The organism is Gordonia sp. C13 (assembly GCF_023218005.1).
GTDB classification, from domain to species: domain Bacteria; phylum Actinomycetota; class Actinomycetes; order Mycobacteriales; family Mycobacteriaceae; genus Gordonia; species Gordonia namibiensis.
The window spans coordinates 230685-344890 of record NZ_JALPSY010000001.1; the positions used below are offsets into that span (position 1 = coordinate 230685).

Annotated in this window: 110 protein-coding genes (2 of these 110 cut by a window edge); 45 read left to right on the top strand and 65 right to left on the bottom strand. The window is 68.7% G+C overall.

All coding sequences use genetic code 11. The features are described from left to right. Positions 1-521, top strand: partial view of an ABC transporter permease gene (locus M1L58_RS01075; protein ID WP_248657522.1) — the 3' portion only. 1123 nt of this gene lie to the left of the window's left edge; the window shows 521 of its 1644 coding nt (coding positions 1124-1644); its start codon lies off the left edge, out of view; its stop codon occupies positions 519-521. Positions 522-537: 16 nt separating this feature from the next. On the opposite strand, the gene M1L58_RS01080 is transcribed toward M1L58_RS01075, so the two are convergent. From M1L58_RS01080 to M1L58_RS01100, 5 genes are read right to left on the bottom strand one after another with little or no spacing between them, the layout of a single operon-like run. Beyond that, complete coding sequence (locus tag M1L58_RS01080; protein ID WP_248657523.1) at positions 538-2145, bottom strand: 4-coumarate--CoA ligase family protein; 1608 nt, start codon at positions 2143-2145, stop codon at positions 538-540. Further along, positions 2142-3251: a CaiB/BaiF CoA transferase family protein gene (locus tag M1L58_RS01085; protein ID WP_248657524.1), complete on the bottom strand. Its 1110-nt coding sequence runs from the start codon at positions 3249-3251 to the stop codon at positions 2142-2144. The genes M1L58_RS01080 and M1L58_RS01085 overlap by 4 nt, the downstream gene beginning before the upstream one ends. Beyond that, entirely contained in the window at positions 3248-3886 is a 639-nt protein-coding gene (locus M1L58_RS01090) for a TetR/AcrR family transcriptional regulator (protein WP_154882363.1), read from the bottom strand. Before M1L58_RS01090 ends, M1L58_RS01085 begins: the two co-directional genes overlap by 4 nt. Beyond that, the gene (locus M1L58_RS01095; protein WP_282578222.1) at positions 3867-5474 is read right to left on the bottom strand and encodes a class I adenylate-forming enzyme family protein; all 1608 of its coding nucleotides are present in this window, start codon (positions 5472-5474) and stop codon (positions 3867-3869) included. Before M1L58_RS01095 ends, M1L58_RS01090 begins: the two co-directional genes overlap by 20 nt. A gap of 11 nt (positions 5475-5485) precedes the next feature. Further along, positions 5486-6124 carry a nitroreductase family protein gene (locus M1L58_RS01100; RefSeq protein WP_006866393.1) on the bottom strand — a complete coding sequence of 213 codons (639 nt, stop codon included), beginning with the start codon at positions 6122-6124 and terminating at the stop codon, positions 5486-5488. A gap of 136 nt (positions 6125-6260) precedes the next feature. On the opposite strand from M1L58_RS01100, the gene M1L58_RS01105 reads away from it, so the two are divergent. Genes M1L58_RS01105 through M1L58_RS01115 form a run of 3 tightly spaced genes read left to right on the top strand, consistent with a single transcriptional unit; the run spans position 6261 to position 9662 of the window. Beyond that, positions 6261-8222, top strand: coding sequence for a flavin-containing monooxygenase (locus M1L58_RS01105; protein ID WP_248657526.1), 1962 nt, complete (start codon positions 6261-6263; stop codon positions 8220-8222). A gap of 37 nt (positions 8223-8259) precedes the next feature. Beyond that, positions 8260-9102: a sulfurtransferase gene (locus M1L58_RS01110; RefSeq protein WP_248657527.1), complete on the top strand. Its 843-nt coding sequence runs from the start codon at positions 8260-8262 to the stop codon at positions 9100-9102. Beyond that, positions 9099-9662 (top strand): GNAT family N-acetyltransferase, encoded by a 564-nt coding sequence (locus M1L58_RS01115; protein ID WP_248657528.1) that lies wholly within the window; start codon positions 9099-9101, stop codon positions 9660-9662. The genes M1L58_RS01110 and M1L58_RS01115 overlap by 4 nt, the downstream gene beginning before the upstream one ends. A gap of 97 nt (positions 9663-9759) precedes the next feature. Here M1L58_RS01115 and zapE read toward each other — a convergent pair whose 3' ends face one another. Continuing rightward, positions 9760-10773 carry a cell division protein ZapE gene (gene zapE / locus M1L58_RS01120; protein WP_040535850.1) on the bottom strand — a complete coding sequence of 338 codons (1014 nt, stop codon included), beginning with the start codon at positions 10771-10773 and terminating at the stop codon, positions 9760-9762. A 35-nt stretch (positions 10774-10808) separates the two neighbouring features. Between zapE and M1L58_RS01125 the strand changes: the two genes are divergently transcribed. From M1L58_RS01125 to msrB, 4 genes are all read left to right on the top strand, one after another. After that, on the top strand, positions 10809-11627 hold the full coding sequence (locus M1L58_RS01125) for a pyrimidine reductase family protein (RefSeq protein ID WP_248657529.1): 819 nt from the start codon (positions 10809-10811) through the stop codon (positions 11625-11627). 59 nt (positions 11628-11686) lie between these two features. Beyond that, positions 11687-13255, top strand: coding sequence for an alpha/beta fold hydrolase (locus tag M1L58_RS01130; RefSeq protein ID WP_248657530.1), 1569 nt, complete (start codon positions 11687-11689; stop codon positions 13253-13255). A 70-nt stretch (positions 13256-13325) separates the two neighbouring features. Further along, the gene (locus M1L58_RS01135) at positions 13326-14594 is read left to right on the top strand and encodes a glycosyltransferase family 87 protein (RefSeq protein ID WP_248657531.1); all 1269 of its coding nucleotides are present in this window, start codon (positions 13326-13328) and stop codon (positions 14592-14594) included. Between the two features lie 40 nt (positions 14595-14634). Next, a complete protein-coding gene (gene msrB, locus M1L58_RS01140) occupies positions 14635-15060 on the top strand; it encodes a peptide-methionine (R)-S-oxide reductase MsrB (protein ID WP_248657532.1) in 426 nt (141 codons plus the stop codon). Between the two features lie 240 nt (positions 15061-15300). Here the strand turns inward: msrB and M1L58_RS01145 are convergent, their stop codons facing one another. From M1L58_RS01145 to hemE, 4 genes are all read right to left on the bottom strand, one after another. Further along, positions 15301-15576 carry a hypothetical protein gene (locus tag M1L58_RS01145; protein ID WP_248657533.1) on the bottom strand — a complete coding sequence of 92 codons (276 nt, stop codon included), beginning with the start codon at positions 15574-15576 and terminating at the stop codon, positions 15301-15303. Between the two features lie 188 nt (positions 15577-15764). Beyond that, complete coding sequence (hemQ, locus tag M1L58_RS01150; RefSeq protein WP_248657534.1) at positions 15765-16460, bottom strand: hydrogen peroxide-dependent heme synthase; 696 nt, start codon at positions 16458-16460, stop codon at positions 15765-15767. Positions 16461-16498: 38 nt separating this feature from the next. Then, a complete protein-coding gene (locus M1L58_RS01155; RefSeq protein ID WP_248657535.1) occupies positions 16499-17908 on the bottom strand; it encodes an FAD-dependent oxidoreductase in 1410 nt (469 codons plus the stop codon). Continuing rightward, positions 17908-18969: a uroporphyrinogen decarboxylase gene (gene hemE / locus M1L58_RS01160; RefSeq protein WP_248657536.1), complete on the bottom strand. Its 1062-nt coding sequence runs from the start codon at positions 18967-18969 to the stop codon at positions 17908-17910. The genes M1L58_RS01155 and hemE overlap by 1 nt, the downstream gene beginning before the upstream one ends. A gap of 143 nt (positions 18970-19112) precedes the next feature. Here hemE and M1L58_RS01165 point away from each other — a divergent pair, with 143 nt between their 5' ends. The 3 genes from M1L58_RS01165 (at position 19113) to M1L58_RS01175 (ending at position 21525) form a co-directional block, all read left to right on the top strand. Further along, positions 19113-19748, top strand: a complete 636-nt coding sequence (locus M1L58_RS01165; protein ID WP_006866406.1) for a DUF3000 domain-containing protein — start codon at positions 19113-19115, stop codon at positions 19746-19748. Positions 19749-19753: 5 nt separating this feature from the next. Then, positions 19754-21034: an HRDC domain-containing protein gene (locus tag M1L58_RS01170; protein ID WP_248657537.1), complete on the top strand. Its 1281-nt coding sequence runs from the start codon at positions 19754-19756 to the stop codon at positions 21032-21034. A gap of 62 nt (positions 21035-21096) precedes the next feature. Next, entirely contained in the window at positions 21097-21525 is a 429-nt protein-coding gene (locus M1L58_RS01175; RefSeq protein WP_154882603.1) for a type II toxin-antitoxin system Rv0910 family toxin, read from the top strand. Between the two features lie 45 nt (positions 21526-21570). Here M1L58_RS01175 and dxs read toward each other — a convergent pair whose 3' ends face one another. From dxs to M1L58_RS01190, 3 genes are all read right to left on the bottom strand, one after another. Further along, the gene (dxs, locus tag M1L58_RS01180) at positions 21571-23529 is read right to left on the bottom strand and encodes a 1-deoxy-D-xylulose-5-phosphate synthase (RefSeq protein WP_248657538.1); all 1959 of its coding nucleotides are present in this window, start codon (positions 23527-23529) and stop codon (positions 21571-21573) included. Between the two features lie 126 nt (positions 23530-23655). Further along, entirely contained in the window at positions 23656-24966 is a 1311-nt protein-coding gene (locus tag M1L58_RS01185; RefSeq protein WP_248657539.1) for a class I SAM-dependent RNA methyltransferase, read from the bottom strand. After that, entirely contained in the window at positions 24963-26978 is a 2016-nt protein-coding gene (locus M1L58_RS01190; RefSeq protein WP_006866411.1) for an APC family permease, read from the bottom strand. The genes M1L58_RS01185 and M1L58_RS01190 overlap by 4 nt, the downstream gene beginning before the upstream one ends. A 78-nt stretch (positions 26979-27056) precedes the next feature. On the opposite strand from M1L58_RS01190, the gene M1L58_RS01195 reads away from it, so the two are divergent. Next, entirely contained in the window at positions 27057-27722 is a 666-nt protein-coding gene (locus tag M1L58_RS01195) for a potassium channel family protein (RefSeq protein ID WP_040535856.1), read from the top strand. A gap of 49 nt (positions 27723-27771) precedes the next feature. After that, positions 27772-28434 carry a potassium channel family protein gene (locus tag M1L58_RS01200; RefSeq protein WP_006866413.1) on the top strand — a complete coding sequence of 221 codons (663 nt, stop codon included), beginning with the start codon at positions 27772-27774 and terminating at the stop codon, positions 28432-28434. Between the two features lie 3 nt (positions 28435-28437). Here the strand turns inward: M1L58_RS01200 and M1L58_RS01205 are convergent, their stop codons facing one another. Together M1L58_RS01205 and M1L58_RS01210 are read right to left on the bottom strand one after the other, a co-directional pair. After that, the gene (locus M1L58_RS01205; protein WP_006866414.1) at positions 28438-29118 is read right to left on the bottom strand and encodes a DUF3159 domain-containing protein; all 681 of its coding nucleotides are present in this window, start codon (positions 29116-29118) and stop codon (positions 28438-28440) included. After that, the gene (locus M1L58_RS01210; protein WP_006866415.1) at positions 29115-29492 is read right to left on the bottom strand and encodes an OB-fold nucleic acid binding domain-containing protein; all 378 of its coding nucleotides are present in this window, start codon (positions 29490-29492) and stop codon (positions 29115-29117) included. The genes M1L58_RS01205 and M1L58_RS01210 overlap by 4 nt, the downstream gene beginning before the upstream one ends. Before the next feature lie 198 nt (positions 29493-29690). On the opposite strand from M1L58_RS01210, the gene M1L58_RS01215 reads away from it, so the two are divergent. Then, positions 29691-30416 (top strand): alpha/beta hydrolase, encoded by a 726-nt coding sequence (locus M1L58_RS01215; protein ID WP_248657540.1) that lies wholly within the window; start codon positions 29691-29693, stop codon positions 30414-30416. A gap of 16 nt (positions 30417-30432) precedes the next feature. On the opposite strand, the gene M1L58_RS01220 is transcribed toward M1L58_RS01215, so the two are convergent. Both M1L58_RS01220 and dut read right to left on the bottom strand, forming a co-directional pair. Further along, positions 30433-31278 (bottom strand): DUF3710 domain-containing protein, encoded by an 846-nt coding sequence (locus tag M1L58_RS01220; RefSeq protein ID WP_248657541.1) that lies wholly within the window; start codon positions 31276-31278, stop codon positions 30433-30435. A gap of 76 nt (positions 31279-31354) precedes the next feature. Beyond that, entirely contained in the window at positions 31355-31825 is a 471-nt protein-coding gene (dut, locus tag M1L58_RS01225; protein WP_248657542.1) for a dUTP diphosphatase, read from the bottom strand. A gap of 23 nt (positions 31826-31848) precedes the next feature. Between dut and M1L58_RS01230 the strand changes: the two genes are divergently transcribed. Next, the gene (locus tag M1L58_RS01230) at positions 31849-32403 is read left to right on the top strand and encodes a DUF3093 domain-containing protein (RefSeq protein ID WP_248657543.1); all 555 of its coding nucleotides are present in this window, start codon (positions 31849-31851) and stop codon (positions 32401-32403) included. Positions 32404-32536: 133 nt separating this feature from the next. Here the strand turns inward: M1L58_RS01230 and M1L58_RS01235 are convergent, their stop codons facing one another. After that, positions 32537-32836 carry a DUF4193 domain-containing protein gene (locus M1L58_RS01235; RefSeq protein WP_006866420.1) on the bottom strand — a complete coding sequence of 100 codons (300 nt, stop codon included), beginning with the start codon at positions 32834-32836 and terminating at the stop codon, positions 32537-32539. A 449-nt stretch (positions 32837-33285) separates the two neighbouring features. Here M1L58_RS01235 and cei point away from each other — a divergent pair, with 449 nt between their 5' ends. After that, complete coding sequence (cei, locus tag M1L58_RS01240; RefSeq protein ID WP_006866421.1) at positions 33286-33978, top strand: envelope integrity protein Cei; 693 nt, start codon at positions 33286-33288, stop codon at positions 33976-33978. Positions 33979-33985: 7 nt separating this feature from the next. Here cei and M1L58_RS01245 read toward each other — a convergent pair whose 3' ends face one another. After that, positions 33986-34894 carry an inositol monophosphatase family protein gene (locus M1L58_RS01245; RefSeq protein WP_248657544.1) on the bottom strand — a complete coding sequence of 303 codons (909 nt, stop codon included), beginning with the start codon at positions 34892-34894 and terminating at the stop codon, positions 33986-33988. Positions 34895-35025: 131 nt separating this feature from the next. Here M1L58_RS01245 and ppgK point away from each other — a divergent pair, with 131 nt between their 5' ends. Both ppgK and M1L58_RS01255 read left to right on the top strand, forming a co-directional pair. Beyond that, the gene (gene ppgK, locus M1L58_RS01250) at positions 35026-35814 is read left to right on the top strand and encodes a polyphosphate--glucose phosphotransferase (protein WP_248657545.1); all 789 of its coding nucleotides are present in this window, start codon (positions 35026-35028) and stop codon (positions 35812-35814) included. 55 nt (positions 35815-35869) lie between these two features. Next, on the top strand, positions 35870-37420 hold the full coding sequence (locus M1L58_RS01255) for an RNA polymerase sigma factor (RefSeq protein WP_282578173.1): 1551 nt from the start codon (positions 35870-35872) through the stop codon (positions 37418-37420). 31 nt (positions 37421-37451) lie between these two features. Here M1L58_RS01255 and M1L58_RS01260 read toward each other — a convergent pair whose 3' ends face one another. Beyond that, a complete protein-coding gene (locus M1L58_RS01260; RefSeq protein WP_248657547.1) occupies positions 37452-37814 on the bottom strand; it encodes a DUF952 domain-containing protein in 363 nt (120 codons plus the stop codon). A gap of 323 nt (positions 37815-38137) precedes the next feature. On the opposite strand from M1L58_RS01260, the gene M1L58_RS01265 reads away from it, so the two are divergent. Next, the gene (locus tag M1L58_RS01265) at positions 38138-38347 is read left to right on the top strand and encodes a DUF7455 domain-containing protein (RefSeq protein ID WP_005197291.1); all 210 of its coding nucleotides are present in this window, start codon (positions 38138-38140) and stop codon (positions 38345-38347) included. A gap of 91 nt (positions 38348-38438) precedes the next feature. Here the strand turns inward: M1L58_RS01265 and M1L58_RS01270 are convergent, their stop codons facing one another. Then, positions 38439-40193: a DEAD/DEAH box helicase gene (locus M1L58_RS01270; protein ID WP_006866426.1), complete on the bottom strand. Its 1755-nt coding sequence runs from the start codon at positions 40191-40193 to the stop codon at positions 38439-38441. Between the two features lie 267 nt (positions 40194-40460). Between M1L58_RS01270 and M1L58_RS01275 the strand changes: the two genes are divergently transcribed. After that, entirely contained in the window at positions 40461-41714 is a 1254-nt protein-coding gene (locus tag M1L58_RS01275) for a YihY/virulence factor BrkB family protein (protein ID WP_248657548.1), read from the top strand. Positions 41715-41734: 20 nt separating this feature from the next. On the opposite strand, the gene M1L58_RS01280 is transcribed toward M1L58_RS01275, so the two are convergent. Further along, the gene (locus M1L58_RS01280; RefSeq protein WP_006866428.1) at positions 41735-42007 is read right to left on the bottom strand and encodes a DUF3039 domain-containing protein; all 273 of its coding nucleotides are present in this window, start codon (positions 42005-42007) and stop codon (positions 41735-41737) included. Between the two features lie 111 nt (positions 42008-42118). Here M1L58_RS01280 and M1L58_RS01285 point away from each other — a divergent pair, with 111 nt between their 5' ends. Then, positions 42119-42556, top strand: a complete 438-nt coding sequence (locus M1L58_RS01285) for a DUF3099 domain-containing protein (protein ID WP_248657549.1) — start codon at positions 42119-42121, stop codon at positions 42554-42556. Between the two features lie 286 nt (positions 42557-42842). After that, positions 42843-43781: a sigma-70 family RNA polymerase sigma factor gene (locus M1L58_RS01290; protein WP_174310882.1), complete on the top strand. Its 939-nt coding sequence runs from the start codon at positions 42843-42845 to the stop codon at positions 43779-43781. Between the two features lie 45 nt (positions 43782-43826). On the opposite strand, the gene M1L58_RS01295 is transcribed toward M1L58_RS01290, so the two are convergent. Beyond that, the gene (locus M1L58_RS01295) at positions 43827-46667 is read right to left on the bottom strand and encodes a bifunctional acetate--CoA ligase family protein/GNAT family N-acetyltransferase (RefSeq protein ID WP_006866430.1); all 2841 of its coding nucleotides are present in this window, start codon (positions 46665-46667) and stop codon (positions 43827-43829) included. Continuing rightward, on the bottom strand, positions 46660-47916 hold the full coding sequence (locus M1L58_RS01300) for an acetoin utilization protein AcuC (RefSeq protein WP_248657550.1): 1257 nt from the start codon (positions 47914-47916) through the stop codon (positions 46660-46662). Before M1L58_RS01300 ends, M1L58_RS01295 begins: the two co-directional genes overlap by 8 nt. A 160-nt stretch (positions 47917-48076) precedes the next feature. On the opposite strand from M1L58_RS01300, the gene M1L58_RS01305 reads away from it, so the two are divergent. Further along, entirely contained in the window at positions 48077-48772 is a 696-nt protein-coding gene (locus M1L58_RS01305) for a metal-dependent transcriptional regulator (protein ID WP_006866432.1), read from the top strand. A gap of 35 nt (positions 48773-48807) precedes the next feature. Here M1L58_RS01305 and M1L58_RS01310 read toward each other — a convergent pair whose 3' ends face one another. Both M1L58_RS01310 and M1L58_RS01315 read right to left on the bottom strand, forming a co-directional pair. Continuing rightward, positions 48808-49896, bottom strand: coding sequence for a DUF4192 domain-containing protein (locus M1L58_RS01310; protein ID WP_248657551.1), 1089 nt, complete (start codon positions 49894-49896; stop codon positions 48808-48810). A gap of 91 nt (positions 49897-49987) precedes the next feature. Then, the gene (locus M1L58_RS01315) at positions 49988-50653 is read right to left on the bottom strand and encodes a hypothetical protein (RefSeq protein WP_248657701.1); all 666 of its coding nucleotides are present in this window, start codon (positions 50651-50653) and stop codon (positions 49988-49990) included. Positions 50654-50906: 253 nt separating this feature from the next. Here M1L58_RS01315 and M1L58_RS01320 point away from each other — a divergent pair, with 253 nt between their 5' ends. Beyond that, a complete protein-coding gene (locus M1L58_RS01320; protein ID WP_006866435.1) occupies positions 50907-51887 on the top strand; it encodes a proteasome assembly chaperone family protein in 981 nt (326 codons plus the stop codon). A gap of 20 nt (positions 51888-51907) precedes the next feature. After that, entirely contained in the window at positions 51908-53989 is a 2082-nt protein-coding gene (locus M1L58_RS01325) for a DEAD/DEAH box helicase (RefSeq protein WP_154882616.1), read from the top strand. A gap of 4 nt (positions 53990-53993) precedes the next feature. Here M1L58_RS01325 and M1L58_RS01330 read toward each other — a convergent pair whose 3' ends face one another. Continuing rightward, a complete protein-coding gene (locus tag M1L58_RS01330; protein ID WP_248657552.1) occupies positions 53994-54926 on the bottom strand; it encodes a hydrogen peroxide-inducible genes activator in 933 nt (310 codons plus the stop codon). Between the two features lie 126 nt (positions 54927-55052). Between M1L58_RS01330 and M1L58_RS01335 the strand changes: the two genes are divergently transcribed. Beyond that, entirely contained in the window at positions 55053-55640 is a 588-nt protein-coding gene (locus M1L58_RS01335; RefSeq protein ID WP_154882617.1) for a peroxiredoxin, read from the top strand. Positions 55641-55654: 14 nt separating this feature from the next. Then, positions 55655-56188: an alkyl hydroperoxide reductase gene (locus M1L58_RS01340; RefSeq protein WP_006866439.1), complete on the top strand. Its 534-nt coding sequence runs from the start codon at positions 55655-55657 to the stop codon at positions 56186-56188. A 73-nt stretch (positions 56189-56261) separates the two neighbouring features. Here M1L58_RS01340 and M1L58_RS01345 read toward each other — a convergent pair whose 3' ends face one another. Further along, on the bottom strand, positions 56262-57539 hold the full coding sequence (locus M1L58_RS01345) for an aminotransferase family protein (RefSeq protein WP_248657702.1): 1278 nt from the start codon (positions 57537-57539) through the stop codon (positions 56262-56264). Positions 57540-57561: 22 nt separating this feature from the next. Between M1L58_RS01345 and hrpA the strand changes: the two genes are divergently transcribed. After that, positions 57562-61548: an ATP-dependent RNA helicase HrpA gene (gene hrpA / locus M1L58_RS01350; protein WP_248657553.1), complete on the top strand. Its 3987-nt coding sequence runs from the start codon at positions 57562-57564 to the stop codon at positions 61546-61548. Here the strand turns inward: hrpA and nrdR are convergent. Together nrdR and M1L58_RS01360 are read right to left on the bottom strand one after the other, a co-directional pair. Then, positions 61522-62010: a transcriptional regulator NrdR gene (nrdR, locus tag M1L58_RS01355; protein WP_248657554.1), complete on the bottom strand. Its 489-nt coding sequence runs from the start codon at positions 62008-62010 to the stop codon at positions 61522-61524. The two genes, hrpA and nrdR, sit on opposite strands and share 27 nt — an antisense overlap. Positions 62011-62109: 99 nt before the next feature. After that, on the bottom strand, positions 62110-62655 hold the full coding sequence (locus tag M1L58_RS01360) for a LysM peptidoglycan-binding domain-containing protein (RefSeq protein WP_248657555.1): 546 nt from the start codon (positions 62653-62655) through the stop codon (positions 62110-62112). Between the two features lie 236 nt (positions 62656-62891). Between M1L58_RS01360 and lexA the strand changes: the two genes are divergently transcribed. After that, on the top strand, positions 62892-63599 hold the full coding sequence (gene lexA, locus M1L58_RS01365; protein ID WP_248657556.1) for a transcriptional repressor LexA: 708 nt from the start codon (positions 62892-62894) through the stop codon (positions 63597-63599). On the opposite strand, the gene M1L58_RS01370 is transcribed toward lexA, so the two are convergent. Continuing rightward, on the bottom strand, positions 63577-65277 hold the full coding sequence (locus M1L58_RS01370) for a putative PEP-binding protein (RefSeq protein ID WP_248657557.1): 1701 nt from the start codon (positions 65275-65277) through the stop codon (positions 63577-63579). The genes lexA and M1L58_RS01370 overlap by 23 nt on opposite strands. A gap of 135 nt (positions 65278-65412) precedes the next feature. Here M1L58_RS01370 and M1L58_RS01375 point away from each other — a divergent pair, with 135 nt between their 5' ends. From M1L58_RS01375 to M1L58_RS01390, 4 genes are all read left to right on the top strand, one after another. Then, on the top strand, positions 65413-66183 hold the full coding sequence (locus M1L58_RS01375) for a DeoR/GlpR family DNA-binding transcription regulator (protein ID WP_248657558.1): 771 nt from the start codon (positions 65413-65415) through the stop codon (positions 66181-66183). Then, on the top strand, positions 66180-67139 hold the full coding sequence (pfkB, locus tag M1L58_RS01380; protein ID WP_248657559.1) for a 1-phosphofructokinase: 960 nt from the start codon (positions 66180-66182) through the stop codon (positions 67137-67139). Before M1L58_RS01375 ends, pfkB begins: the two co-directional genes overlap by 4 nt. Before the next feature lie 66 nt (positions 67140-67205). After that, positions 67206-69269 carry a PTS fructose transporter subunit IIABC gene (locus tag M1L58_RS01385; RefSeq protein WP_248657560.1) on the top strand — a complete coding sequence of 688 codons (2064 nt, stop codon included), beginning with the start codon at positions 67206-67208 and terminating at the stop codon, positions 69267-69269. A gap of 74 nt (positions 69270-69343) precedes the next feature. Then, positions 69344-69604 carry an HPr family phosphocarrier protein gene (locus M1L58_RS01390; protein WP_006866449.1) on the top strand — a complete coding sequence of 87 codons (261 nt, stop codon included), beginning with the start codon at positions 69344-69346 and terminating at the stop codon, positions 69602-69604. A gap of 22 nt (positions 69605-69626) precedes the next feature. Here the strand turns inward: M1L58_RS01390 and hflX are convergent, their stop codons facing one another. Genes hflX through M1L58_RS01410 form a run of 4 tightly spaced genes read right to left on the bottom strand, consistent with a single transcriptional unit; the run spans position 69627 to position 73710 of the window. Continuing rightward, the gene (gene hflX / locus M1L58_RS01395) at positions 69627-71084 is read right to left on the bottom strand and encodes a GTPase HflX (RefSeq protein ID WP_006866450.1); all 1458 of its coding nucleotides are present in this window, start codon (positions 71082-71084) and stop codon (positions 69627-69629) included. Positions 71085-71135: 51 nt separating this feature from the next. Further along, positions 71136-72038, bottom strand: a complete 903-nt coding sequence (gene dapF / locus M1L58_RS01400) for a diaminopimelate epimerase (RefSeq protein WP_248657561.1) — start codon at positions 72036-72038, stop codon at positions 71136-71138. Between the two features lie 23 nt (positions 72039-72061). Then, entirely contained in the window at positions 72062-72979 is a 918-nt protein-coding gene (miaA, locus tag M1L58_RS01405; RefSeq protein WP_248657562.1) for a tRNA (adenosine(37)-N6)-dimethylallyltransferase MiaA, read from the bottom strand. Beyond that, positions 72976-73710, bottom strand: coding sequence for a hypothetical protein (locus tag M1L58_RS01410; RefSeq protein WP_248657563.1), 735 nt, complete (start codon positions 73708-73710; stop codon positions 72976-72978). Before M1L58_RS01410 ends, miaA begins: the two co-directional genes overlap by 4 nt. 214 nt (positions 73711-73924) lie before the next feature. Here M1L58_RS01410 and M1L58_RS01415 point away from each other — a divergent pair, with 214 nt between their 5' ends. Further along, positions 73925-75289 (top strand): DUF349 domain-containing protein, encoded by a 1365-nt coding sequence (locus M1L58_RS01415; RefSeq protein ID WP_248657564.1) that lies wholly within the window; start codon positions 73925-73927, stop codon positions 75287-75289. A 46-nt stretch (positions 75290-75335) separates the two neighbouring features. On the opposite strand, the gene M1L58_RS01420 is transcribed toward M1L58_RS01415, so the two are convergent. Both M1L58_RS01420 and miaB read right to left on the bottom strand, forming a co-directional pair. Then, the gene (locus tag M1L58_RS01420) at positions 75336-75953 is read right to left on the bottom strand and encodes an Rv2732c family membrane protein (RefSeq protein ID WP_248657565.1); all 618 of its coding nucleotides are present in this window, start codon (positions 75951-75953) and stop codon (positions 75336-75338) included. 39 nt (positions 75954-75992) lie between these two features. Beyond that, positions 75993-77537 (bottom strand): tRNA (N6-isopentenyl adenosine(37)-C2)-methylthiotransferase MiaB, encoded by a 1545-nt coding sequence (miaB, locus tag M1L58_RS01425; RefSeq protein ID WP_248657703.1) that lies wholly within the window; start codon positions 77535-77537, stop codon positions 75993-75995. A 143-nt stretch (positions 77538-77680) separates the two neighbouring features. Here miaB and M1L58_RS01430 point away from each other — a divergent pair, with 143 nt between their 5' ends. Genes M1L58_RS01430 through M1L58_RS01445 form a run of 4 tightly spaced genes read left to right on the top strand, consistent with a single transcriptional unit; the run spans position 77681 to position 81007 of the window. Further along, positions 77681-78409 (top strand): amino acid ABC transporter ATP-binding protein, encoded by a 729-nt coding sequence (locus M1L58_RS01430; RefSeq protein ID WP_248657704.1) that lies wholly within the window; start codon positions 77681-77683, stop codon positions 78407-78409. A 1-nt stretch (position 78410) separates the two neighbouring features. After that, on the top strand, positions 78411-79442 hold the full coding sequence (locus tag M1L58_RS01435) for a glutamate ABC transporter substrate-binding protein (RefSeq protein ID WP_248657566.1): 1032 nt from the start codon (positions 78411-78413) through the stop codon (positions 79440-79442). A 12-nt stretch (positions 79443-79454) separates the two neighbouring features. Further along, a complete protein-coding gene (locus M1L58_RS01440; RefSeq protein ID WP_005197381.1) occupies positions 79455-80132 on the top strand; it encodes an amino acid ABC transporter permease in 678 nt (225 codons plus the stop codon). Further along, a complete protein-coding gene (locus M1L58_RS01445) occupies positions 80129-81007 on the top strand; it encodes an amino acid ABC transporter permease (protein ID WP_248657567.1) in 879 nt (292 codons plus the stop codon). Before M1L58_RS01440 ends, M1L58_RS01445 begins: the two co-directional genes overlap by 4 nt. A gap of 27 nt (positions 81008-81034) precedes the next feature. On the opposite strand, the gene M1L58_RS01450 is transcribed toward M1L58_RS01445, so the two are convergent. The 7 genes from M1L58_RS01450 to pgsA all read right to left on the bottom strand — a co-directional run bounded on the left by M1L58_RS01450 (position 81035) and on the right by pgsA (position 86329). Then, positions 81035-81574: a regulatory protein RecX gene (locus tag M1L58_RS01450; protein WP_154882630.1), complete on the bottom strand. Its 540-nt coding sequence runs from the start codon at positions 81572-81574 to the stop codon at positions 81035-81037. Between the two features lie 20 nt (positions 81575-81594). Next, complete coding sequence (gene recA / locus M1L58_RS01455) at positions 81595-82638, bottom strand: recombinase RecA (protein WP_006866461.1); 1044 nt, start codon at positions 82636-82638, stop codon at positions 81595-81597. Between the two features lie 232 nt (positions 82639-82870). Continuing rightward, the gene (locus tag M1L58_RS01460; protein ID WP_006866462.1) at positions 82871-83065 is read right to left on the bottom strand and encodes a DUF3046 domain-containing protein; all 195 of its coding nucleotides are present in this window, start codon (positions 83063-83065) and stop codon (positions 82871-82873) included. Beyond that, positions 83056-84249, bottom strand: a complete 1194-nt coding sequence (locus tag M1L58_RS01465; protein WP_248657568.1) for a glycosyltransferase — start codon at positions 84247-84249, stop codon at positions 83056-83058. Before M1L58_RS01465 ends, M1L58_RS01460 begins: the two co-directional genes overlap by 10 nt. Positions 84250-84259: 10 nt before the next feature. Next, entirely contained in the window at positions 84260-85081 is an 822-nt protein-coding gene (pspA, locus tag M1L58_RS01470; protein WP_006866464.1) for a phage shock protein PspA, read from the bottom strand. 110 nt (positions 85082-85191) lie between these two features. Then, positions 85192-85530: a helix-turn-helix domain-containing protein gene (locus tag M1L58_RS01475; RefSeq protein ID WP_248657569.1), complete on the bottom strand. Its 339-nt coding sequence runs from the start codon at positions 85528-85530 to the stop codon at positions 85192-85194. Between the two features lie 88 nt (positions 85531-85618). Beyond that, positions 85619-86329 carry a CDP-diacylglycerol--glycerol-3-phosphate 3-phosphatidyltransferase gene (pgsA, locus tag M1L58_RS01480; protein WP_040535902.1) on the bottom strand — a complete coding sequence of 237 codons (711 nt, stop codon included), beginning with the start codon at positions 86327-86329 and terminating at the stop codon, positions 85619-85621. A gap of 170 nt (positions 86330-86499) precedes the next feature. On the opposite strand from pgsA, the gene M1L58_RS01485 reads away from it, so the two are divergent. Together M1L58_RS01485 and M1L58_RS01490 are read left to right on the top strand one after the other, a co-directional pair. Next, on the top strand, positions 86500-87075 hold the full coding sequence (locus M1L58_RS01485) for an amino-acid N-acetyltransferase (protein ID WP_248657570.1): 576 nt from the start codon (positions 86500-86502) through the stop codon (positions 87073-87075). 4 nt (positions 87076-87079) lie between these two features. Further along, positions 87080-87358, top strand: a complete 279-nt coding sequence (locus M1L58_RS01490; RefSeq protein ID WP_248657571.1) for a YciI family protein — start codon at positions 87080-87082, stop codon at positions 87356-87358. Between the two features lie 9 nt (positions 87359-87367). On the opposite strand, the gene M1L58_RS01495 is transcribed toward M1L58_RS01490, so the two are convergent. The 6 genes from M1L58_RS01495 to thyX form a co-directional block, all read right to left on the bottom strand. Beyond that, the gene (locus M1L58_RS01495) at positions 87368-88363 is read right to left on the bottom strand and encodes a TerC family protein (RefSeq protein ID WP_248657572.1); all 996 of its coding nucleotides are present in this window, start codon (positions 88361-88363) and stop codon (positions 87368-87370) included. A gap of 238 nt (positions 88364-88601) precedes the next feature. After that, positions 88602-91625 (bottom strand): DNA translocase FtsK, encoded by a 3024-nt coding sequence (locus M1L58_RS01500; RefSeq protein ID WP_248657573.1) that lies wholly within the window; start codon positions 91623-91625, stop codon positions 88602-88604. Positions 91626-91722: 97 nt separating this feature from the next. After that, the gene (locus tag M1L58_RS01505; protein ID WP_040535886.1) at positions 91723-92355 is read right to left on the bottom strand and encodes a TIGR03085 family metal-binding protein; all 633 of its coding nucleotides are present in this window, start codon (positions 92353-92355) and stop codon (positions 91723-91725) included. A 21-nt stretch (positions 92356-92376) separates the two neighbouring features. Beyond that, positions 92377-94404 (bottom strand): RNase J family beta-CASP ribonuclease, encoded by a 2028-nt coding sequence (locus tag M1L58_RS01510; RefSeq protein WP_248657574.1) that lies wholly within the window; start codon positions 94402-94404, stop codon positions 92377-92379. Then, entirely contained in the window at positions 94404-95309 is a 906-nt protein-coding gene (gene dapA / locus M1L58_RS01515; RefSeq protein ID WP_005197420.1) for a 4-hydroxy-tetrahydrodipicolinate synthase, read from the bottom strand. Before dapA ends, M1L58_RS01510 begins: the two co-directional genes overlap by 1 nt. 38 nt (positions 95310-95347) lie before the next feature. Next, positions 95348-96100, bottom strand: a complete 753-nt coding sequence (thyX, locus tag M1L58_RS01520; RefSeq protein ID WP_006359542.1) for an FAD-dependent thymidylate synthase — start codon at positions 96098-96100, stop codon at positions 95348-95350. 104 nt (positions 96101-96204) lie between these two features. Here thyX and M1L58_RS01525 point away from each other — a divergent pair, with 104 nt between their 5' ends. Continuing rightward, complete coding sequence (locus M1L58_RS01525) at positions 96205-97869, top strand: alkaline phosphatase D family protein (RefSeq protein ID WP_248657575.1); 1665 nt, start codon at positions 96205-96207, stop codon at positions 97867-97869. Here the strand turns inward: M1L58_RS01525 and M1L58_RS01530 are convergent. The 4 genes from M1L58_RS01530 to M1L58_RS01545 all read right to left on the bottom strand — a co-directional run bounded on the left by M1L58_RS01530 (position 97866) and on the right by M1L58_RS01545 (position 101260). Further along, positions 97866-98633: an HAD-IIB family hydrolase gene (locus M1L58_RS01530; RefSeq protein ID WP_006866476.1), complete on the bottom strand. Its 768-nt coding sequence runs from the start codon at positions 98631-98633 to the stop codon at positions 97866-97868. The two genes, M1L58_RS01525 and M1L58_RS01530, sit on opposite strands and share 4 nt — an antisense overlap. Before the next feature lie 64 nt (positions 98634-98697). Beyond that, on the bottom strand, positions 98698-99924 hold the full coding sequence (locus M1L58_RS01535; RefSeq protein WP_248657576.1) for a winged helix-turn-helix domain-containing protein: 1227 nt from the start codon (positions 99922-99924) through the stop codon (positions 98698-98700). Next, on the bottom strand, positions 99924-100430 hold the full coding sequence (locus M1L58_RS01540) for a dihydrofolate reductase (RefSeq protein ID WP_248657577.1): 507 nt from the start codon (positions 100428-100430) through the stop codon (positions 99924-99926). The genes M1L58_RS01535 and M1L58_RS01540 overlap by 1 nt, the downstream gene beginning before the upstream one ends. After that, positions 100427-101260 carry a thymidylate synthase gene (locus M1L58_RS01545; RefSeq protein WP_248657578.1) on the bottom strand — a complete coding sequence of 278 codons (834 nt, stop codon included), beginning with the start codon at positions 101258-101260 and terminating at the stop codon, positions 100427-100429. The genes M1L58_RS01540 and M1L58_RS01545 overlap by 4 nt, the downstream gene beginning before the upstream one ends. 108 nt (positions 101261-101368) lie before the next feature. Between M1L58_RS01545 and M1L58_RS01550 the strand changes: the two genes are divergently transcribed. Both M1L58_RS01550 and M1L58_RS01555 read left to right on the top strand, forming a co-directional pair. Continuing rightward, positions 101369-101719 carry an HNH endonuclease gene (locus M1L58_RS01550; RefSeq protein WP_154882645.1) on the top strand — a complete coding sequence of 117 codons (351 nt, stop codon included), beginning with the start codon at positions 101369-101371 and terminating at the stop codon, positions 101717-101719. Positions 101720-101812: 93 nt separating this feature from the next. Beyond that, positions 101813-102262: a nitroreductase family deazaflavin-dependent oxidoreductase gene (locus M1L58_RS01555; protein ID WP_248657579.1), complete on the top strand. Its 450-nt coding sequence runs from the start codon at positions 101813-101815 to the stop codon at positions 102260-102262. Between the two features lie 77 nt (positions 102263-102339). On the opposite strand, the gene M1L58_RS01560 is transcribed toward M1L58_RS01555, so the two are convergent. Genes M1L58_RS01560 through M1L58_RS01580 form a run of 5 tightly spaced genes read right to left on the bottom strand, consistent with a single transcriptional unit; the run spans position 102340 to position 105220 of the window. After that, on the bottom strand, positions 102340-102798 hold the full coding sequence (locus M1L58_RS01560; protein ID WP_232719482.1) for a flavodoxin family protein: 459 nt from the start codon (positions 102796-102798) through the stop codon (positions 102340-102342). Further along, positions 102798-103358: a TIGR03086 family metal-binding protein gene (locus M1L58_RS01565; protein WP_248657580.1), complete on the bottom strand. Its 561-nt coding sequence runs from the start codon at positions 103356-103358 to the stop codon at positions 102798-102800. Before M1L58_RS01565 ends, M1L58_RS01560 begins: the two co-directional genes overlap by 1 nt. 12 nt (positions 103359-103370) lie before the next feature. Next, entirely contained in the window at positions 103371-103925 is a 555-nt protein-coding gene (locus tag M1L58_RS01570) for a hypothetical protein (RefSeq protein WP_154882649.1), read from the bottom strand. A gap of 4 nt (positions 103926-103929) precedes the next feature. Further along, positions 103930-104679, bottom strand: a complete 750-nt coding sequence (gene dapB, locus M1L58_RS01575; protein ID WP_143932012.1) for a 4-hydroxy-tetrahydrodipicolinate reductase — start codon at positions 104677-104679, stop codon at positions 103930-103932. A 58-nt stretch (positions 104680-104737) separates the two neighbouring features. Further along, positions 104738-105220: an Lrp/AsnC family transcriptional regulator gene (locus M1L58_RS01580; RefSeq protein WP_006866487.1), complete on the bottom strand. Its 483-nt coding sequence runs from the start codon at positions 105218-105220 to the stop codon at positions 104738-104740. A 137-nt stretch (positions 105221-105357) separates the two neighbouring features. Here M1L58_RS01580 and ald point away from each other — a divergent pair, with 137 nt between their 5' ends. Further along, positions 105358-106473 carry an alanine dehydrogenase gene (ald, locus tag M1L58_RS01585; RefSeq protein WP_248657581.1) on the top strand — a complete coding sequence of 372 codons (1116 nt, stop codon included), beginning with the start codon at positions 105358-105360 and terminating at the stop codon, positions 106471-106473. Positions 106474-106492: 19 nt separating this feature from the next. On the opposite strand, the gene M1L58_RS01590 is transcribed toward ald, so the two are convergent. The 6 genes from M1L58_RS01590 to M1L58_RS01615 form a co-directional block, all read right to left on the bottom strand. Then, positions 106493-107251 (bottom strand): NRDE family protein, encoded by a 759-nt coding sequence (locus M1L58_RS01590; RefSeq protein WP_248657582.1) that lies wholly within the window; start codon positions 107249-107251, stop codon positions 106493-106495. Between the two features lie 6 nt (positions 107252-107257). Next, the gene (locus tag M1L58_RS01595) at positions 107258-108730 is read right to left on the bottom strand and encodes a putative nucleotidyltransferase substrate binding domain-containing protein (RefSeq protein WP_248657583.1); all 1473 of its coding nucleotides are present in this window, start codon (positions 108728-108730) and stop codon (positions 107258-107260) included. 91 nt (positions 108731-108821) lie between these two features. Further along, a complete protein-coding gene (locus M1L58_RS01600) occupies positions 108822-111110 on the bottom strand; it encodes a polyribonucleotide nucleotidyltransferase (protein ID WP_006866491.1) in 2289 nt (762 codons plus the stop codon). A 444-nt stretch (positions 111111-111554) separates the two neighbouring features. Further along, positions 111555-111824 carry a 30S ribosomal protein S15 gene (gene rpsO, locus M1L58_RS01605; protein WP_005199046.1) on the bottom strand — a complete coding sequence of 90 codons (270 nt, stop codon included), beginning with the start codon at positions 111822-111824 and terminating at the stop codon, positions 111555-111557. Positions 111825-111901: 77 nt separating this feature from the next. Then, positions 111902-112597 carry a hypothetical protein gene (locus tag M1L58_RS01610; protein ID WP_248657584.1) on the bottom strand — a complete coding sequence of 232 codons (696 nt, stop codon included), beginning with the start codon at positions 112595-112597 and terminating at the stop codon, positions 111902-111904. Continuing rightward, positions 112594-113565, bottom strand: a complete 972-nt coding sequence (locus M1L58_RS01615) for a bifunctional riboflavin kinase/FAD synthetase (protein WP_083876398.1) — start codon at positions 113563-113565, stop codon at positions 112594-112596. Before M1L58_RS01615 ends, M1L58_RS01610 begins: the two co-directional genes overlap by 4 nt. Before the next feature lie 116 nt (positions 113566-113681). On the opposite strand from M1L58_RS01615, the gene M1L58_RS01620 reads away from it, so the two are divergent. Beyond that, positions 113682-114206, top strand: the 5' portion of a protein-coding gene (locus M1L58_RS01620) for a metal-dependent transcriptional regulator (protein WP_162904481.1). It continues 165 nt past the right edge of the window; 525 of the gene's 690 nt are visible here — the first part of the coding sequence; its start codon is at positions 113682-113684; its stop codon lies beyond the right edge, outside the window.

Below are 114206 nucleotides of genomic sequence, written 5' to 3' on the forward strand. Positions count from 1 at the left end.
ACGGCGTCAACAGCGCGCTGCGGGCCCGACGCGAGGAAACCGCAGAACTGGCGGAGTCGGTCGTGGCAGCGAACACCAACCGGCTGTCCTGGTTCGGCGGCCACGTCGCGATGGCACTCGGCGGGACCGCGATCGTCCTGGCCGCGGGTGCGCTCGGCGAGGGTCTCACCTACGGAATGACCGTCGACGACCCCGGTCAGATCCCACGTCTGCTCGCCGCGGCGGCGGTGTACGTCCCCGCGGTGTGGTTGATCGTCTCGGTCGCAGTGGCCTGCGTAGGTTCACTACCCAGGGCCGCCGCGGCCATCGCCTGGACGTACTTCGCGTACTGCCTCGTCGCCGAGATCCTCGCCGAGTCGTTCGACCTGCCGAAGTGGACACGCGCGGCGTCACCGTTCCGGCATCTACCGCAGGCCCCGCTCGATGCTGTGACGGCGAGTGGCATCGTCGCCGTCACGGGTCTCGCCGCTGTCGCGCTGGCCGTCGGCTTCGTCGGACTGGCCCGTCGCGACCTGGGGTAGACGCCGATCCGGACTCCTACTTGCGCAGGTCCTTGCGCAGGATCTTGCCCGACGCCGACTTCGGGATCGCCTCGATGAACTCCACCGCGCGAACCTTCTTGTGCGGGGCCACCTTCGACGCCACGAACTCCATCACCTCATCCTCGGTCAGCTCGGCCTCGGGCTGCTTGACGACAAACGCCTTGGGGATCTCCTCCCCCGACTCCGCATCGATCACACCGATGACGGCCGAGTCGGCGATCTTGTCGTGGGTCAGCAGCAGCGCCTCCAGCTCGGCCGGCGGCACCTGATAACCCTTGTACTTGATGAGCTCCTTGAGCCGATCGACGATGTAGACACACCCCGTCGGATCGACCTGCGCCATGTCGCCGGTGTGCAGGAAGCCGTCGGCGTCGATGGTGTCGGCGGTCGCCTGCTCGTTGTTGAGGTAGCCGAGCATCACGTTCGGCCCCTTCACCCACAGCTCACCCGGCTCGGACAGGCCCTCGGTAGGTATCGAGACCTCGTTCCCGGTGGCCGGGTCGACGATCTTGTTCTCCGAGTTCGGCACCGGCCAGCCCGTCGACGACAGCGGCGGGTCTTCGAGCCCGAGAAGGGCTTTCGCGTCGAACGGGATGATGTGGGACACCGGGGACAGCTCACTCATGCCGTAGCCCTGCAGCATGTGCAGATCCAGACGCTTGGCCACGGCCTGGCCCAGCTCGTCGTCGAGCGGGGCCGCACCCGACATCATCGTGTGCAGCGAGGACAGGTCGTAGTTGTCCACGATCGGATGCTTCGCGAGCGCCACCGCGACCGGCGGCGCGATGTAGGCCATCGTCACCTTGTGGTTCTGGATGTTCTCCAGGAACTCCACGAGGTCGAACCGCGGCATCACGACCAGTGAGGACCGGTTGAACAGCGCCGCGTTCAGCAGCACGGTCATGCCGTAGATGTGGAAGAACGGCAGCACCGCGATCACCACGTCGTCGGCGGTCATGCCCTGCAACGGCTTCAGTTGTGCGACGTTGGCGACCAGGTTCCGGTGCGAGAGTGCGACACCCTTCGGATTGCCGGTGGTCCCGGAACTGTAGGGCAACACCGCCACATGAGTGGCCGGATCGAAGGACACCTGGGGCGCCGGCAGTCCGGCGCCGAGGACCTCGGCGGCATTCGGATGGCCCGATGCCTCCTGCCCCTCACCGTCGAGGACGACGAGGCTCGCGTCGTCCAGCCCGACCTCGGCGACGGCGGCCTTCGCCTGCGTTGCCATCGGCGAGATCGTCACCAGCATCGTGGCGCCCGAATCCCGCAGCTGCTTGGCGATCTCGGGTGCGGTGAACAATGCGTTGATCGTCGTCGCCGTCGCACCCGCGCGGAGGATGCCGTGGAACACCGATGCGAACGCCGGGATGTTCGGCGAGAGGATGCCGACGACGTCACCCACTCCGATCCCCCGCGACGCCAGCCAGCCCGCGACCGCGTCGATCTGGGCGATCAGCTCCCGATACGACGTCGCCGCACCGGATTTCGGGTCCACCAGGGCGGTACGCCCGAGCTCGTCGTCGGCGATCGAGCCGAACAGGAACTGGTGGACGCTGACCTCGGGGATCTCGACGTCGGGGAACGGGCTGGTGAAACTCACGACACCTCCACAGGTGAATCGGTCGACCATTGATCGAGGATCTGCGTCAGGTCCGCGCTCGAGGACCCTGACGGCGTGGGCAAGGCGGTCCGGGAGAACCGCGGGGCGGGAGCGGGCTGCACGGTGTCGTCGACGGTGACATAGCTGCCGCGTTGCTGCGCAACGGGATCGGCGGCCGCCTCGTCGAAGTCGAGCACCGGGGTGAGGCATGCGTCGACGCCGGCGAACGCCTCGGACCACTCGTCGCGGGTACGGGTGGCGAACCGCGCGGCGAGCGCAGCGGAGATCACCGGCCAGTGCGCACGGTCCCATCGGTTAGGTAGGTCGGCGAGGCCGAGCGTGCCGATCAGGTTGCGCCAGAACTTCTCCTCGAGGGCACCGACGGCGACGAACCGGCCGTCCGCACACTCGTAGGTGGCGTAGAAGGGTGCGGAACCGTCGAGCAGGTTGCCCTCCGATCGAGACACCCAGCGTCCCGCCGCTTTCCACGACCACTGGAGTTGGGCGAGCAGACCGGCACCGTCGACCATCGCGGCGTCGACGACCTGCCCGTGTCCGGTCCGCGACCGGTCGTGCAGGGCGGCCAGCACGCCGACCACGAGCAGCATCGATCCCCCGCCGAAATCGCCGGCCAGGGACAGCGGCGGAATCGGTGGCGCTCCGGCCGGGCCCATCGCCTCGAGCACACCGGTCACAGCCAGATAGTTGATGTCGTGGCTGGCGAGCATCGCACGGTCGCCGTCCTGACCCCACCCGGTCATCCGGGCATACACGAGTTGCGGTGCATCGGCACAGATCTCGGGTCCGAGTCCGAGACGTTCCATCACGCCCGGCCGGAAACCTTCGATGAGGGTGTCGGCACGCAGGATCATCTCGCGGATGCGGTTCAGGTCGGCGGGGTCCTTGAGGTCGGCCTCGACGCTGCGTCGGGACCGGTAGAGACCGGCGTCCGCCTCGGCGATGCCGTCGGGGCCCGGGGCCTCGGGGCCGGGGCGTCGGATCCGGACGACGTCGGCGCCGAGGTCGGCGAGCATCATCGCGGCGTGCGGTGTCGGACCCAGGCCCGGCATCTCGACCACGCGCACGCCGGCGAGCGGACCGGTCACGAATCCGCCTGGTGGTGCAGCACGCCGCGGATCGTGAAATCGACGTAGTCGCTGACCAACTGGTCGACGTCGTGCTCGTCGCGCAGCCACCAGCTGATGCCGTTCATCAGGTCGAGCACGGCGATGGCGGACCGGTGGGCGTCGCGGGCCTCGAAGACACCCATCCGGGCGCCCGCCTCGATGACGTCACGGATGCGCCGCTGGTAGTACTTGCGGTAATCGGTGACCACCCGACGGTGTTCCGGCGTCAGCGCCGACAGTTCCCGCAGCGCGACGAGGTGTTCCACCCGGTACCGCGCGAGCCGGCGGATGTGCGCTTCGACCAGGCCGGTGAGGCGCTGGACGGGGCCGCCCTCGCCGTCGAGCACCAGCAGGTCCTGCTGCGGGTCCTCGGTCATCCGCAACGCGATGGCGTAGAGGATCTCCTCTTTGGAGTGGAAGTGGTTGTAGAGACTCGCGCCTCGCATGCCGACGGCCTCGGCGATGTCGCGCATTCCCGCGTTCGCGTAACCGTGTTCGGCGAAATACCGAGCGGCGGCCTCCACGATCTCGTCGCGACGGGTGCGCGGACGCTCCTCCGCCACCACCGGTTTCGCGGCAGTGTCGGCGGCGTCGTCAGCCCTGAGGGGTTCCATACGTCCTCCTCAACTCACGCTTGAGCAGCTTGCCCTGGGCGTCGGTCGGCAATTCATCGACGACGTGCACCGACTTGGGGACCTTGTATGACGCCAGATCGGCGCGGCAGTACTCACGAATGTCCTCCGCGGACACCGAGCTACCCGCACGCAGCACGACGAAGCCGGTGACGGCCTCGGACCAGTACGGATCGGGCAGGCCGACGACCGCGGCCCGCTCGACGTCGGGATGCGCCTGCAGCACACGCTCGACCTCCTGGGAGGCGACGTTGTATCCGCCGGTCTTGATCATGTCCTTGCGCCGGTCGCGGAAGAACATGTTGCCCTCGTCGTCGATGCGCACGATGTCGCCGGTGTGCACCCAGCCCCCCTTGAGGACCTGGGCGGTCTTCTCCGGGTCCTTGAAGTAACCGAGCATGACCGACGGTGTGCGACAGAGGAGTTCGCCTTCCTCGGCCTCGTTGCCGTCGGCGTCGACGACCCGGACCTCGAGGTGGCCGACCGGCTTGCCGATCCACGTCGGGTCCTGGTTGGGCACGTCCTCGAGTCGCTTGAACCATCCGACCGAGCCGAGCTGGGTGAGCTCGGACTGGCCCCAGTAGGTGCCCCACACCGACTCCGGTGTGGCGGTGGCCCAGGCGTCGACTGCGTGCGGGGACACCTGGCCGCCGTAGGTGAGGCAGCGGCGTACGGTGCCGACGGTGTCGGGCCCGAAGTCGGGGTGATTGGCCAGGGCGATGAAGAAGGTCGGGGTCTGGGCGAGCACCGAGATCTTCTCGTCGCGGATCATCCGCAGCGAGGTCGCCGGGTCGACCGCGGCCGGCAGCACGAGCGTGGCGCCGAGCAGGGTCAGCGAGGTCAGTGATCCGATACCCGCGATCGTGTGGAACGGCATGACGTACAGCCAGACGTCGTCGTTCAGACAGCGCAGACCCCAGGTGTACGCGGGCGCGGTGGAGATCAGGTAGTTGCGGTGCGCGATCTCGACGCCCTTGGGGGTCGACTCGGTGCCGCTGGTGTAGACGATCATCGCCAGGTCGTGTTCGTCGACGTCGCAGTCGGGTTCGGCGTCGTCGGCCCGTCCGACCAGTTCGTCGAAGGAGTTCCACGAGTCCGATGCGGGCTCCCCGACGACGAGGACCGAGATGCCGAGACTGTCGGCGATCGGGCCGGCCACGGGGGCCAGGTCGCGTTCGACGACGAGGACGGCGGGCTCGAGGTGACCCAGCTGCTGGGCGATCTCCTTCTCTCGGAACAGCGGGCTGACACCGGAGTACGCCGCGCCGACCTTCAGCGCACCGTAGTACGACGCCACGGTCTCGACGCGATTGCGGCTCATCACCGCGACCCGGTCGCCGCGGCGGACGCCGAGGTCGATGAGGACGTGCGCGACCCGGTTGGCCATGCGGTTGAGGTCGCCGTAGCTGGTCGACGTGCGACCGCCGGCGGCGTCGTAGGCGATGATCGCGGGCTTGTTGCCCTGCGACCGTGAGAGCCTGCGCAGCTGGTCACCGATCGTCGCGCGACCCAGCGGCGAGGTCTGGTTCTCGGTGAGCCTGCGGTCGGTGAGCTGTCCTTCTGGGGTCATGGCGGGCGCGCTCACGCGAACATCCGATTGTCGAAGCGGTCGAGGAAGGCGATCTCCTCGACGGGGCTGCGGGTGAGCTTGCGCGGGAAGCCGTTCTGTGGGTAGCCGACCGCGATGTGGGCCGCGGTGATGAATCCGTCCGGGATGCCGAGCAGGTCCTTGACCTCGTTCTCCGCTGCGCACAGCAGAGTCGTGAGTGCGGTGGCGACCCCCTGCTGACGCAGGGCGAGGGTCAGGTTCTGCACGCTCGGGTAGATCGACGCGCCGCCGACGACACTGAGCCGGCCGAGTTCGTGATCGGTGGGATGCAGTCCTTCCGCCTCGGCGCACACCACCACGAGCGCGGGCACCTCGGCGAGGTGATGAGCGAAGTAGTTGGCGCTCTCGATGGTCTTCGGGACCGCGCCCACCTTCTTGGAACCCTCGAGGATCGAGTTGTAGTAGGGCTCCCAGAAGGGGAGGTAGAGGTCGGCGAGCGCCTTCTTGGTGACGTCATCACGGACGACCACCCAGCGGACCGGCTGCCGGTTCCCGCCCTGCGGACCGAAGCGCGCGTCGTCGAACGCCCGGTAGAACACCTCGTCCTCGACGGGCTTGTCGCTGAAGTAGCGGCACGTGCCAGTAGTGCGCATTGCCTCGCTGAGTTCCATGTCAACCTCCGTGATCACTAACCGTTGTTAGTATGACTGGGGACACAGTTCCACACGAGACCACGGCCGTCAAGCATCGAAAATCGGCACTTTTCTCGTGTTGACGAACTGGGACTAACAGTGGTTAGTTGCAACCATGACTTCAGTTTCCCTTCGCCCGGAGACGCGTCCGGCCCCCTCGGAGATCCGGACCGCGGTCGACGCGGGCAACATCCCGACGCTGCTCGCCGTGCTGGTGGAGATGACCGGGGATCGCCGCTGGCTGGCCGATCGCTACCGCCCGACCCGCAGCCGTGGCATGGACGACAATTCGACCGGCGGCCTGCCCGAGGACGTACAGGCCGAGATCCGCGACGCCGTCGTCAACGCCCTCGAGGACTGGTACGAGCAAGGCTCACCGGCCCGCGTCCCGGCCGACGAGGAACTCGTCGCCACACTGATGTCGTTCACCGCCGGCGAACCGGTGGCACCGGAGTTCGCGCCGATGATGAGCGAGATCGTGCGGGGCGACCTGCGCGGCTCCCATCTGCCGGAACTGCCCGAAGACCTCGGTTCGACGATGAACGCCCTGGTCATCGGCGCCGGCGTGGCCGGGATGCTGATCTCCACGCAGCTCGCCGAGGCCGGCATCGAGCACACCGTCCTGGAGAAGAACGACGAGGTCGGCGGCTCCTGGTACGAGAACCAGTACCCGGGCGCCGGCGTCGACACCCCGAGCTACCTGTACTCGATCTCCTCCTTCGACCACGACTGGTCCACCCACTTCGGCAAACGCGACGAGGTCCAGGGCTACCTGCAGGCCTTCGCCGACCGTCACGCGGTGCGCGACCGCGTCCGGTTCGGCACCGAGGTCCTCTCCGCCGCCTACGATTCCGACACCCAGCAGTGGGTGGTGCGGGTCCGCGACCGGGACAGGAGCGAGAGCACCCTCACCTCGCGCATCCTCATCAGCGCGGTCGGCATCCTCAACCGGCCCAAGCTCCCCCGACTCGCCGGCATGGACACCTTCACCGGCCGGATGTTCCACTCCGCCCACTGGCCCACCGAACTCGACGAGCCCGGCGCCCTGACCGGCAAGCGCGTCGCCATCGTCGGCTCCGGCGCGTCGGCGATGCAGATCGGTCCCGCCATCGTCGACAAGGTCGGGTCGCTGACGGTCTTCCAGCGGTCGCCGCAGTGGATCGCCCCCAACGACGACTACTTCGCCCCGGTCGGCGACAACGTGCACTGGCTGATGAACAACCTGCCCGGGTACCGGGAGTGGTACCGCGCACGGCTGTCCTGGATCTTCAACGACAAGGTCCACTCGACCCTGCACGTCGACCCCGAATGGCCCGAACCCACCGCGTCGATCAACGCAGTGAACCACGGCCATCGCGAGTTCTACCTGCGGTACATGCGCGCCGAGCTCGGCGACCGCGACGATCTCGTCGAGCTGTCGACGCCGGACTACCCGCCCTTCGGCAAGCGAATGCTGTTGGACAACGGCTGGTTTCGCATGCTGCGGCAGCCGAACGTGGAGCTGGTGGGCCACGGCGTGGACTCCGTCACCGAGACCGGGCTCGTCGACTCCACCGGCCGGGCACACGACTTCGACATCATCGTCTTCGCGACCGGCTTCCACAGCGACCGCTACCTGTACCCGATGGACGTCGTCGGGCGCAGCGGCAAGACCACCGTCGAGGCCTGGGGCGATCACGACGCGTACGCCTACCTCGGCATCACCGCGCCGGACTTCCCGAACCTGTTCATCCTCACCGGCCCCAACACCGCACTCGGACACGGGGGCAGCTTCATCAGCATCCTCGAATACCAGGTGCGCTACGTCTGCGACGCCATCCGCGCCATGATCGAGCGCCGCCTCGGTGCTCTCGAGGTGCGTCGCGACGTCACCGACGAGTACAACGACGCCGTCGACCGCGCGCACGCACGCATGGTGTGGACACATCCCGCGATGACCAACTGGTATCGGAACCCCGACGGCCGGGTCGTCGCGGTGCTGCCGTGGCGGATCGTCGACTACTGGGCGAAGACCCGTCACGTCGATCTCGCCGATTTCCACACCGAGCCCATCACGGCCGAACCGCTCGATCCCTGAGGTCAGGCCCGGCGGCGACCGGACTACCGTGTCAGGCATGACCTCCGCACCGCTGATCACCCCGAACGAACTGCAGAAGCGCCTCGGCGAGGGGCGTCTGCGCATCGTCGACGCGACGGTTCACCTGAGCTTCGACGCCGACGGAGCGCACGTTGCCTCCGGTCGTGACACCTACGTCCAGGGTCACCTGCCGGGCGCGGTGTTCCTCGACCAGATAACCGAGTTGTCCGATCCGAACGGCGAGGCCCCGTTCGCGGCGGCGTCGTCGGAGAAGTTCGCGGCAGCGGTCGGCGCGGCCGGGATCGGCGACGACTCGACCGTCGTCGTCTACGACACGGTCAACGGCATCTGGGCGACGCGCCTGTGGTGGCAGTTCGGCCTGGAAGGTTTCGACGACGTCGTCGTCCTCGACGGTGGGTACGGCGCCTGGGTTGCGGCGGGACTCCCCACGGAGACCGGTGAATCCACCTACCCGGCAGCGACTTTCACCGCGCAGCGCCGCCCGGAACGGATCTTCTCGACCGACGAGGTGGTCGCGGCCACCGCGGATTCGTCGGTGCTGCTGGTCAACGCTCTCGACCGGGAGTCGTTCGCCGGCGGGCACATCCCGAGCAGCGTCAATGTCCCGTTCGGCGAACTCGTCGACGAGTCCGGGTCACTGAAGCCGCTCGAGGAACTGCGCGGACTGTTCGCCGACGCGGGCGCCCTCGACCCGTCGGTGCGACCGGTCACCTACTGCGGTGGCGGGATCGCCGCCACGGCAGCGGCATTCGCACTGAAGGCGCTCGGCCGCGATGATGTCGCGGTGTACGACGGGTCGATGAACGCCTGGACCGCCGACCCGGACCGTCCGCTGGCGTCGGGCGAATCGCGGTCGTGACGTCGACTCATCCCGGGGTGAGCGTCGAACTCGTCACCGATCCGGAGCGGGCGGCGTCGGTGGCCGAGGTCGCCGGCGCGACCTTTCCCCTGGCGTGCCCGCCGCATGCCGCCACCGAGGACATCGCGCAGTTCATCGCGACCAACCTCGGCGAGAGGAACTTTCGCGGGTACATCGCCGACCCGGATGCCGACGTGCTCGTCGCCCGGGACAGTGCGGACGGTCCGGTCATCGGGTACGCACTCGTGCTGCACGGCGATCCGTCGAATCCCGTTGTCGCCGACCTCGTCCCGGAGCGACCGGCGAGCGAGGTGTCGAAGATGTACGTGCTCCCCGACCATCATTCGCGTCCCGGCCTCAGCCCGTCACGCGCCCTGATGGACTCGGCGCTCGATCGTGCCCGCGACCGTGGCAGTGTCGTCGTCTGGCTCGGCGTGAACCAGCTCAACGAACGAGCCCAGAAGTTCTATGCCAAAACCGGTTTCACCCGCGCCGGGGTCCGAACCTTCGACCTCGGCGGGAGTGTCGAACACGATTACGTGTTCACGCAGAAGCTGTGACGCCGCTCGCCGGCGTGTTTCCGTCCCGCCGGCGTGTCTCCCTCCCGCTTGTCGGACTCGACAAGCGCGAGGGAAATGGTCACGCGGGAACGGACTCTCAGGCAGCCGATTCGGCGAACCGCGACAGGGCCAGCAGACGCGAGGTCGCGCGCAGGTACTTCTTGCGGTAGCCACCCGCGAGCATCTCGTCGGTGAAGATCTCGTCGAGCTTGGCGCCGGACACCGTCACCGGGACGTGCGCGTCGTAAAGGCGGTCGGCGAGCACCACGAGGCGCAGCGCCACCGACTGGTCCTTGGCGGGGTGGACACCGGTGATGCACACCAGCGAGACGCCGTCGACCAGGTCCTTGTACTTCGACGGATGCAGCGTGCTCAGGTGATCGCACAGCGCGTCGAAGTCGTCGAGGGTCGCACCCTCGGTGGAGTCGGCGATGTCGACCAGTTCGGACTCGGTGCGCGGGTCCGGGGCCGGCGGCAGGTCGCGGTGGCGGTAGTCGGGCCCGTCGACGCGGATCGTCTCGAACACCGCCGAGAGCTTGCGGATCTCGCGCAGGAAGTCCTGGGCCGCGAACCGGCCCTCGCCGAGTTGGCCGGGCAGGGTGTTCGAGGTGGCGACGACCGACACACCCTTCGCCGTGAGCTCGGTGAGCAGGCGCGAAACGAGCATGGTGTCGCCGGGATCGTCGAGTTCGAACTCGTCGATGCAGAGGACGGTGTGCTTCGAGAGACGCTCGACGGCGTTCACGAAGCCCAGCGCGCCGACCACGTGGGTGACCTCGACGAAGGTCGCGAACGACTTCGGCTCGGGCATGGAGTGGTAGATCGAGGCCAGGAGGTGGGTCTTGCCGACGCCGAACCCGCCGTCGAGGTACAGGCCGATCCCCTGCGAGGGCGCCTTGCGGGAGAACAGGCCCTTCTTCCCGGAGCGGGCCTTGGAGGCCCGGGCGACGAAGTCGCGTGCCTTGGCGACCGCCTGGGCCTGCGACGGCTCCTTCGGATCGGGAATGTAGGAGTCGAAGCTCACGTCGTCGAAGGTCGACGGAGGCACCATCTCATCGATGAGTGCGTCCGGCGAGGTCGCAGGGTTGCGATCGCAAAGTCGGGCCGCCATGTGTGGAGAGTAGCGATCTCCGGAAGTATGGATGCATGTTCCACCTGCAGAAAGCGACCCAGGTCACATCCGCCGAGTCCGGCGAGAAGGGGAACGAGACACTGCTCGGCCTGGCCGAGCACTACCGCTATCCACCGCGGCCGTCGGAGGGGCCCGGCGCCACGGCACCTTTCGTCCGGGCCAACATGGTCGCCTCCATCGACGGCGCGGCCACCCACGACGGGAAGTCGGGCGGACTCGGCGGTGACGGGGACAGGACCGTCTTCCGGGTCCTGCGCGGACTCGCCGACGTGATCCTCGTCGGCGCCGGGACCGCGACGACCGAGGGGTACCGCCAGCCGCAACCCGACTCCGCGTTCGCCGACCTCCGAGAAGCGAACGGACAGGCGCCCGCACCCGCGTTCGCCCTGGTGTCGCGGTCGCTCTCGATCCCGCCGGACTATCCGCCGCTGAGCCACCCCGACACCGTCGTACTCACCTGCGCGTCGGCCCCCGCGGAGCGCCGCGCCGCGCTCGTCGACGCCGGCGCCACCCTGATCGACTGCGGTGAGGACGACGTCGACACCTCGGCGCTGATCGAGACCTGCGGTGAGCTGGGCCGGCCGCGGGTGCTCTGCGAGGGCGGCCCGAGCCTGCTCGGTTCGATCATCGCCGACGACCTGCTCGACGAGCTGTGCCTGACGACCAGTCCCCATCTGGCCGGCGGGAATGCCGGCCGCATCGCGGTGCGGACCGGCGACGGGAAGGACGAGTCCGCCGCACTCAAGGGGATGTCACCGGCCGCGATCATCACCGACGACGACGGTTACGTCTTCACCCGCTGGCTGCGTCACGGCCGATCGTCCATCCACTGACCGATCCGAACGGATCACTGCACGGCCGTCGCCCGGCGTCGTTGACTACGCTCGCGGACATGCGAAGAGCGCACGCCGTCACGGCAGTCCTGGGTGTGATCGTCGCGATCGGAGTGTCGTCGTGCGCCGTAGGCCCCGACCGCGGTCCCGACCTCATCCCCGGTGGCGGCGGCGGTCAGGGTCCGGCCCCCTCGTCCTCGGCACCGCCCCCGGCGCCTGCGCTCGCCGTGCCGAAGGCCGACCTCGATTGGTCGGACTGCGCGGCAGGGACCGCCGGACGCTTCGGCATCGCCCGCCCGGCCGGGGTGACCGTCGAATGTGCTGAGTTCGACTCCCCTGTCGACCGGAACAAGCCCGACGGCGAGGTCGTTCGCATCGCCGCGACCCGGGCCCGCACCGCCGCGACACCCGCTGACGCCCCGCCGCTCGTCCTCACCTCGGGGTCGGATCTCCCGTCGTCGCGGACCCTGATGGTGATGTCCACCGGCCCCGGACGGGCGTTCCTCGACGCCCACCCGGTGGTGGCCGTCGACCACCGCGGCATCCCCCAGAGCGGGGACCTCGACTGCATGACCCGGCTCGAGCGGAACACGATCGCCGACAACGGACTCACCGCACGCGGGACCAGCACGCAGGCGCGCATCTCCCGGCTCGCCTCGGCTGCGTCGTCGGCCTCGGACGGCTGCACCGAGACGCTGACGCCGTACCAGCTCAACTTCGGCGCACAGTTCGCCGCCGCCGACCTCGAGACCCTCCGGCAGCGCTGGGGCGTCGAGCACCTGGGTCTCATCGGTGTCGGTGAGGGCTCCGACGTCGTCCTGGCGTACTCCTCCCTCTACGGCGGCCGCGCGGGCCGCATCATCCTCGACACCCCGACGCCGTTCGGCGCGAACGCCCGCGATCGCGCGCAACTGCGCGCACAGGGAGTCCAGACCGCGCTGCAGGGATTCGCGCAGCGATGCTCGACGCTGGACGGCTGCACACTCGGCACCAACGGAGTGCGGGTGATGACCGGCCTGCTCGCCAAGGCCAGGGACGGACGCCTCGACGGACTGTCGGACACCACCGCACTCAACGCGATCACCACGACACTCGCGCTCGCCTCCGAACGCCCCGAGTCACTGGTCGACCTGTCCCGCGCCATCACCGCCGCCGACCGCGGCGACACCGGTGCGCTCGTCCGGCTCGCCGATCGGGCCGCGACCCTGCGGACGACCGACGGAGCTCTGGTGTCGCGGTGCAACGACGTCACCGGCCCGGTGGGCCAGAACGAGATCCCCGGACTCGTCGAGGCCTGGACCAAACAGAATCCGCTGACCGGCTCCGACAGCGCCCTGTCGCTGGTGCGATGCAACGGCTGGGCGTCGGGCAGCGCGGTCCGTCCGCCGTCGTCGTTGCCCGCCGACCCACTGGTCCTCAACGGCACCCGGGATCCGGTGAACGGTGGCGACGGCGCGAACACGCTCGTCCCGCTGTTCATGAACGCCGGGGCCGAGCCGGTGACCGTCAGCTGGGACGGGCTGGGCTTCTCGGTCCTGGGTCGCAGCGCCTGCGCCGCCCAGGTGGCGGTCGAGTACGTGAAGAAGACGCCCCTCGGGGGACCCACCCAGCGCGGCTGCCCCACCTGAGTCGAGCGGATCGGTGCTGGCCCGGAGGGTTCTGCGGAGCGTGGGAGACCACCCGTAGTACGGTGCGCGGGTGGCGAATCTCGACAGGTATCTCTATCCCCAGATGAGTGCGCAGCGGATCATCCCGATGATCCTGTGGCCGATCAGCCTGTTCATGGTCGTGCACCGCTCGTTGTTCCTGGGGGTCAACGGCGACCGCACCGACGATTTCAAGCCGGTGTACGCCGCCGCCTACAACTTCCTGAACAACCTGCCGGTCTACGGCGAGAACTACGCCACGGTCGACCCGCACTACCTGTACCCGCCGTCGGGCACCCTGCTGATGGCACCGGTCGCCGTCATCGACTACGAACGCGCGCGATGGGCGTTCATCGCGGTCAGCGTCGTGGTCCTGCTGGTCTGCGCCTACCTGCTGACCCGGATGTTCGGGTATGCCCTGAACTCATGGGTCATGCCGACGGTGCTGTTCGTCTTCTTCTTCACCGAGACCGTCTCGCACACACTGATCTTCACGAACTTCAACTCGTTCGTACTGCTGGGCATGATCGCCTTCCTGATGCTGATGCGCTCGCGGCACGACTGGTGGGCCGGCGTCCCGATGGGCTTGACGCTGTCCGTGAAGCCCGTTCTGGCGCCGCTGATGCTGCTGCCACTACTCAACCGGCAGTGGCGGGTGTTCGCCTTCGCGATCGTGGTCCCGCTCGTGCTGACCGCAATCGCCTGGCCGATGTCGGTGGACGCCGACGCCTTCATCAGCCGGACGGTCCCCTACCTCGGCGAGGCCCGCGACTACTACAACAGCTCGATCGCCGGCAACGGCGCCTACTTCGGCGTCGCGCCGTGGCTGGTCCTGCTGCTGCGCATCGCCTTCGTACTGATGGCCGTGTTCTCGCTGTGGTTCCTGTACCGCTACTACCGCAAGACCAACGAACTGCTGTGGCTTGCGACATCGTCGGGCGTGCTCCTGGGCACCACCTTCCTCGTCGGCTCACTGGGCCAGGGCTACTACTCGATGCTGCTCTTCCCGCTGCTGATGACGGTGCTCCTACCCGGATCGGCGATGCGCAACTGGCCGGCCTGGCTCGGCGTATACGGCTGCATGACCTTCGACAGCTTCTACTCGCAACGCTGGACGGCCTTCGGCTGGATGGTCGAGTACAACAAGGTGACCTGGGGATGGTCGCTGCTGATGATCGCCGTGTTCTGCTCGCTGCTGTTCCGCTGGCTCGACATGCGGTCCGACGGCGTCGCCGGCGAGGACGGGGTGATGCGATCGGAGCACGACGCTCCCCCGGCGCCGGCGGCGAAGTCCGACGACGAGCTGTCGCTGTCGAAGTAGCGACACCGGCCAGATCTCGGACCGCGCTACCGTGGAACCCATGACCGACAGCAAGCCCGACACCGAGAATCTCGCGAACCTCTCCGACGAGGAGTGGAAGCAGCGCCTCACCCCGGCGGAGTACCGGGTACTGCGCCAGGCCGGCACCGAAGCACCCTTCACCGGTGAGTACACCGACACCAAGACGGTCGGTGTCTACCGCTGCCGGGCCTGCGACACGGAGCTCTTCCGGAGTGAGCAGAAATTCGAATCGCATTGCGGCTGGCCGTCGTTCTTCTCCCCGCTCGCCGGAGACAAGATCATCGAGGTCGAGGACAACTCGCTCGGCATGAAGCGAGTGGAGGTGCTCTGCGCGAACTGCAAGAGTCACCTGGGCCATGTGTTCGCCGGTGAGGGCTACGACACCCCCACCGACCTGCGCTACTGCATCAACTCGATCAGCCTGAAGCTCGAGCCGGCCGAATAGGACTGTCACACCCGACGTCACGGCCGGACAGAGGGCCGTGACGCCGACTGCGGTGAGTTCCTACTGCAGTGCATTCCGAATCAACAAGGTTACGGGCGCTTTGTCCGGTTTTCGTCAGCTGCCCTTCGTGGGTCACTTGACCAAGTCGCTTGTGCCAGAGTGCAACTCATGAAAAGGAGGGTGCCCGCAGTCTTTGCGGGCACCCCTTCAGATACTTCTCGGGTCAGGGCACTGCGACCCTCACTTCTCGTCAGGCAGCTCTTCTTCCTCTGCCGGCTCCGGGAAGCTGTGCTCCAGCGGCACATGCACGAACTCGGCCGGCTCGGACGCCGCGTCGTTGCCGCCACCCGGGTCGCCCGGCTGCGTCGAGACGACACCCGGAGCGCACGGCGCTACCTGGCCGTTCGCGAGGTCGATCTGGCAGGGCTGAGCGTCGGCGACCGCGGCTCCGCCGGCGAGCGCGGCCGAGAAGGCCAGGGCTGCGATGACGCGTGTCGCGGGGACGATTCGGACCATCTGGGTTCCTCCACGTTGAGTCGAGCGTTGTTTGCCTCGTGTTGAGACTCCGTTTACGCTCCGCTTCCCTTCGCGTCACGCGTGGCGTTTTATGTCCGATTTCATTCGTTCCGGTGACACCGGTCACACAAAACAGAGGTTCTTGCCTTTCGCGGGCGAGAACCTCTGTCGTCGTGTGTCGCGGCGGGTCAGGGCAGAGCGTCGATGAGTGCCGAGACCTCGACGCGCGGCCCGGTGAAGAACGGCGTCTCCTCGCGGACGTGCATCCGCGCCTCGGTGGCACGCAGGTCGCGCATGAGGTCGACGATGCGGTGCAGTTCCGGGGCCTCGAAGGCCAGCAGCCACTCGTAGTCGCCGAGGGCGAACGACGACACCGTGTTGGCGCGGACGTCCTTGTACTCACGGGCGGCCTTGCCGTGGTCGGCGAGCATCTTGCGACGTTCCTCGTCGGGCAGCAGGTACCACTCGTAGGACCGCACGAACGGGTACACGCAGATGTAGTTGCCCGCTTCCTCGCCGGCGAGGAACGCCGGGATGTGGCTCTTGTTGAACTCCGCGGGCCGGTGCAGCGCCACGTTGCTCCACACGGGGTTGCAGGCGCGGCCGAGGACGGTCTCTCGGCGGAACTTCGCGTAAGCCGCCTGGATGGGCTCGACATCTTCGGCGTGCCACCAGATCATGAAGTCGGCGTCGGCCCGGAGACCCGACACGTCGTACACGCCGCGGACCACGACGCCGGTGTCCTCGAGGGATTTGAAGAAGTCGGCGGCATCCGACTTGGCCTGGTCCCGGTCGGTGCCGAGCTCGCCGGGGCGGACGGCGAACACCGAGAACATCAGGTAGCGGATCGTGGAGTTGAGTTCTGCGTAATCCAAGCGGGCCATGACTGACATGTTGCCACCGCGCCCGGTGGGACGAACAGTCAGGTCAGGTCGGTCAGCAGAGCCGATACGGCACGTCCGGCCTGGCCGATGCAGGCCGGGACACCGACCCCCGCATACGACGACCCGGCGAGTGCGAGCCGACGCGGCCGGGACGCGGCCACCTGCGCCATCGTGGCGAGATGTCCGGGGCCGTAGACCGGCAGCCCGTTGGTCCAGCGCTGCACGTAGGTGTCGACGACGTTCGGCGACGCGGGTGCCACGCCGGCGGCCCGGCACACCTCGTCGAGATCCTCCAGCGCCTCGCGGGTCAGCCGGTCGTCGACGCCGGGTTCGACGTCCGCGTCGGGAACCGGTGCGCCGAACCGGCCGAACGACGCGCGCACCGAGACCGGCGCGTCGTCGTGCGAGAGATGTCCCCACTTCTGCGAGCTGAGCGTGAATGCCTTGGCGCGCAGGCTCTCCCCCGTCCCGACGAGAACGCCGGAGTGGTCGGGCACCGGAGTGCCGGGGGCAAGTGCGATCGACACCACCACTGATGACGCGCCGCGTACTACGCGCAGCGGGGCGGCGAAGTCGGGCAGGGAGCCGTGCAGGAGGTGGCCGGCCTGCCAAGCGGGGATGGCCAGGATGACCCCGTCGTAGTCGCGCACGTCCTCGCAAGCACCACCCGCGAAGTCGAGCGACCATCCGGTCGCGGTCGGCTCCAGACGGCGGACGTACGCGCAGAGCTCGGGTTCGACGGCCGCGGCGGACCTGAGTGCGTCGAGCAGCACCCGGTAGCCACCGACGAGGGTGCCGAAAACAGGCCCCGAACCCGTGGCGTCGGCGACGAGACCGGAGACGGCCGCAGTCAGGTTGGGCGCACCGGCGTCGAGTCGTGCCGCGAGCGCGGGGAGCGCCTCACGCAGACCGATGTCTCCGGCGAGGCTCGAGTAGACACCGCCCAGCATCGGGTCGACGCTGCGGGCGACCACAGACGGGCCGAAACGGTCGGCGACGAGGTCCCCGACCGACGGGTCCGCGGAGGAGTCCCAACGCCAGGGACGCTGCGTCTCGGCGCGGAGGAGTTCGAGGTCGGCGGGGTCGGCGAGATCGGCGACCGCAACAGGGATCGCGGGGATACCCATGAGCGCGGGGGCCGGCAGTGGGTGCAGGCGGCCCCCGGACCACACGGACGGGCGTCGGCCGGTCGGTGACACGACCCGGTCCCCCAGGCCGAGTTCGGTGACCAGGCCCAGCGCTTCGGGTCGTCGGACGATGAACGCCTCGGCCCCGACATCGACGGACTGGCCGCCGACCGTCGTGGTGTGCAGGACACCCCCGAGCCGTTCCCCGGCTTCGAGCACGTCGATCTGTGCGTCGGCGCCGAGCGCGCCACGCAGCCGGTACGCGGCTGTCAGGCCGGAGACACCTCCGCCGACGACCGCGATCCGGAGCCGAGCACCCATCAGAGGCTGTGGATCAGTTCGACGGCGCGGGTGAGGACGTCCGGGTCGGTGCCCGGCAGGACCCCGTGACCGAGGTTGAAGATGTGGCCGATGGCGCCGGCCGCGATCGCCCGGTCGCCGTCGGCGACCACACGGCGGATCTCGCTGTCCACGACCTCCGGCCCCGCGAAGAGCAGGGTCGGGTCGAGGTTGCCCTGGACTGCTTTGCCCGGGCCGACGCGGCGGACGGCTTCGTCGAGCGGCACCCGCCAGTCGACCCCGATGACGTCGGCCCCGACATGGGCCATGGGAGCCAGCAGTTCGCCGGTGCCCACGCCGAAATGGATGCGCGGGACGCCGTAGCCGGCGACCTCGGCGAGGACGCGCGCGCTGTGCGGTGCCACGAAACGCTGGTAGTCGGCGGCCGAGAGCATGCCGGCCCAGGAATCGAACAGCTGGATGGCGTCGACACCGGCGTCGAGCTGGACCTTCAGGAAGGCGATGGTGATGTCGGCCAGGCGGGCCATCAGCTCGGCCCAGGTCTCCGGGTCGCCGTGCATCATCGCCTTGGTGCGCTCGTAGTTGCGGCTCGGCCCGCCCTCGATGAGGTACGACGCGAGGGTGAACGGCGCGCCGGCGAAACCGATCAGCGCGGTGTCGCCGAGTTCGGCGAGCAGAAGTTCGATGGCGTGGGAGATCGCGCCGACCGCGGCGGGTTCGAGGCGCGGGATGCGGGCGACGGCGTCGGCCGACCGCACGGGTTCGGCGATCACCGGACCGGTGCCCGCGACGATGTCGAGGTCGATCCCGGCGGCCTTCAGCGGGACGACGATGTCGGAGAACAGGATCGCGGCGTCGACGTCGTGGCGGCGCACCGGCTGCATGGTGATCTCACACACCAGCTCGGCGTCGAAGCAGGATTCGAGCATGCCGTGGTTCGCACGGATCGCGCGGTACTCGGGCAGCGACCGGCCCGCCTGCCGCATGAACCACACCGGACGGCGCGAAGGGGTCCCACCCGTGGCCGCGGCGACGAGCGGCAGGTGCGACCGATGGACCCGTGTACCAGTTACGTTCGACATCACCGCTTACTCTGCCATGTTCGGCGATCTGACCTGCCCCGGCCTGCCCGGTTCGACACTTCCGGGTCCGCGTCCCCATTTCTGGGGCCGGTGACTCGGCGCGCCTCCGCCGCTGCCAGGCACGACACACCTACGGTCGAACGGTGACTTCCTCGGGAGCTCCGGACGAGCCTGCTGATTTCCGCGCGGCGGTGGAGTCGCTGCACGCTGCCCGCGTCCGCCGTGAGATCGAGGTCGGACCCATCCGCCCGCCACAGCGGCTCGCGCCGTACAGCTATGCGGTCGGCGCCGAGGTGCGCCCGCCGGACGACCCCGATGTCATCCCCGCCGATTCTCAGGGCACCGCGTTCGGACGACTCATCCTGCTGTACGACCCGGCCGGCCAGGACGCCTGGAACGGCACGATCCGCCTCGTCGCCTACCTCCAGGCCGAGGTCGAGGCCGCGCTGGCGATGGATCCGCTGCTGCCCGAGGTCGCCTGGAGCTGGCTGTCCGACGCCCTCGGCGTGCCGGTCGGCGAGAGCAGCACCCCCTCCTCCTCCAACGGCACCGCACACCGCATCGAGGTGACCGCACTCGGCGGCACCGTCACGTCGACGACGTCGGTGCGCTACGGCGACATCGCCGGACCCCCGCGCGCCCACCAGCTCGAGGTCCGGGCGTCGTGGACCGCACTGACCGCCGAGGGGCTCAACGGCCATCTCGAGGCGTTCTGTGAGGTCCTGGCGTCGGCTGCCGGTCTCCCGCCGGCAGGCGTGACCCAACTCGGCCCGACGTGAGCACCGTGGACACACCACCCGACAGCACAGCCGAGAACAAAGCACCCGAGGACGAGGTCCCCGAGGTCGAGCCGCTGCTCGCCCCCGCCGGGGGTGTCCCGCCGGTGCTGTCGACCGCGGCGGAGTTCGCCGACGCCGCAGAAGCACTCGCGGCCGGCGAGGGCCCCATCGCCGTCGACACCGAACGCGCCTCGGGCTATCGCTACTCCCAGCGTGCCTATCTGATCCAGATCAAACGACGCGGCTCCGGCAGCTTCCTGCTCGACCCGATCGCCGATCCCGAGGCGCTCGCTCCCGTGATCGATGCACTACGCGGGCCCGAATGGGTGCTGCACGCCGCCGACCAGGATCTTCCCTGCCTACGCGAACTCGGCTTCGAATGCGTCGAGCTGTACGACACCGAGCTCGCCGGACGTCTGCTCGGCCTGGCGAAGGTGAACCTCGCCGCGATGGTCGCCCAGTTCCTCGGTCTCGGCCTGCTCAAGGGTCACGGCGCGGCGGACTGGTCACGGCGGCCGCTCCCCGACGACTGGCTGAACTACGCCGCGCTCGACGTCGAGGTGCTCGTCGAACTCCGGGACGCGATGGACGCGGCACTGGCCGAGTCCGGCAAGGACGGCTGGGCCCGCGAGGAATTCGCCTACGTCCTGTCGCGCCCGCCGGCGCCGCCGCGCACCGACCGCTGGCGCAAGACCTCCAACATCCACACCGTGAAGTCGGCTCGTGCACTGGCCGCGGTCCGCGAATTGTGGACTGCACGTGAGGAATTGGCGGAGCGTCGGGATGTGGCCCCGGGCCGCGTACTACCCGACACCGCGATCGTCAACGCCGCAACCGTCGACCCGAAATCGAACAACGAACTCACCCGCCTGCCGATCTTCGGCGGCCCCCGCCAGCGTCGGCAGGCCGGGATCTGGCTGAGCGCCCTGCAGCGGGCCCGCGAGCTCCCCGACAGCGAACTGCCGGCCCGCAAGACCAACGGCCCCGGATTACCCCCGGTGAGCCGCTGGGAGCAGCGAAACCCGGAGGCCGCGGCGCGGATGCAGAAGGTCCGCCCCGCGCTCAAAGAGGTCGCCGAGAGCCACACCCTCCCCGTGGAGAACCTCCTCGCCCCGGACGTCGTCCGCCAGCTGTGCTGGGACGGACTGAACGGGCCGGTCACCGCCGAGGCCGTGGACGCCCACCTCTCCGCCGCCGGGGCACGTCCGTGGCAGCGGCGGCTCAGCGTCGACGCGTTGACCGAGGCGCTGGGCGAGGTCGGCACCGAGACGACATCGTCGGAGTAGCCCCGCTCCGAGTTGGGTAAGAGACCTTCCGACAGGCACGACCACACGGAATGGAGCACTCAGTGGCCACAGTCTCCGTCGGCATCGACTCGGACCTCGACCCGGGCGCGGCCTGGGCACTCGCCAGCAACCTCTCGCGGTTCGACGAGTGGATGACGATCTTCGGTGGGTGGAAGTCCCCGGTCCCCGACACGATCACCGAGGGCACGAAGGTCTCGTCCCTGATCAAGGTGAAGGGGTTCCGCAACGTCATCCACTGGACCGTCACCGATTACGACGAGCCGCGGATGATCGCGCTGTCCGGGACGGGCCGCGGCGGGATCAACATCGACCTCGCCATGAAGGTCGACGAGATCGTCGACGGCTCACACTTCGACCTGGCCGCCGAGATCTCCGGCGGCCTGCTCAACGGACCCGTCGGACGCCTCGTCGCCAAGGTGCTGGAATCCGATGTGCACAAGTCGATCTCGAACCTCGCCAACCTGCGCTGAGCGCGAAAGGGTCGGCGCCTGTCATCGGGCGCCGACCCTCCGGCGTCAGTCCTCGGCGCGACTCTGCGCGGGGTCCGCGGGATTCTCGATGTGGCGTTCCAGCGCCGGACCGGCCTGCATGCCCGACACCGTCGCGGTGATCGAGCGGGCGAGGTCCTGCGCCGTAAGACCGAGGTCGCCGAGAATCTCTCCGCGCGAGGCATGTTCGATGAACGCCTGCGGAATGCCCTTGATCTGCACCGGAACGGCCACCTCGGCCGCCGAGAGCGCCCCGGCGACAGCCGATCCCACGCCGCCGCTGACGCAGCCGTCCTCGAGGGTGACGACCAGACGGTGACGACGCGCGACCTCGACCACCGAGGTCGGCACCGGCAGCACCCAGCGGGGGTCGACGACCGTGGCGCCGATGCCCTGTTGCGCAAGGCGTTCGGCGGTGTCGACGGCGAGGCTGCAGAAGGCGCCGACCGCGACGATGAGCACGTCACCGGACACCGGGCCGAGGTCGCGATCGCCGCGGTGCAGCACGTCGACCCCGTCGTCGAGTCGTTCGACCGCGCGGATGTCTTCGGGCACAGCCCCTTTGGAGAAGCGCAGGGCGGTCGGACCGTCGTCGATGCCGAGCGCCTCGTCGAACTCCTCGCGCAACCGGACCGCGTCCCGCGGCGCGGAGACCCGGAGACCGGGGACCATCGCCATGAGGGACAGGTCCCACATGCCGTGGTGACTGGGGCCGTCCGGCCCGGTGATGCCCGACCGGTCCAGGACGAGGGTCACCGGCTGCTTCAACAGCGCGACGTCCATCAGGAGCTGGTCGAAGGCGCGATTGAGGAAGGTCGAATAGATGGCGACGACCGGGTGCAGTCCGCCGAGTGCGAGCCCGGCCGCCGAGGTCATCGCATGCTGTTCGGCGATGCCGACGTCGAACATGCGGTCCGGGTAGCGCTCACCGAACGGCGTGAGTCCCGTGGGGCCGGGCATGGCCGCGGTGATCGCGACGACGTCGGGGCGGTTGGCGCCGGCGTCGAGCAGCGCGGCCGAGAAGACCTTCGTCCAGTCCTGCGGTGCGACGCTGGTGGGCCGTCCGGTCACGGGGTCGATGATGCCGGTGGCGTGCATCTGGTCGGCGACATGGTTCTCGGCGTGGGCATACCCCATGCCCTTGCGCGTGACGGTGTGCACGATGACCGGTCCGCCGAAGTCGCGGGCGTGCCGCAGGGCCGACTCGACGGCGTTGATGTCGTGGCCGTCGACGGGGCCGACGTATTTCAGACCGAGGTCGGTGAACATCGCCTGGGGTGCCAGCAGGTCCTTGAGACCGCTCTTCATGCCGTGGAGGACCGCGTAGGCGGGTTCGCCGACCACGGGCACCTGCTTGACCACACGGCGACTCTCGTCGAGGAACTTCTCGTAGCCGGGCTGCAGACGCAGACCGGACAGGTGGCTGGCGAGACCGCCGATGGTCGGGGCGTAGGACCGGCCGTTGTCGTTCACGACGATGACCACGGGCCGGTTGCAGGCGGCGATGTTGTTGATCGCCTCCCAGCACATGCCGCCGGTGAGGGCACCGTCGCCGACCACCGCGACCACGGTGCGGTCGTTCTGGCCGGTCAGCTCGAAGGATTTGGCCAGTCCGTCGGCGTAGGACAGGGCAGCCGAGGCGTGCGAGGACTCGACCCAGTCGTGTTCGGATTCGGCGCGCTCCTGGTAGCCGGTGAGGCCGCCGCGCTGACGCAGGTGATCGAAGCCGTCTTTGCGGCCGGTCACGATCTTGTGGACGTAGCACTGGTGGCCGGTGTCGAAGAGGATCGGATCGTGCGGCGAGTCGAAGACACGGTGGATTCCGAGGGTCAGTTCGACCACACCGAGATTGGGTCCGAGATGACCGCCCGTCGCCGCCACCTTCTCGATCAGGAACGTCCGGATCTCGGAGGCGAGCGTCTCCATCTCGGCCTCCGACAGAGACCGCAGATCGGCCGGCGAGTTGATCCGGTCGAGCACAACCATCGTTTCCTCCATCACGTGACGCCCCGGGGAACCCGGTCCACATTTCCGGGAGAAAACCCCCGGCTCATAACCCGTCAGTCTACGGAAGCATTCGGTACGACCATGCCCCGCGGATGGTCGACGACCTCACTCGCCGGGCGTGACTCCGGCCGGAACCAGGCACGCGATGGCCTCGACATGGTGCGTGAGCGGGAAAGCGTCGAAGCCACGCACCTGGGCCACGCGATATCCGGCGCGGGCGAAGAGACCGAGATCACGTGCGAAGCGGGCGGCATCACAGCCGACATGCACCACCACGGCCGGTTTCGCGGCGGCGATCGCGTCGATGACCTTCTCCCCGGCGCCGGTGCGCGGCGGATCGAGGACGACCACGTCGGGCGACTCCCCGAGGTCGTGCACACGGGCGGCCACCTCTCCCCGATGGGTGACCACGCGATCGCCGTCGGCGTCGAAGGTGCGCGTCGCGGCCGCCAGCGCGCCCGCGTCGGAGTCGACGATGTGGACCTCCTCGAGGCCCGTCCCGCAATGGTCGAGCAGTGCGCCGGCGAACACCCCGGCGCCGCCGTAGAGGTCCCATGCGACCCGCGGGCCGGCTCCGAGGTGGTCGCCGACGAAGCCCACGACGGTGTCGGCATACGTCTGCGGTGCGGCCCGGTGCGCCTGCCAGAACCCGGTCACCGGGATGTCCCACGCCCGGTTCCCGACGCGGTGGACCGCGGACTCCGCCCCCTCGACGACCACCTGCGCGCGGGGTCGGGCGCGGCGTCGGCGGTTCTGTTGTGCGCGGCGGCGGGCGTCGCCGTGCCGGACCTCGGCGACGGGTGCGAGTTCGGTGACGTGCCGGGTGCCGTCGGCGTCGAGGACCACGGCCAGTTCGGCGTGCGGGGTGAAGCTGCGGCGGGCGAGGTCGTCGATCATCCCCGGCGCCGGCTGCACGCAGACATCGTGGATCACCGCCGAACCGCGGAAGGCGTGCTGCCCGGCGCGCCCCCGTCCGTCGACGGCCAGCCGGGTCCGGATGCGCCAGCCGGTGTCGTCGCCGGGCAGGCGGTCGACCCCGCGCGTCGCGAGGTCGGTGCCGGCGATCGTCTCCTCGTCGAGGTGACCGACCCGGCTCAGGACGTCGAGCAGCACGGCCTGCTTCAGGTCGCGCGCGTGCCCGGGCTCGATGTGCCCGAGGTCGCAGCATCCCGCTCCCCCGGCCGCCGCCGGGCACACCACCGGAACCCGGTGCGGGGACGCCTCGAGGATCTCGACGGCCTCGGCACGCCAGTACGAGTCGTGTCGGTCGTCGGTGATCTCGGCGACCACGCGCTCGCCGGGAATCGCACCGCGCACGAACAGGACCCGGCCGTCGGCACGTCCGACAGCTTCCCCACCGTTCGCGGGACGATCGACGGTGACCTCGACGCGCCGCGTCGTTGCCGGGGGTGTCACAGTGTGCGCTCCGATTCGCCCAGGGCGCGGCGGGTCTCGCCCGGTGCCCAGTACCTCTTGGTCTCCTTGCGGCGATCCGACGACGTGAGCTGCCAGGGCACCGAGGTCACCATCACCCCGGGCTCGAACAGCAGACGTCCCTTGAGTCGCAGCGCGGACTGGTTGTGCAGGATCTGCTCCCACCAGTGTCCGACGACGTATTCGGGGATGAACACGGTCACCACGTCACGCGGGGACTCCCGGCGGACACGTCGCACGTAGTCGATGACGGGCCGGGTGATCTCGCGGTACGGGGAGGCGATGACCTTGAGCGGGATCGTGATGTCGCTGGCCTCCCACTGGGACACCAGCTTCCGGGTGTCGCGGTCGTCGACGTTGACGGTGATCGCCTCGAGGACGTCCGGTCGCGTCGCCCGCGCATACCGCAGAGCGCGACGAGAGGCCATGTGCAGACTCGACACCAGCACAATCGAATGGGTCCGGCTCGGGAGCACCCCCTCGTCGTCGGCCTCGGCCTCGTCGAGTTCGCGCTGCACCGAGGCGTAGTGGTGATGGATCAGCTTCATCACCACGAAGAGCGCGACCATCGCCAGCACCGCGATCCACGCGCCCGCGGTGAACTTCGTGATCAGCACGACCACCAGGACCGTCGCGGTCATGACCAGTCCGACCGAGTTCACCACCCGCGACTGCATCATCCGGCGGCGTGCGCTCGGGTCGGACTCGGTGCGCAGCAGGCGGGTCCAGTGCCGCACCATGCCGGTCTGGCTCAGGGTGAACGAGACGAACACGCCGACGATGTAGAGCTGGATGAGCGAGGTGACCTGGGCGTCGAACGCGACGACGAAGATGATGGCCGCGGCCGCCAGGAACAGGATGCCGTTGGAGAACGCGAGCCGGTCGCCGCGCGTGTGCAACTGCCGCGGCAGGTAGCGATCCTGGGCCAGCACCGATCCCAGCACCGGGAAACCGTTGAACGCGGTGTTGGCGGCCAGCAACAGGATCAGCGCGGTCACGAGCGCGACGAAGAAGAAGCCGGCCGGGAACGAGTCGAAGACCGCGTGGGCGAGCTGCGCGATCATCGCCTTCTGCTGGTAACCCTCGGGGGCCCCGACGAGGTCCGTCGACGGGTTCATCACGTACTTGGCCCCGATCTCCTGGGCGAGCAGAACAATGCCCAGCAGTAGGGTGATCGAGAACGCACCGAGCATCAGCAGGGTGGTCGCGGCGTTGCGTGACTTGGGTTTCCGGAACGCGGGGACGCCGTTGCTGATGGCCTCGACCCCGGTCAGCGCCGCGCATCCGGAGGAGAACGAGCGGGCGACGAGGAAGACCAGCGCCAGACCGGTGAGGTTGTCCTGTTCGGCGGCGATCCCGAAGTCGGCGGTCTCCGAGCGGATCTCCTCGCCGAGCACGAAGATCTCGGTGAATCCCCACACGAGCATGCCCAGCACGCCGACGATGAAGGCGTACGTCGGGATGGCCAGCAGCGCACCGGATTCCTTGATGCCGCGCAGGTTCACCGCCGCGATGAGCACGATGGCGCCGACGCAGAACCAGACCTTGTGCTCGCTGACGAACGGGACGGCCGAACCGATGTTCTCCGCGGCCGAGGTCACCGACACGGCCACCGTCAGCACGTAGTCGACGAGAAGTGCGCTGCCGACCGTCAGGCCGGCGTTGGGCCCCAGGTTGACCGTGGCGACCTCGTAATCGCCGCCACCCGACGGGTATGCGTGCACGTTCTGCCGATAGCTGGCGACCACCACCGCGAGGACCACCGCGACGGCGACGGCGACCCACGGGGTGAAGGCGAGCGCGGTGATACCGGCCACCGACAGGACCAGGAAGATCTCCTGTGGCGCATACGCCACCGAGCTCATCGCGTCGGAGGCGAAGACCGGGAGGGCGATCCGTTTGGGGAGCAGAGTGTGGCCCAGCTTGTCGCTGCGGAAGGGCCTGCCGAGCAGGAGGCGCTTCGTCGCAACGGACACCTTGGAGACGGTGGACACCAGGCAACCCTAGAGCGTCCGCGTCGTGGCGGGTAGGTTCGACTCGCGGCACGCAGGTCGCGTCCGGAGAGGAATGTCGTGCAGGTAGTCATCATGGGTTGCGGGCGAGTCGGATCATCGCTCGCCATGGCGATGCAGAAACGCGGACACGACGTCGCGATCATCGACCGGGACCCGTCCGCGTTCGCCCGGTTGTCCGCCGACTTCGCGGGCCGCACCATCACCGGTGTGGGCTTCGACCGGGACATCCTCGTCAAGTCCGGGATCGAGCACGCCGACGCCTTCGCCGCGGTGTCGTCCGGCGACAACTCCAACATCATCGCCGCCCGTGTGGCCCGGGAGACCTTCGACGTCGAGCGGGTCGTCGCCCGCATCTACGACGCCAAGCGCGCCGAGGTGTACGAGCGGCTGGGCATCCCGACCGTCGCCACCGTGCCGTGGACGACGGAACGTTTCGTCTCCGCGCTCGGCGAGACCGCGACCACGGAGTGGCGCGACCCGTCGGGCACCCTCGCGGTCGCCGAGATCGACGTCGACGAGTCGTGGATCGGGGTGTCGGTCGGCAAGTTCCAGGAACAGACCGGAGCGCGGGTCGCATTCCTCAACCGGGTCGGGCGGCCGATCCTGCCGGAGGCCAAAACCGTTCTCCAGCAGGACGACGTGATCTACGGTGCGGTGCTGCTCGACAATCTGGTCGACGCCCGCCGCGTCGCCGCGGAACCGTTCACCCAGGCCGAGTCCTGAACACCCCGAGCCCGAACGCCCTGAGCCCCGAACACCGAGGAGTCATCCTGTGAAGGTCGCCATCGCCGGAGCCGGCGCGGTCGGGCGCTCGATCGCCCGCGAACTCCTGGTCAACTCGCACGACGTCACGCTCTTCGAGCGCAAGGCCGACCACATCGACCCGGACTCGGTACCGGGCGCGAAATGGATCCTCGCCGATGCCTGCGAACTGACGAAACTCGAGGACGCGCAGTTGCAGACCTTCGACGTGATGATCGCGGCGACCGGCGACGACAAGGCCAACCTGGTCGTGAGTCTGCTGGCCAAGACCGAGTTCGCGATCAACCGCGTCGTCGCGCGGGTCAACGACCCGCGCAACGAGTGGCTGTTCGGTGAGGACTGGGGCGTCGACGTCGCGGTGTCGACGCCGCGTCTACTCGCCTCGCTCGTCGAGGAAGCGGTGTCGGTGGGTGACCTGGTCCGCCTCATGACCTTTCGCCAGGGCCAGGCGAACCTCGTCGAGCTCACCCTGCCGTCGAACACGCCGATGGCGGGCAAGCCGGTACGCAAGCTCGAACTGCCCCGCGACGTGGCTCTGGTCACGATCCTGCGGGGCGGGCGCGTCATCGTGCCGCAGAACGACGACCCGATCGAGGGCGGCGACGAGCTGATCTTCATCGCCCCGTCGGAGGCCGAACCGGCCCTCTACGACGCCATGAAGATCACGCGCTGAAGATCAGGCTCCGACCGTCTCTTCCTCACGCACCGCGCGGCGGACGAGCAGGACCGTGGCGAGCACCGCCAAGGCGGTCAGCGGCCAACCCATCGCGATCCGTGTGAAGGCCAGCCAGCCGGTCGCACCGAGATCATAGAGTTCGGACTGGGCGAGATACCGCGCCGCGAAGACCAGGGCCCACAGGGCGGTGGCGATGTCGTAGGCGCGCAACGTCCGACGGTGTTTGCGCCAGGCGGTCCCCTGCCCGTTCACCAGGTGCCAGGCGACGCCGATCAGCGGCCAGCGCACGACGATGGAGATCACGAACGCGATCGCGTAGGCGAGGGTGGTCCAGATGCCGAAGAGGAAATATCCCTTGGCGTCCCCCACCCGGTTGGCGATGAAGACGCAAATGGCCACGCCGAGGAGGCCGGAGATCGCCGGGGTGAGTCCCTCGCGGCGGACGAGCCGCACCACGAAGACGAGGGCCGCGGCGGTGAGCGCGGCGATGATGGCGGCCGTGAGGCCGAAGAACGAGTTGACCGGCACGAACACGACCACCGGGACCGTCGAGTAGATCAGGCCGGACACGCCGCCGATCTGTTCCAGCACCGTGGGGGTCGGCTCGGGGGCCGGGTTCTGTTCGACGTCCTGGTCGGCCGACTCGTCGTCCGACCTCCCGGTGTCACTCGTGGGTGTCACTCGTCGTCGCTGCCCTGCAGCTCGTAGTAGGGGTTGTAGATCACCTTGTGACCGTCCTGCAGGGCGAGTCGGCCCCGCACGGTCACCTTCCGGCCGGGTTCGATGCCGGCGATGCGATTGCGGCCCAGCCACTTCAACATGACGATGTCGGAGCCGTCGAAGAACTCTGCCTTGACCCCGGCCTTGGCCGTGCGTGAACAGGTCTCCACCGCGCGCAGTTCGCCGTGCATGGTGACCTCCTCGCCGCGGGTGCAGTCCGACGCGCGTTGTGCGCCCGTCGCCTTCGACTCCTCGGCGATTCGCTCCGCGTCGACGTCACCGAGGTCTTCGGTGAGTCGGCGGGTCAGTCGCTTGAGATAACCAGCTGTGGGCATCCCAACCTCCCAATGGATTTCAGCCGGGCACCGGGGCTTCCGCCGCAGCGTCCGTGGCCACCGAACGAATGATCGGTGGCTGTCCGCCAGCGTAGACCCGGCACCCGCCGGTGACAACGTGGATGACCGGGGCGCACCGCGGTCCCGGGACACCCTAAGGGATGATCTCTGGGTGCCCCGCATCCGGATGAACAATTGATGCCCGTCGTGGACAGTCCGCAAACACGAACGGCCACCGCACTGGTGGTGATTCCCGGGACCGGCTCGGATGCCGACCACGTCACACGTGCCTTCGGTCACGCGGCCACGACGCTCGGCGTGGACCTGGTGGCGCTCGAGCCGACGTCGGAGCTGATCGACGGACACCGTCGGGGCATCGAGCGCGCGGCGGCCGAACACGACCGGGTTCTGGTCGGCGGGGTGTCGATCGGCGCCGCGATAGCCCTCGAGTGGGCTCTCGCCGACACCGGCGGACGCTGTGCCGGAGTGTTCGCGGCGCTGCCGGCCTGGAGTGGGGACGCCGACTCCGCCCTCGCCGCGGCCGGCGCGCGGGCCACCGCCGACGCGATGGAACGGGACGGACTGGAGACGACGGTCGCCGAGATGGCGGCGAGCAGCCCGGACTGGCTGGCCGAGGAGCTCTCCCGCTCCTGGCGGAGGCTGTATCCCGAGGTCATCTGCCAGCTGCGTGACGCGGCGCGCTACTGCGCCCCGACACCTGCCCAGATCGCCGACCTCGCGGTGCCACTGGCACTCGTGGCGGCACCCGACGACCCGATCCACCCCATCGCCGTCGCCCGCGTGTGGCACGAAGTGGCTCCGCGGTCGGCGCTGGTCGAGGTCAGCCTCGAGAGATGGGGCCGTGACCCCGGTCTGCTCGGCGAGAGCTGCCTCGACGCGTACACACGACTGTCGAGGCGGTAGCCCCGCCGCCGCCGGGTCAGCGACGACGGAAGAAGCGCTGCATCGCCGAGCCCGACGACGGCGGCGGCGCGTCGTCCTCGGGGTCCGGATCGGCGGTGACCGACGGGTCGTCGTACGTGGCGCCTTCGGCCGGACCCTCGGTGTAGGAGTTCTCGCCGTAGACGGTGGCGTGTGCCACCTGGTCCAGCGCTCCTCCGGCGACCCCTTCCGGTTCGTCGGCGGCCGGGACCTCGGGGGTGGGCGCCTCGTCCTGTGCCCCTGCCTCCGATTCGGCGAAGATCTGTTGTTGGGCCGCGGCGACCTGGTCGGCGAGCACCGGCGGCAGCACGATCGGAAGGGGTTCGCGTGGCGGGTGCGGCTCGGACCCGCGACGTACGACGGTCTCGGCCAGCACGGCGCGGCTCAGGCGTGCAAGGTCCTCGGCGCTCTCCGACGGCCCACTGCCGACACAGCGCACGAGCCAGCGGGGGCCGTCGACGCCGATGAAGCGGTGCGTCCCGCCCTCGACCTCGGCCACGACCTCGCGGCCCCAGTGACCGTCCTCGATGCTGGTGGCGGCGCCACCGTCGCGCAGTGACTCGGCCAGTTCCCGGACCACCTCGCGCCACATTCCCGGCGACTTGGGTGCCGCGAAGGCACTCACCGAGATCCGACCGATCGGGGTGACCAGGTAGACGTTCTGGGGCTGGTGGGTCTCCGACATCTCGACGGTCACCTGCCCGCCCTCGACCACCGGCACGAGCACCGAGCCGAGGTCGAGGTGGGAGTTCTCCAGCTCGCTGATCTCCGTCGCGAGGGCGTCGATGTCGTAGGGGCCCAGTGCTTGTCCGACCCGCAGTTCGTCCGAACCGTTATTCGTCATCGCCTACTCCTCGTTGATCCGCATTCGTGTTGAAGATTAATCGACGCGGGGGCAGACGACGCCCGGCGTGTCGTGCTCAGCCCAGGACGGCGTGGCCGCCGCTGGACCCGTATCCGCCGTCGCCGCGGCTGGTGTCGTCGAGTTCGTCGACCTCGACGAACTCGGGCAATTCGACGCGCTGCACGATCAGCTGAGCGATCCGGTCACCGCGCGAGATGGTGATGGGCTGCTCGGGGTCGAGATTGATCAGGCAGACCTTGATCTCGCCGCGGTATCCCGCGTCGATCGTGCCGGGCGTGTTGACGATGGAAAGTCCGGCGCGGGCGGCCAGCCCCGAACGCGGATGGATCAGGCCCACGGTGCCGAACGGCAGCGCGATGGCGATCCCGGTGGCGACCAGCTGACGGCGCCCCGCGGGCAGTTCCAGGTCGATCGTCGAGCACAGGTCCACGCCCGCATCCCCGGGATGAGCTCGGGTGGGCAACGGCAGATCGGGATCGAGGCGACGTACCGCGATGGGCGGCAGAGGGGGGAGATCTGGGGTCACGCACGCAGACTACGCTGGTCAACGTGACCGCACCTCAATCGCCTGACAACACCGGCGGCACGTCGGGGACTCCGGCGACGCGCCGCGACTCCGGATCCGCGGACCTCTTCGACGAGCGTCTGCACGTGCCGTGGTGGTGGTGGCCGGCCGCGGCCGTCCTGACCGGCGTGGTGGGCTACGAGATCCAGTTGTCCGCCCATGGCAGCCGGTGGAGCGTGATCGGTTACGTCGTCACCGCGGCCCTCTGTGTCCTGGTGCTGTGGTCGATGAGCCGCACCCGCGTCCGGGTGACCGCCGAGCGCGAACTGCAGGCGCATCGCGCGCTGCTGCCGCGGTCCGTCGTCGCCCGCGGTGCGTCGATCCCGGCGACGGCCAAGAGCGCCGCGCTCGGCCGTCAGCTCGACCCCGCCGCGTACCTGGTGCACCGCTTCTGGGTGAAGACCATGGTCCTCATCGTCCTCGACGATCCCGACGACCCGACCCCCTACTGGCTGGTGTCCACCCGACGACCGGCCGAGCTGCTGGCGGCTCTCGACATCCCGGACGCCGCAGCGGACCGCCCGACGGCGACCGCCTGACGGCACCGGGGACACCACCGAGACAGACGAAGGGGCCGCGCCTGATGGCGCGGCCCCTTCTTCGTCAGGCCCTGCCCGTCGGTGTCCGAACGTCAGGGAATCGTCGTGCGCATCCGCGGGAGACCCGCGGGGATCATGCGCAGTCGACGCAGATCAGCGAGTTGCCGTTCTCCTCGGCCAGCCGGCTGCGGTGATAGACGAGAAAGCAGCTGGTACAAGTGAATTCGTCGGCCTGCTTCGGGATGACCCGAACCGACAGTTCTTCACCGGAGAGGTCGGCACCGGGCAGTTCGAAGGACTCCGCGGTCTCGGTCTCGTCGACGTCGACGGCTGCGGACTGCGCCTCGCTCCGACGGGCCTTCAGCTCCTCGAGCGAGTCTTCGTTGAGGTCCTCGGCCTCGGTGCGTCGTGGCGCGTCGTAATCAGTAGCCATTGTGTGCCTTACTTGTTGAGAGTGTGAGGGGGCGCTCTCGGTTCCGGCTTGTGGCCGTCACCCAGGGGTGGTGCGCACGACTCCGCCGGGATTGTCTAGCCGGTGGGGTCACTACAACACCGGCTCGAGCTCAATTCGTTCCCGAGAATCCGTCGTATTGTGTGACTTCGGTCACGGTTCGATTTCGGCTGCACCCCGAGTCTGGAAGCGCGGGCGCCCGAAGAATAGACCACGTCCAGTCAACCGTCAATGTGGCAACGCGAACTTGTCCGAAATCTGGCGTTTGACGCAGGTCGGACCCGTGCGCGGGGTCGCGACACGGCACCGGCGGCGAGGCTCGCGGCCGCAGCGCGGTCGACCCTCTAGAGTGTTGCGGAGATCGCGCGGGGCGTCGTTCCCGGTGAAGTACAACCGCTCGCGAAGTTCGCCCAGTGAGGAGTCGTTCCACGGTGGTCTCGAAGATTACGACCGGCTACCCGACCGACGAACAGGGCCGCCCGTACCCACGCCGCCGGTATGCGCCGGCGATCATCACGGTGGTGGTCCTTCTGGTCCTCGGCGTGATCGTCTGGGCGGTCGTGCTCGGCAGCGACGACAGCGAATCGGTCCCCACCGCCTGCAATCAGCCGTCCCCGGCGACCGCCACCGAAGCCGGTGCACCGGAGCCGGCGGAGCCGCCGGTCCTCTCCCCGGTCCCACGCGACGAGATGCTGGAGGTCGCGCCCGCCGCGCTGTCGACCTTCCAGGTCCGCGTCCTCAACGCGTCCGAGGAACGGGGCGCGGCCCGGTCGGTGTCCGAGGACCTCGCCGCCCAGGGCTTCACCCCGGCCGCCGACACCCCGTTCGCCGATGATCCCGTCTACGTCAACCGGGATCTCAACTGCGTCGCGCAGATCCGGTTCGGCCCCGCGGGCCGCGCCTCCGCCGCGGCGACCTGGCTGGCGTTCCCGTGCGCGCAACTCGTCGACGACGGACGCCGGGGCACCGCGGTCGACGTGGCACTGGGCACCTACCACTCGGGTGGTGAGCTCTCCCAGGACGCGCAGGCGGCGCTCGAGGCGCTGCGGTCGGCCGACCCGACCAACCCCGAGACCGGCGCCGATCCCGCCCTGGTGAAGGCGGTCCACTCGGCTCCGTGCTGAGCGCCTTCTAGACCAGCGGTTCCCGCGCCCCGAGTTCGTCGAGCAGTCCGAGGAACTCGTCGGCGATACCCGGTGCGACGGCCACGGTGATGTGCCCCTCGTCTGCCCGCGAGTCCGGCGGCGGGGTCACCACGACCGCACCCGCCTCGGCGGCGATGAGTCCGCCCGCCGCCCAGTCCCAGGGACTCAGGCCGTGTTCGTAATGGGCGTCGACCGCGCCGGAGGCCACCATGCACAGGTCGAGGGCCGCGGCACCGATCCGTCGGATGTCACGCACCTTCGGGAGCAACTCCGCGACGATCCGACCCTGAGCGCGCCGACGGTCGGCGGCGTAACCGAAACCCGTTGCCACGAGCGCGAGTTCCACACGGTCGACAGGATTGCAGCGCAACGGCACACGAGGGCCGTCACCGTCGGCGACCCAGGCACCGCCGCCCAGGGTGGCGCCGTAGACGACCTCACGCGCCACGTCGACGACGACCCCCGCGACCGAGTGGCCGTCGACCTGCGCCGCCAGCGACACCGCGTAGGCGGGGACGCCGTACATGAAGTTGACCGTGCCGTCGATGGGGTCGACCACCCAGCGCACACCGGACGGGACGGCGCGACTACCGCCGTGCTCCTCCCCCAGGACCTCGTCGGCGGGCCGCGCCTCGTGCAGGAGCTGCCGGATCAGGCGCTCGGTCTCGGTGTCGGCGACGGTGACCGGATCGGTTTCCGTCGACTTGGTCGACACCGGGTTGACCGTCGAGGCGGTCGAGACGGGATTCGCCGATGCCCCGTCCACCGTCGACTGCGGTGTCGCACCGAACAATTCGGGTCGGCGGCGTCGCACGTGGGCGGCCGCCTCCTGCGCCACGTCCACCGCGATGGCGGCCAGTTCGTCCACCGGAATTGTCTGATCCACGTGTTCCATGTCAGCACATCGGCGACCGCGACCGCTCAGGCGGTGAGGTGAAGCAACACTTCTGGAGGGATGCCGCGCGGCCGACGGCGGGCGCCGATAGCCTGATGTCGATCACCGCCGGCCCGGAAGGAAACTCCGCCATGACCGACACGCCAGCCACCGACAGCTCGCCGACCCCGACGAATCTGGGGTTCGGCGTCGACGTCGGCGGCTCCGGGATCAAGGGCGGCATCGTCGATCTCGACACCGGTGAACTCGTCGGCGATCGATTCAAGGTGCTCACCCCGCAGCCGGCCACCCCGGAGGCGGTGGCGGCGGCGGTCGCCGAGGTCGTCGCCCATTTCGACTGGGCCGGTCCGGTCGGAATCACCCTCCCCGGTGTGGTCACCGAGGGCATCATGCGGACCGCGGCGAACATCGACAAGGCGTGGATCGGCACCGACGTCTACGAGCTGTTCAGCCGCCACCTGGGGGGTCGCGCGGTCTCGGTGCTCAACGACGCCGACGCGGCCGGGATGGCCGAGGACGCCTACGGCGCGGGCAAGGGCGTGGACGGCGTGGTGATGTTGCTGACGTTCGGCACCGGCATCGGCTCGGCGATCCTCATCAACGGCAACCTCGTGCCCAACACCGAGCTGGGTCACATGCAGGTCGGCAAGAAGGAAGCCGAACATCAGGCGTCCTCACGGGTCAAGGAGGACAAGGACTGGTCCTACGAGAAATGGACCGAGAAGGTGTCCGAAGTCCTCAAGGCCTATGAGGCACTGTTCTGGCCCAAGCTGTTCATCGCCGGCGGCGGCATCAGCCGCAAGGCCGACAAGTGGATTCCGCTGCTCACCAACAAGACCCCGGTCGTGCCCGCCACGCTGCAGAACACCGCCGGTATCGTCGGCGCGGCGATGGCGGTCTCACAGGGCATCAAAACCTAGACCACGCCTGGATTGACCAGGGCTTTGTCACATCGGGTGAGCCGATATCGTTACAATGGTCGTCACCGGTCATCTGAACCGAGAAATCAAGCCCTTGTCCACGGTGGCTCGTGCTGCCGTGTCACGTCTCACAAGACCCGACAAAGACTCCGCAGAAGAGAAGTTCGAAAGGTTGTACGTGGCAGCCATCAAGACCCGCCAGGGGGACGCCGAGGCCGACGAAACCCAGTCGACCAGCGCCTCGACCGAAACCCCGGCCAAGCGGACCGCCAAGAAGGCTGCGAAGAAGACCGCGGCCAAGAAGGCGCCCGCCAAGAAGGCAGCAGCGAAGAAGGCCACCAAGAAGGCAGCCCCCAAGAAGGCAGCCAAGAAGGCCAGCTCCGCCGAGGGTGTCGGCGACACCGACGCCGAGCCCGAGGATCCGAACTCGATCGACGACATCGACGTCGCCGACGGCGAACTCGAGGACGTGGAGATCGACGACATCGAGGTCGACGACGAGGACGAGGCCGAGGACTCCGACGACGAGGACGACTCCGAGGAGGCCGAGGCGGCACCTGCCGGCGCCAAGGGCGCGGCAAAGGAATCGACCAAGACCGACGCCGCCGCCAAGTCCGGTGACTTCGTCTGGGACGAAGAAGAGTCCGAGGCCCTCCGCCAGGCCCGCAAGGACGCCGAGCTCACCGCTTCGGCCGACAGTGTCCGCGCCTACCTCAAGCAGATCGGCAAGGTCGCCCTCCTCAACGCCGAGGAAGAGGTCGAGCTCGCCAAGCGCATCGAGGCCGGCCTGTTCGCCACCGAGCGTCTTCGTCGCATGATGGCCTCGGGCGAGAAGATCAGCACCGCGCAGAAGCGCGACCTGAACTGGATCTCCCGCGACGGCAACCGTGCGAAGAACCATCTCCTCGAGGCCAACCTCCGTCTGGTCGTCTCCCTCGCCAAGCGCTACACCGGCCGCGGCATGGCGTTCCTGGATCTCATCCAGGAGGGCAACCTCGGTCTGATCCGCGCGGTCGAGAAGTTCGACTACACAAAGGGTTACAAGTTCTCGACCTACGCCACGTGGTGGATTCGCCAGGCGATCACCCGCGCGATGGCCGACCAGGCCCGCACCATCCGTATCCCGGTGCACATGGTCGAGGTCATCAACAAGCTGGGCCGTATCCAGCGTGAGCTCCTCCAGGACCTCGGCCGCGAGCCGACTCCCGAGGAACTCGCCAAGGAGATGGACATCACCCCGGAGAAGGTGCTGGAGATCCAACAGTACGCCCGGGAGCCCATCTCGCTCGACCAGACCATCGGCGACGAGGGCGACAGCCAGCTCGGTGACTTCATCGAGGACTCCGAGGCGGTCGTCGCGGTCGACGCGGTGAGCTTCACCCTCCTGCAGGATCAGCTGCAGTCGGTTCTCGAGACGCTGTCCGAGCGCGAGGCGGGCGTCGTGCGTCTGCGCTTCGGTCTCACCGACGGCCAGCCCCGCACGCTCGACGAGATCGGTCAGGTCTACGGCGTCACGCGTGAGCGCATCCGCCAGATCGAGTCCAAGACGATGTCGAAGCTGCGCCACCCGTCGCGGTCGCAGGTTCTCCGCGACTACCTGGACTAGTCACACGCACTCCCCTTCGCCCCCGTTGCCGTCACCCGGCGACGGGGGCGAAGGCGTTGTCGGGGCCTGGTCGTAGCTCTCGGACGTCGACGACCGCGTCGACGGGCAGCGGCCCGTACAGGTGCGGGAAGAGCATCGATTCGGGGTCGGTCGGCACTCCCGGCTCCCAGCGCACCTCGGCACCGAGGCGGGCCGGGTCGAGGATGAGGAGCAGGACGTCGTGACGCCCGACGAACAGCCGGTTGGCCGGCAGGTGGACCTGTTGCGGGGTCGACAGATGCACGAACCCGACCTCGTCGAGCGACGGCGGCCGCACGTGTGTCCCATGGCGCGCCTCGGCCCAGTCCGAGGCCCGGATGAGATGGGTCAGAACGGGAGATCCGGGTGCTGCCATCCGCACATGAAGCCCGACGCACCCGAGTTCCGTCAAGTGTTGTCCACGCCACGGGTTCTCGGTCGGCCCGGTCGCGGTGTCGTCGGTACCGTGGAGTCAGACGCGCGTCCGCTGATCAGCCGCCGACCCCGGATGGCTGATTTCGGGAGACGTTGTCGGATTGTTGCCGAAGGTAAACGGTGAGTGACGACACACCGATAGCACCTGCCGGAACAATACGAAGCCGCCGAGCGTCTGACAGAGTGAGGTTGACGCATCGCCCGGATGTGTCGGCTCGAAGGGAAGGCGTCCGGACACCGGCGCCGGACCGGGACGGAGGAACCATGACTGACATCGCCACCACCACAGCCCCGATCTACCTACCGCTCACCGCCGCCGATCGCTGTGATCGTTGCGGCGCCGCAGCCAAGGTACGAGCCGTCCTGCCCAAGGGCGGCGAGCTTCTCTTCTGCCGTCATCACTTCAACGAGCACGAAGCCCGACTGGTGGAGCTCAGCGCCACCGTGGTCGAAGCCGAGGGCGAGCTGGTCTGACACTCGTCATGGCCTGACGGGCGAGCCACAGACGACGAAAGAACCCGGCCGGGTCATCCGGCCGGGTTCTCTCGTGTCCGGGTTCGGGCGCTCAGCGCCACGTCCGCAGTGCGGCGATGCGTTCCTTCAGCTGCTCGGCGGTGGCCATCGCCGTGGGCGGACCACCCAGGCGGGTCCGGAGCTCGTTGTGCACCATGCCGTGGGGCTTTCCGGTGCGGTGATGATGCATGGCGACCAGGGTGTTGAGTTCCTTGCGCAGTGCATGCAGGTTCTCCCCGGTGGTGCCGGGAGCACGCCCGGGATCCGGGGTTTCGGACTTGGGCTCGGCCGGGGTGGACCGGGCGACGACCTGCTCGGCCTGGCGCTTCTGCAGCAGCGCACGCACCTGATCGGCATCGAGCAGCCCCGGCAGGCCGAGGTAATCGGATTCCTCGTCGCTCCCGGCGAAGGTCGCTGTGCCGAACGACGCGCCGTCGAAGATGACCTGGTCGAGTTCGGCGTCGGCGTGCAACGACTGGAATGCCGGCTCGTCCTCCCCCGGTTCGTCCTTCTGCTTGTTCGCGTCGATGAGCAGCTGGTCGTCGAGGCCGTCGCTCTCGCGATGCGGCTTGCCGAGGACGTGGTCGCGCTGGGCCTCCATCTGGCTGGCGAGGTCGAGGAGCACGGGGACCGACGGCAGGAACACGCTGGCGGTCTCGCCGGGGCGCCGCGACCGCACGAAGCGACCGATCGCCTGCGCGAAGAACAGCGGGGTCGACGAGCTGGTGGCGTAGACACCGACCGCGAGCCGCGGCACGTCGACGCCCTCGGACACCATGCGCACCGCGATCATCCACTCGTCTTTCGACGCGGAGAACTCGGCGATCCGTGATGAGGACTTGGGGTCGTCGGAGAGGACCAGGGTCGGCTGCTTGCCGGTGATGGCGGTGAGCAGTTCGGCGTAGTCGCGGGCGGTCGACTGGTCGGTCGCGATGACCAGGCCGCCGGCATCGGGCATCCCGCTCGCGCGCAGCTGGCCGAGTCGGGTGTGCGCCGCGGTGAGGACCGCGGGAATCCAGTCGCCGTGCGGGTCGAGGGCGGTCCGCCAGGCGCGGGCGGTGTGTTCGGCCGACAGCGGCTCACCGAGCCGCGCGGTGAACTCCTCGCCGGCGCTGGTCCGCCAGCTCGCCTCGCCGGAGTACGCCAGGAACACCACGGGTCGGACGACGCCGTCCTTCAGCGCGTCGGCGTAACCGTAGGTGTGATCGGCCTTGGAACGCTGGTGTCCGCCGGCCTCGGCCTCGTAGACGACGAACGGGATCGGCGAGTCGTCGGAGCGGAACGGCGTACCGGTGAGCAGCAGGCGGCGTTCGGCGTCGTCGAAGGCCTCGCGGATCGCGTCACCCCACGACTTCGCGTCACCGCCGTGATGGATCTCGTCGAGGATGACCAGGGTCCGGCGGTTCTCGGTGCGGACGCGGTGTTTGGTGGGGTGCGCGGCGACCTGCGCGTAGGTGAGAACGACTCCGTTGTAGTCGGAGCTGGTCTGACCGGTCGAGTTGGAGAAGTGCGAGTCCAGGGCGATGCCCACGCGCGCCGCGGCCTCCGCCCACTGGTGCTTGAGGTGCTCGGTGGGCGCCACGACGGTGATCTGCTCGACGGTGCGGTCGTCGAGCAGTTCGCGGGCGACACGTAGCCCGAACGTCGTCTTGCCTGCGCCGGGCGTCGCGACCGCGAGGAAGTCCTTCGGCTTGCGCGTGAGGTACTTGGTCAGCGCGCGGCGCTGCCAGGCACGGAGCGATCCGAGGTTGGGAGCGGCGGTTCCCGAGGTGTTGGTGGTGCTGGTGGAGGGTTCGGCGGACGTCACGTGTGTGTTGCTCCTGACGGCGTACGGATTCCCTACCGGGCATGAAATGACCCCTCGCGTTGGGAGGACCCGCGCCGAAGGGGACCCGGCAATCGTACCGCCGGGCCGCCCCCGCACCCGCATCGCGACACCCCCTCGTCGCGGCTCGCCGACACCGGCGCGACATCGCCGTGTGGTCACTCCGAACGACGCGCCTGGTGACCCGGGTATCCTTTGCGGCCTTCGATCGGGGATATTGAACTCATCACAACGCGAAAGAGGAACCCGGTGCCGCTGACCGACGACGCGACGTCGCCGGTTGTTGCCGTGCGCCCGAATCCGTCGAGCGCGGTGACCGCTCCGCTCGACACCTCGACCCGGACGCCGCGCCGGCCGGCCCCGCTCGCCGGCGACACCGACGTTCCCGGTGTCACCGCACCCGCCTCCCGTGATGTCGCGGTCGTGAAGAAGCCCGAGGGCGTCGACGAACCCGTCCCGGCGAACGGCACGAAGGAAGCTTCAGACTCCGACGACGCGGAAAACGAACCCGGCCCCCCGGTACTGCCCAACATGCACCGGGTGGTGTGGCGGACGATCGTGAAGTCGTGGGACGACGGGATCATCGGCTGGGCAGCGCAGGCCGCGTTCTGGCAGGCACTGTCCCTGCCCCCGTTGCTGCTCGGGCTGCTCGGTTCGGTCGGTTACGTCGCGGGCTGGTTCGGACCCGGCACCGTCGACATCGTCTACGACCGCATCATCGAGTTCGCGCAGCGCACCTTCACCGAGACGGTGGTCGACGATCTGATCACCCCGACCGTGGACAGCGTCCTGGGGCGGGTCCGCATCGGACTCATGTCGGTCGGCTTCATCCTGTCGCTGTGGGCAGGCTCGTCGGCGATGTCGTGCTTCATCGCCTCCATCGCCAAGGCCCATGACCAGCACGAGGTGCGGAATCCGGTATGGCAGCGGTTCTTCGCGCTGTTCCTCTACGTCGGGTTCTTGTTCGTCGCGGTGTTCCTGCTGCCGCTGGTCGCACTCGGACCGAACTATCTGCGGGCGATCGTCCCGGAGTCGTGGGGGTCGTTCGTGACGACACTCATCGACTACGGCTACTTCCCGTTCGTCGCCGTGCTGCTGCTGTTCGTGCTCACCACGCTCTACCACCTGGCGCTGCCCAATCCGCTGCCGTGGCACCGGCTCATCGGCGGCGCGATCGTCGCGGGCGTGTTCTTCTGGGTCGCGAGCTACGTGCTGCGCATCTACCTGACCAAGATCACCGAGGCAGGTGTGTCCTACGGGGCGCTGGCGACACCGATCGCCTTCCTGCTGTTCACCTTCTCGCTCGGCTTCGGCATCGTCATCGGAGCCGAGTTCAACGCCGCGGTGCAACAGTTCTGGCCGGCCAAGGCGTCCACGACGACCCAGGTCCGGCACTGGGTCAACTCGCAGACCTCCGACCTCACCGGTCAGCTCAAGACGATTCCCGACCGGTTGTCGTCGGGACCGATCCGACGCCCCACGCGCGACCGCGGGGGCGACTGACCGGTCCCGGCGACCCCTCGCTACTTACGCAGCTTGGCGTAGATCTTCTTGCACTTGGGGCACACCGGCGAACCCGGCTTGGCCGCCCGGGTCACCGGGAAGGTCTCGCCGCAGAGCGCGACCACGTGGCTGCCCATCACGGCGCTCTCGGCGATCTTGTCCTTCTTGACGTAGTGGAAGAACTTGGGCCGGTCGTCGTCACTGCCGTCAGTGGCGTCGGCGTCGGACCTCTCGTCGGTCTCGGTGTCGGTCCACTCGTCGAGATCGGGGCGTTCGATGGTTTCAGTTGCCATTGCTCTATTGTGCGTCACCGGGGAACCGCGAGCACAGGTGCCCGGAATCCGTCAGTGCAATGAGCAACCGAAAGTGGGACAGTGGAGAGGGTGTTCGAACAAAGGGATTCCATGGGCGCGACCGGCCGTGAGCCGCACGACCCCCACGAGGAGTCGAGACGATTCGGAAGGTCGGTGCATCCGGCCGTCTCCGCCGAGACCTTCCTGATCACCGACGCCCAGGACTCGCTCGAGGCCCAGCAGAAGGCCCGGGTCCGCAAGTACCTGATCATGATGGCGTTCCGCGTCCCCGCGCTGATCGTCGCCGGCATCGCCTACTCGATCACCGGCTCCGGACTCCTCGCCCTGGCCATCGTCGCCATCTCCATCCCGCTGCCGTGGATGGCCGTGCTGATCGCCAACGACCGCCCGCCCCGCAAGCGCGGCGAGGTCCCGCACTACATGTACGGCGCCGACGATCACGTCGTCGGCCCGCCCGCCCTCTCGCGCACCGAACAGCAGCTCCCCCACCGCACCGTCGACGGGCATGTCGTAGACCCCGACGACTGAGCCACCGTCGACCCCGACGACCGCTGCCGCGGCCGCCGCGGGTTCCCCCGCGTTCGACATCTCAGCAACTTCTCAGCCGTCCCTGCGAATCGGCGAAAGTCTTCGCAGGTCACCAAGCCTCCTTCGGGTTTGCGCCGAATCACTTTCGGGAACTATCGCCATCACATGGACGTTGGACCCAGTGAACGCATTCAAGTCAGGAGGCCGCATGTCACGCTCGACAGTTGCACGTTCGACCCCGACCACAGGTTTCGCCGATCCCGCTGCCCCGGGCACCCGCCCGGCAATGACGGAGCAGGATCTCGACGCCCAGTCGCCGGCCGCGGACCTCGTCCGCGTCTACCTCAACGGGATCGGACGCACCGCTCTCCTCAACGCAGAGCAGGAGGTCGAACTCGCCAAGCAGATCGAGGCCGGCCTCTACGCCAAGCACGTCCTGGCTACCAAGAAGCGCCTCTCGGCCACCAAGAAGCGGGACCTGGCGACCATCGTCCGCGAGGGTGAGGCCGCACGAGCCCACCTGCTCGAGGCGAACCTCCGCCTCGTCGTCTCGCTGGCCAAGCGCTACACCGGCCGCGGCATGCCGCTCCTGGACCTCATCCAGGAAGGCAATCTGGGTCTGATCCGCGCCATGGAGAAGTTCGACTACGCCAAGGGCTTCAAGTTCTCGACGTACGCCACGTGGTGGATTCGTCAGGCCATCACCCGCGGCATGGCCGATCAGAGCCGCACGATCCGGCTCCCCGTCCACCTCGTCGAGCAGGTGAACAAGCTCGCCCGCATCAAGCGTGAGCTCCACCAGCAGCTCGGCCGCGAGGCCACCGACGAGGAACTGGCCAACGAGTCGGGCATCCCGGCCGAGAAGATCGCCGATCTGCTCGACCACAGCCGCGACCCGGTGAGCCTCGACATGCCGGTCGGCAGCGACGAGGAGGCACCGCTCGGCGACTTCATCGAGGACGCCGAGGCCACCTCCGCCGAGAACGCCGTCATCGCCGGTCTGCTGCACTCCGACATCCGCGCGGTTCTCGCGACTCTCGACGAGCGCGAGCAGCAGGTCATCCGGATGCGCTACGGCCTCGACGACGGCCAGCCGCGCACCCTCGACCAGATCGGCCGCATGTTCGGACTGTCGCGCGAGCGCGTGCGTCAGATCGAGCGCGAGGTCATGGGCAAGCTGCGCGCCGGCGATCGTGCCGAGCGTCTGCGCGCCTACGCCAGCTGACGTACCCGGTCTCCTGGCTCAATGGTCCCCTAGCTGAACGGTCCCCTAGCTCAATCGTCTCGGTCCGGTGTCCCGCCTGTCGGGCACCGGGCCGACTCGTATCTGGGCGTTGAGCACCGCGGCGCCGTCGACCGACACCAGGATCGGATCGCAGAGCACCTCGCGCACCTCGGGGATGTCGTCGACGAGGGTGGAGATCCGTAACAACAGGTCGACGAGCGCCTCCTTGTCGGCCGGTTCCTCACCCCGATAGCCGGAGAGGAGCGGCGCCGAGCGCGGCTCGTCGATCAGCTCACGGGCGTCGAGTTCGGTGAGCGGGACCGCCCGGTAGCCATGGTCGCCGAGCAGGTCGAAGGTCCGCCCCGACAACCCGAACGAGATCACCGACCCGAACGACTGGTCGTCGCGGACACGGATGACCGTGCCCACACCCTTCGGGGCCATCTTCTGCACGTGCAGAACGTGGTCGCCGGTGAGTTCGCTCAGCTCGGCGAACGCGTTGACGACCGCGGTCGCGTCGGGCAGGTCGAGCCGGGCGCCCTCGCGGTCGAGTCGACCCCGCCATTTGGGCGAGGTGGCCTTCACCGCCACCGGGAAGCCGAGTTCGCGCGCCGCCGCCGACGCCTCGTGCATCGTCCTGACCTCGCGGAACGGGACGACCGAGATTCCGTACCAGCGCAGCAGTTTCGCCGAGTCCACCTGGTCGAGGAGCCGGTCCGACGACCGGCCGTTCGTGTCCATCGCCTCGCGCACGTACATGCGGGCGGCCTCGGGGTCGGTGCCCTCGGCACGATGGACCACCGACTCCGGCCGCAACCTCCACTTCGCGTACTGCCAGGCACGGGCCAACGACGCCGCGGCGCGCTCCGGGCTGGCATACGACGGGATGGACCCGCGTTCGGGCATCCCGTTCGGCCCGGGCCTCGTGAGACCCGGGGGGATGCCGTCGACGGCGAGGAACGTCGTGACGATCGGCTTCTCGCCGTCCGCACCCGGCGTGTTGGCCGCCGCCATGAGCGCACGGGCGTGCCAGTCGGCGTCCACGGCCACCGGCGGCACGAAGACGACGATGATCGCGTCCACGCCGGTGTCGGTCATGGCCGCGGAGACGGCGTCTTCGAACAGTTCCTCCGACGCTCCCGCACCGAGGTCGATGTTGTCGACCACCTCGAGGCCGCCGGTGCGTGCCTGATCGGCGGCGAGGCTGCCCAACACCGACGAGTTTCCGATGATCCGTACCCTCGGTCCGCGCGGTAGCGGCTGGTAGGCGAACAGTGCCGCGCAGTCGAACAGTTCGGGGATCGTCTCGACCTGGATGACACCGGCCTGTTCGAGCATCATGCGCGCGATCTGGTCGTCGAAGTTGGCCGTCGACCGGGCCGCCCGGACCGGGCTCATGGCCCCCGCGCCCGACTTCACCGCGACGATCGGTTTGGCCCGCGACACCCGCCGCGAGATGCGGGAGAACTTGCGCGGGTTACCGAAACTCTCGAGGTAGAGCAGGATCACGTCGGTCGAGGAGTCGCTGTCCCAGTACTGCAGCAGGTCGTTGCCCGAGACGTCCGCGCGGTTGCCCGCGGAGACGAAGGTCGACAACCCGATCTGTCGCCGCGCCGCAGTGTCGAGGATCGCAATGCCCAGCGCACCGGACTGGCAGAAGAAGCCCACCCGGCCGGCCGCCGGGATCCGCGGCGCAAGTGTCGCGTTGAGCGCTATCCCGGCATCGTTGTTGGCCACGCCCAGTGCGTTCGGGCCGACGAGCCGCATGCCGTGTTCCCGGACCTGTGCGACGAGGCGACGCTCGTTCTCCAGGCCCTCCTCCTCGCCGGAGTCACCGAAACCGGCCGACACGATGACCAGCGTCCGCACACCCTTCACCAGACAGTCGTCGAGGACGTCGTCGACCCGGGACGCCGGGACCGCGACCACCGCGAGGTCCACCGGGTCCGGGATGTCACGGACCGTCTCGTAGGCGCGGATACCGCGGACCGACGGCGGGCGTTCGCGGGTCCGCTTCCGGTTCGAGGTCGTCGTCGTGCGGCCGAGTCGCTGGGCGTCGCGACCGGGCTCCTCCTCGACGCGGGCCGGTCCGTTCACCGGGAAGACCGGGCCGGTGAACCCACCGGCGATGATGTTGGCCAGCAGCGCATTGCCGACCTTGTTCGGGTCGGTCGAGGCGCCGATGACCGCGACCGAGGTGGGGCGCAGCAGGTTCGCGACGCTGCGGGCCTCCGACGCGTTCTCACGGGCGTTGCGTACCGACAGGAGCGCCTCGGTCGGGTCGATGAGGAACTCCACATGCACCGTCGAGCCGTCGAAGCTGCGGGCGAGTTGGTAGCCGGCGTCGCGGAACACGGCGACCATGTTCGGGTTCTCGCTGAGCACCTCGGCCTCGAAGCGGGTGAAACCGTTCTCGGCCGCGGCCCCGGCGAGGTGTTCGAGGAGGATCGGTCCGAGACCGCGTCCCTGGTGTTCGTCGGCGACGACGAAGGCGACCTCGGCTGATTCCGGCTTGCCGTCGAAGGCGAGTCCCTCGTAGATGCCGACAGCGATGATCTCGCCGCCGAGCACCGCCACGATCGCCACGCGCTGTTGATGGTCGACGGTCGTCATCCGCGCGACCTCGCGGGGCGGCAGCGTCGGCGTCGGACCGAAGTACCGCATGTAGCGCGTGCGTTCGGAGAGCTTGGAATGGAAGGCGACGATCCGTTCGGCGTCGTCGGGGACGATCGGACGCAGGTGCACGACCCCGCCGTCGGAGGCCAGCACGTCGGCGATCCAATGCCGCGGATAATCCCAAGCGCCACGAGGTTCGGGCTGATCGGCCAGTGTTTCAGGCGCAGTCTGGGTTTGCTCTGGGGTGGACGACACGTCCTGATCAGTCACGGGGATCCTCCGGGTCGAGACCGTGCAGAGGGTACACCGCCCGGCGGGTCGCGAGGATTGCGCGATCGGTCTGTCGCTGTGCTGTTGCACTCACCCCCTCGAAGGGCTCCTGACCCGCATCGCCGTCCCACGGCTGATAGTCGACGTCGCCGCCGTCACCCATCACCCCGACCGGCGGCCGCGCATAGTCGGAGTGCACCTGGGTGGAGATCTGTTCGGCTGTGGCACACCAGGATTCGTCGATGTTCGTCGCCGGGTCGATCTCCCGGCCGAGGGCCACGCCGAGCAGGTGGGTCCAGCTGCGGGGTACCACGTTGACGACGCCGTAGCCACCGCCGCCGACCGCGATCCACCGTCCCTCGCAGTACTTGTCGGCAAGATCACGCATCGCGATCATCGCCGCACGTTGCCCCTCGACGGTCAGCGACAGGTCCGTGAGCGGATCGGCGCGATGACTGTCGGCGCCGCACTGGCTGACGATGATCTGTGGTTTGAACTCGGCGACGAGCGACGGCACGACGGCGTGGAAAGCCCGCAGCCACAGGCGATCCTCGGTGTTGGGCATGAGGGCGAGGTTGACCGCACTCCCCTGCGCATCGCCGTCGCCGACCTCGGTCGGCCAGCCCGTCCCCGGCCACAGCGTCGCGGGATGCTGGTGCAGCGAGACCGTCATGACGCGCGGGTCCGTCGCGAACTCCACCTGGACACCGTCGCCGTGGTGGGCGTCGACGTCGATGTAGGCGATCCGGTCGAAGCCCTTGTCCAAGAGATAGCGGATCGCGATCGCGCAGTCGTTGTAGATACAGAACCCCGCGGCCCGGGCCTTCATCGCGTGGTGCATGCCGCCGCCGATGTTGACCGCGCGGGTCGCGGCACCGGACGCGACGGTCTGGGCGGCGGCGAGGGTGCCGCCGACGAGGAGACGGGCGGCCTCGTGCATCCCGGCGAACACGGGGTTGTCAGCGTCGCCCAGCCCGAAGAGTCGCTCGAGCAGCGGTCCCGACAGTGATGCGGTCCCGGAACCGACGGCACGGACGGCGTCGATGTAGTCGCGGGTGTGCACCACGGTGAGGGCGTCATCGTCGATGGCCTGGGGCGGCACGGTCTCGACGTCGTCGAGCACCCCGAGGCTCTGGGCGAGGGTCATCGTGAGCGCGAGCCTCACGGGATTCATCGGGTGGGTGTGGGCCCACCGGTAGGACAGGAAGTCCTCGCTCCAGATGACGGCCGTCGTGGAAGTGTCGGTCACAGGTTCAGGCTAGTGGTTCAGCTCGCGGGCGGGTGCACGATGTCGGTTCGGCCACATGTGGGTACGGTCGGGGTCGTCGTCAGGGTCCGCGAGCGCGTGAGAGGGCTGTCACCGTGGGCGAACAGGGTAATCTTGGCGGGGACGAAAGGGATTGGGCACAGTGAACGATCTGGTTGACACCACCGAGATGTATCTGCGGACGATCTACGACCTCGAAGAAGAGGGGATCGTGCCGCTGCGGGCACGTATCGCCGAGCGCCTGGACCAAAGCGGCCCGACCGTCTCCCAGACCGTCGCCCGGATGGAGCGCGACGGACTCCTGCGCGTCGCCGGTGACCGCCATCTCGAACTGACCGAGCGCGGCCGTTCGCTGGCTGTCGCGGTCATGCGCAAGCACCGCCTGGCCGAGCGACTCCTGGTCGACGTCATCGGCATGCCCTGGGATCAGGTCCACGAGGAGGCCTGCCGCTGGGAGCACGTGATGAGCGAGAACGTCGAGCGCCGTCTGCTCGCCGTGCTGGAGTACCCGACGACCTCGCCGTACGGCAACCCGATCCCGGGCCTGGATCTGCTCGGTGTCGAGGTGCCCTCGGCCGATGACGGGGCCACCCGGATCGCGGATCTGCCCGCGGGCGACACCGTGGCGGTCATCGTGCGGCGGCTGTCCGAGCACGCCCAGTCGGATGTGGGTCTCATCTCGCATCTGCGGGAGGCCGGTGTGGTTCCGAACGCTCGCGTGACGGTGACCAACGTCGCCGGCACCATCACGATCAACACGCCCGGACACGAGGGCCTCGAGCTCTCCGCCGACATGGCGCATTCGGTCTTCGTCGAGAAGGTCGTCGAAAAAGTCTGACGCAGTAATCGTCTGACGCAGTGGGTTTCCAGAGATCACCCGGCCGCGCGCCGGGTGATCTTTGGCATCTGGACCCCGAGTTCCCGGGCTGTCCCGTACGAGCCGTCGATCATCTCCCACAGCATCGTCGGCCGTACGCCGGCCCGGAGAGCGGTGTCGAGGAGGCCCGCCAACTTCGCGTCCGCGTCGGATTCGAGAGCGACGTCGAGGGCGACGCCGGCGTACGCCCCTTCCCCGCCGATGTAGTGCAGGTGCGCGAGCAGGGTCGCGGCGGCGGCCCGTCCCGGTCCGGAGAGGCGCCGCGTCAGTTCCCGCCAGACCGACTCGGCGTCGTCTCGTAGGTCGGTGACGGCGAGCGCGAGTGCGGCGTCGCGGACCGGAGGGCGCCGGACGGCCTGTTCCAGCACGGCGACCTCCGCGCAGTCCAGCGGTCCCCCGCCGTCGGCGACCACCCCTGTCAGCAGGTTCAGCAACACCGGGTCGGACATCACCGGGACATCGACCCGGCACGCCTCGCAATACGAGCAGCGGCGTGCGTCGCTGCACTCGCCGGGAAGGGGTTCGAGCATGGCCCGCATCTCCGACCGGCGCGGCAGGATGCGTCGACCCGACTTCACCGCCTCGGCTATGGCGGTCGGGCAGGTCTGCGGATCGTCGATGACGCCCTCGCGGTCGTCGAGGACGTCGACCGACCACGCCTGTCCGTCGGGACACCAGATCACCGACCATGCCGCGCCGGGATCGAAGGCGGACAGGGCGAATCCGGTGGCGACACCCCCGATCGCGTCGAAGTGGCGGTCGGCGATCGCGAGTACCCGTCGATATCGGGGATCGTCGGCCGGATAGCGGTCGTCGGCAATGATCGCCACGACCTCGTCGGCGCCGTAGGAGTGGGTGATCGCCCCGAGGCCCGCGAGCACGGTGGACAGCTCGGAGGTCGGTGCGCCGGTGTCGTCGAGGGCGAGATCGTGGCGCATGGTGGCCGAGATCCCCCGGTCGGGTGCGAAGGCGACCACGATGATCGAACGCTCCGGGATGAAGCCGAGCAACGCCGGGATCGCTGTCAGCAGCGTCGTCGGATCGATGGGGTCACGGGCGGGTCGGGAGGACGCGAAGGCGGGCATGGGAGAAGCATCGGCCGCGGAACGCCATCCAGACTGTGCGCGCGATGACCTGTGGACAACTGCCGCAGGCCGTCCACAGGTCGCGACCTCGTCAGCCGAAGGCGGCGGACACCGCCTTGGTGAACAGCTCGTCGAGCGCCGCCGAATCCTCGGCGGGCACCGGACCTGCTGCAGGCCAACGATATTCGGCGTACACGCGCACCCCGTCGCGCTCGCCGATCAGGGCGAGGGAGCTGGTGGTGACCGGTGCGGTGCCACCGCCGGTGACGATGGTGCGACGGATGGTCGCGGTGTCGACACCGTCGCGGGCGGGCGGGGCGGGCAGGACCTCGGTCGTGACCGTCGACGACGCCCCGAAGGTGGTCGTCGTCAGTTCCGGACACTTCTCGGCACGCTTCACGACGTCGGTGAGCGGGGTGTCGACATGCGCGACGACGGTGGTCAGGGTCGAGCGTTCCGCGGTGCCCGGGCCGAGGAAGGCGACGGCGCCGTCGGCGGAGACCGGGGCGGGTGCGCATTCGGGCGGCGAGACCTCGGTGTTCTCCTTCTGCCCCGGCGCCGGACCACCGGTCACGTCGGCCAGGGCGTTGGCCACCGCCTGGGGTGGGATCGGGCTCGCCGGACCGCCCGGGAAGTCCGACGCCGCCACCGACCTCGACGAGAGGTCGGGATCCGCTGGCTCGGCGTCTCCCACGATCGAACACGCCGAGAGCACACCACCCGTGAGAACGGCGCAGGCAGCGGCCAGTACGAGCACGGGCAGGCGGCGTCCGGAGGACGTAGGTGGTGCAGCGGTTGCCGGGGTCACAGCGATCTACTGTGCCACCGCAGGCGTCCGCTCACGCAGGTGACACACCCGAGGAGGGAATCCCTGACGCGACGATGTCGTTACATATTCGGTGTTCCGCCGGACGCCGGTGCCAACCGCGACCGAAGGTGCGAGACAATGAGACATATGACGAGAATCCGGCCGTGCTGTACCACGGCCGCCACGTACAAGGAGGGATGACGTGGACGAGCAACCCGCGCGGAACGACGCGCTGTACGAACTCGCCTTTCCCGCTCCGCAGGTCACCCGCGCCGATGGCACGGGCCCGGTTCTGATCCATGCCCTCGAAGGGTTCGCCGACGCCGGCCACGCCGTCGCGCTCGCAGCCGCCCATCTCCGGGACAGCCTGGAATCGGAACTGGTCGCGACGTTCTCGTCCGACGAGCTGATGGACTACCGCTCCCGCCGCCCGACGATCTCGTTCAGCGGTGAGACCTTCACCGAGGTCGAGATGCCGGCCCTGACCCTGCACGCGATCCGCGACAACTCGGGCAAGGGTTTCCTGCTGCTGGCCGGCGCCGAACCGGATCTGCGGTGGGAGCAGTTCGTCGACGCGGTGCGCCGCCTGTCCGATCGGCTGGGCGTCACCGACGTCATCGGGCTCAACGCGATCCCGATGGCCGTGCCGCACACGCGTCCACCGTCGATCACCGCGCACGGCAGCGATCCCGACGCGCTCGGCGACCTCCCCCGCTGGGGTTCGGCGATGAAGCTGCCTGCGAGCGCCTCGATGCTGCTGGAGCTGAGGATGGGTGAACACGACTACCGGGCCTCCGGCCTGTCGGTCCACGTGCCCCACTACCTGGCGCAGACCAACTACCCGGCGGCCTCCGCGCGGCTGCTGTCCGCAGTCGCCGAGCTGGCCGGTCTCGACCTGCCGCTGGCCGCGCTCGAGAGCGCCGCGGAGAAGGTGCGCGCCCAGGTCGACACCGAGGTCGAGGGCAACTCCGAGATCGAGTCGGTCGTCGCCGCACTCGAGACCCAGTACGACACCTTCACCCAGGCCGCCGAGGAGCGTGCGTCGCTGCTCGCCGCCGAGGAGTCGCTGCCCAGCGGGGACGAACTTGGCGCCGAACTCGAGCGGTTCCTCGCAGAGCAGGCAGCCGAGCAGACCTCGAAGGACGACGAGCCCGGAGACGAGGGACCGCAATCGTCGATCTGACCGCGAGCCCGACGGCCCTGGTGCCGGTCGACGACGAGGACCAGGCGCTCGACACCTACACACAGTGGTGGACCGATCGTGGCCTCGACCTGTACGAACACCAGGAAGAGGCCCTGCTCGAGCTGCTCGCCGGCAGCCACGTCATCCTGGCGACCCCGACCGGTTCGGGGAAGTCGCTCGTGGCCGCCGGCGCACTGTATTTCGCGCGCTGCCGCGGCGAACGGGCCTTCTACACCGCGCCGATCAAGGCGCTCGTGAGCGAGAAGTTCTTCGAACTGTGCGGCATGTTCGGCGCCGATCAGGTCGGCCTGCTGACCGGCGACGCGTCGGTCAACCCGGATGCGCCGATCGTCTGCGCCACCGCCGAGATCGTCGCGAACCTCGCCCTCGCGGCGGGTGGTGACAGCGACATCGGCACGCTGGTCGCCGACGAGTTCCACTACTACGGCGAACCCGACCGCGGCTGGGCCTGGCAGGTCCCGCTCATCGAGCTGCCGTCCACGCAGTTCCTGCTGATGTCGGCGACACTCGGCGACGTCTCGTTCTTCGTCGACGACCTCGCGCGCCGCACCGGGCGGGACACGGTCGAGGTCACCGGCGCCCAACGGCCCGTGCCGCTCGTCCACGACTATGCGATGACCCCGATCCACGAGACGATCGCCGACCTCGTCGACCGTGGACGCGCGCCGATCTACGTCGTGCACTTCACCCAGGCCGCCGCGGTCGAACGCGCCCAGGCACTGCTGAGCGTGAAGATCTGCGACAAGGACGAGAAGGCCGCGATCGCCGAGGCGATCGGCGACTTCCGGTTCTCCACCGGCTTCGGCAACACCCTGTCGAAGCTCCTGCGTTCAGGCATCGGCGTCCACCACGCCGGGATGCTCCCCCGCTACCGTCGCCTCGTCGAACGTCTTGCGCAGCAAGGACTTCTGAAGGTGATCGCCGGTACCGACACCCTCGGCGTGGGCATCAACGTGCCGATCCGCACGGTGCTGTTCGCCGGGTTGAGCAAGTACGACGGCCGCCGCGTCCGGCGCCTGCGGGCGCGTGAGTTCCATCAGATCGCGGGCCGCGCCGGCCGGGCCGGCTTCGACACCGTCGGCTATGTGGTCGCCCAGGCGCCCGAGCACGACGTGGAGAACGCCCGCGCCGTCGCCAAGGCCGGCGACGATCCGAAGAAGCTGCGGAAGCTGGTGCGCCGCAAGCCTCCCGAGGGTTTCGTTTCGTGGGGCGAGAAGACCTTCACCCAGCTGATCGACGCCCCCGACGAGCCGCTGCGGTCGCATTTCCAGATGACCACCGCGATGCTGCTCGAGGTACTCGGCCGGCCCGGTGACTGTTTCGCCGCCATCCGGCACCTCCTCGAGGACAACCACGAACCGCGCGATCGGCAGCTACGCCACATCAAACACACCATCGAGCTCTATCGCGGCCTGCGCGACGCCGGGATCGTCGTACAGCTCGACGAACCCGACGAGACCGGTCGGCACATCGCCCTCAGCGTGGACATGCCGGAGAACTTCGCGCTGACCAACCCGCTGTCGGCGTTCGCGATGGCCACGTTCGAGATCCTCGACCCCGAATCCTCCACGTACGCCCTCGATGTCATCTCGATCCTCGAGTCCACGCTGGAGAACCCGCGGCCGTTGCTGCTCGCCCAGCGCAAGGTCGCCCGCGACGCGGCGATCGCCGAGATGAAGGCCGACGGCATCGAGTACGAGGAACGGATGACGCGGCTGGAGGACATCACCTGGCCGCAACCGCTGTTCGAGGAGATCTTCGGAGCCTTCGAGATCTACCGGCGCGGCCACCCGTGGGTGGCGTCGTTCCCGCCCAACCCGAAGTCGGTGCTGCGCGAGATGCTGGAGAAGGCGATGACCTTCACCGAGCTGATCTCCGCCTATGGTCTCGCCCGCAGCGAGGGCGTGGTGCTGCGCTACCTGTCCGACTGTTATCGGGTTCTGCGCCAAGGCGTTCCGACCAGTGCGGTGACGCCGGAGATCGAGCAGATCGTGGCCGACCTCGGCACCATGGTCCGCGAGGTCGACTCGAGCCTCGTCGACGAGTGGGAGGCGCTCGCCGCCCAGGCCGCGGAGGCCTGATCACTCACACCGGCGTGACCGCGCCGGTGTCGGCGACGATCTCCGAGATGATCGTCGCGAGCTCTCGATACGCATCGTCGTGGCGCGCGGACCGGCGGAAGGCGACCCCGATCTGACGCCCCGGCCGCGGCGAGGCGAAGGTGGCGATCGCCAGGTCTCCCGAAGCCGTTTCCGAGGCGACCGCGGTCTGCGGGATGAGGGTCACCCCGAGCCCGCCGACGACGCAGTGCACGGCCGTCGTCAGCGACGCCGCGCGCGTCTGTCCCAGGTCGGGCCGGACCCCGGCAAGCGCACACACCTCCAGCGCCTGGTCACGCAGACAGTGCCCCTCGTCGAGAAGCAGCAAAGGCAGGTCGGCCAGTGCGCTCGGGTCCACCCGCCGCTTGCCGGCGAGGGCGTGCCCGGCCGGCAGGGCGAGGACGAAATCCTCACGGTAGAGCGGAACCTCGGCGATACCGGGGACGTCGAGCGGCAGCGCCAGGAGTGCCACGTCGAGGGTGCCGCCCCGTAGCTGTTCGACGAGCCGCCCGGTCTGCTCCTCGACGACACGGGGCCGGAGGTCCGGCAGCTTGTCGGCGAGTCCGCGGAGCACCGCGGGCAGCACGTAGGGCGCGACCGTCGGGATGACGCCCAGCCGGATGGCACCGTGCAGCGGCTGGCCGGCACCCGCGGCCGCGGCGGTGAACTCGTCGACGGCATCGACGGCTGCCATCGCTCGCGGCAGCAATTCCTCGCCGTCCTGGGTCAGCAGGACCCGGCGGGTCGTCCGCTCGACGAGTGTCACGCCGAGACCCGTCTCGAGCGCCGAGAGGGCCTGGGACAGCGACGGCTGACTCACTCCCAGGTCCGCCGCGGCAGACCCGAAGTGCCTGCGCTGGGCGAGGGCCACGAACGCGCGCAGGCCGGCGATGGTGGGCTGATAAGTTTTATCGGGCATGGTTATCAGTGTAGTGCTACTAATCACGTTTCGCTTTTGCCGATTTTCCGGCACGATAGTACTCGTACGTCGCGAAAGTCTTTCGCGCGCAATTTCGGTACACCCCCTCAGCTGAAGGAGCGATACATGGCCCTGCTCACCATCGGTGACCAGTTCCCCGCCTACAACCTCACCGCCGTGATCGGTGGCGACCTCAGCAAGGTCAACGCCCAGCAGCCCGACGACTACTTCACCACCGTCACCTCCGACGACCACCCCGGTCAGTGGCGCGTCGTCTTCTTCTGGCCGAAGGACTTCACCTTCGTGTGCCCGACGGAGATCGCCGCCTTCGGCAAGCTGAACGACGAGTTCGCCGATCGTGACACCCAGGTGCTCGGCGCCTCGGTCGACAACGAGTTCGTCCACTTCCAGTGGCGTGCACAGCACGAGGACCTGAAGACCCTGCCGTTCCCGATGATGAGTGACCTCAAGCGCGAGCTGGCCACCGCCGCAGGCGTTCTCAACGCCGACGGTGTCGCCGACCGCGCCACCTTCATCATCGACCCGAACAACGAGATCCAGTTCGTGTCGGTCACCGCCGGCTCCGTGGGCCGCAACGTCGACGAGGTCCTGCGCGTCCTCGACGCCCTGCAGTCCGACGAGCTGTGTGCCTGCAACTGGAAGAAGGGCGACCCGACGATCAACGCCGGTGAGCTCATGTCCTCGGGCGTCTAGAGAAGGAGATCAAGATGAGCATCGACAATCTCAAGGAAGCACTTCCGGAGTACGCGAAGGACCTCAAGCTCAACCTCGGTTCGATCAGCCGCACCACCGCGCTGAACGAGGAGCAGCTGTGGGGCACCCTGCTGTCGACCGCAGCCGCCACCAAGAGTGCCAAGGTGCTCTCCGAGATCGCCGACGAGGCCGCTGACAACCTGTCGGCCGAGGCCTACAATGCCGCACTCGGTGCCGCGTCGATCATGGGTATGAACAACGTGTTCTACCGCGGTCGCGGTTTCCTCGACGGCAAGTACGACGATCTGCGTCCCGGTCTGCGGATGAACATCATCGGCAACCCCGGTGTCGACAAGGCCGCGTTCGAGCTGTGGTCGTTCGCCGTGTCCTCGATCAACGGCTGTGGCCACTGCGTCGCCGCCCACGAGAACACCCTCCGTGAGGCCGGCGTCGAGCGCGAGGCCATCCTCGAGGCCCTCAAGGTCGCCTCGATCGTGGCCGGCGTGGCCCAGGCCATCGCGACCACCGAGGTGCTCGCGAACGCCTGATCGGCAACACATACGACGAAGCCCGGCTGCCATTCGGCAGCCGGGCTTCGTCGTGTTCGGGGTGTTCGGCCCGTCAGCTGAGCGCGGCGCGGATGCGGTCGGCCATCTCGCCGACCTCGTCGGTCGTCATGACGAACGACGGTGAGATCTGCAGCGCACCCTGCCCGGCGGCACGGGTGCTGACGCCGTGCTCGCGCAGCTTAAGGACCGCGGCCGGCGCGGTGGCCGGGTCGGCGAGCTGGACCGCGGTGACGGCACCGAGGCCGGTGCGCACCTCGGCGACCGTGTCGAGGTCGGCCAGCGGGGCCAGCGCCGTCGCGAGGTCGCCCTCGAGGCGCGAGGCCTCGGCGAGCAGGTTCTCCCGGCGGATGATCTCCAGGTTGGCCAGCGCGGCGGCCGCCGCGGCGGCGTGACCGCCGTAGGTGTAACCGTGGCGCCACCAGACACCTCCGGCGAAGAACGGCTCGGCGACGCGCGGGGCGATGAACACCGCACCCATCGGCACGTAGCCGGAGGTGAGGCCCTTGGCGGTGGTGATCATGTCGGGCTGGAGGTCGAAGCGCGCCGAGGCGAACCACGAGTCGCCGCCGATACGGCCGAAGCCGGTGACGACCTCGTCGACGACGAACAGGATGTCGTGATCGCGGCAGATGGCGCGGACCTCGTCGAGGTATCCGGCCGGCGGCAGGTAGATGCCACCGGCGCCGATGATCGGCTCGCAGAAGAACGCGGCGATGTTCTCCGCGCCGACCCGCTCGATCAGACCGAGCAGGCTCTTCGCGTCGTCCCAGTCGACGTTCTGCACGTCGTGCATGAGCTCGCCGTAGCCGTCGTGGTTGAGCGGGATGCCCGCCAGCGACGTACCCGCGGCATGCATGCCGTGGTAGGCCTTGGTCCGGCTCACGACGACGCGCTTGGCGGGTTTGCCCTGCTCCACCCAGTAGCGGCGGGCCAGCTTGACCGCGGTGTCGACCGAGTCGCTGCCGCCCGAGGTGAAGAAGATCTTCGACCCGGGCACCGGCGCGATCGCGGCCAGCTCGTCGGCGAGCTGCAGCGTGACGTCGCTCGCGATGTCACCGAAGTTCGAGTAGTGCGCGATCGTGCCCAGCTGACGCGACACCGCGTCGGCGATCTCGGTGCGGCCGTGGCCCACGTTGGTGAACCAGAGACCGGCGGTCGCGTCGATGTATTCCTTGCCGTCGCGGTCCCAGATACGGGTCCCCTCGCCCTTGGTCACGACGAAGGGTCCACTCGCGGTCACCGCACCCATGTCGGCGAAGCCGTGCCACAGAGCACCAGAAGTTTCAGACATGCCCACCATGATGCCGGGCGAGGTGAGCGCTCCCCGCATCGACCCATATCCTGGAGTCATCATGTCGGTCGAGTCCCCAGATCCAGCCCCGCGAGATCCTCAGCCCGGCATCTCCCGTACCGAACTGCTGCGTTCGGTCGACGAGGTCGCGATCCTCGACGCCCACCGTCTGCGCCGCCGCATCGACAGACTGGGCCGCACCCCCGACCCGCGCAGATGGCAACAAGTCGTCGCGGACGTCGAGAAGGCCCGGAGCCGCCTCGACCGTCGCCGGGCCACCGTGCCGGTGCTGCGCTTCCCCGACGAACTCCCCGTCTCGGCCGCCCGCGAGGAGATCGCCGACGCGATCCGGGACCACCAGGTCGTGGTGGTCGCCGGTGAGACCGGTTCCGGCAAGACCACGCAGCTGCCGAAGATCTGCCTCGAACTCGGCCGCGGTATCCGCGGCACGATCGGCCACACCCAGCCGCGGCGCATCGCGGCCAGCTCGGTGGCCAAGCGCATCGCCGACGAGACCGAGACCGAACTCGGTGACGCGGTCGGTTATTCGGTCCGGTTCACCGACCGTTCGGGCGCGGACACGCTGATCCGCGTGATGACCGACGGCATCCTGCTCCGCGAGATCGCCACCGATCCGATGCTGCGCCGCTACGACACCCTCATCATCGACGAGGCCCATGAGCGCAGCCTCAACATCGATTTCATCCTCGGGTACCTGCGTCGACTGCTGCCGCAACGACCGGACCTGAAGGTGATCATCACCTCGGCGACGATCGAACCCGCCCGTTTCGCGCGGCATTTCAGCACGCCCGAGACGTCGGTCCCGGTCATCGAGGTGTCCGGTCGTACCTACCCCGTCGAGATCCGTTACCGGCCGCTGAGTCTCCAGGAACGGCCGGACAGCGGCGACGACGCCGGTGGCGGCGAGCACGCCGACCTCGACCAGATCCAGGGCATCGACGCCGCGATCGACGAGCTGTGGGCCGGCGGCCGCGGCGACATCCTCGTTTTCCTCCCCACCGAACGCGACATCCGCGAGACAGCGGATGCGTTGAAGCGCCGGACCGGAACCGGCCGGAACGGCGGCGCGGAGATCGTTCCGCTGTTCGCACGGTTGTCGATCGCCGACCAGCAGAAGGTTTTCGCCCCGTCGAACGGTCGCCGGATCGTACTGGCCACCAACGTCGCCGAGACCTCGGTCACGGTGCCCGGCATCCGCTACGTCATCGACACCGGCACCGCCCGCATCAGCCGATACTCGACCCGCACCAAGGTCAACCGCCTTCCCATCGAACCTGTCTCGCAGGCCAGCGCCCGCCAGCGCGCCGGCCGATGCGGTCGCGTCGCCCCCGGCGTGTGCATCCGGCTCTACAGCGAGAACGACTTCGACGCCCGTCCCGCTTTCACCGACCCGGAGATCCTGCGCACCAACCTCGCCGCCGTCATCCTCCAGATGACCTCGCTGAAACTCGGTGAGATCGCGGACTTCCCGTTCGTGCAGCCGCCCGACGAACGCGCGATCCGCGACGGCATGGGCGTACTGACCGAACTCGGTGCGATCACCGTGAGCCGTGAGGGCGGCCCGCCGCGCCTCACCCCCGTCGGTCGGTCCATGTCCCGCATCCCCGTCGATCCGCGGATCGCCCGGATGCTCATCGCCGGCCGCGAACTCGGCTGCCTCGACCACCTGCTCGTCATCGCCTCCGCGATGTCCCTGCCCGATCCCCGCGAACGTCCGGCCGAACACCGCGAGGCCGCAGACGCCTCGCATCGTCGCTTCGTCGTGCCGCAGTCGGACTTCCTGTCCTACGTCGAGCTGTGGCGCTACCTCGAGGAGCAGCGGAAGGAGTTGTCCAGCAGCAAGTTCCGACGGATGTGCGAACGGGAGTTCCTGCACTTCCTGCGCATCCGGGAATGGCGGGACCTGCATCGCCAGCTCACCGAGATCGTCAAGGACCTGGACTGGCCGGTGAGTCCTGCCGGTTCCGACCTTCCCGAGGTCGACGCCGACGCCGTCCACCGCGCGATCCTCTCGGGTCTGCTGTCCAACATCGCGGCGCGCAACACCGAGGGCCGCGAGTTCACCGGGGCACGCAACACGACGCTGATGATCTTCCCGGCGTCACCGCTCGCCAAGAAGCCGCCGCCCTTCATCATGGCCGCGGAGGTCCTCGAGACCTCCCGCCTGTTCGCGCACACCGTCGCCGGCATCGATCCGTTGTGGGCGGAGAAACTGGCCGGCGTTCTGGTGAAGCGTACGTACAGCGAGCCGCACTGGTCGTCCAAACGCGGTGCCGCGATGGCCTACGAACGGGTGACGCTGTACGGCGTCACCCTCGTCGCGAAACGCCGCGTCGACTACGGCCCCATCGATCCGGTCGTCTCCCGCGAACTGTTCATCCGCCATGCCCTGATCGAGGGCGACTGGCGTACCCAACACCCGTTCTTCGAACGCAACCGCGCTCTGCTCGAAGCCGCCTCCGACGTCGAGAACCGCATGCGCACACGCGGACTGGTGATCACCGAGGATCAGCTGTTCGAGTTCTACGACAAGCGGGTGGGCGCCGAGGTCACCTCCGCACGGCACTTCGACACGTGGTGGAAGAAGGCCCGACGCGCCGACGCGGCTCTGCTCGACCTCAAGCCCGAGGACGTCGCGGCGAGCACCGAGGCCGCGCCCACCGACTACCCGGGCGCCTGGCAACAGGGCGATACCCGACTCGAACTCCGCTACCGGTTCGAACCCGGCGCACCCGATGACGGTGTCACCGTGATCATCCCGCGCGCACTGCTCCCCCACGTGCGCCCGGCGGGATTCGACTGGTCGGTGCCCGGCATGCGGACGGAACTGGCCACCGCCCTGGTGAAGTCGCTGCCCAAGCGGTTGCGCAAGTCCATGTCCCCGGCGCAGCGTTTCGCCGAACTGGCCCTGGCGCGTCTGACACCGCGCAGCGAACCGCTCACTGTCGGGCTCGCGCGTGAGCTCACCACGATCACACAGATGACGGTCACCGCAGCCGATTTCGACGTCGACCGAATTCCGGCCCACCTCAAGATGCATTTCGCCGTGGTCGACGACACCGGGAACATCACCGCGCGAGCCGATTCCATCGCCGAACTCCAGCGTGTGGGCACACGCGCCGCGACAAAGACGGTGAAGCGCACCCTGTATAGCGCCTGGACCGACGAGGGTATCGGCACCCTCGCCGCACAGCGGACCGTCGACATCGCCGGACAACGCCTCACCCGCTACCCCACGATCGACGCGATCACCGACGAGGCCGGGCGGACCCGCGGGGTGGTCGTGATCGATGCCGCGTCGGAGCAGACCCGTGATCGGTTGGCGGAGAGAGGGATCGTCGCGCTGCTCGACCTCGCGATCCCTCCCCTGCACCGACGTGTGGCGAGCTCTCTCGGCGCCGCCGGCCGACTCGCGTTGAGTCAGAGCCCCTACCCGGACCTCGATGCGCTGCTGGCCGACTGCACACGCCGCGCCATCCGCGATGTGGTGGCCGGCCTCGACGCCGGCACGCTGTCCGCGGTGCGCTCACCCGAGGCGTTCCGCGCACTCACGGAGAAACTGCGGCCACGGATCTCCGAAGCGGCACCCGAATACTTCTCTCTCGCCGTCGAATCCCTCGGCTGGGTGGCGCCGGTGCGCGCCGCGATCGACCGTCATGCCGGTTCGCTCGCAGCCGACGACGTCGCCGAACAACTCGACAATCTCGTCTTCGACGGCTTCATCGCCGCCACCGCACGACGACATCTGGAGAACGTGCCGCGCTATCTCGCGGCGGCCGAAGCCCGGTTGACGGCACTGCCCGCATCCGCGGCCCGGGACCAGGCCGGAGTGGCCGTCGTCGACCGGGTGACCGAGCGGTGGGCCCAGCGACTGACGCAGGTCCCCGAGCACCGGAAGGCCTACGTCAACGACGAGGCTCAGTGGCTTGTCGAGGAACTGCGGGTGGGATTGTTCGCCGAACGACTCGGCACCGCGTACCCGGTGTCGGAGAAGCGGGTCCTACGAACTCTGGACCGACTCGGCTGAGGCCTTGCCGGACTCGGACGACGCCGAACGCAGATCGTCGATCTCGCGCTGGAAGTCCTCGACGGAGTCGAACGAGCGATACACCGACGCGAAGCGCAGGTAGGCGACCTCGTCGAGGTCGCGCAGCGGCTTGAGGATCGCGAGTCCGACCTCGTTGCTGGGGATCTCGGCCGATCCACTGGCACGCACCGTGTCCTCGACCTGCTGGGCCAGCTGGGCCAGCGCGTCCTCGGCGACGTGGCGTCCCTGGCATGCGCGCCGGACGCCCCTCATCACCTTCTCGCGACTGAACGGTTCGGTGACACCGTTGCGTTTGACCACCGCGAGCACTGCGCTCTCCACGGTCGAGAAGCGTCGCCCACACTCCACGCAGGAGCGGCGGCGCCGGATGGCCTGCCCCTCATCAGCGACACGCGAGTCGATGACCTTGGTGTCGTCGTTCTTGCAGAAGGGGCAGCGCATCGTATCCTCACGCAGGTCACGGGACACTCTGATGCAGCCGGGCCGCATGCCAGGCCGGTAGTCGGCCGGTCCCTGTGACATCGAGGATACCGCCCGCGTTCAGTGGTACCGGGGGGCGAGGAGCGGCTGGCCGACGCGCAGGCCGCTCGACGGGAGGTCGTTCAGCTGGACGATCTCGTCGACAACTGCCTCACGGGGCATCTCGGGGGCGACACGAGATGCGATGGTGCTCAGCGAGTCACCCGAGCGCACATGCACGACCTCGGTGCCGACCGAGGACGGCGTGACCGTGGCGGCATAGTTCTGGCCGACGACCGCGATGACCCAGACGGCCAGCGCGAGTCCGACGCCGGCGAGGATGGCCGTCGCCGTGCGCCGGCGCCGGCGGATGACCGCCGAGGGGGCGGTCTGCGCGGGACGCGAGGCCGGCACGACCGGTCCACGACCGCGCAGACCGACCGGCGAGGCGCACTGCGTGGAGGCGATCCGGCGGACCCGGACCGCAGACTCCGGTACCGGGCGACCGTCGACGGGACGGCGCCCGTCGACGGGACGGCGCCCGTCGCCGCGGCGCATCGGGCGCTGCAGGACGTCGCCATGAACATCGTCGAAGTGGACGGGGTCGATGAGAGTGGCGGTGCGCATGGTGCCCTCCGTGTTTCCGGTCGAACCGTGTTCGTGCGGACCGCGTCGTCCGTGTTCGAACTGTTCGAGTGTCGATCATCTGTTCGATGAACTGATGTTCGATTTGTAGCACGGCACTCCGACAATTGTCTCGCAACACGTCGAACAAATGTTTGATGCGGTCGGCGATCTCGGCTACGCTCGTCGAGAAGAGAAGCGATCTACCAGCACGTTCGGAAATCGAGAGGAACCCGATCATGAGCGATGACGGCGGTAAGCGCACCGGAGCGCGGGGCGCCGACGAGCCCGTCACCCCGGCAGACATGGCGGCGGCCGAGGCCTCGCTGACGCCGCGGCAGCGCGGAGTTCTCGAGGTGATCCGCAAATCCGTGCGCGAGCGCGGTTACCCGCCGAGCATCCGCGAGATCGGTGACGAGGTGGGTCTCACCTCGACCTCATCCGTTGCCCATCAGCTGCGGACACTCGAGCGCAAGGGCCTCCTGAAGCGCGATGCGAACCGTCCGCGGGCGGTCAACATCGCGCCGAGCGAGCCGCCGACGCCCACCTCGCCGGACGGCAGCGCGCTACCCGAGCCCACCTTCGTGCCGGTGCTCGGCCGGATCGCCGCAGGCGGCCCGATCCTCGCCGAGGAAGCCGTCGAGGACGTCTTCCCGCTCCCCCGCGAACTCGTGGGTGAGGGCTCGCTGTTCCTGCTGAAGGTGGTCGGCGAGTCGATGATCGACGCGGCGATCTGCGACGGCGACTGGGTGGTCGTCCGCCAGCAGAACGTGGCCGACAACGGCGACATCGTGGCCGCCATGATCGACGGCGAGGCCACGGTGAAGACCTTCAAACGCCAGAAGGGTCACGTCTGGCTGATGCCGCACAACGAGTTGTTCGACCCGATCCCGGGCGACGAGGCCGTCATCCTCGGCAAGGTCGTCACCGTGATGCGGCGGATCTGACCTCGTCACTCTCGAGTACCGCGGCGGCAGCCGCGCGAGCCGCAGCCGGATCGGCGGTGGCCAGCGCGGCTGCCGCCGCGTTCTCGCAGGTGGCCAGGGTGACCCCGCCGAGCTGCGCCCCGACCGCGGCAGCCGCGACGGGAGCGCTCGACAGCGAGGTGACCCCGAGCCCGACGAGTACGCAGGCAAGGTAGGGATCTGCTGCGGCCTCGCCGCAGACGCCCACCGGTTTGCCCTGCTCGCGTCCGGCCCGCGCGACCGTCGCGATGAGGTGCAGGACGGCCGGCTGCCACGGATCGGTCAGCGATGCGAGGTCGGCGGACATCCGGTCGGCGGCCATCGTGTACTGCGTGAGGTCGTTGGTGCCGATCGAGACGAAGTCCACCTCGGCCAGGATCGCCGGGGCGAGGATCGCCGCGGCGGGGACCTCGATCATCACACCGGCCACCAGTCCGCGCTTGCGCACCTGCGCGGCGAACGCCGCCGCCTCGGCCGGTGACGCGATCATCGGCGCCATGACCCAGGGACTCGACTCGGAACCCTCGGCGGCGCGCGCGATCGCGTCGAGCTGGTGTTCACGGATCTCCGGGTGCGCCAAGGCGATCCGGTCGCCGCGCACACCGAGCGCCGGGTTGGCCTCCTCGGGCTGGTTCACAAAGCGCAGCGGCTTGTCCGAGCCGGCATCGAGGGTGCGGATGACGACCTTGCGGCCCCCGAAGGCGTCGAGGACCGCGCGATAGATGTCCGCCTGCTCCTCGACCGACGGTTCGTCGGCGCGTTCGAGGAAGGCCAGTTCGGTTCGGAACAGTCCCACGCCCTCCACCGGATGATCGGTGGCCGCACGGGCCGACGACCCGTCGGCGACGTTGGCCAGGATCGCCACCTCCACGCCGTCGGCGGTACGACCCGGGCCGGACCAGTCGGCCACGCGGGCGGCATGGCGCGCGTACTCTTCGACCCGTGCGCGGGCGGCGGCGTCGTCGGGCTCGACGACGATCTCGCCGGTGGCGCCGTCGACGAGTACCGCTGTGCCGGAACCGATCTCGTCGAGTCCGGACACTGCGACGACGCAGGGGATACCGAGCTGGCGGGCGATGATCGCGGTGTGGCTGGTGGGCCCGCCCAGTCGCGTCACGAGCGCGATCGTGGTCGCGGGATCGAGTCCCGCGGTGTCGGCGGGCGCGAGGTCGTCGGCCAGGAGGATCGACGGCACGTCCGGCGTCGGCACACCGGGTTCGGGCAGGCCCAGGAGCTCGGCGAGCACGCGGTCGCGAACGTCGTTGAGATCGGTGACGCGCTCGGCCATCAGCCCGCCGAGCTTGGTGAACACCGCGGCGAACTGCTCGGTGGCGGCGACGGCCGCCGATGGCGCCGAGGCACCCTTGGCGATCAGTCCCGACGCCGCACCGATCCAACCGCGGTCCTCCGCGAGTCCGGCGGTGGCGGTGAGCACCTCGGCGGCGACGCCGGTGTTCTGCGAGGCCCGCTCACGCAGGCGCGCGGCGACGGCAGCCGCTGCGGCGGTGAACCGCTGGGCCTCGTCGGCGCGCTTGTCCTCGGCGACCTCGACACCGGCGCCGAGGGCCTCCGCGGAATGGTCGGGACGGCGTCCTGGCCAGAGTGCGGGCCCATGGGCCACACCACCGACAACCGGCGTCCCCGTCAGAATCTGCGTCATGTGACCACGGTTACAAATTCTTCTTGACTTGTCAACACAAACAGGCGTAAACACAGTTACTACAACACGCAAAGCCACATGTTCCCACATTCCCGGAGAACATCACATGCGCGGAACGATCAGAACGGAGCCGGTGTGTACGCCGAGGAGAGACAGCAGGCCATCACCGAGGAGGTACGCGTCGCAGGACGCGCCTCGGTCGCCGAGCTCGCCGCGAAGTTCGACGTGACCAGCGAGACCGTCCGCCGCGACCTCGCGGTCCTCGAACGCGCCGGGCACCTGCAGCGCGTCCACGGCGGCGCCGTCCGCCCCGAGGTCCTGCGCGTGATCGGCGAACTCGGCATCGCCGAGCGCGAGACGGAACAAACCGAGGAGAAGGCGGCCATCGGCCGTGCCGCCCTCAGCTTCCTCCCGCCCGACGGCGGATCTGTGCTCTTCGACGCCGGTACCACCACCTTCCGGGCCGCCGACGCCATGCCGCGCGACCGCGATCTCACCGTGATCACCAACAGCCTCCCGATCGCCGGACTGCTCGCCGGACACCACGCCGACGGTCTCCACGCCCTCGGCGGTCGCGTCCGCGGGCTCACCCAGGCGACGGTCGGCGCCGAGACGGTCGCCGCGCTGGGACGACTCCGCGTGACGACCGCATTCATCGGCACCAACGGACTGAGCGAGGCACACGGACTGTCCACCCCCGACCCCGACGAGGCGGCGGTGAAGGCGGCGATGGTCGCCGCGGCCCGACGCGTCGTCGTCCTCGCCGACAGTTCGAAGATGGAGCGCGAGGAGCTGTCCGGTTTCGCCGGCGTCGACGACATCGACGTCCTCATCACCGACTCCGGCATCGATCCGGAGTTCTCCGCCGCACTGTCGGCCCGCGGCGTCGAGGTCGTGATCGCGTGATCCTCACCGTCACCGCCAATCCGAGTGTCGACCGGACCCTCGAACTCGCCACCCCGCTGCGACGCGGCGAGGTCCAGCGGGCCGGCGTCGTCCGCGCCGAACCGGGTGGCAAGGGCGTCAACGTCGCCCGCACCGTCGCCGCCGCCGGACTCCCGACCCGTGCCCTGCTGCCCGCTCGCGCCGGCGACCCCCTGCTCGCCGCGCTCGACGGCCTCGGGCTCCCCTACGACGCCGTCCCCGTCGACGGCGAGGTCCGTTCCAACGTCACCATCGCCGAATCCGACGGCACCACCACGAAGATCAACGCCCCGGGCGTGACCCTCACCGCAGCTCAGCTCGAGTCGCTGTCCGCTCTGATCCGAACCCACGCGAACGGCGCGGACTGGGTCACGCTGTGCGGATCGCTGCCGCCCGGAGTGCCGGACGACTGGTACCGGCCCGTCGCCGACGCGCTGGTCACCGCCGGATGCCGCGTGGCCGTGGACACCTCGGGAGCACCGTTGCGCGCCGCCGCGGCCGGGCGTGTCGACCTGATCAAACCCAATGAGGACGAACTGGCCGAACTCACCGGCGCCGACGCCGCCGAGCTTCGTGATTCCCTGTCCCGCAACGATCTCCGCCCGGTGGTGACCGCGTCACAGGCCCTCGTGGAGCAGATCGGCGGCAGCGTGCTGGCCACCCTCGGCGCACGGGGCGCCGTCCTTGTGAGCCCGACTGGCACCTGGTGCGCGACCCCACCACCGATCGTCCCGCGTAGCACCGTCGGCGCAGGGGACTCGTCCCTGGCCGGTTTCCTCATCGCCCGGACGCGTGGTGCGTCGGCGCCGGAATGTCTCCGGTCGGCCGTCGCCTACGGATCGGCGGCCGCCGCGCTGGCCGGCACTGCCTCCCCCACCCCCGATCACCTCGACCTGGCCGGGGTCACGGTCACGGAACTATCCGGGGCCGGCCGATGAGTTGACCCCGATCCCACCCCAGCAGAACCCGCACCACACCAACCCTCCATTGCCGAAGGACATCCCATGACCGAGCAGATCATCACCGCACAGACGGTGAGTCTCGACGTCGACGCCGGCGCCGACCCCGCCGCCGTCATCACCACCCTCGCCGATGCTCTGGCCGCGGCCGGACGGACCACCGATCCCGCCGACCTGGCCCGCGCGGCACTCGAGCGGGAGGCCAAGTCCGCCACCGGACTTCCCGGCGGCATCGCGATCCCGCACGCGCGCACCGCGTCGGTGACGTCGGCGAGCCTGGCCATGGCGCGCCTGTCCCGCAAGGTCGACTTCGGCGCACCCGACGGTCCGGCCGATCTCGTCTTCCTCATCGCCGCCCCCGAGGGCGGTGCCGCCGCGCACATGAAACTGCTGAGTTCACTGGCGCGTTCGCTGGTCCGCCCCGACTTCGTTGCGGCCCTCCGCGAGGCCGAGACCGACGACCGCGTCATCGAACTGGTCACCGAGGCGATCGACCCCGACGCCAAGAAGGAAGCCACTCCCCCGGCGGCTCCGGCGACGGCAACCCCGGCCGACTCCGAGACGCCCGCCGAAAAACCTGCCGAGGGCCGGCCGCGCGTCCTCGCGATCACCGCCTGCCCCACCGGGATCGCGCACACCTACATGGCCGCGGACGCGCTGAAGTACGCCGCCGAGCGTGCCGGCGTCGACTTCGCGGTGGAGACACAGGGCTCCTCGGCCACCACACCGTTCGATCCCGACGTCATCGCGTCCGCCGACGCGGTCATCTTCGCGACCGACATCGGGGTGAAGGGCAAGGGCCGCTTCCACGGCAAGCCGGTGATCGCCTCGGGCGTCAAACGGGCCATCAACGAACCCGACACGATGATCGCCGAAGCCGTTGCCGCCGCACAGAATCCGGAAGCGCCCCGGGTGACCGACGACGGTGGCACCGACGCCGCCGCGTCCGGATCGTCGTCGGGTCTCGGACTGGCCGGTCGGACCCGGCAGGCACTCATGACCGGTGTCAGCTACATGATCCCGTTCGTCGCGGCGGGCGGTCTGCTCATCGCGCTGGGCTTCCTGCTCGCGGGTTACGAGATCGCCAACAGCACCCTCGATGCCGGGGGTTCCCTCAACGACGCCGCCTTCATCGCCCTGAACAACAGCCTCTGGGATCTCCCCTCCGGGGGTCTGCTCCAGTACCTCGGCGCGGTGAGTTTCGCGATCGGGTCGGGGGTGATGGGACTCGCCGTCCCGGTCCTCGCCGGATACATCTCGTTCGCGATCGCCGACCGTCCCGGCATCGCACCCGGTTTCGTCGCGGGCATCGTGTCCCTTGCCGTCGGCGCGAGCTTCATCGGCGCACTCATCGGCGGCCTGATCGCCGGCGCCGCGTGCCTGTGGATCTCGCGGCTCCCGGTTCCGCAGTGGGCCCGTGGCCTGATGCCGGTCGTGGTCATCCCGTTGTTCGGCAGCCTGATCGTCGGCGGCCTGCTCTACCTGGTTCTCGGCAAGCCGCTCGCCTGGCTGACCGAGCAGATGAACTCCGGGCTCGAGAGCATGTCCGGCGGATCGGCCGTCGTCCTGGGCATCGTGCTCGGCCTGATGATGTGCTTCGACCTCGGCGGCCCGGTCAACAAGACCGCCTACCTGTTCGCCACCGCCGGTATCGCCGACGCCGCGACGGCGGGTCCCGCCCAGTTCCAGATCATGGCCGCGGTCATGTGCGCCGGCATGGTCCCGCCACTCGCCCTGGCGCTCGCGACAGTCCTGCGTCCCGGCCTGTTCACCGAGCCCGAACGCGAGAACGGCAAGGCCGCCTGGCTTCTCGGCGCGTCGTTCATCTCCGAGGGCGCCATCCCGTTCGCGGCGGCCGACCCGTTCCGCGTCATCCCGTCGATGATGGCCGGCGGCGCCCTGTCCGGCGCGCTGATCATGGCGTTCGGTGTCGAGCTCCGCGCCCCGCACGGCGGCATCTTCGTCTTCTTCGCCATGAACAACTGGGTGCTGTTCCTCGTGGCTTTGCTGGCCGGCACCGTCCTGAGCGCGGTCGTGGTGATCGCGGCGAAGCAGTTCGGCCGGACCCGCGAGATGGCCGCGGCCGATCTCGAGGTCGTGGCAGCCTGAAGTCCGGACCCCGCCGAACACCCACACACCGACGAACAACCATCAGACAAGCAATCAGCAATACAGGAGGCACCATGCCCAGCACCACCGCCACCGTCGGATCGGCCGTCGGCCTGCACGCCCGCCCGGCCACGATCATCGCCGAGGCCGTCGCCGACACCGGCAGCACCGTGACCCTCGGACTCGAGGGCGGTGACCCGGTCGACGCCGGTTCCGCACTGATGATCATGACGCTCGGCGCCGAAAAGGGCACCAAAGTCGTCGTGACCGCCGAGGACCAGGCGGCCCTCGACAAGATCGTCACCCTCGTCGAGACCGACTTGGACGCCGACTGATCCGGACGCCGACTGACCGGATCTAGACCGTGAGGTCCGCGATCTCGCCCGCGAAAGCGGCCGGGACGCGGACCTTCATCGTCGTACCCGACTCGGTGTGCTCGGAGGTGAGGACCTCGCCCTCGCTGTGGATCCGGGAGACGATGTCGCCGCGGGAGAACGGCACCTCGATGGTGAGCTCGACGTCCTCGCGGCCCACGAATTCACGTACGCGGTCGAACAGCTCGGGCAGTCCCTCGCCGGTACGCGCCGAGACGAACACCGCGTCGGCACCTACCGCGCCGCGCAGTTCGGTGAGCCGGTTGCCGTCGATCGCGTCGATCTTGTTGATCACCAGCAGTTCCGGCGGCGCCTCCGCCTTCTCCTCGGCGACGATCTCGCTGATGACCTGACGCACCGCCGAGATCTGTTCCATCGGGAACGGATCCGATCCGTCGACCACGTGCAGGAGCAGATCGGCGTCGACCACCTCTTCCAGCGTCGACCGGAACGCCTCGACGAGCTGCGTGGGCAGGTGCCGCACGAAACCGACGGTGTCGGTGAAGACCACGGCCCGCCCGTCGTCGAGCGTGGCCCGTCGCGTCGTCGGGTCGAGGGTCGCGAACAGCGCGTCCTGCACCAGGACACCCGCGCCGGTCATGGCGTTGACCAGACTCGACTTGCCGGCGTTGGTGTAGCCAGCGACGGTGATCGACGGGATCGCCGAACGGTTGCGGGCGGCCCGCTTGGTGGTGCGCGCCTTCTTCATGTCGCGGATCTCGCGGCGCAGCTTGGCCATCCGCTCACGGATGCGCCGGCGGTCGGTCTCGATCTTGGTCTCACCGGGACCACGCAGACCCACACCGCCGTTGCTGCCGGCGCGGCCACCGGCCTGCCGGGACATCGATTCACCCCAACCGCGCAGACGCGGGAGCATGTACTCCATCTGCGCGAGCGAGACCTGTGCCTTGCCCTCACGGGACGTGGCGTGCTGGGCGAAGATGTCGAGGATGAGTGCGGTCCGGTCGATCACCTTGACCTTGACGACCTTCTCCAGCGCGGTCAGCTGGGCGGGCGTGAGCTCACCGTCGCAGATGACGGTGTCGGCCCCGGTTGCCAGGACGATCTCGCGGAGTTCCTCGGCCTTGCCGCTACCGATGTAGGTGGCCGAGTCCGGTTTGGAACGGCGCTGGATCAGCGCGTCGAGGACCTGCGAACCAGCGGTCTCGGCCAGCGCGGCGAGCTCGGCCATGTTGGCCTCGGCCGAGGCGGCGCTGCCCTCGGTCCAGACACCGACGAGAACCACCTTCTCGAGGCGGAGCTGCCGGTACTCGACCTCGGTGACGTCGGTGAGTTCGGTGGAGAGTCCGGCGACGCGCTGAAGTGACGCACGCTCGGAGAGTTGGAGTTCGCCGACGGTCGGATCGTCGTCGCGGTGGAGGTCACCGGAGCGATCGTCGAGGTCCGCGTCGGACAGGATCTGTGCTGATGATTCGGTCATACGGGATCCATGGTCTCACGCCACGGCCGTGCTGAGCACGTGATTATCGGCTCAGCGGCCCCAGCCGGGTCGCAGGACGCCGTCGGCGACCAGCATCGACGGGCCGCGCAGGGTCGAGCCGTCGGTCCGGATGGTCACCGTGACCTCCCCGCCCGGGATGCCGATGCGCAGCTCACCGGCGTCCTGTCCGCGCGCGTCGAGAGCCGCGCGCGTGGCCGCGACCAGGCCTGTTCCGCAGCTGCGGGTCTCGCCGACGCCGCGTTCGAAGACCCGCATCCGCGCGTACAGACGACCGTCGACGTCCTCGACCGGCGGGGTCAACAGTTCGACGTTGGCCCCGTTCGGGAAGTCGTCGGCCTCGATGACCACACCGGCGGTGAAATCGACGGCCGCGAGGGCCTCGGCGGTGAGATCGGCCACCACACACGCCAGGTGCGGGTTGCCCACGTCGACCTTGGCACCCGGGTAGATGTCGTCGCCGATGCGCACGACAGAGGTGCCGTCGAGACGGGCGATGCCCATCTCCACGGTCACCTCGGCGTGCACATCGTCGAAGGAGTGGATGATCACCGGCCGGGCTCCGGCGCGCGAGCCCACCGTGAAGGTGTCCGTGTCGGCGAGTCCGGTCGCGCGGACGAAGTGGGCGAAGACCCGGACACCGTTGCCGCACATCTCGGCGATCGAGCCGTCGCCGTTGCGGTAGTCCATGAACCAGTCGTCGGCCGCAACGCCGTCGGGCAGGGCGTCGATAACACCGCGTTCGACGAGCGCACCCGTGCGCGCCACGCGCAGCAGACCGTCCGCCCCGATGCCCCGCTGCCGGTCGCACAGTGCCGCGACCATCTCGGCGTCGAGTGACAGCTCGGCGGCCGGGTCGGCGAGCACGACGAAGTCGTTCTCGGTGCCGTGACCCTTGACGAAGCGCAGACCGGTTGGGTTGGAACTCACGCGCACCAGACTACTTCTCGGTGCGTGGATCACACGGCGGCGGCCTCGAGGGCTCGGTCGGCGAGGTCGGGGGCGGCGGCGTCGAGCCAAACGGCACGGTGATCGCGGCGGAACCACGACCGCTGTCTGCGCACATACCGGCGGGTGCCGACGAAGGTGAGTTCCTCGGCCTGGGCCATGTCGTATTCGCCGTCGAGGGCGGCGAGCACCTGCTTGTAGCCGATCGCCTGCGAGGCCGTGCGGCCCTCCCGCAGTCCGGCCGCGCACAGGCCCTCGACCTCGTCGACCAGACCGGTGGAGAACATCAGCCGGGTACGCCGCGCGATCCGGTCGTCGAGTTCGGCCGTCTCCCGGTCGAGCGCGAGGATCACGGTTCCCCACCGGGGTTCGCCGATCGTCGGCTGCGACGCCGCGAAGGGCTGCCCGGTCAGTTCGACGACCTCCAACGCGCGGACGATCCGCCGGCCGTCGGTGTCGAGAATCGTTGCGGCAGCAGCGGGATCGACCGAGGCGAGCAGCCGGTGCATCTCGGCGACCCCGCGTTCGGCGAGCATCTCCTCGTACCGGCCGCGGACCTCGGGATCGGTCGCCGGGAACTGCCAGTTGTCGAGCAGCCCCTGGATGTACATCATCGAGCCGCCGACGATCACCGGGACACGACCGGCGTCGAGGAGTCGCTCCACGTCCGCGGTCGCGGCCTGCTGGTATCGGGCGACGGTGGCCACCTCGGTCACGTCGAGGACATCGATCTGGTGATGCGGTATGCCGCGGCGTTCGTCGAGCGGCACCTTGGCGGTCCCGATGTCCATGCCGCGGTACTGCTGCATGGCGTCGATGTTCACGATCTCCCCGCCCAGACGCTCGGCGAGGTCGAGGGCGAGGTCGGATTTCCCGCACGCGGTCGGGCCGACGACCATGATCGGCCGCAGTGCCGGCTGGTCGCTCATGACCGGTCACCGGAAACGGTCCACGCGGCGACGACGTACCCGACCCCGAACGGGGCGTCGGCGTAGCTCGTCTTCGGCACGACGCCCGAACCGCAGCTCTCCACCGCGGCGGCGGCGACCTGCCACGCGACCCGGCCGCCGATCCCCTCCGTATCGCAGGATTCGGGTCGCAGGGCTGCGAGCGCCCGCATGTCGGCGGCCCCGATGGCCGCGACGATCGACTCGTTGAGCGCGACCGCGGAGTCCCGTCGGCCACCGCCCGGTGCCTTGGGGGTCAACGCGGTCGAGCCGTCGCCGACGACGAGGAGTCCGATCCGCTCCGGGGACTCCTCCAGCCGTGCGCCGAGATCGGCGCCGAGAACCGCGCACTCGGCGGGCGAGGTCTCCCGGCCGACGATCCACATGCTCGTCGGCCCCAGCGACGCCCACTCCCGCAACCAGGCCCCGATCAGGGCGGACAGACTCATCCGGGGGCCGGTCCGATCGCTCACGCTCACCCGGACATCCACCCCGAACCGGGCGAAACTACCCGACCCCGACTCTTCCACCTGGCCGGTCACCGGGTCGTCGGAGGCGCCGAGAACGACCCAGCGATCGATCCCGCTCGACGCCGTATCGGCGAGGGCATCCCGCACCGCCGACCGCACGGGTTCGGTGTCGAACGCCGACGGACCGGCCAGTTCGGGTACCAGCAACGGGGCACTCGGTACGAAGACGACGGCCGCAAGCACACCACGACGCTAGTCGAACCAGACATCGCGACCGACGCCCGAACCCCGACACGGATTCCGGTAAGTCGCCGCGCACGCCACACACACGCGCCTGAACTGCTTGAATGGATCCGTACTGTCGGCTGTCGCCGGGGCGTTACGATGCCCCGCGAGAACCGACCCAGCGACCGGCAGCCGTGACGCGCGGCACCACTGAGCGGCAGGACATGTGCAGATGACCCACCCGACCGACCCCTCCACGGCCACCGAGGCGCCGCAGACGAGCACTCCGGTCCCCACACCCGGCCCCAAACCCGGTCCGCGCCCCAAGCCCGGCCCACGACCGGGACCGCACGAACCCGTCATCACGCACATCAGTGCCGGCGACCCGCACCGATTCGGTCGCATCGACTCCTCGGGTGTGGTGTGGCTCAAGACCGCCGACGGCGAACGCGAGATCGGCCAGTGGCAGGCCGGCACCGTCGAAGAGGGGCTCGCCCACTTCGCCCGCCGCTTCGACGACCTCGCGACCGAGGTCGAGATCCTCGAGGAACGTCTCAGCGCACGCTCCGGCGACCCGCGCAAGGCCCAGGCCGCCGCCAAGCACCTGCTCGACGATCTGCCGAACGCCCACGTCATCGGGGATGTCGCCGCCCTGCAGCGTCGACTCGAGGCCATCGTCGGTTCCGCCGACGAGGTCGCCGAGTCGCTGCGCGCGGAGCGCGAGAAGACCCGCGCCACCGCCATCGCACGCAAGGAGACCCTCGCCGCCGAGGCCGAGCAGATCGGTGCCGAGGCCACCAACTGGAAGGGCGCCGGCGACCGGCTCCGCGAGATCCTCGACGAGTGGAAGACCATCAAGGGCATCGATCGCAAGACCGATGACGCCCTGTGGAAGCGCTACGCGAAGGCCCGCGATGCCTTCAACCGCCGCCGAGGTGCCCACTTCGCCGAACTCGACCGCGAGCGCGCCGGGGCGAAGGAACGCAAGGAAGCGCTGATCGCCCGCGCCGAAGAACTGTCGTCGTCGACCGACTGGGGCCCCACCTCGGCCAAGTTCCGCGAGTTGCTGGGTGAGTGGAAGGCGGCCGGTCGCGCGCCCCGCGACACCGACGAGGCCCTCTGGCAGCGGTTCAAGGCCGCCCAGGACGTCTTCTTCAACGCCCGCAACGCCGCCACGTCCGAACGCGACGCCGAGTTCGCGGCCAACGCGACCGCCAAGATCGCGCTGCTCGAGGCCGCCGAGAAGGCCATCGACCCGGCTGCCGATCTCGAGGCGGCGCGTCGTGAGTTCCGGTCGTTCCGTGACAAGTGGGACGAGATCGGCAAGGTCCCGCGCGACCAGATGCACTCCCTGGAAGGACGCGCACGGGCCATCGAGAAGCGCATCCGCGATGCCGAGGACGCGCAGTGGCAGCGCACCGACCCGGAGGCCCAGGCGCGGGCGGCACAGTTCGCCGACCGTGCCGCGCAATTCGAGGAGCATGCCCGCAAGGCCGCCGAGAAGGGCAAGGACCGCGAGGCCGCGTCGCTGCGTGAACAGGCCGCGCAGTGGCGCGAATGGGCCGAGGCCGCGCACAGCGCCGTCACCGACCGCTGAGCGAACCCCCCGTCACAACCGACCACCCAGGGCCCCGGGCCGCCGACTACTTCGGCTGTTCGGGGTCCTTGTGGTAGAGCGCCGAGGCGTAGGCCTCCTGCTCGGCGGCCTGACGGCGACGCTCGGCCTCCATCGCCAGGTGGTACGACGAGCGCGCCCACACCACGCGTGACCAGTGGAAGGCCAGCACGAAGACCGAGATCCAGCCGAGCACCAGACCGATGCCCACTCCCGACGGGGGCTGGACGCCACCGACGCCGGGGGTGTTGCGCGACCACCAGGCGAGCATCCCGGCCACGCACGCAATGGCACAGCCGCACAACGCGATCCACGCCAGAATCCAGCGGCGGGTCAGCAGCGCGAGCATCGAGACCACGATGCCGAAGATCGCCACCAGGTAGACGAAGATCTTCGACACGATGGTGACCCGTTCGGCCGCAGCCTCCGGCGCAAAGGACAGCACCTCGAGGCCGGTCACCGAACCGGTGTGCGGCAGGACCAGCGACACCATGGCCAGCAGGACGGCGATGGCCACGACGACCGCGCGGGCGCCGGGGTCGATCTCACCGGCGACCTTGCGCTCGGCCTTCCTCAGGTCCTGTTCGTACTCCTTGAACGCGTCCTTGTCGGAAACGCCGGGTGTGCGGTCCGGGTTCTCGGACATGTCATCGCCTCTTCTCACGGGTGGGTCTGGTGGCGCGCTCTAACCGCAGGACCCGCATCCGGCGTCGGCGGACGCGGGGACGGGGGCGGGGGCGGGGGCGCCGATGGTCGGGAGGCCGAGGCCCACGCCGACGGGGGCGGTGGTGGGCGTGCGGCTCTGCTCGTAGGCGTCGCCGGCACGCGTGCGGCGGTGCGAGAGCACCCCGGCGTCGGCGATCAGGTGGTGCGGCGCGGCGGCGGTGACCACGGTGTGGACCACGTCGCCGGGGCGGATGCCGGCGGTGTCACCGGGCGCGAAGTGCACCAGGCGTCCGTCACGCGCGCGACCGGTCATGCGCCGGGTCTCGGCGGACTTGCGCCCCTCGTCGGCGACGACGAGCAGCTCCACCTCGGTGCCGGTCAGGGATTCGTTCTCCGACAAGCAGATTCGTTCCTGCAGCGCGATGAGTCGCTGGTAGCGCTCGCCGACGACGTCGGCGGGCACCTGGTCGGGCATCGTGGCGGCCGGGGTTCCGGGGCGCGGCGAGTACTGGAAGGTGAAGGCGCTGGAGAACCGCGCGCGTTCGACGACGTCGAGGGTCGCCTGGAAGTCCTCCTCGGTCTCCCCCGGGAACCCGACGATGATGTCGGTGGTGATCGCCGCATGCGGCATCGCGGCGCGGACCTTGTCGAGGATGCCGAGGAACCTGGTCTGGCGGTAGCTGCGTCGCATCGCCTTCAGGATGCGGTCGGAACCGGACTGCAGCGGCATGTGCAGCTGCGGGCACACGTTGGGGGTCTCGGCCATCGCCTCGATGACGTCGTCGGTGAACTCGGCGGGGTGCGGCGAGGTGAACCGGACCCGTTCGAGTCCTTCGATGTCGCCGCAGGCACGCAGCAGCTCGGCGAAGGCGCCACGGTTGCGCGGCTGGTCGGGATCGGCGAAGGACATGCCGTAGGCGTTGACGTTCTGCCCGAGCAGCGTCACCTCGACGACGCCCTGGTCGACGAGTGCCTCGACCTCGGCCAGCACGTCACCGGGACGGCGGTCGACCTCCTTGCCGCGCAGCGACGGCACGATGCAGAAGGTGCACGTGTTGTTGCAGCCCACCGACACCGACACCCAGCCGGAGTAGGCCGAGTCACGCTTGGCGGGCAGCGTCGACGGGAAGCGCTCGAGGGAGTCGAGGATCTCGACCTGCGCCTCCTCGTTGTGGCGGGCACGGTCGAGCAGCGCCGGCAGCGAACCGATGTTGTGGGTGCCGAACACGACGTCGACCCACGGCGCCTTGGAGATGACGGTGTCCTTGTCCTTCTGCGCGAGGCAGCCGCCGACGGCGATCTGCATGCCGGGACGCCGGGACTTCACCGGTGCGAGGTGCGACAGGTTGCCGTAGAGCTTGTTGTCGGCGTTCTCGCGGATGGCGCAGGTGTTGAAGACGACCAGGTCGGCGTCGTCGTCCTCGCCGGCACGCACATATCCCGCGTCCTCGAGGAGCCCGGAGATGCGTTCGGAGTCGTGGACATTCATCTGGCAGCCGTAGGTTCGAACCTGGTAGCTGCGGGGTGACTGGGCTGATGCAGCCTCGTCAGGCCGATCCGACAACTCGATACTCACTCCTACCAGGGTACGGTGCCGACGCAAATCGCCGACTCGGCGTGACCGGTACCGCTGTTCGGCACGAATTTGGTTAGGGTTCGAGAATGACCGTTTCGCCGAGCAAGTCCGCGGACCCCGGGTCCCAGCCGATGATCGCGATGCGCGGGGTGCAGAAGCACTTCGGTTCGCTGCACGTCCTCAAGGACATCGACTTCGAGGTTCCCGCCGGACAGGTGGTCGTGGTCCTCGGTCCGTCCGGATCGGGCAAGTCCACCCTCTGCCGGACCATCAACCGCCTCGAGCCGATCGACGAGGGCGAAATCCGGGTCGAGGGTCAGCTCCTGCCCGCCGAGGGCAAGGACCTCGCACGCCTGCGCGCCGACGTGGGCATGGTGTTCCAGTCCTTCAATCTCTTCTCACACAAGACGATCCTCGAGAACGTCACCCTTGCCCCGATGAAGGTGCGCAAGAAGTCGAAGGCCGAGGCCAACAAGCGCGCGTTGGAACTGCTCGAGCGGGTCGGCATCGCCAGCCAGAAGGACAAATACCCCGCACAGTTGTCCGGCGGCCAGCAGCAGCGCGTCGCCATCGCCCGCTCCCTCGCCATGGACCCGAAGGTCATGCTGTTCGACGAGCCGACCTCCGCGCTCGACCCCGAGATGGTCAACGAGGTCCTCGACGTCATGGTCTCCCTGGCCAAGGAGGGCATGACGATGCTCGTGGTCACCCACGAGATGGGCTTCGCCCGCAAGGCCGCCGACCGGGTGATCTTCATGGCCGACGGCGCGATCATCGAGGATGCCGAACCCGACACCTTCTTCACCGACCCCAAGACCGACCGAGCACGCGACTTCCTCGGCAAGATCCTGGGGCACTGAGATGCGGATGAGTCGAGAAACACACCACACGCGCCCGCAGGTGTCCCGATGGCGCAGCGCCGGACTGGTCGTAGCCGTCATCGCGCTGCTCGCCGGACTCCTCGCAGGCTGCGGCAGCACCGAGCCCCGTAACCTGCTCAACTCGATCCGTGAGGGATCGGTGATCCTCGGCGTCAAGTTCGACCAGCCCGGCCTCGGCCTGTACGAGCCGGACGGCAACGTCACCGGCTTCGACGCGTCGGTCGCCACCTACGTGGTCAACGCCATCGCCGACGACCTCGGCGTCGATCACCCGGAGATCACCTGGCGCGAGACGCCGTCCGCCCGTCGCGAGGCGATGATCGACAACGGCGAGGTCGACCTGATCGCCGCCACCTACTCGATCAACGCCAGCCGTTCCAAGAAGGTCTCGTTCGGCGGCCCCTACCTGCAGACCTATCAGGGCCTGATGGTTCGTGCCGACGACAACTCGATCTCCGAGCTGGCCGACCTCGACAACGGCAAAAAGCTGTGTTCGGTCACCGGCTCGACGTCGGCGCAGAACGTGAAGGCACAGCTGCCGACAGTGCAGCTGCAGGAGTACGACTCCTACTCGGCCTGCGTCGAGGCGCTCCGCCGCGGCAAGGTCGACGCGCTGACAACCGACGAGGCGATTCTCGCCGGCTACTCCAACTTCTGGAAGGACGAGTTCAAGCTCGTCGAGATGACCTACCTCAAGGACGCCTGCGTCAAGGACGCGCTGAAGACGGCGGGCAGCCCGTTCTCCACCGAACGCTACGGCGTCGGTGTCGCCCTGAACGACACGGCCGCAGTCGATGCGATCAACAAGGCCCTCGACACCATGCTGACCCCCGTCGAAGGCGTCGAGTCGCCATGGAACGCCGATCTCCGCGAGGCACTCGGCAACGAGTACGTCGACGAGATCATCGCCCGCGCGGACCGTCCCGGTTCCAAGTTCCCCTATCTGCCGGACCCCGGTGACCTCGAGTTCCTCGATTCACCGTCCACACCGTGCCCGCCCGGACTCGAGTGAGAGGAGTAATCGATGAATGACGCCTCTCTGTGGGAGAGCATGGGCCCCCAGCTGTGGCCCGCCTTCTGGGTGACCATCCAATTGACCTTCTATTCGGCGATCGGCTCGCTGGTCTGGGGCACGATCCTCGCCGCGATGCGGGTCTCCCCCGTCCCGGTGATGCGCGGCTTCGCGAGCGTCTACGTGAACGTCGTCCGCAACACGCCGTTGACGCTCGTCGTGCTGTTCTGCGCGATCGGCCTGTACCAGAACCTGGGGCTGACCTTCGCGCCGACGATCAAGTCCAACAACTTCTGGCTCGCGGTGCTCGCGTTCGTCCTCTACACGTCGACGTTCGTCTGTGAGACGCTCCGGTCCGGCTTCAACACGGTGCCCCTCGGACAAGCCGAGGCGGCCCGGTCGTTGGGCATGCCGTTCACCCAGGTGTTCGGGATCATCGTGCTGCCCCAGGCCATCCGGTCGGTCATCGGTCCGATGGGCAGTGTGCTCATCGCGCTGACGAAGAACACCACGGTCGCGTCGGTCATCGGCGTCGCCGAGGCGGCGGCCCTGATGAAGACCGAGATCGAGACCTTCTCCGACCAGCTGTTCGTGATCTTCGGCGTGATCGCCGTGGGCTTCATGATCATCACCCTCACCGAGGGGGCCGTCTTCGGCTACCTCGCCAAGCGACTGGCGGTGAAACGATGAGCGCCGAATCGACTGTCCTGTACGACGCACCCGGCCCGCGCGCACGAACCCGGAACCGCCTGACGGCGGTCCTGTTCATCGCGATCCTCGCCGCGGTCGCGATCTACGTGATCTCCGTACTTGCCGCGAACGAGCAGTTCACCGGCGAGAAGTGGAGCCCGTTCGTCACCTGGTCCACCTGGACCGGTTACATCCTGCCCGGCCTGTGGCGCACCCTCGCCGCGGCAGCCGCCTCGATCGTGCTGTCGCTCATCCTCGGCGCCGTCCTCGGCATCGGGCGGTTGTCGGATCACCTCTGGGTGCGCGCCGTGTCGGGCGTGTTCGTCGAGGTGTTCCGCGCGATCCCGGTGCTGATCCTGATGGTGTTCACCTGGTTCCTGTTCGCCATCTACGGCATCTTCCCGTCGTCGATGCTGGCGTTCGCCGCGGTGGTCACCGGCCTGACCCTCTACAACGGGTCGGTGATGGCCGAGATCCTGCGTTCGGGCATCAACTCGCTGCCGAAGGGCCAGACCGAGGCGTCGATGGCGCTGGGTCTGCGGAAGAGCCAGATGATGCGGATCGTGCTGCTCCCGCAGGCGATCACCGCGATGATGCCGGCACTGATCTCGCAGATGGTGGTGGCGTTGAAGGACAGCGCGCTGGGCTACATCATCGGCTACTCGGAGGTCGTTCGCAGCGGCCTGCTGTCGGCCTCGCGCTACGGCAACTACATCCCGGCGCTGATCGTGGTGGCGATCATCATGATCCTCATCAACTTCGGGCTGTCGAACCTGGCGACCTACGTCGAACGACGACTGCGTCAGGGAAGCCGGGCGACCGAACCCGCGAACCCGGAAAAGGCCGAGCAGGCCGCGTCGGAGAACTTGCTCTGATCCGATCGATCCCGTGACGGGGAGGCGTCAGGCGTCGTGCAAGGCGCCGAGCGCCTCCCCCACCACGTCGAAGGCCAGCGACTGCGAATAGCCGCGGCGTACAAGGAACCCGACGAGCCGGCGCAGGGTCTTCTCCCGTTCGGTACGGTCTGCGAGCACCCGTTCGACGACCGACGGTGTCAGCTTCCGCTCGACGAGTCCGGCGGCGATCTCACGTTCGTCGTCGGGATCGATGTCGGCGAGCGTCTCGGCGATGATCGATTCGGCAATGCCCTTGGTACGGAGTTCGTGGCGCAGCGCCACGCGTCCCTTACCGGAGTTCAGCGAACGGGAACGCACCCATTCCGCGGCGAAGTCGGTGTCATCGAGGAGTTGGTGCTTGTCGAGCCGCGCCATCACCTCGTCGATGGTGTCGGTGTCGAATCCCTTGCGAGTCAACCGCTCCCGCATTTCGTGCCGTGAACGCGCACGGACCCCGAGCAGCCGCAGTGCAGAGTCCCATGCGCTGGGTCCCTGTTTCTGCGTCCGTTCGGGGTCCGTTCGTTCGGGGCTTGATGCCTCGTTCATATCGGATCAGGTGGGACCGATCAGAATTCGACCGGTGCCGGTGCGATGTCGTCGGCATCGACGGTGGCGCCGATGCCGAGCTTCTCCTTGATCTTCTTCTCGATCTCGTCGCGGATGTCGACGTTCTCGAGCAGGAACTTGCGGGCGTTCTCCTTGCCTTGGCCGAGCTGGTCACCCTCGTAGGTGAACCACGAGCCGGACTTGCGGATGAAGCCCTCCGCGACACCCATGTCGATCAGCGAGCCCTCCTTGCTGATGCCCTGGCCGTAGAGGATGTCGAACTCGGCCTGCTTGAACGGCGGCGCGACCTTGTTCTTGACGACCTTCACGCGGGTACGGTTGCCGACCGCGTCGGTGCCGTCCTTGAGGGTCTCGATACGGCGCACGTCCAGGCGCACCGACGAGTAGAACTTGAGAGCCTTACCGCCCGTGGTGGTCTCGGGGGAACCGAACATCACGCCGATCTTCTCGCGCAGCTGGTTGATGAAGATCGCGGTGGTCTTCGACTGGTTCAGCGCGGAGGTCATCTTGCGCAGCGCCTGGCTCATCAGGCGGGCCTGCAGACCGACGTGGCTGTCGCCCATCTCGCCCTCGATCTCGGCCTTGGGCACGAGCGCGGCCACCGAGTCGATGACGAGGATGTCGAGTGCGCCGGAGCGGATCAGCATGTCGGCGATCTCGAGCGCCTGTTCACCGGTGTCGGGCTGCGACACGAGCAGGGCGTCGGTGTCGACACCGAGCTTGGCGGCGTAGTCGGGGTCGAGCGCGTGCTCGGCGTCGATGAACGCGGCGATACCGCCCTGGGCCTGGGCGTTGGCGACGGCGTGCAGCGCCACCGTGGTCTTGCCCGAGGACTCCGGACCGTAGATCTCGACGACGCGGCCGCGGGGCAGACCACCGATACCGAGGGCGACGTCGAGTGCGATCGAACCGGTCGGGATGATCTCGATCGGCTGGCGGGTCTCCTCGCCCAGGCGCATCACCGAGCCCTTGCCGAAGTTCTTGTCGATCTGCGCGAGGGCCAGATCGAGGGCCTTCTCACGGTCTTGAGGCGCAGGTGCCATGGGAGTTCTCCTCGGTTGTGAGCCGGATTTCCGGCGGGTGGTCGGTGCGGTCCGGGCGTTCATGTCTGAAAGGTATCGCGTGGGTCCGACAAGTCCTGCCGGCGCTCCCGGCGCCGGTGATGTTGCCTCGTCGATCCCGATATCTCAGACGCGGCGGCGGTCCGTTCGGTTCCGTCTGGTCACCAGAATGAACGAACAGGTGTTCGATGGCAAGTGTGACACGCGGGCCGCGTCACCACCGCTGACGCGGCACGTCGAAGTCGCGGCAGATGGCGACCCAGACGTCGCGCGGGTCGACGCCGTCGTCGATCGCCTGCGCACCGGTGCGTCCCGCGAACTCGGTGAGCACGTGGTCGACCAGGATCGAATCCGCCCGGGTCACACCGAATTCGGTGGTCATCAATTCGTTGAACTCGGTCAGGCGCACAGCCCCACCCTACGTTCGGCGACCGCCACGGGGTCCACGGTGTCGGCGCCACTCGCACCGATCCGCTCGGCGCACCGGGTGTGGCCGGGGTCGTCGAGGACCGCGCGGACGGCCTCGGAAACACCGGCGACCGTGAGCGGGCGTACCCACCGGCCGGCACCCGCACGCTGGAGGCGGTTGGCCAGTTCCCACTGGTCGCCGCCACCGGGTACCGCGACCACCGGCACCCCGGCGGTCATCGCCTTGGCGAGAATCCCGTGCCCGGAGCCGCAGATGAGCACTCGGGCATGGGCCAGCACCTCGTCCTGCCGTCCGAGTCCCGCGGTGATCGGGGCGGGTCCGTTCCCGCCGAAGCGGGCGAGGTCGTCGGCCGACGGCCGATGCAGGCCCGAGACCACCACCCGGACACGACGGCCCAGTACCCGTTCGGACAACGCCTCGAGTACCACGCCGACCATGTCGGCGGCGCCGGTCTCGGCCGTCGAAGGGGCGAGCACGACCAGTGGTTCGGCGCCATCGGGGCGGGTGAAGACGTCGTCGGTGGGTTCCCACAGCAACGGGCCGATCAGATGGGTGTCGGCGGGCCAGTCGGGGCGCGTCATCTCGAGGCCGGGCAGTGTGGCCACGAACCGCGCGGACGGGCCGTCGTCGACAGCGGGGAGACCGATCGACACCCGTGCGGCAGCACGCTGCCGTTCACCCTTGCGGATGGAGGTCGCGGTCGCGGCGCGCATCAGCGCGTCCCGGAGGCGGCCACGCAGACCGGTTCCCGGCGCGAGGCCCGAACCGATCGGCGGTAGTCCGCGGGACGGCAGGTACAGCGGGTGGGGCGACAGCTCGATCCACGGCAGGCCGTTCAGCTGCGCCGCCCATCCCCCGCACACGGTGATGACGTCGGATACGACGAGGTCGGCGCCGGAATCGGACAGCACGGGCGCCAGCAACTGCGCCATCCGGGCCGCACGGGCGCTGAGCTTGTCCCCGGCGTCGGCGTCGTCGTCGACATCTGTGGCCGCGAGGCCCGGGAGTTCGGCGATGTCGATGCCACGACGGCGGGCGGCATCCGACCAGTTCAGTCCGGTGTAGACCGTTGCCCGGTGCCCCGCCGAGACGAACCGCTCGGCGAGGGCGAACGCCGGGAAGGCATGTCCTGCATCAGAACCCGCGACCAGTGCGACATGCACGCGCCGCGGATCAGTTCTGCGCGGGCGGCTCGGTGTTCGGCGGGGTGGCCTGCGTCGCCGGCTGGCCCTTCTGCAGCGGCGGTGCGGTGGCACCGGCGGACGGCAGGGCGTCACCGCGCATGCTGGCGCGGATCTGCTCGAGGCGCGAGTGGCCGGCCATCTGGATACCGGCCTGCTCGACCTCCTGCATCCGGCCCTGGACCGAGTTCTTCGCCAGCTCGGCCGAACCGAGGGCATTGGCGTAGCGGCGTTCGATCTTGTCGCGCACCTGGTCGAGACTCGGGGTGTTGCCGGGGACCGACAGTTCGCTCATCTGGTTGAGCGATGCGCTGACCTGCTCCTGCATCTTCGCCTGCTCGAGCTGGCTGAGCAGCTTGGAGCGCTCCGCAAGCTTCTGCTGGAGGACCATCGCGTTGCGCTCGACGGCCTTCTTCGCCTGATCCGCCGCCTGCAGCGACTGGTCGTGCAGCGACTTGAGGTCTTCGACGCTCTGCTCGGCGGTCACCAGCTGGGCCGCGAAGGCCTCGGCGGCGTTCGTGTACTCGGTGGCCTTCTGGGTGTCCCCGGCGGCTGCGGCCTGATCGGCGAGTGTCAGCGCCTGGCGGGTGTTGGCCTGCAGGCGTTCGATGTCCTCGAGCTGCCGGTTCAGCTTCATCTCGAGCTGTCGCTGGTTGCCGATGACCGAGGCGGCCTGCTGCGACAGCGCCTGATGCTGACGCTGAGCATCTTCGATCGCCTGCTGGATCTGGACCTTCGGGTCGGCGTGTTCGTCGATCTTCGCGTTACCGAGTGCCGTCAGGTAGCGCCACAACTTCACGAACGGGTTCGCCATGCTCTACGTCACTCCATTCAAGGGTTTGAGAACTGTGCAGACCAATCTAGTGGCTGCGCGTTCCCGTTTGGGCCACAGCACGCCGAATGGTCATTCGGACGATCTGGGGATCAGGCAGCGGCCAGTGCGGTCGCGTCGTGGCGTCCGGCAGGTGCGGGGATGACCACCTTGGTCGCGGTGATGCCGGCCTCGGCGACCTCGGGGGCCACGGTCTCGGCGGGACGCATCGCGTGTCCGACGTCGAGGAGGAGGTCGGCGATCTCGACGTCGAGCGCGTCACAGATCGCTGCGAGCAGCTCGCTCGAGGCCTCCTTCTGACCGCGCTCCACCTCTGAGAGGTAACCGAGACTCACGCGTGCACCGGTGGACACCTCACGCAGGGTCCGACCTTGCTGCGTGCGGACCCGACGAAGGCTGTCGCCGAGCGCCTCACGTAAGAGCATCGCCATCGAGTCTCCTCTCCCTGTTCACTCCTCAGCCAACGCCTCACGCGGCCGGAACGTTCCCTGGCCACGGTTCCCCCGACAGTAGTCGAACTCAGCGGCCCGCGCCGGTTCCTCCGACGGCCCGTCGCGTCTGCGGCGCCGGGGCCGGATCGGGGGCGTCGGTGGCGGACCCGCCGGAGCGCACCTTGACCGCCTGCCAGGTGTAGTCGAGCCCCGTGTAGATGGTCACGATCACCGCGAGACCCATCAGGATGCCGGCGGCGATCTGCCATCCCCCGCCGAGGGGCGCCAGGTACAGACCGATGGCGACCGCCTGCAGAAGAGTCTTCAGTTTCCCGCCGCGACTGGCGGGGATCACCTTGTGTCGCAGCACCCAGAAGCGCAGCGCCGTGACCCAGAGTTCGCGGGCGATGATCACCGCGGTGACCCACCAGGGCAGGATGCCGAGGATCGAGAGTCCGACCAGCGCACCACCGATGAGGGCCTTGTCGGCGATCGGATCGGCCATCTTGCCGAAATCGGTGATCAGACCGCGCCGCCGGGCGATGCGCCCGTCGTACCGATCGGTCAGGGCGGCGACCGCGAAGACGACCGTGGCGACTGTGCGCCACACCGTGGACTCACCGGACTCCATGAACAGGGCCGCCAGGAACACCGGGACCAAGACGATCCGGAAGACGGTGAGTGCGTTGGCGATGTTGACCACCGGGACCGGGTCGACGGGATCGGTGATGTGGTCCGGCCCGCGGCCCACATTTGCGATACCTTTTTCGTCGACGGCCCGCCGAATGCGATCGGTCATGAGCACACCCCCGGGCGCGGACGTGTTCCGCGATACACGGGAATTCTCATACGCACGCTCAACAGGGTATCGGCCCGCGCCGTGCTGAAGGTAAACCGGGCCGTTGCGCGCGGCACGCGCGCCATGTCGGCGGGGACGCGCGCGCGGACGGAGGACTAAGGTGATTTCCCATGTCCCCCGTCTCCCCGGAGCCCGCCGACCCCGACTCAACGGCGGATCCCGTTGCGCCCGAACCGACTACTGGCGATGTCGTGGTGCGGCGCGCGCGCACCTCGGACGTGCCGCGCATCAAGGAACTGATCGACAAGTACGCGGGCAAGATCCTCCTGGAGAAGAACCTCGTCACCCTTTATGAGTCGGTGCAGGAATTCTGGGTCGGCGAACTCGACGGGGAGGTCGTGGGCTGCGGAGCGCTCCACGTGCTGTGGGCCGATCTCGGCGAGGTCCGCACGGTCGCGGTCGACCCCACGTTCTCCGGGCGCGGTATCGGTCACAAGATCGTCGGCCGGCTGATGGAGATCGCCCGCGAACTCGAGCTGTCCCGCGTCTTCGTGCTGACCTTCGAGACGAGCTTCTTCGCCAAGCACGGTTTCAGCGAAATCCAGGGCACCCCGGTCACGCGGGAGGTGTTCGAGGAGATGTGCCGTTCCTACGACACCGGTGTCGCCGAGTTCCTGGACCTGAGTTACGTCAAACCCAACACCCTGGGTAACACCAGGATGCTGGCCACCATCTCCCAGGAGTGAGCAGATGCCCTTTTTCGCCGTCCAGTACACCTACCGTCCGGCCAAGGCCGCACTCCGCGACCAGCACCGGCCGCTGCACCGGGAATGGCTCGGCGAGGAGAACAAGGCGGGCAATGTGCTCGTCGCCGGTCCGTACCCGGACGGGTCGGGCGCGCTGATCATCATCAGCGCGGCCGACCTCGAGGCCGCCGAGGCGTTTCTCGCCAACGACCCGTTCCAGGCGCACCAGGCCGTCGACGCCGTACGGATCGACGAGTGGAATCAGGTCTTCGGACCCTTCTGACGGCTCGCGTCAGGTCTGCGATTGATCCTTGTCGATCGCTGACCTGCTCTTCACCAGGCTCGCGACGGTGGTGACCGCGAGGACACCGATGATCACCGACAGCGACACCGGCGTCGAGATCTCCGGGACGCTCACGTGTTCGCCGCCGTTGACGAACGGCAGCGTGTTCTCGTGCAGGGCGTGCAGCACCAGCTTGGTGCCGATGAACGCGAGGATGATCGACAGGCCGACCGAGAGGTAGACGAGCCGGTCGAGCAGGCCACCGAGCAGGAAGTAGAGCTGACGCAGGCCCATCAGGGCGAATGCGTTGGCGGTGAACACCAGGTAGGGCTCCGAGGTCAGGCCGTAGATCGCGGGGATGGAGTCGAGGGCGAACAGCACGTCGGTGAAGCCGATGACGATGAGGACCATCAGCATCGGGGTCGCGAGCCGCTTGCCGTTGACGCGGGTGAACAGCTTGTCGCCGTCGTAGGTGTCATGAGTGCGCAGGAAGCGCTTCACGAAGCGTTCGAGCCTGCTCTCACGCTCCTCCTCGTGTTCGACGGGATCGTCGCTCTCGCGGATCAGCTTGACCGCGGTGAAGATCAGGAACGCGCCGAACACGTAGAACACCCAGCTGTAGGTGTTGATCGCGGCCGCGCCGACGGCGATGAAGACACCGCGCATGCCCAAGGCCATCACGATGCCGAGCAGCAACACCTTCTGCTGGTACTCCGGCGGGACGGCGAAGCGCGCCATGATGATGACGAACACGAACAGGTTGTCCACCGAGAGCGCCTTCTCGGTGACGTAGCCGGCGAAATACTCCCCGCCGAAGGTGCCGCCCCACTTCCACCACACGAACACACCGAAGACGACGGCGATGGAGATGTAGACCGTCGACCAGACGGCCGATTCCCGCAGTGACGGCGCATGAGGCACGCGCACGTGGGAGAAGAAGTCGAACACGAACAATCCGAGGATCACCGCAACGGTGATCAGCCACACGGATACAGAGACATCCACAGTTTTCCTCCAGCAGGCAGCTTCAACTGACGAGCCAGAGGTCTCTCCCACCGGAACATCGGGGGCCGACGCTCCGGGTCACCGAGGCGGCGATGATCGGCATCACCGCGGATCGGCACCGTATTGACGGAGACGCCGCGTCGGGGATACTCCCCTCATGGATCTGGCGGCCAGCCTACCGGATACCGGCAGGCGGCCGCCGTGATCCCTGCTCAGACGGTTTTCAGCCCGCCTGTTCTCACGCCTCGGCCGACTCGTCGTCCCCGCCGCCGGTGATGGAGGCGATGACCCCGGCGAGGTCCTCGGGCTTGACGAGCACCTCGCGCGCCTTGGAACCCTCGCTCGGTCCGACGACGCCGCGGGTCTCCATGAGGTCCATCAGGCGTCCGGCCTTGGCGAACCCGACGCGCAGTTTGCGCTGCAGCATCGACGTCGAGCCGAACTGGCTGGAGACGACGAGTTCGATCGCCTGCAGCAGGTCGTCGAGGTCGTTGCCGATGTCGCTGTCGATGTCCTTCTTCTCGCCGGCCTTTGCCGCGGTGACACCCTCGGTGTACTCGGGTTCGGCCTGTTCCTTGGTGAAGTCGACGACGGCCGCGATCTCCTCGTCGGAGATGTAGGCCCCCTGCATGCGGATGGGCTTGTTGGCGCCCATCGGCAGGAACAGTCCGTCACCCATGCCGATGAGTTTCTCGGCACCGGGCTGGTCGAGGATGACTCGCGAGTCGGTCAGCGACGACGTGGCGAATGCCAGGCGCGACGGCACGTTGGTCTTGATCAGACCGGTGACGACGTCGACCGACGGACGCTGCGTCGCGAGCACCAGGTGGATGCCGGCGGCGCGGGCCTTCTGGGTGATGCGCACGATCGCCTCTTCGACGTCGCGCGGTGCGGTCATCATCAGGTCGGCGAGCTCGTCGACGATGGCGAGGATGTACGGGTACGGCTTGTACACCCGCTCGCTGCCCAGCGGGGTGGTGATCTCGCCGGACCGCACCTTCGCGTTGAAGTCGTCGATGTGACGAACCCGCGAGGCCTTCATGTCCTGGTAGCGCTGCTCCATCTCCTCCACCAGCCACGCGAGGGCGGCGGCAGCCTTCTTCGGCTGCGTGATGATGGGGGTGATCAGGTGCGGGATGCCCTCGTACGGGGTGAGTTCCACCATCTTCGGGTCGATGAGGATCATCCGGACCTGCTCGGGGGTGGCGCGGCTGAGCAGCGACACCAGCATCGAGTTGACGAAGCTCGACTTGCCCGAACCGGTCGAACCGGCGACGAGCAGGTGCGGCATCTTCGCCAGGTTCGCGCTGACGAAATCGCCTTCGATGTCCTTGCCGAGACCGATGACGAGCGGATGCTTGTCCTTTCGGGTCGACGGCGCGCTGAGGACGTCGGCCAGGCGGACCATCTCCCGGTCGGCGTTGGGCACCTCGATACCGACCGCGGACTTGCCGGGGATCGGCGCGAGCAGGCGGACGTTGTCGGTCGCCGCGGCGTAGGCGATGTTGCGCTGCAACGCGGTGATCTTCTCGACCTTCACCCCCGGTCCGAGTTCGACCTCGTAGCGGGTGACCGTCGGTCCGCGGGTGTAGCCGGTGACCGCCGCGTCGATCTTGAACTGTTCGAGGACGCCGGTCATCCGGTCGATCATCTCGTCGTTGGCGCTGGTGCCCGCCTTCGGCGGATCGCCCTCGAGCAGCAGGTGCGGGGGCGGCAGGATGTAGTCGCCCTCGGCGGCCGGCTCCGACGGCGCGAACGCCTCGTCGTCGAGGTCGGGCTCCGGTTCGGGTTCGGGTGCCGGCTTGGGAGCCGGGCGGGCGGCCGGCGTCGTACGACGCGCAGTTGCCGGCCGGGCCGGGGGTTCGATGACCTCGGTCATCTGCTCGTCGGCGGCGTTGTCCCCGAACGGCTCGGTGAACGCGTCGGCGAAGTTCTCGGTGACCGCTTCCTCGATCGGCTCCTCGGCGACCTTGGCCGGCTTGCGGCGCGATCGGCTCACCGGCCGCGACGGGGTCTCGTCCGGCGGGTAGTTGTCGTACGGGTTCGACGAGTACGAGCGACGGGTCGCGCGTGAACCGAAGGCGTCGGCATCGTCGTCGGCGTCGCCCGCCGCGGGATCGCCGAAGTCGGGGTCCTCGTAGTTCTCGGCGTCCTCATCCCAGTCGAGGTCGCTCTCCCACGGCGCGTCGTCGGCGCCGGGCACACCCAGTCCGAGGTATCCGGCGGCGGCGTCGACGACCTCACGCACCGTGCGTCCGCTGAGGATCAGGACACCGAAAGCCATGCACAGCAACAGGATCGGCACCGACACCCAGGCGGTGACGCCCGTGGTGAGCGGCGTGCCGATGGCGAAACCGACGAAACCCGCCGCCGACGAACGGCCCGGCAGATCCAACGGTGAACCGGCGACGAGGTGCATGATGCCCAGCAACGGCAGCACGACCAGGGCACCACCTTCGAGGTAGCGACCACGACGTTCGGGTGCCGGGGGGCGTCGCATCAGCATGATCGCGACCACGACCAGCGCCACCGGCACGATGACCGCCGCGGAGCCGACGATCGCGCGGATCAGCGCCTCGATGAAGGCGCCGACGGGTCCGGCGGCACCGAACCAGACACTGGCCGCGAACAGCAGACCCAGCGCGAGCAGGCCTAGTGCCACGCCGTCCCGGCGATGACTGTGCCCCTGACCGCGCGAGGCCTGCCCACGCGGACCGGGCGCACCACCGGCGTCCACGTCGTCGTAGTCGTCGTCCGCGTCGATGGCGTCCAGGTCGAAATCATCGTCGTCGAACGAACGCGACTCGGTGCGGGGTCCACGGCCGACGCCGGAACCCACGCGGGCCGCGCTGCCGACACCGCGGGCGAACAGCGACCAGCCCGCGCCGATCCCCTTCCCCACCGCGGAAGCACCGGCGGCGGCCACCGAACGCCGGTGGAGATCGACCGACTCGGCCGACGCGGAGGTGTTCCGGCGACGCGGCGTCGCGGTGGCGGACTGCCGGGTGCGGGATCCGGTGCCCGTGGAACGGTTCGACGCGCGGGACGACCCGGACTTGCCCGCACCGGAGCGTGCGGAACCGGTACGGGTCGACGACTTGCTCGCCCCGCCCCTGCTCGCGGTGCTCTTGCCGGACCGGCTCGCGCCCGAGCGTGCAGCCGACCCGGTCGACCGTCCGGTGCTCTTGCCACCCGACCGTGTGCCGGATGTCCTCGCCCCAGACGCGGACGTGCGCGTACCCGTGCTTGCCTTCGAAGCCATACCGACAGACTAGTCGGCAGCGTTCACTTCAGTCACACGGGCAACACTGATAACGGCGATGTGTCGAAGTTGTTACCCGTCCGCATCGCCGACACACCTACAGGCCGTGAGAACTGTCACGAACCGCGGCGATCGCATCCGGATCGCCGTCGAAGGTGACCGCCACGGGGCGGCGTCCGAACGCGAACAGGACGAGTTCGCCGATCGATCCCGTCACGACGACGTCCTTCCCGGAGCCGACGCTGACGAGGTCCTCACCGGCGGTCGTGCGCAGGGTGACGCGCGCGGGAATCTTCTTCAGCGTCATCCTCGCCATCGACGTGACCGGAGTGCGCAGCTCGGCCTCGAGTTCGGGCGACAGCATCCGCGGCGTCCAGCGCCCCTCCGGGTCCGCTCCCCCGCGCAGCACGTCCTCGTGGTGGACGAACATCTCGGCGAGGTTGGCGAACCGGTCGACGAGTTTGAACGGCGAGTAGACCGGCGGTCCGGACGCGAGGTCGTCGAGCAGCTCGTCGAAGTCCCGCCGGGCGGCCTTGGTCCGCACCTTCTCGGTGTACCCGGCGAAGGCCGGGATCAGGATGCCCGGCCCGGTGTCGGGGCGTCGTTCGCGGACGACGAGATGAGCCAACAGATCGCGGGTGGTCCAGCCCTCACAGAGGGTGGGCGCATCCGGGCCCACCTTCTTCATGGTCTCGACGAGAGCCGCTCGTTCCTCCTGTGCACCGGTCACCCAGCCCACAGTAGCGAGAAACTAGTCGGCGCCGACCGCGAGCACCGTCGGCACGATCATCGGGCGACGGCGGTAGGTGTCGGAGACCCAGCGGCCCACCGCGCGCCGGATTCCCTGTGCGATTCGGTGCGCATCGCTGACGCCCTCGGCGGCCAGCGAGTCGAGGACCTGGTCAACGAGGTCGGCGGCCGACTTGAGCGCATCCGGGTCGTCGGAGAAGCCACGGCCGGAGACCTCCGGCGAGCTGACCGCGCGACCCGTCGTCGCGTCGATGGCGACGGTGATCGCGATGAACCCGCCCTCGCCGAGCACGAGACGCTCGGACAGGGTCGACTCACCCACGTCGCCGACCGACAGTCCGTCGACGTAGACGTGTCCGACCGGGACGCGTCCGACGATCTCGGCGCGACCGTCGACGAGGTCGACCACGACGCCGTCCTCGGCGAGCACCACGCGGTCCTCGGGCACACCGGTCGCGACCGCCAGCGCCGCATTCGCGCGTAGATGGCGCCATTCGCCGTGCACCGGCATCGCATTCGACGGCCGCACCGCGTTGTACAGGTAGAGCAGCTCGCCGGCCGAGGCGTGGCCGGATACGTGGACCTTCGCGCTCTGCTGAGTGATCACCGTGGCGCCACGCTTGGCCAGGCCGTTGACCACCGCGAAGACCGAGTTCTCGTTACCCGGGATCAGCGAGGACGCGAGCACGACGAGGTCGTCGGCACGGATGTTGATCTGGCGGTGCTCGCCACGTGCCATCCGCGACAGCGCCGACAGCGGCTCACCCTGCGAACCGGTGGAGATCAGCACCACGCGGTGGTCGGGAAGCGTTGCGGCGGTGTCGATGTCGACGACCACCCCGTCGGGCATCGACAGGTAGCCGAGGTCCTGCGCGATCTGCATGTTCCGCACCATCGACCGGCCGACGAAGCAGACGCGCCGGTTGTGGGTATGCGCGACGTCGATGATCTGCTGGATGCGATGTACGTGACTGGCGAAGGACGCGACGATGACGCGCTGCTTGGCCTTGCCGATCACCTGGTCGAGGACCCCGCCGATCTCGCGTTCGGGGGTGACGAAGCCGGGGACCTCGGCGTTGGTCGAGTCGACGAGGAACAGGTCCACGCCCTCGTCGCCGAGGCGACTGAAGCCGGCGAGGTCGGTCAGGCGACCGTCGAGCGGCAGCTGGTCGAGCTTGATGTCGCCGGTGTGCAGCACGACGCCCGCAGGCGTGCGGATCGCCACGGCGATGGCGTCGGGGATCGAGTGGTTGACCGCGAAGTACTCGCAGTCGAACGGACCGTGGGTGGTCCGCTCCCCCTCGGTGACCTCGACGAGCTTCGGCCGCAGGCGGTGCTCCCGGCACTTGGCGTCGACGAGGGCGAGCGTGAACTTCGAACCGACGACGGGGATGTCGCTGCGCAGCCGCAACAGGAACGGGATCGCGCCGATGTGGTCCTCGTGGCCATGGGTGAGGATCACCGCGTCGACGTCGTCCATGCGGTCTTCGATGTAGCGGAAGTCCGGGAGGATGAGGTCGACACCGGGCTGCTGATCCTCGGGGAACAGCACGCCGCAGTCGACGATCAGGAGGCGGTCGTCGTATTCGAAGACGGTCATGTTGCGGCCGATCTCGCCGATACCGCCGAGCGCGACGATCCGTAGCCCGCCCTTGGGCAGGCGGCGCGGGGTGCCGAGCCGATCGACGGGCGCCGGGGCCGCCTGCTCGTTCCGACGGCCGCCGCGGGAGTCGCCGCCGCGTTCGTGGCGGCCGCGTCGACCACCGGACGACGATCCGGACTTCGGCTTGCCGGCGTGCTTGGGTGCGGTCTCCGCCTTCCCGGGGGCCTTGCGGACCGGAACCGCGTCGGGCGCGGTGGTGGCCGGAACCGTGTCGACCGGTACCGCTTCCACCGGGACGGACTCGGCCGTTGCCGGAGACACCGGCGGCGTACTGGGCGGTCCGGCCTTACGGGAGGCGGCGCGGCGTCGGGTGCGCGGCATCCGCGCTTCGGAACCGTTGGTGTCGCTGCCGGTGTTGTCGGTCATCAGGCGAGAACACCTGCCGCACGTAGATCCACGATCAGCTCCTCGATCTGAGGCCCGGATGCGGGCACCTGTGGCAGGCGCGGGTCGCCCACCTCGAGTCCGAGAATGCGCAGCGCCGCCTTCACCATCGTGACACCTCCGAGGCGTCCCATGGCGTTGACGAGCGGGAGCATCGACGTGTTGAGGGTCCGCGCCGTGGCGAGATCCCCCTTCTCCACCGCGATCTGCATCTCGCGCAGGCGATCCGGCACCAGGTGCCCGATCACACTGACGAAGCCGGTCGCACCGATCGACAGCCACGGCAGGTTGAGTGCGTCCTCGCCCGAGAGGTATTCGAGCTTGGTGGTGGCGATGAGGCCGGCGGCCGAGTGCAGGTCGCCCTTGGCGTCCTTGACGCCGCGGATGTTCGGGTGCTCGGCGAGCGCCAGCATCGTCTCGTTGGCGATGGGCACGACCGAGCGCGGCGGGATGTCGTAGAGCAGCACGGGAAGTGCCGTGGCGTCGGCGACGGTCCGGAAATGCGCGAGCAGGCCGGCCTGCGGCGGCTTGGAGTAGTACGGGGTCACCACGAGCAGACCGTGGGCGCCGATCTTCTCCGATTCGATCGCGAACCGCACGCTCTCGGCGGTGTCGTAGCTACCGGCACCCTGGGTGATCCGGGCGCGGTCGCCGACGGCGTCCAGCACGACGCGCAGCAGGTCGAGCTTCTCGGGCACGGTGGTGGTCGGCGACTCGCCGGTGGTGCCGGACACGACCAGCCCGTCACAACCCTTGGACACGAGGTGGTCGGCCAGGACGGCGGCCTTGTCCAGATCGAGACTTCCGTCGGGACGGAAGGGGGTCACCATCGCCACCACGTTCGTCCCGAAGGGATGCTCGTGCAGCGGTTCCTGGACTGCGTTCATGGTGCTAAAGGCTACCGCCTCCGTATCCGTGACGGGTCTCACCCTTCCAGCACGAACGGTGAGGTCGCGACCTCGGTCCCGTCGGCGAGCGTGCCGATCTCGAAATCGCCGAAAACAGTGGGCGCCACCTGCATCAATTGCCGCAGGCATTCGACGGCGAGCTGCCGGATCTCGACGTCGGCGTGCTCGGTGGCGCGCATACCGACGAAGTGCCGCCATGCCCGGTAGTTGCCCGTCACGACGATCTTGGTCTCGGTGGCGTTAGGGAGCACGGATCGCGCGGCCTGACGTGCCTGCTTGCGGCGCAGGATCGCGTTCGGCACGTCGGCGAACTTCGCCTCCAGCGCGTCGAGGAGCTCGGTGTAGGCCTCGCGGCTCGCGTCGGTGGCGGCGGTGAAGAGTTCCTCGAGGTGCTCGTCGCCGACGATCGCGGGCGGCGCGACGACGTTGGAGTCGTGTTCGGGCACGAAGCGCTGCGAGAGCTGCGAGTAGGAGAAGTGCCGGTGGCGGATCAGCTCATGGGTGCACGAGCGCGAGATCCCGGAGATGTAGAAGGTCACCGAGGCGTGTTCGAGCAACGACAGGTGCCCGACCTCGAGGATGTGCCGGAGGTAGCCGGCGTTGGTGGCGGTGCGGGGGTTGGGCTTGTCCCAGCTCTGATAGCAGGCGCGGCCGGCGAACTCGACGAGCGCCTCACCGCCCTCGGCGTCCGTGCTCCACGGCACGTCCTCGGGCGGGGTGAACTGGGTCATGGCGACCATCTGCACCTTCAGCGGCACCAACTCGGACACGCAGTCCCCTCCATTCGACGTTTGTGTGACCCGATTGTCCCCCACCGCTCCACCGGGCTCGGATTCGGCCTGAAGTCGCGGTCCACGGTGGGTAAGGTCCCTATGTGTCCACTCGGCATGAGTCCACCCGACGGACTTTCCTGCGAACCGGTGCGGTCGTCACCGGCGCCGCCCTCACGGTGCCCGCCCTCGCCGAATCCGGCCCGGCGCAGGCTGCCCCACGGAACGTCTTCGTCCACGGCGTCGCCTCCGGCGATCCGCTGCCCGACGCGGTCATCCTGTGGACCCGAATCACCCAGTCCCCCGCGTCGACGCCGGGTTCCGGTGTGGGACAACCGTGTTCGGTCCGCTGGGAGATCGCTCAGGACGCGGGTTTCGGTGCGATCGTCGGTTCCGGGGTCGAGCAGACGTCGGCCGAGCAGGACTTCACCGTCAAGGTCGACGCCACCGGGCTGAGTCCGCGGACGACCTACCACTACCGATTCACCGTGACATCGGGACCGGCCGCCGGGGCAGTCTCGCCGGTCGGCACCACCCGCACCGCTCCCGCCACGAGCGCCGATGTCGCACGGATCCGCTTCGGCGTCGTGTCCTGCGCCAACTGGGAGGCGGGTTACTTCTCGGCCTACCGGCACCTCGCCGCCCAGCCCGGACTCGACGCGGTGCTCCATCTCGGCGACTACTTCTACGACTACCAAACCGGCCGCTACACAGGGAAAACCGGAACAGTCCGGGTCCACGACCCACGCCACGAGGTCGTCGCGCTGCGCGACTACCGGACGCGTCACGCCCAGTACAAGACCGACCCGGACCTCGCCGCACTGCACCGGAAGGTGCCGTTCATCCCCGTCTGGGACGACCACGAGACCGCCAACGACGCCTGGAGCGGCGGCGCGGAGAACCATCAGCCGAACGAGGGGCCGTGGCCGGTCCGGCGCGCCGCCGCGCTACGCGCCTACTCCGAGTGGATGCCCATCCGCCCCGGCGTCGACCCGCAGGGCCGACACCTGTTCCGCCGGCTGCGGTTCGGGAAACTGCTCGAACTGTCGATGCTGGATCTGCGCTCCTACCGCGACCTGCAGGTGAGCGCGCGGTCGGCGAGCATCGACGACCCGGCTCGCACGATCATGGGCAAGGCGCAGATGTCGTGGCTCACCAACGGGCTCATGTCGTCGGAGACTCGCTGGAAGATCGTCGGCAACCCGGTGATGATCACGCCGGTGCTGATCCCGCCGCTCGATCCGGCGACGACCGGCGCGGTCACCTCGATGCTCGGGATCCCGAAGGAGGGAATCCCCTACAACGCCGATCAGTGGGACGGGTACGCCGCCGACCGCCGGCGTCTGCTCGACTCCATCCGGACCAACCGCGTCGACAACGTCGTGTTCGTGACCGGCGACATCCATTCGTCGTGGGCCTGCGATGTCCCGGTCGACGTGGCGAACTACCCCGGAGCCGGGACCGTCGCCACCGAACTCGTCGGCACCTCGGTCACGGCGACCAACGTCGACGACATGTTCAACGTGCCGCCGGACACCGCCGGCGTCGCGGCATCGGCGGCGTTCCGCACGGCGAACCACCACGTGCGTTTCTGCGAGCTGGACGCGCACGGGTACTCGGTCCTCACCGTCACCCCAGCCGCGACCCAGATGGACTGGTACTTCGTGCACAACAAGATCGACCCGAGGTCGGGCCAGTTCTACGCCAAGTCCTACCGGGTGCGCAACGGTACGCAGCGGGTCGAGCCGGTCGGACGACCCGCCGTCTAGCTCTGCTCCAGGATCGCCGACAGCTTGGCGTGGGTGTCGGGCCAGCCGTGCACGGCGATCGAGGTGATGCCGAGCGCCTTGACCGGGTAGTCGTTGCCGCCCTCGTCGAGGCGGTCGCCGAAGAACAGGATGTCCGAGGTGCTCAGGCCGAGGATGTCCATCAGCTTGAGCGCGCCGTACGCCTTGTCGATGCCCTTCTTGGTGACGTCGACCGACGTCGAACCGCCGCTGCGAACCTCGAGGTCGGGCAGCCGCTCGGCGGCGTAGGCGCGCAGCGACTCCTTCTTCGCGCCGTCCGGGTCCCAGGCGGCCTTCGCGTCGACCGGGGCCTTCTGTCCCAGTGCGCTGAAGGTGATCTGGCTGCCGCGGTCCTCGAGGATTTCGCCCCAGGTCTCGCTCTCCCAGATCCCGAGTTCCTTGGCGCCGGTCTCGAGGACGTCGAGGGTGCGCTTCTTCTCGTCGTCGGTGAGGTACTCGGCGTAGACGGTCTCCCACTCGTTGCCCGACCAGCGGACGTACTGGGTGCCACAGGTGGGCATCAGATGGAGGTTGCCGACCGAGTCGAAGGTGCCGAGACGCGCGAGGACCTGCTTGGAGAACTGGGTGAAGTTGCCGCCGGAGATGATGCACCCGAGGCTGACGTCGAGCATCCGGCGGAGCAGGTCCACCATCTGGTCGTCGAGCGGGCTCTTAGAGGGTGCGAGTGTGTCGTCGAGGTCGAACATCACCAGGCGGTAGTCGTTGCCGTCATACGACACGGTCATCGTCGGTTCTCTCCTTCAGGTCGTCCCCGGGTGTGTGTTCCGCTGGTTCGCGGCCTCCCGATGCTCAGCATCCCATCACGGCCCGGAGGTCGCGCGCGAGGTCACCCTTCGTACCCACCGACACGTCGTCGAGGTCGAGCCACCCCGCGAAAGTGCGCAGGTCGTCGGCCAGTCGCTCGGCGACGACGCCGCGATCGTGTCCGGACTCACAGAAGGCGCCCAGTACCAACAGGGTTCGGGACCTGCGGTCGGCCTTGAGGTCGACGCGTGCGGCGATGTCGGTGCCCAGCAGGTAGGGCAGCACGTAGTAACCGTGGACGCGCTTGTGCTCGGGGACGTAGATCTCGATGCGGTAGTGGAAGTCGAAGAGGCGCTCTGCTCGTGGCCGGAAGAAGACGAGCGGGTCGAACGGCGAGAGGATCGCCGAGGTGTCGATGCGTCGCGGCATCGGCGCGCCGTCGGCGAGATACGCGGGGTCTCGCCATCCCTCGACCGAGACCTCGTGCAGCACACCGGCATCCACGAGGTCGGCGACGGCCGGCCGGGCGTCGGCGGGTTTGAGGCGGTAGTAGTCGGCGAGGTCGGCGACGGTCGCGACGCCGAGGGACCGAGCCGCCCGGGCGATGAGATCCCGGTGCGCCTGCGCACGGTCCGGATGCTGCGCGGCGATGTCGGCGCCGACGACCCGTTCGGTGAGGTCGTAGTGGCGCATGAAGTTGCCGTTGCGGACCGCCGACAGGTCGCCGGCGGCGAACATCGCCTCGCACAGGTGCTTGATCTCGCCGCGCTGCCACCAGCTCCCGGCGGTGCCCGGTTCGCGTTCGATGCCGAGCTTCTCCTCGATGGTCCGCGGCATCGCGGCACCGATCTCCTCGATCACTCTGCGGACGTCCTCGGCGAGACTCCGGTTGCGGCGCATGACCTCCCGGGTGTGCCGGTACCGTCCGTCGGCGAACTCATCCATTCGCCAACGGAACAGCGGCCAGTCGTCGACCGGGATGAGAGCGGCCTCGTGCGCCCAGTACTCGACGAGCAGACGCTTCCCCCGGACCGGCTGCCAGGCCGCGCGATGCAGGAGGTCGGGATCGTAGGGTCCGAGCCGGCTGTAGAGCGGCATGAAATGGGCCCGCGCGACGATGTTGACCGAGTCCATCTGGAGCAGACCTGTCCGGCCGACGACCCGTTTGAGGTGGGCCATGGTCGGGGTGCCCGACGGTGCACGGTCGGCGAATCCCTGTGCGGCGAGCGCGGTTCGACGCGCCTGGGCCGGGGAGAGACGCTCCGGTGCCATCAGCGCGTGTAGTCGACGAATCGGTAGGCGGTACCAGTGGTGGAGGTCTGCCACTCCCCCTTGTCGGCGACGGTCCACTCGGGACCGATCTCCGGCGCGAACGCGTCGGCTCCGGGTACGTCGACGTCGATCTCGGTCACGCAGAGTTCCGTCGCGTACTGCATTGCGAGCTGGTAGATCTCACCGCCGCCGATGACACCCACCGTGTCGCCGTCGGCCAGGCTCAACGCCTCGTCGATCGTCCGGGCGGTCAGCGCACCGTCGGCGGACCACTCCGGGTTGCGGGTGACCACGATGTTGGTGCGGCCCGGCAGCGGCCGGAACTTCGGCGGCAGGGAGTCCCACGTCTTGCGGCCCATGACGACCGCGTTGCCGAGGGTCTTCTCCTTGAACCGCGCCATGTCCTCGGGGACGCGCCACGGGATGGTGTTGTCGCGACCGATCGCGGCGCCCTTGCCGGCGACCTCGCGACCCTGCGCCCAGACGAGCCGGACCCGGCGGGTCACACCGCCACCGGCGCCTTGATCGCGGGGTGCGACTGGTATCCGACGATCTCGATGTCGTCGAACTCGTAGTCGAAAATCGAATCCCGCTTGCGCAGTTCGAGTTTCGGGTACGGGTAGGGCTCACGCGAGAGCTGCAGGGTCACCTGGTCGACGTGGTTGTCGTAGATGTGGCAGTCGCCACCGGTCCACACGAACTCGCCGACCTCGAGGCCCGCCTGCTGCGCCATCATGTGCGTCAGCAGCGCATACGACGCGATGTTGAACGGCACGCCGAGGAACAGGTCGGCCGAGCGCTGGTACAGCTGACAGGAGAGCTTGCCGTCGGCGACGTAGAACTGGAAGAACGCGTGGCACGGCGGCAGCGCCATCTGCGGGATCTCCCCCACGTTCCACGCCGACACGATGTTGCGTCGCGAGTCGGGGTTGGTCCTGAGTGTCTCGAGGGCTGCGGAGATCTGGTCGATCTGCTCCCCCGACGGCGTCGGCCAACTGCGCCACTGGACGCCGTAGATGGGTCCGAGGTCACCGTTCTCGTCGGCCCACTCGTCCCAGATGGTCACGCCGTGCTCCTGGAGCCAGCGGACGTTGGAGTCGCCGCGCAGGAACCAGAGGAGCTCGTAGATGATCGACTTGAGGTGCACCTTCTTGGTGGTGATCAGCGGGAAGCCCTCGGCGAGGTCGTACCGCAGCTGATGACCGAAGACGCTCTTGGTTCCCGTCCCGGTGCGATCCGCCTTCGGGGTGCCCGTCTCGAGCACGAGGCGCAGCAGGTCCTCGTACGGAGTGGGGATCGTCCCGGTCGATGAGATGTCGCGGATGGCCGTGCTCACGGGTGTCAGTCTAGGCAAAGCCCCCGGAGCATCGCCGGGCGCACGACACGTCGCCATCTCCCACTGTGACTGCAGTGACGCGTGTGACTTCGGGGGTATCCTCTTCCCGTGGCCACTCGCAGCACCACCCGTGCCAACCGCTATGCCAAGCGGCGTCGTAAGCGCGTCGCCTCCCGCGACAACGACCTCACCGACACGCAGTGGCTCGCGCTGCAGGAGGCCTGGGGTGGGTGCGCCTACTGCGGCGCGGACGGTGTCGCCCTTCAGCGCGATTGCATGCTCGCCATCTCCCGCGGGGGCCGCTACACAGTGACCAACGTCGTCCCGTGCTGCGGTTCGTGCAATGCGAGCAAGTGCAATTCCGAGGTCACGTCGTGGATGCGCCGCAAGAAGCTCGACGAGAAGGCGTTCCTGGTGCGCCAGTACGAGGTCAGCAAGCTCCTCGCCGACGTCGAGTAGCTCTCGACCACCGGCCCCATTGGCAGGACGCCGCGCCTGATCAGCAGTAATCTCTGTGCGCAAGAAACATGGTCGCGGCAAGGAGAAGAGCCGATGAGTTTCGAGATCTCCTCGGGTACACGCGGCGCCTGGGCACCCAAGGGCCCGTTCGTCCGCCTCGTGAACAGAGTCCTCGCTCCGATGATCCGCCGGAAGGGTCAGTTCGGCGGGATGAACGCTCTCGTGTTGACGACCGTCGGCCGAAAGAGCGACCAGGAACGGCAGAGCCCGCTCGCCTGGTTCCCCGGCCCCGACGGCAGCTGGCTGATCGTGGCGTCGGCCAACGGCGCCGCCAGCAACCCCGGCTGGTATCACAACCTGCGCGCCAACCCCGACCAAGCCCGGATCGACGTCGACGGCAAGACCATCGAGGTCCGCGCCCAGCAGCTCCAGGGCGAGGAACGCGCGCAGGCCTGGGCGGAGATCAGCAAGAACGAACGCTTCGCCGCCTACCAGGAGAAGACCGACCGGCAGCTGCCGGTCATCAAGCTGACCGCCAAATAGCCACAAAGCCACCACTTTTCGGCAAACCCAGCACCCCGGCGGGTGGTGATTCTGCCGAAAAACGGTGGGTTTACGGATCAGCCCATCAGCTGCGCGGCAACCGTTGCACCCAACTCCCAGCACGCTTCGCGGTCGTCTTTGCTCGGGGCGCCGGAGACGGTCACGTACTCAGCCGATTTCACCCAGCCGAGTCCGGTGGTGATGGTGTCGACGGCCTTGGCCGCGCCCTCGGTCCCCTGATTCCCGTGGAGATAGAGCCCGAACGGGCGGCCCTGCGTCGAGTCGAGGATCTGGTAGTAGCTGACGTCGAAGGCGTGTTTCAGTGCGCCGCTGATGTATCCGAGGTTGGCCGGGGTTCCCAGTATGTAGCCGTCGGCTTCCAGGAAGTCGCTCGCGGTCACCGCCAGCGCGGCTCGACGCACCACCTCGACGCCCTCGATCTCCGGGTCGGTGGCACCGGATAGGACCGCCTCGAACATCTCCTGACACGCCGGCGACGGCGTGTGGTGGACGATCAAAAGTCGCTTGTCCGCCATCACGACCTCCCCGCGAACGCCAGTAACCGATCGGCCGCGCTGTCCGACGCCGGTTCGATCGGCGCCTCGAACATCCCGGCGGCGCGCAGCTCCTCGATGACGGGAGCGGCATCGGTGAGCACGAAGTCGACGAGCCCCTCTGACGGCGACCATTCGGCGTCGAGGCCCACGCACAGATCGTGGGAGTGCAAGGCCAGCTCCATGATTCGCATCACCAGAAGCTGATGGCCGGGGCGTCGGCCGGCACGATGATCGACCTCGACGTCGAGGTCGGCAGAATCGACCGCGGCCCGAAAGGCGTTGTCGCTACGCCAGAACTCGGCGACCGGGTCACCGGCACCCACGTAGTCGACGTCCCGCGTCGTCAGGGTGTCGGCGGCGCTCGCACCCTCGAGGAGCATGGCGTAGCGGTAACCGCCGCCGACGAGGTGGTTGATCAGGTCGCGGTTGGCCCATCCCGCGCACCCGCTTGCCTCACCAAGCTTTTCGGGGCCCACGTTGGCCAGGTGGTCGGCCCAGAGACGAGCGGCCTCGTCGAGCAAGCTCGTCGGATCGCTCATCTGGCCCGGCCCCTACTGCTCGCGTCCGTGGAACTGTGCGACCGCGCGCTTCATCATCGCGCGGGCGCGGGGACGATCGCCGGCGTAGTCGTACGCGCGGGCGATGCGGTAGGTGTTGCGCCAGTTCTCGGGGTCCGCCTCCCATTCGGCTTTGACCTGGGCGAACAGCTCGTCGGCGGCGTCGCGCTCCATCCGGCCCGAGGCACGGTGCGGGAGATTGGAGATGTCGAGCTCGCGACCCTCCTCGGCCATGATCGCGGCGAGCTTCTGGTGTTCCAGACCCGCGCGCAGCGTCGCGTAGATGAGCCACGCACCGATAAGCGGCAGGGCGATGACGCCGATCCCCAGGCCGATTCCCGCGGCGGACCCCGTGGCGATCAGCTGGAAACCGCGCCAGCCGAGCAGCACAAAGTAGACGATCAGCGCGACGACGAGGAACCCGATCATCCAGACGATCGGCCGTGCGTCCTTCTTCTTCGGCCCCAGCCGCGGCGCACCGCCCTCGGTGTCGCCGGTGTGGGTGCCCTCGTCGTGCGTGCCCGCGTCGTCTGAGTGATCGTCAACCATGGGATCAGAGGTCCATCAGTTCTTCGAGTCCGATTGTCAGACCGGGGCGGTCCCCGATGCTGCGCACGCCCAGGAGTACACCCGGCGCGAACGACGACCGGTCGAGCGAGTCGTGGCGGATGGTCAGCGTCTCCCCCTCGGTCCCGAGCAACACCTCCTGGTGGGCGACGAGGCCCGCGAGACGCACCGAGTGGACGTGCACGCCGTCGACCACAGCTCCTCGCGCGCCGTCGAGTTCGGAGGTGGTGGCGTCGGGACTCGCCCCGACCCCGGCCTCGGCGCGCGCACGGCCGATCAGCTCTGCGGTCCGGTACGCGGTGCCCGACGGGGCGTCGGCCTTCTGCGGGTGGTGCAGTTCGACGACCTCGACCGAGTCGTAGTATTTGGCGGCCTGCGCGGCGAAACGCATCGACAGGACGGCGCCGATCGCGAAGTTCGGGGCGATGAGCACGCCGACCTTCGGGTTCTCGGCGAGCCAGCCGCGGACGGTCTCGAGGCGTTCCTCGGTGAATCCGGTGGTACCGACGACGGCGTGAATCCCGTTGGCGATAAGGTACTTCAGGTTGTCCATCACGACGTCGGGGTGGGTGAAGTCGACGACGACCTGGGTGTCGGTGTCGGAGAAGAACTCCAGCGAGTCACCCTTGTCGACGCCCACGGTGTAGGTGAGGTCGTCGGCGTTCTCGACCGCCGTGACGATCGCCTGTCCGACCTTGCCCTGACTGCCCAGGACGCCCACCTTGATACCGCTCATGTCCACCCTCTTCGATCTCGACGTGTCAACGGGTCTCAGTCTAGTGGCGAGGCCCTTCTCAATAGATCGGCGCATCGCCGCGGCGATGCTCGAAGACCAGCGACGTGGTGGTGCCCGCGACCTCGCGACGGCTGTTGAGTCGCTCGACGAACTGGCGGAGCGCCTCGGTGTCGGCGGTCGCCACATGCAGCATGTAATCGTCGGCGCCGGCCAAGAAGAACACGTCGATCACCTCGTCGTAGGCGGCGATCTCGCCGACGAACTGCCGGATCCGCCCGCGCGCGTCGGATTGGAGGCTGACGGCGACCATGGCGCGCAGCGGGCGCCCGACGGCGGCCGGGTCGACGTCGGCGAAGAATCCACGGATGACACCGAGTTCGACGAGCCTTCGCATACGGCCGTGACACGTCGACGCGGCGATCCCGACGCGTTGTGCCAGCTCACTGTTGGGCATACGTGCATCGGACTGCAGGAGCTTCAGCAATTCGCGGTCCGTCGCGTCGAGCTCGCCGGGCTGAACATCCTTCGGTGCGGCAGGCATCACACCCTCCTGACCGGAAACATCTTCGCCATGATCAGCCTCTCAAGAATCTTCTTCACGAATATTGTGACACTTCTGAAGTTCCTTCACGCTTGAGACAGCTTATCTGCACAAACTTCGAAACGAGAGGGAGCATCATGCGCGTCGGGATCCCCACCGAGACCAAGAACCACGAGTACCGCGTCGCCATCACCCCGGCGGGCGTCGCCGAGCTGCACCACCGCGGCCACGACGTGATCATCCAGGCGGGTGCCGGTGAGGGGTCGGCCATCGCCGACAACGACTACAAGGCCGCCGGCGCGCAGATCCTCGGCACCGCTGCCGAGGTCTGGGACCAGGCCGAGCTGCTGCTCAAGGTCAAGGAGCCGATCGCCTCCGAGTTCGACCTCATGCGCGAGGGCCAGACGATCTTCACCTACCTCCACCTGGCCGCCGGCAAGGAGTGCACCGATGCGCTGCTGGCCTCGGGCACCACGTCCATCGCCTATGAGATGGTCCGCTCCGCCGACGGCGCACTCCCCCTGCTGGCCCCGATGAGTGAGGTCGCCGGCCGGCTCGCCCCTCAGGTCGGCGCCTATCACCTGATGAAGTCCGAAGGCGGCCGCGGCGTGCTCATGGGCGGCGTCCCCGGCACCGAGCCCGCCGAGGTCGTGGTCATCGGCGGCGGCGTCAGCGGCGTCAACGCGGCGACGGTCGCCGTCGGCATGGGTGCCCAGGTCACCGTCTTCGACCTCGACATCGCCAAGCTCCGGGCGATCGACGCCCGGTTCGCCGGCCGGGTCCACACCCGCTACAGCACCAAGCTCGCGCTCGACGAGGCGGTCAAGAAGGCCGACCTGGTCATCGGCGCGGTCCTCGTCCCCGGCGCGAAGGCACCGGTCCTGGTGCCGAACAGCCTTGTCGCACAGATGAAGCCGGGTGCGGTTCTCGTCGACATCGCGATCGACCAGGGTGGTTGCTTCGAGGACTCACACCCCACGACCCACGCCGACCCGACCTTCACCGTGCACGACACCACCTTCTACTGCGTGGCCAACATGCCCGGCACGGTCGCCCGCACGTCCACGCAGGCGCTCACCGGCGCGACCCTCCCCTACGTGTTGCGTCTGGCCGATCAGGGCTGGGAGGAGGCATGCTCCACCGATCCGGCACTGGCGTCGGGTCTGAGCACCCACCGCGGGGAGCTGTTCACCGCCGAGGTCGGCGAGGCGCTCGGTCTCCCCGTCGCGGCGATGCCGTTCGCGCACAACTGATCAGCGAGACCACCCGTGTTCAGAAGGTGATGCGGGTGGTCCCTCGCCGCTTCCCGCGATAGCCGTAGCGGCGTTCGATGATCTCGCCGTGACCGTCGTGGCGGATGCGCAGCAGGGTCGAGGCCCGCGTGCCGTATCCCGGGATGTTGATGAACTTCGACGACAGGGCCGCCTCGAACTCTGCTCCGACGCCGGTGTCGGGCAGCCGCACCGGGTCGGGGCGGTCCTGGTCGGCCAACATCGCGAAGTAGTCCTCGTCGGAGGCACCGGCCGAGACCAGGTCACGCAGTGCGGCGGTGCCGTCGACGACCTTCGGCCAATCGTTGTCGAGCGTCCCGTTGGACACGCCGTGCACCCCTTCGGCCACCCGCTCGGCGTGTGGTTGCGGCCGGTTCGTCACCCACCACAGGTCTGCGGCGTCGGCGACGAGCAGGTTCACCGGGTCGTAGTCGGCGGCCTGTTCGACGACGCGGTCGGCGAAGACCTTGGGGTCCTCGTCGCCGGCGAGGAAGTCGACCGGCAACTGCCCGCGCGAGCGGACCCCGGCGCGTTCGGGCGGCCCGACCCGCACGTTCGTCACCATCGCGACCCGGCCGGGCTCATCAGCGGAGACACCCATCCAGGTGCCGCCGGCCAGCGCGTCGCGTCCGGCGATCACCGGCAGGTCATCCCACCGGGACAGCGCATACGTGCGTCGTCGGTGATACTCGTCGCGATTGGCCGCGACGATCAGCCGGTACTCGGGATGCGCGTTCCACGCGAAGAGGATCAGGCACATGGCATCTCAGTTCACCTGGTAGTGGCTCATACCCGCCATTCTGCGCTGGACGCCGGCGATCTCCCGCACCGCCTGCGCCACCAGACTCCGGTCCAGCGGCGACAGCCGTCCCATCTCCAGCACGTCGGTCGGTGTCTCGCCGCGATCGAACTGCGCGACCTGGTACCGCAACCGCACCCGTTGCAGGACGTCGAACACCTCCGTCAGCGTCGTCGCATCGTCGTCGGTGAGCAGTGCGCTACCCGAGGCCGCCTGTAATCGGGCGCGTGTGTTCACCTCGGTGGATTCGACGCTCAGCGCCACCCACCGGGCGATGTTGATCAGCGGCGTGAGCGCATTGGCCTTGACGTCGAACGCCCCCGGGCGCCGGGTCAGGACGTCGCGCATCGAGCGGAGTCGTGCCTTGGTCGACAACGACTCCTCGAGCAGCAAGCGCATGGTGCGCGGGTCGGCGCGCAGGGCTCCGATCATCTCGACTCCCGGTGTGGGCACCGGCGATTCGCGACGCGACCCGAACAGGGGCCGACCGTCGAGGATCAGCGAGGTGAAGATCATCCCCCTGTTCTCCAGTGGTGCGTCGATCCATGCGCGCGCGGCCGTCTGCCACTGGGTGCGGGTCCGCGAGAACAGCGGCTTCGACGCGACGGCGCCGTTGGTGTCGACGGTCAGGCCGGCACCGCGCAGCAGGTCGTCGAGCTCGGCGAAGGCGGCGCGGTAGGCGTCGAGCTCGGTCGTCTCCAGCGAGTCGTCGAAGACGACCGCGGAGTCGACATCCGAACTCAACACCGGCTCCCGACGCGCATTGCTGCCGAGCGACAGCCAGGTGTACGCGGCGGGGTCGACGTCGGGCCGGGAGTCGACGACCAGTCGTAGACCCCGCAACACCACGGCGTCGACGATGAGGGAGGCGACCTGGGTGACCTCGTGTGCCGGCCGGTCCCGCCGCACCAGATCGGCGACCAGCTGCGGGATGCGTCGCGCGTGTCCCTGCAGTTCCTCGACCGTCTGCGACCGTGAGATCTGTTCGCGCAGAGGCATGCTCGAACCGGCCGGGTCGGCGACGAAATCGCTCGCGCCGACGACGCCGAGGACTCTGCCATCGGAGTCGCGCACCGGGATCACCGTGAGGTCGCGGTCCACGAGTTCGGTGAGGGCGTCGATCGCCGACGTGCGTGAGTCGACGACGAACGCCGGCCCGTCGACGATGTCCCCCACCGGGGTGTCGAGGCCCCGCCCGGCGGCGACGACGCGCGCCCGGATGTCGGCGTCGGTGAGCAGCCCCAGACCGTGATCGGGCAGTGGGATCACGACGTAGTCCTGGTCGCGCTCGGTCATCAGCGTCGCGGCCTCGCGCACGGTCATGTCGGCCCGTCCGGTCACCGGCTCGGTCCGCAGCAGGTCGGCCACGGTACGCGATGCGGGTGTGCGCGCGGCGTCGCGGCGGTGCGCGACCGTCAGCTGGTCAGGCGGACCGTTCATCTCTGCAGATCATAGGCGGCTGCGGACAGACATCGGGGCCCGCCGTCCGGATGGACGGCGGGCCCGATGGGGTACCTCAGATCAGAACGGCTCAGGCGTCGGCGGCGGCCGCTTCGGCGGCTGCGGCCTCAGCCTTGTCGGCCTCTTCGTCGACGGGGACGAGGCTGATCTTGCCGCGCTCGTCGATGTCGGCGATCTCCACGCGGAGCTTGGAGCCCACGTTCACGACGTCCTCGACCTTGTTGACGCGCTTGCCCTTACCGAGCTTCGAGATGTGCACCAGGCCGTCGCGACCCGGCAGCAGCGACACGAACGCACCGAACGCGGTGGTCTTGACGACGGTGCCGAGGAAGCGCTCGCCGACCTTGGGCAGCTGCGGGTTGGCGATCGCGTTGATGCGGTCGATCGCAGCCTGTGCCTTCACGCCATCGGAAGCGCCGACGAACACGGTGCCGTCGTCCTCGATGGAGATGTTGGCGCCGGTCTCCTCGGTGATGCCGTTGATCGTCTTGCCCTTGGGGCCGATCAGCTCGCCGATCTTGTCCATCGGGATCTTGATGGTGGTGATCCGCGGTGCGAACGGGCTCATCTCGTCGGGCTCGTCGATGGCCTCGGCCATGACGTCGAGGATGGTCAGTCGGGCGTCCTTGGCCTGGCTGAGCGCACCCGCGAGCACCTGCGAGGGGATGCCGTCGAGCTTGGTGTCGAGCTGCAGGGCGGTCACGAAGTCCTTCGTGCCCGCGACCTTGAAGTCCATGTCGCCGAAGGCATCCTCGGCACCGAGGATGTCGGTCAGTGCGACATAGCGGGTCTCGCCGTCGACGGTGTCGGAGACCAGGCCCATGGCGATGCCGGCGACCGGGGCGCGCAGCGGCACACCGGCGTTGAGCAGCGACATGGTCGAGGCGCAGACCGAACCCATCGAGGTGGAACCGTTGGAGCCCAACGCCTCCGAGACCTGACGGATCGCGTACGGGAAGTCCTCGACGCTCGGCAGGACCGGCATCAGGGCCCGCTCGGCGAGCGCGCCGTGGCCGATCTCGCGACGCTTGGGCGAACCGACGCGACCGGTCTCACCGGTCGAGTACGGCGGGAAGTTGTAGTGGTGCATGTACCGCTTGGACGTCTCGGGCCCGAGCGAGTCGACCTGCTGCGCCATCTTCACCATGTCGAGGGTGGTGACGCCCATGATCTGGGTCTCGCCACGCTCGAACAGCGCACTGCCGTGGGCGCGCGGGATCACCGCGACCTCGGCGGAGAGTGCACGGATGTCGGTGATGCCGCGACCGTCGATGCGGAAGTGGTCGGTCAGGATGCGCTGGCGCACCAGCTTCTTGGTCAGCGAACGGTATGCGCCGCCGATCTCCTTCTCACGACCCTCGAACTGCTCCCCGAGCTGGGCGAGGATGTCGGCCTTGAGCTCGTCGGTCTTGTCGTCGCGCTCCTGCTTGCCGGCGATCGTCAGGATCTCCGAGAGACGCTCGGTGGCTGCGGCGGCGACGGCCTCGTAGACGTCGTCCTGGTACGCCGGGTACAGCGGGAACTCCCCGGTGTCCTTGGCAGCGGCGGCGGCCAGCGACTTCTGTGCCTCGCACAGGCGGGCGATGAACGGCTTGGCGGCCTCGAGACCCTCGGCGACGATGGCCTCGGTCGGTGCCTGGGCGCCACCGGCGATCAGGTCGATGACGTTGTCGGTCGCCTCGGCCTCGACCATCATGATCGCGACGTCGGCGGAATCGCCCTCACCGCTCACGATGCGGCCCGCGACGACCATGTCGAACACGGCGCCCTCGAGCTGCTCGACGGTCGGGAACGCGACCCACTGGCCGGCCTTGTTCTCCTCGGTCGGGATGAGTGCGACACGCACGCCACCCACCGGGCCGGAGAACGGCAGACCTGCGAGCTGGGTCGACGCCGACGCGGCGTTGATGGCCACCACGTCGTAGAGGTCGTTCGGGTCGAGCGACAGCACGGTGACGACGACCTGGATCTCGTTGCGGAGACCGTCGACGAAGGACGGGCGCAGCGGGCGGTCGATCAGGCGGCAGGTCAGGATCGCGTCGGTCGACGGACGACCCTCGCGACGGAAGAACGATCCGGGGATGCGGCCGGCGGCGTACATCCGCTCCTCGACGTCCACGGTCAGCGGGAAGAAGTCGAAGTGCTCCTTCGGGTGCTTCGACGCGGTGGTGGTCGAGAGCAGCATGTTCTCGTCGTCGAGGTAGGCGGTCACCGAGCCGGCGGCCTGCAGGGCGAGGCGTCCGGTCTCGAACCGGATCGTGCGGGTGCCGAAGCTCCCGTTGTCGATGATCGCGGTGGCCTCGGTGATGGCGTCGTCGTACTCGTCGGTGAAGTCTTCGGTGGTGTTCACATCTGTCATGTGGGGTGGAATCCCTTCGTAGCGGCTGCCGTTAGCGGCCGTCGTGATGCGCGGCCACGCAGAGATGGCCGCTTGTGCGGTTGAGGGTGGTCATCGCGAGGTGCGCAGCGTGCACCGAATGCCGGTGCAGTCGTGCTGTGGAGCTCGTCGCACGCGCGGATCGGACCGACCCAGAACGCGCCGAGAAAACACGGCAGCGGGTGAATGGCGCGACGTTTCGCGCCCGTTGAGTGCTCAGACGGCCTTCGATCGAAGCGGCCGGAACCATTGTTCCGGCGGCCACTACCGAGGACCGATCTGGCTCGTCGTCACGCACTGCCATCAGTTCACGGCAACGATCCGTCTGTCAGCCTATCACCGCGCCGTGTCAATACCTCAATATGACAAACCGGCCACCTCCCGTTCGGGAGGTGGCCGGTGAGAGTCTGTTGTCGCGGTCCGCGATCAGCGACGCAGGCCGAGGCGCTCGATGAGCGAACGGTAGCGGTTGATGTCGACCTTGGCGACGTACTTCAGCAGGCGACGACGACGGCCGACGAGCAGCAGCAGGCCGCGGCGGCTGTGGTGGTCGTGCTTGTGCTGCTTGAGATGCTCGGTGAGGTCGACGATGCGCTTGGTCAGCAGGGCGACCTGGGCCTCGGGCGAACCGGTGTCGGTCTCGTGCAGACCGTATTCGCTGAGGATTTCCTTCTTCTGCTCGACAGTCAAAGCCATGGAGATACTCCTATTTCTCAGTGCCGCGTCTCAGATACTCCCGGTGCGCCACCGCGGACTGCAGCAACACCGACTGATCAGGCTACCTGCCGCAGTGCGCCCGACCCAAATCCGAGCGTGGCCCGCCCGAGTCCGTGGATGCTCGTGGCCGCGTCCCGGCCGAGCCACCACCACACCAGGGCGACGGCGACGACGCCGACGACCGCACCGACGACGATCGCAATGGGGAGCAGACGCCGGGCGGGTTGCCGTTCGGCGCCGCGACCGGTCAGCGAGACGCCGAGCAGCCCGAGAACCACCGAGGTCAGCGCCGCGGCGAGCATCAGGAACAGCCCGGCGGTCGGCTCGCCCACGTCGGCGGCCGCCGACGTCGCACCGATCTTGCCCAGTGGCAGGGTCAGCCCGAGGGGCCGAACGGGAACCGCACCGGCCATGACGACCACGCCGACTCCGGCCCCGGCGACCGTGGCGAAACCCGGGTGAGGCGCACCCACCCGCCGCACGAGGCCGTACAGAGCGGCGAGACCACCGACGATGATCAGCAGACCGAGGGTGACGGTGAACCACCCGAGCGTCAGCTGGGTTCCGAGCGTCTCCGCGTACCGGCCGTTGTGTACGCCGAACCCGTTCGGGTTGAGCGGCGCGAGTCCCACCGAGGCGAGGTCCACCCACTGCATGAACGTCGCGGCCACGACCACCAGGCCGAGCACCACTGACGCGAGGGCCGCGGCGATCGCGGAGGTCTGCGCGGGACGCTTGCCGGGCGTGCTCACGACGTCTCGGCCGCCGCCAGGATCTCCCTGGTCTTGGCGACGTCGTTCCCCATCTCCTCGATGAGGGCGTCGATCCCGTCGAACTGGACCATGCCGCGGATGCGGTGGACGAAGTCGACGGCGACGTGCTGGCCGTAGAGATCGGCGTTCTTGTCCAGGACAAAGGCCTCGACGGTGCGGGTGCGTCCGGAGAAGGTCGGGTTGGTGCCCACCGACACCGCTGCCTGGTAGCGCTCCCCCGGCAGGACCTCTCCGACGGCCGGACCGACGCCGAGGATCGTGAACCAGGCCGCGTACACGCCGTCGGCCGGGATCGCGGCGTACATCGGGGGCGCGACGTTGGCGGTCGGATAGCCGAGGTCGCGTCCGCGGCCGTCACCGCGGACGACGACGCCCTCCACCCGATGCGGGCGACCGAGAGCCTCGGCGGCGCGGTCCATGTCGCCGGCGGCGACGCAGGACCGGATGTAGGTCGACGAGTAGGTCACCGCGTGTTCGCCGAACAGCGAGATGGCCTGTACCTCGAAGCCGAACTTGGCACCCAACTCGGTCAGCTTCGCGACGTCGCCGGCGGCCTTGCGCCCGAAGGTGAAGTTGTCCCCCACCACCACCTCGGCGGCATGCAGTGTCTCCACGAGGATGTCGTGGGCGAAATCCTTGGGCGAGCGGGCCGCGAGCTCCGGGGTGAACGGCATCACGCAGAAGACGTCGATCCCGAGTTCCTCGGCCAGTTCCGCCCGCCGCGTCAGCGTGGTCAGTTGCGGCGGATGGGAACCCGGCCGCACGACCTCCGACGGGTGTGGGTCGAAGGTCATCAGCACGGCGGGCACCCCGTGCTCCTTCGCCGCCTTCGTCGCGGCATGGATCAGTTCGGCATGCCCACGGTGCACACCGTCGAAGACACCGATGGTGACCACGCACCGTCCCCAGTCCGCGGGGATGTCATCAAGACCTCGCCATCGCAACACGCGACCAGCCTACGGGGAGCACCTGTTCCAAACCACCACCGCCACACGCCTACGAGCGGACACGGGGCCGACGACGAGGTGTCGGCGAGGCGACAAGGGGACGCTAAGCTCGATCCATGCCATGGCGATCAGACCGTCCGGTGACCGAGCTGTCACAGGTCACCCAGGACTATCTGAAGGTCATCTGGACCAGCCAGGAGTGGGAGGACGTCAAGGTCACCACCAAGCTGCTGGCCCAGTCCCTCGGAGTGTCCCCGTCCACCGCGTCGGAGGCCATCCGCAAGCTCGCCGACCAGGGTCTGGTCTCCCACGAGCCCTACGGCGCGGTGACTCTCACCGATCACGGCCGCGAGGCCGCGGTCCTCATGGTGCGGCGCCACCGTCTCATCGAGACCTTCCTCGTCCGTGAACTCGGCTACCGCTGGGACGAGGTGCACGACGAGGCCGAGATCCTCGAGCACGCCGTCTCCGACCGCCTGATGGCCCGGCTCGACGCCAAACTCGGCTTCCCCGACCGGGATCCGCACGGCGACCCGATCCCCGCACTCGACGGTTCGATCCCCACCCCCGCCGCGGCGCTGCTCGCCGACCTCGAGGTGGGCGCGTCGGGATGCATCGCCCGGATCTCCGACACCGACCCG

Bases quoted from the DNA above. Each gene is read 5' to 3' on its own strand.
- M1L58_RS01555 (WP_248657579.1), top strand. From the start codon at position 101,813: ATGAGTTTCGAGATCTCCTCGGGTACACGCGGCGCCTGGGCACCCAAG.
- hemQ (WP_248657534.1), bottom strand. From the start codon at position 16,460: ATGGCCCGCTTGGATTACGCAGAACTCAACTCCACGATCCGCTACCTG.
- M1L58_RS01280 (WP_006866428.1), bottom strand. From the start codon at position 42,007: ATGGCAACTGAAACCATCGAACGCCCCGATCTCGACGAGTGGACCGAC.
- M1L58_RS01215 (WP_248657540.1), top strand. From the start codon at position 29,691: ATGCCCGTCGTGGACAGTCCGCAAACACGAACGGCCACCGCACTGGTG.
- hrpA (WP_248657553.1), top strand. From the start codon at position 57,562: ATGTCGGTCGAGTCCCCAGATCCAGCCCCGCGAGATCCTCAGCCCGGC.
- M1L58_RS01445 (WP_248657567.1), top strand. From the start codon at position 80,129: ATGAGCGCCGAATCGACTGTCCTGTACGACGCACCCGGCCCGCGCGCA.
- M1L58_RS01370 (WP_248657557.1), bottom strand. From the start codon at position 65,277: ATGACGCAGATTCTGACGGGGACGCCGGTTGTCGGTGGTGTGGCCCAT.
- M1L58_RS01430 (WP_248657704.1), top strand. From the start codon at position 77,681: ATGATCGCGATGCGCGGGGTGCAGAAGCACTTCGGTTCGCTGCACGTC.
- pspA (WP_006866464.1), bottom strand. From the start codon at position 85,081: ATGGCGAACCCGTTCGTGAAGTTGTGGCGCTACCTGACGGCACTCGGT.
- M1L58_RS01600 (WP_006866491.1), bottom strand. From the start codon at position 111,110: ATGACAGATGTGAACACCACCGAAGACTTCACCGACGAGTACGACGAC.
- M1L58_RS01510 (WP_248657574.1), bottom strand. From the start codon at position 94,404: ATGACCGACAACACCGGCAGCGACACCAACGGTTCCGAAGCGCGGATG.
- M1L58_RS01235 (WP_006866420.1), bottom strand. From the start codon at position 32,836: ATGGCTACTGATTACGACGCGCCACGACGCACCGAGGCCGAGGACCTC.
- M1L58_RS01155 (WP_248657535.1), bottom strand. From the start codon at position 17,908: ATGGGTGCTCGGCTCCGGATCGCGGTCGTCGGCGGAGGTGTCTCCGGC.
- ald (WP_248657581.1), top strand. From the start codon at position 105,358: ATGCGCGTCGGGATCCCCACCGAGACCAAGAACCACGAGTACCGCGTC.
- zapE (WP_040535850.1), bottom strand. From the start codon at position 10,773: ATGGCGGCCCGACTTTGCGATCGCAACCCTGCGACCTCGCCGGACGCA.
- M1L58_RS01420 (WP_248657565.1), bottom strand. From the start codon at position 75,953: ATGTCCGAGAACCCGGACCGCACACCCGGCGTTTCCGACAAGGACGCG.
- M1L58_RS01450 (WP_154882630.1), bottom strand. From the start codon at position 81,574: ATGAACGAGGCATCAAGCCCCGAACGAACGGACCCCGAACGGACGCAG.
- hflX (WP_006866450.1), bottom strand. From the start codon at position 71,084: ATGACCGAATCATCAGCACAGATCCTGTCCGACGCGGACCTCGACGAT.
- ppgK (WP_248657545.1), top strand. From the start codon at position 35,026: ATGACCGACACGCCAGCCACCGACAGCTCGCCGACCCCGACGAATCTG.
- M1L58_RS01265 (WP_005197291.1), top strand. From the start codon at position 38,138: ATGACTGACATCGCCACCACCACAGCCCCGATCTACCTACCGCTCACC.
- pgsA (WP_040535902.1), bottom strand. From the start codon at position 86,329: ATGACCGATCGCATTCGGCGGGCCGTCGACGAAAAAGGTATCGCAAAT.
- M1L58_RS01260 (WP_248657547.1), bottom strand. From the start codon at position 37,814: ATGGCAGCACCCGGATCTCCCGTTCTGACCCATCTCATCCGGGCCTCG.
- M1L58_RS01560 (WP_232719482.1), bottom strand. From the start codon at position 102,798: ATGGCGGACAAGCGACTTTTGATCGTCCACCACACGCCGTCGCCGGCG.
- M1L58_RS01500 (WP_248657573.1), bottom strand. From the start codon at position 91,625: ATGGCTTCGAAGGCAAGCACGGGTACGCGCACGTCCGCGTCTGGGGCG.
- miaA (WP_248657562.1), bottom strand. From the start codon at position 72,979: ATGAGCGACCAGCCGGCACTGCGGCCGATCATGGTCGTCGGCCCGACC.
- M1L58_RS01390 (WP_006866449.1), top strand. From the start codon at position 69,344: ATGCCCAGCACCACCGCCACCGTCGGATCGGCCGTCGGCCTGCACGCC.
- M1L58_RS01105 (WP_248657526.1), top strand. From the start codon at position 6,261: ATGACTTCAGTTTCCCTTCGCCCGGAGACGCGTCCGGCCCCCTCGGAG.
- msrB (WP_248657532.1), top strand. From the start codon at position 14,635: ATGACCGACAGCAAGCCCGACACCGAGAATCTCGCGAACCTCTCCGAC.
- M1L58_RS01580 (WP_006866487.1), bottom strand. From the start codon at position 105,220: ATGCCTGCCGCACCGAAGGATGTTCAGCCCGGCGAGCTCGACGCGACG.
- M1L58_RS01340 (WP_006866439.1), top strand. From the start codon at position 55,655: ATGAGCATCGACAATCTCAAGGAAGCACTTCCGGAGTACGCGAAGGAC.
- M1L58_RS01220 (WP_248657541.1), bottom strand. From the start codon at position 31,278: ATGACGAATAACGGTTCGGACGAACTGCGGGTCGGACAAGCACTGGGC.
- rpsO (WP_005199046.1), bottom strand. From the start codon at position 111,824: ATGGCTTTGACTGTCGAGCAGAAGAAGGAAATCCTCAGCGAATACGGT.
- M1L58_RS01110 (WP_248657527.1), top strand. From the start codon at position 8,260: ATGACCTCCGCACCGCTGATCACCCCGAACGAACTGCAGAAGCGCCTC.
- M1L58_RS01490 (WP_248657571.1), top strand. From the start codon at position 87,080: ATGCCCTTTTTCGCCGTCCAGTACACCTACCGTCCGGCCAAGGCCGCA.
- M1L58_RS01145 (WP_248657533.1), bottom strand. From the start codon at position 15,576: ATGGTCCGAATCGTCCCCGCGACACGCGTCATCGCAGCCCTGGCCTTC.
- M1L58_RS01290 (WP_174310882.1), top strand. From the start codon at position 42,843: ATGACGGAGCAGGATCTCGACGCCCAGTCGCCGGCCGCGGACCTCGTC.
- M1L58_RS01475 (WP_248657569.1), bottom strand. From the start codon at position 85,530: ATGGCGATGCTCTTACGTGAGGCGCTCGGCGACAGCCTTCGTCGGGTC.
- M1L58_RS01565 (WP_248657580.1), bottom strand. From the start codon at position 103,358: ATGAGCGATCCGACGAGCTTGCTCGACGAGGCCGCTCGTCTCTGGGCC.
- M1L58_RS01335 (WP_154882617.1), top strand. From the start codon at position 55,053: ATGGCCCTGCTCACCATCGGTGACCAGTTCCCCGCCTACAACCTCACC.
- M1L58_RS01095 (WP_282578222.1), bottom strand. From the start codon at position 5,474: ATGACCCCAGAAGGACAGCTCACCGACCGCAGGCTCACCGAGAACCAG.
- M1L58_RS01385 (WP_248657560.1), top strand. From the start codon at position 67,206: ATGACCGAGCAGATCATCACCGCACAGACGGTGAGTCTCGACGTCGAC.
- M1L58_RS01570 (WP_154882649.1), bottom strand. From the start codon at position 103,925: ATGGTTGACGATCACTCAGACGACGCGGGCACGCACGACGAGGGCACC.
- dapB (WP_143932012.1), bottom strand. From the start codon at position 104,679: ATGAGCGGTATCAAGGTGGGCGTCCTGGGCAGTCAGGGCAAGGTCGGA.
- M1L58_RS01210 (WP_006866415.1), bottom strand. From the start codon at position 29,492: ATGCCCACAGCTGGTTATCTCAAGCGACTGACCCGCCGACTCACCGAA.
- M1L58_RS01435 (WP_248657566.1), top strand. From the start codon at position 78,411: ATGCGGATGAGTCGAGAAACACACCACACGCGCCCGCAGGTGTCCCGA.
- M1L58_RS01535 (WP_248657576.1), bottom strand. From the start codon at position 99,924: ATGGCACCGGAGCGTCTCTCCCCGGCCCAGGCGCGTCGAACCGCGCTC.
- M1L58_RS01595 (WP_248657583.1), bottom strand. From the start codon at position 108,730: ATGAACGGTCCGCCTGACCAGCTGACGGTCGCGCACCGCCGCGACGCC.
- M1L58_RS01330 (WP_248657552.1), bottom strand. From the start codon at position 54,926: ATGCCCGATAAAACTTATCAGCCCACCATCGCCGGCCTGCGCGCGTTC.
- M1L58_RS01125 (WP_248657529.1), top strand. From the start codon at position 10,809: ATGTTCCACCTGCAGAAAGCGACCCAGGTCACATCCGCCGAGTCCGGC.
- dxs (WP_248657538.1), bottom strand. From the start codon at position 23,529: ATGGTTGTGCTCGACCGGATCAACTCGCCGGCCGATCTGCGGTCTCTG.
- M1L58_RS01090 (WP_154882363.1), bottom strand. From the start codon at position 3,886: ATGGAACCCCTCAGGGCTGACGACGCCGCCGACACTGCCGCGAAACCG.
- M1L58_RS01440 (WP_005197381.1), top strand. From the start codon at position 79,455: ATGAATGACGCCTCTCTGTGGGAGAGCATGGGCCCCCAGCTGTGGCCC.
- M1L58_RS01530 (WP_006866476.1), bottom strand. From the start codon at position 98,633: ATGACCGTGTCGTATGACGGCAACGACTACCGCCTGGTGATGTTCGAC.
- dapA (WP_005197420.1), bottom strand. From the start codon at position 95,309: ATGAACGCAGTCCAGGAACCGCTGCACGAGCATCCCTTCGGGACGAAC.
- M1L58_RS01590 (WP_248657582.1), bottom strand. From the start codon at position 107,251: ATGTGCCTGATCCTCTTCGCGTGGAACGCGCATCCCGAGTACCGGCTG.
- M1L58_RS01310 (WP_248657551.1), bottom strand. From the start codon at position 49,896: ATGCCCGCCTTCGCGTCCTCCCGACCCGCCCGTGACCCCATCGATCCG.
- M1L58_RS01245 (WP_248657544.1), bottom strand. From the start codon at position 34,894: ATGGAACACGTGGATCAGACAATTCCGGTGGACGAACTGGCCGCCATC.
- M1L58_RS01345 (WP_248657702.1), bottom strand. From the start codon at position 57,539: ATGCGGGGAGCGCTCACCTCGCCCGGCATCATGGTGGGCATGTCTGAA.
- lexA (WP_248657556.1), top strand. From the start codon at position 62,892: ATGAGCGATGACGGCGGTAAGCGCACCGGAGCGCGGGGCGCCGACGAG.
- M1L58_RS01485 (WP_248657570.1), top strand. From the start codon at position 86,500: ATGTCCCCCGTCTCCCCGGAGCCCGCCGACCCCGACTCAACGGCGGAT.
- M1L58_RS01415 (WP_248657564.1), top strand. From the start codon at position 73,925: ATGACCCACCCGACCGACCCCTCCACGGCCACCGAGGCGCCGCAGACG.
- nrdR (WP_248657554.1), bottom strand. From the start codon at position 62,010: ATGCGCTGCCCCTTCTGCAAGAACGACGACACCAAGGTCATCGACTCG.
- M1L58_RS01360 (WP_248657555.1), bottom strand. From the start codon at position 62,655: ATGCGCACCGCCACTCTCATCGACCCCGTCCACTTCGACGATGTTCAT.
- M1L58_RS01130 (WP_248657530.1), top strand. From the start codon at position 11,687: ATGCGAAGAGCGCACGCCGTCACGGCAGTCCTGGGTGTGATCGTCGCG.
- M1L58_RS01255 (WP_282578173.1), top strand. From the start codon at position 35,870: ATGGTCGTCACCGGTCATCTGAACCGAGAAATCAAGCCCTTGTCCACG.
- recA (WP_006866461.1), bottom strand. From the start codon at position 82,638: ATGGCACCTGCGCCTCAAGACCGTGAGAAGGCCCTCGATCTGGCCCTC.
- M1L58_RS01285 (WP_248657549.1), top strand. From the start codon at position 42,119: ATGGGCGCGACCGGCCGTGAGCCGCACGACCCCCACGAGGAGTCGAGA.
- hemE (WP_248657536.1), bottom strand. From the start codon at position 18,969: ATGTCGAACGTAACTGGTACACGGGTCCATCGGTCGCACCTGCCGCTC.
- M1L58_RS01100 (WP_006866393.1), bottom strand. From the start codon at position 6,124: ATGGAACTCAGCGAGGCAATGCGCACTACTGGCACGTGCCGCTACTTC.